This window comes from Variovorax sp. AC103, assembly GCF_979254005.1.
The window spans coordinates 56,401-167,748 of record NZ_CEEDFC010000012.1 but is presented as its reverse complement, the minus strand read 5'-3'; the positions used below and the strand labels follow the sequence as shown (position 1 = coordinate 167,748).

Below are 111,348 nucleotides of genomic sequence, written 5' to 3'. Positions count from 1 at the left end.
TCCCCGCTGGCGCCTGTGGCAGCAAGCTGAGCTCCTAGCTGAAAGTCGCGCTCTCAACCTACTAATTGCGTTCTTTTGTATTGCCTAAGTTTTTAGTCGGTAGCTTTTTTCCAACCCTGCTGCCCTTTGCGAAACGAGTTATCCTAAGGAGAAGCTCTCGGGGCCCATCCCTCATTACACTGCTGGCACCGTCAAGAATTCAGGCAGCACTCTGCCGGACCACACGGCGCTGAGTCGTCAGCGCTGCGGGTCAGTAACCTGGAGTCAAAGCCTGCGGACGAATTCGATTTGCGGCTCCTGCGCCAAGCTGACGGAGGGGGTGGACTCGCCTGGCGCGCCGCGACGTCAGTGAGGTAGCGCCGCTAGGGCCGCCCTGGCCATCGGGCCAGACGAGGGCGCGTATGGCTGGGCGGGCGCCCGGTCGGCGACGCAGTGCGTATTCGTGAGCGTCGTTCTAACGAAGGCGTCATGCGAATCCTCCGGCAGTATGCAAGCGCTCTCTGAACTTGGCCCTCACCGACAATTTGTTAATGCTGATCCGACTAATCTACCGGAGCGTGTCAAAGAATCCTTCAGGGTCGGACATCACCGACATCCTGCTAACTTCCCGGCGCAAGAACTATGCGGTGGGGATCACCGGCGCACTATGCCATCTCCGGGGTGCCTATATGCAATATCTTGAGGGTGACGAGGCAGCCATTCACCACGTCATGGCTGCCATCATTGAAGATCAGCGACATTGCGGTCTGTCGGTCCTTGAGACTCGTTTCGTTGCCGCACGCGCTTTTCCGCAGTGGTCCATGGCAATGCTGACCTGGGATCCGGAAATCGAAGCAACTCTGGGGCCCTTGTCCGACATGGGACTCTTTGGCATCTCGCCCGACAACGCGGCGCCCATCTTTCGTTCGCTCAGCACGACCTCGCGCTGGGACCCGCTCTGAGCGCGGTGCGGCTCGTCGGCCACGTCCACTGCAGCATTACCGCGAAACACCGCAGTCTGATCGTTTCCAACCCCGCGGGCCAGCAACGCCACCCAGCTACCTGGAAAGGTCTTTTCTCGGCATCGGCCTTTCTGGTGCGGAAGGTCTCACGCCAATCCTGATCACCGTGGCCACTCGACGTAAGAAGGCCCCCAATCGAGGACCGCACGCCGCGCTGATCGGGCGGCCGTTCCGCAGCCCAGAACGCCCGCTATCCCTCAGGATCGGCAAGCATGTAACCGACCCCTCGCACTGTGTGCAGCAGTTTCGTGTCAAACGGATCATCCAGTCTCTTTCGCAACCGGCGAACCGTAACTTCCAAGGTGTTGGATTCATTGTCCAAGCTTGTGTGCCAAACACGCTGTTCCAGGATCTCCCGAGAGACCGGTTTGCCTGCACGCTGCAAGAGTTCTGCAAGTAGGTCAAATTCGTTGGGCGAAAGTTTGATCGAGACCCCTTGGCGCGCGACTTGGCGGCGCAGGATGTCAACCTCGAGGTTGGCGAGTCCTAGCCGACTGGTCTCCTGCGGCGTACGTCGCTGCAAAAGTGCCTGCACGCGTACTTGCAGCGCTAGTTCAGAAAACGGCATGGCAAGGTAGTCGTTCGCGCCTAGCTGCAAGCCTTTGAGGCGATCTTCGACCTTGTCACGCGTGGTGAGCATCAGCACAGGTGTTTGCTTGATCCGTCGGATGGCCTGTAAGACAGCCAGATCGGGGCCCGCAAGGGCAACGTCCAGCAGCACCAGAGAGTAATCACCCTCAGTCGCCAAGTACCGACCTTCCAAGCCGTCAAACGCAAGGTCGATGGGATAGCCCAGCGCTGTTAGAGCGTTCTGAACGCTTACTAACAGAAAGGGGTCATTTTCGATTAGCAGGATTCGCACGGCACCCCCCCTGTGCGGAACGTGGCCTTCTCGACCCAACGCCCCGCGTCGAGGTCCGTATAGAACGCGGCCGTTTGATCGTCTAAAGCGAGAAGAGTCTCGTATTTTGGATGAAAGCTGCGCAGGTCATCGCCGATGATTTCCACGCCGCCGCCGTGCGCCTTGATCACCGAGAGCGCGTCGGCGATGGCAGCGCTCTTGCCGGAGCCAGGCTGGCCGCCAAACAGCACGACAACAGGATCGTCCACGCGCGCGGCATCAGCAAAGAGCCGTGGGAGGATGGAACGCTCGAAAATTCTCTGGTGGTCTGCTTCAGGGAGGCAGTGCTTCTGGCGGTCGAGTTCCACCGATCAGGCAGCCAGCAGTTGCTTGTTGCGACGCTCGGCCAGACCTTCACGAACCAAGGGAGCGTAGGCGGCGAGAGTGCGCGCGACGCCCTCTACGTCGGTAGGCGTCAGCGCCGATCGCTCCTTGAAGAGAGTGGTGATCTCGGCGTTGATTGCGAGGGCTTGCCTGGAATCAGGACCGTGTTCGGCCTCTGCCTGAACCAGATCAGCAGTGAAAATTGCCATGAGCGCCGTGATGCACTCGCGCGCAGTTTCAAACGCGATTCCCTGCTCTTGGGTCCACTTCATTGCAATTCTCCATTTGAGGCGCACGCGCGCCCGGACTGGTGATTTTGACAAATTCAGGGGGCAAGCGCTCAACATGGCGGCATTCCTATTTTCGTAGCTGGGGTCAAAGAAGGGCGCCGCCGAGTGGGGCGCGAGACGGTGGGCGCTATGGCGCCCGGCCCGCAGGGCCGGCCAACATCGCGAAGCGAGACTGCTGCAACTGCGCGAAGCGCCTCACCTTCAGGGGATAAGGCTCGCGCCGAAAGGGGTGGCACACACGCCACCCCTTGTTGAGCGATACGGCCGTCAATTCCGAACGGGTGCGTTCGGCGAGGCGGAAGCGGGCAGTGGCATGCCCAGCTCCGCACGCTTCGCGGCGATGCACTGTTGCACCTGCGACCAGTCTTCGGTGGCCACCAACCGGTTCTCCAAGTCGCTGCCGGCGTACAGGAAGAAGCGCGGGGCGTCGTCGCATTCGCGCTGGTCCTGGTCCTTGTAGTCGATGAACAGCGTGAGCAAAGGCCCCTCCGCCGTTTATCAGCGCTCGGCAATTCGAAGGATGGGCAGGTGTTCTTGTGCCATGACACATCGATGAAGCCTTCCGGCAGCTGAACCTCCAGCCGTCCGAACATCGGAAACTCATAGAGGTATCGCGGCGTGTCGTCGGAATCCCGATCGGCAGCTTCCCCCGCATCCGCTAGTTCGGCGACAAGCGACTCTTGGACCATATCAAAGCGAAGATCAAGCTCCAAGCCGCGCTGGTTGCGCACGGGGGCCACGCCGCATGCGGACAGCAGCGCGCACATTTCCTCTTCACGGATGCTTGAAGCGATCAGATCGAGGTCGGCAACGTGTCGTCCGCCTGATGGACGCCCTACGCGGCGCGAATCTTAGTGCCCTATGTTCACCCAGTTTTAGCAGGGCGGCCAAGCTGTCCGCAGAGAAGCTTCAGGCTATCACGAAGCATATGATGCGCGTGTCGAGAGTCCGGACGCCGTCGGTCTGGTGCCAGTGAGAGTCAGACAGCAGTTTTCGTCGCAACTGCCCGCTGCTTGCGCTGCAGCAATGCGGAGGCAACCGAAAGGTTCTCACGCATCTGTGCAATTTCCCTTTCGGACTGTTCTTGCTGCCGATGCAGGTGCTCAGCCAAATCGGCTACGCGTAGTTCAGCCATGTTCGCGCGCTCGCGCTGTTCGGCCAGTTCAAGGCTGCTCGCGTGGTGTCGCCGTGCCCAATCAGCCTCCGCGCTTCGGTGCGTTGACTCGAGCTCGAGCAGCGCGACTTGGGTCGCCTTCGTTGCTTCCTGCTCCGCAGCTCTTGCCTTGTTCGCCTTCTCAAGCTCCACCTGGGCATGCCGGGTCAAGCCACGTTCGCGGTCAATCTCTGTGAGCAGTCGGCGCTCCTGACCGATGTGGCGCTCCAGTGCCTTGTCTCGATCGCGCTGCAGCGTCACGATTTCGAGCTCGGCCTTTTCACGCAATGCCTGGACGCTAGCTTGCACCGTCTCCAAGGCTTTTCTTACACGCCGCACCTCGCCGTCTGACTCGTTGATCCGGCGCTCGCACTCGCGTTCGCGCAGGGCGATGTTGGCTTCCAAGCTGGCCATGGCCTGTTTCGTCGAGGCTAGCGACTCGTCAATCTTGGCGCGGGTCCGTTCCAGGGTGGCGTCCCATTCGCGCAGTTCGCTTTCTCGCTTGGCCAGTGCCTCGTTCGCCTGCTTGATTTCCTGGCGCGCGGCCTCCGACTTCTGCGCCTGAGCCTGCTCTGCTTCGCGACGCGCAACGTCCCAGAACTGTTGGGCGGCCTGCACGACCGAAACCGGGGCGGTGCCTTCGCTTGGTTGCGTGTCAGAAGCCTGTAGGCCGATGAGCCGCTGTGCAAGGCCTGCAAACCACTCGTCGAGCAGTGCGCTCACCGTATTGGGCGAACCACCGCCAAGTTCGCGACGCACCCTTTCGATGGTTGGTTTGAGGCCCTGGGCAATCAGCGCATCCGCCGCGCGAGTGACATCGTCGATCTGCACCCCGGGTCGGCCCCTGGGCCGTTTCCCGCCGCCCGCTTGGTAACGGGGGATGGATTTACTCAAAATGGTCACGACTGGCTCCAAATTGGAAGTGCAGGTCTTATAAGCATGGTTATAGTCCCCGTCGGTTGAATTTATGACTTATATTACTCTTAAAAAGATAAGAAAGCATCATTAAATAGGTTTTCGCCGGACCCAGCGGTCGGGGGTGAGCAGTCAGCGTGGACCGCAGGCCAAAAATGAGCAACAGGAGAAAAAATGAACGAGATGTGGCCCGCAGTGGCCGAAGAGCGTTGGGCCTCGCTTGAAAAGCGGGCTGCCCGCATCAGCGAGCGCGCCGGAAGCACAGGTGCTGGAGCAGGGAGCAGCTGTCAGTGAACGTGAAAAGCCTGATTCGCTGGAGCGCAAACATCTCGAAGTCGTTGAAGCTATGGCGCTTGCGGGGGAGTTTCCCTCGCCGAAAACCCTGAGCCACAAGCTCGACGGAGGTTCGCTGACCTATACCAACCGCCTCATTGACATGTGGTTTGCCTCGCTGGGATCCCGCTTAGTCGGGCCGCCTCCAGGGGTTTCAGCGGAGCAATTGCCGAGCCTTTCTCGTCAGCGCGAACCGCAGCCGCCGCGAAGAAAACGCGCGCCCTTGCGCGAGTCGGAATTCTGGGACGCTGCCGACCACTTGCTGGTTAGCGGTCAATGGCCGACCATCGATCGCCTCCGCAAGGCGCTGGGAGGCGGTTCGCCCAACACCATGGGTCCCATGCTCGATCGCTGGGTGGCAGCTCTTGGCACCCGCCTGGCCGGCATGCCGCCACCGACGCCTTCTGAAAGCACCGATGCGCTCGCGGACCGCGGAGCTGAAGCGCAGCCCAGGGATACTGTGAGCCGTCCTGGACCGCGCGGCGTTCAAATGGAGGACGTGTGTCGCGCTGCCGACGGGTGGATTGCTCAAGGCGTGCAGCCGACCATCGCACGCATCAGGGAAACCTTGGGCAGCGGATCCCCTAACACCATTGGCCCCAAACTCAATCATTGGCTTGCCACGCTGGGGAAGCGCCTGGTCAAGCAGCCGGCGCAGTTGCGAGTCGGTGACGCCAGCACCATCGAACTGCAAGCCACCGTGGCCAAGGTGGCGTCACGGGCCCTGGATACGCGAGTGCCTCTCAGCGTTGCCAACCTTGCTATGAAGCTGTGGGATGTTGCCCAAGGCGAGGCGCGCAGGGAGTTCAAAGGCGAGGCGGTTGGCGTGAACAGCGCGCTCTTGGACGAACCACGACGCGAGAGCGAGGTGAGGGACAAACCTTCGTCCCTGCAAGAGTACCAGCGTGTGAAACTGCACCTGGAGCGAGCAGATTTCGAGCATGCTCGCGGCGGTCTCGAGAACGCGCTGGCATCGGCACATCTCGCGCTCGCAGCCCTGCGGGGCCAACTTGAGGAGGCTGTGCGGCTGCGTCATGATAGTAAGCGCGAGGTCGACCAGCTCGACCTCAGGCTGGCCGAGGCTGAGACTGTGCAAAGTGCGCTAAGTCGCTCACTTGAGCAAACGCGTGAGGACGCCGAATCGGCCACCAGCGAAGCCCAGACTCGTTTTTCCGACCGTGAACAGAGTCTGTTGCGTGAGGTCGAGCGGGAGCGCTCGGCGGCCCAGTCGGCTTTGGCCGACTTGCTTAAGGCCCAGCGCGAGCGGATCGATCTCGAAGAAACTTTCGCCGCCGCACTGGTTGTAGAGCGCACCGCGCTCAGCAAAAGCCGAGCCGCAGAGGCCGAGCTTCGTCGAGAACTCGAATCGGCCAACGCTAGGAACATTGCCGCGCTTGATGCGGCCGAACTGCGTGCAGCCGAGCGCGAGCGAATTTCAAACGAACTGGTTCAGTCCTTGCAAAGGCGTCTGGCGCCAGATTCGAAGGGCGACTGAGCTGCTTAAGGTCTCAGGCAAGTGTCGATTTCCAGGTTCAGCGTGGGAGCTTGCTCTTGGCTGGACCTGCACACACGCCGATCACACGGCGCTGAACATGGAGATCGAGGAATCTGCGCCAGGAGGTCGACCCGAAGAATCTGCTTGCCGACCTTCACCGGCACAGCTGCGCGTGTTCAACGACTAGTTGTAGCGGGTCCAGTTGTCGATCAGCCACTTCAGAACGTTGGCGTGGCTGCGTACTTCTCCTGGAAGGTGGTTTCTGATCAGACGTTCGCCCTTGAGCGCGCCCGCTTTGTCCTTGGATAAGCGGTTCAAGAAGTGAAGTACCTCGTAGCCCTCGTGCCGATTGAGCAGCGTGGAGTCGGGCTTCCCGGTCACTCTTGGGTCGTCGTTGCTGCTGATTGCAGTCCAACGGTAGTCCTTGTACTGAAGGTCAGCGCTCGAAATCAAAGCCATGTCTCGCTCCTCGTTGTTGGTAAAGATTTATGACACAGGACACTAAAGGGCGCAATCGGCCCCGCCCTTGACGCGCTCCGGTGACTTTTTCGAGGGCTCCTCGCTGTGAACCCCGAGTGCTTCTCGGTGGTGGCGACGCTGCCATGGCCGAGCATCTTCCACGCGGGCGGCGAAGGTGCCCCTGTTACAAAGGGTCGAACTGAACCTGCGGGGGAGGTGATGTGGTCTAAATCGTCCCGTGGCTCTGGCCAGTTTCAGTACCGCATTCCAGGACAGCGGGCGTCAACTAGGTGCCCGCACGCGGCCTCATTCGAGGCAGGGAAGGCCCCACGCGTCCTGATCGTTTGCCCCCCTGAGAAGCTATACGGCCTCCGCGCAAAAATACAGACCCAGTTCGTGACCCGCCTTGCTCTCGTCTTTCGGAATCACTCACAAGCTGTCGCAAGGTCATTCTCGTCCCAGCGCGCCGCGGCAAGATTCGACCAGCGCACGCCGGTCAGCATGAGCGAATGGAACAAGGGATACACGTACGGGCAGAACTCGGGCGACATCGGGACCGCCCTGATCTGTCACTGATCGTGGCCCTTCATCACGTGCTGCCGGTGCTGGGCCGACGCCATTTCGATGGACTGGGCGCCATTCTTGCCGGTGCAATGTGCCGACGCCTCCCGGTCGATAGGATTTACGAGCGTCGTGACGGCAGCGCGATGGGAAGACGAGATTCGAACTCTGCCACGAAGGCCGGCATATCCAGGTCCAGCGCGATCAGCCAATGCCTGAGCTCGACAAAATCCACCCGTCGCACGCCCGTTTCGACCTTTGAGATGTCGCTTTGCAGCATCTTGGTGCGTTTGGCGAGCTCAGCCTGGGTGAGCCCTCGCGCCGTCCTCAATTCCTTCAACAGTTTGAGCAAGAGCCGGTTTTCGCGGCTGTAGATTGTCTTTTGCATGAACCACTTCCTTGTGGCTCGTAGGCTCAATTCGGATATCGGATATGCGAAAGTCGCATTAAGGGGCGTGCCGTAGCCTGCGTTCAGGTCGCTGGCGTGTGGCTGAAGGGGCGGCGTTCGGAAGCGCTCGACAGTGGGAGCGCCGCTCTGGGCAAGGCGCCAAAGACCCACGCCAGGCGCTTCGATTTCGCTCAGCGCGAAATTCACGACCCGGCAGATTGTTTATTTGCTAGCATTTTTTGAAGCGAGCTCGCCAGAGCTTGGGTGTCGACGCAGTGGCTTCGGCGCCTCACAACAGAGGAAGCAGATGGGCAAACGGGTTCGGGATATGGCGCAGGCACTGAACGAGTCTTTGCAAGACAGCGAAGCAGGGGCCTCTGCTCCTCGTGCGCGCGGCGCCGTCGTGAAGTTGATGATCGATTTGCCTGATCAGACTCAGCGCTTTTGGGACAGGCACATGAACGAGGAAATTGCGCTGGATGGCGCGCTGCCCGTTCGCTGCCTTGAGGCAAGCTGCGTGCATCCTTCCGCTTGGGCGAATCGCCACGCAAGCGCGTTCGAGACACCGCGCTATTTGGCCCTGAAGGAGGAGATTCGCTCGGCTGGCGGCAACATTCAGCCGATCAAGGTCAGACGCTTCGCCTCATCGTCGGCGACCCCCACGGCGTTGAGCGGGGCAACGGATGCAGAAGCCGAGGGCAGGGCACCCGTGACGCACTATGAGATCGTCTATGGCCATCGTCGGCACCGCGCATGCCTTGAACTCGGGTTGCCTGTCCTCGCAATGATTGAGGACTTAGGCGATGCCCAGCTCTTTGCCGAGATGGACCGCGAGAACCGGCAGCGGGAGAATCTTTCCCCATGGGAGCAGGGTGTGGTGTACGCGCGCGCGCGCTTGACCAGGGGCTGTTCCCGTCCATGCGGCAACTCGCAGACAAGGTGGGTTGCGACCCGGCAACCGTCAGCCGCACGATCGCGTTGGCGAGACTCCCGCAGGAAATCGTCAGCATTTTTGCTTCTCCAACCGAACTGCAGACACGTTGGGCCAAGCCGCTGAGCGACCTGGTCGAACAACACGGCATGGTGGCGGCAATCGATCAGGTGCGAGCTCGACTGAGCGCCTGCCCGCAGATGAGTTCTGCCGAGATCTACGAGGCCCTGATCGAGGGGCGTGCTGCTCCGAGGTACCGCAGATTCAACCCGAAGCCGGAGACCGCGACGCTGTGCCATGGCGGCCGGCGTATCGGCGAGGTCCTTCAGGACGCCAAGTTGGGCACCACCGTGCGTTTCTATGAACGGCTCAGTCTTCCCATGTTCAGCGCGGTGACGCAGAGCATCCAGCGAGCGCTGGACAAGTTCTAAGCGGCAGGGCAGGGTGACTATGCCTGCACTGACGCCTACGTGGCGTTGTCAGCCAGAACAATGAGCATTCAATCGAACGAGCAGGAGCCGGTGGGTTTTGGGCTGTATGGCGCCAGTGGCGACCGGGAGTTCCCAATCCTGGTGCCATTGGAACTGCTGGAGCAGCTCCAGGATGAGCTCGCAGAGCGGCTGAGACTTCAGGCACTAGAAATAAAACGCCGACGAGAGGAGCAATATGCAGCAGCCAAGCTGGCAGAGCAGGCGCGCCTGAACGGTGCCTCTTCCTCAAATCCCACCGCGAGTTCAAGCGCTTTAACCCGCTCGCAGACACCGATTCAGGCTGCGCAAGCGCTCCAAGTCCCCAAGGAGCTACCGCCGCAGCCACCCGATACGGTCTGCGTGTTTGATTGGAATGCAGCCCAGGAGCGCTTCGATGCCTTGAAGAACAGGCCGGCGGTCACAGACAAGGATGCCGTTGCCCGCGACCTGCGCCATTTTGCGCAAGCGATGGCCAACGGACCTTGGAGATCGGCTTCACGACCCTTGGGGTGGCGCGAGGAATTGCAGCTGCTGGCGACGGAAATGCCAAACTTTGCCCAGGTCGTCCAGAATGTCCAGAGCTCCTTGGCACTTGCCGAGCTGTCAGGCCAACCGACAGTGCTGCAACCGATTTTGCTGCTCGGTTCTCCTGGGGTGGGCAAGACATACTTCACGCAGCGTCTGGCGAAGGTCCTGCAAACGCCCATCCATCGCCAAGCCTTCGATAGCCCGCAGACCAACGCGACCCTCAGAGGAACAGACCGGCATTGGTCTACATCCGCGGCTGGCGCGCTTTGGCAACTGGTTGTCTTGGGGAAGAGTGCAAATCCTGTCGTGCTGCTTGATGAGCTGGACAAGGGCGCTCACTCTGGCGGCAGCCATCGGCCTGTGGATGCGCTGCTGTCGTTGCTGGAGCCGGTCACCGCGGCGAAGGTGAGGGATGTGAGCGTCGATTTCGAGTTCGATGCCAGCTACGTCGCCTATGTGGCCACAGCCAACGACGCCAAGTCCATCAGCGCACCGCTTCGCTCGCGTTTTCTCGAATTCTTCATTGAGGAGCCCGACATCGAGGGTCGGTTGACGCTTGCCCACAGCATCTTTGAGTCCACGTTGGGACGAATGCTGCCGCAAGAGCAGTTGCGCGCGAGATTCGGGCGGCCGAGCAATCTGCAGGTTTGCCGTCTTGCCTGGAAAACGCCGCGAGAGATTCGCATGGCTGTGGAGAGGGCGCTCGGCGCAGCGGCGTATGCGCAGCGCTTTCACTTTGAAGACGAAGATTTTGACGTGCCAGCGCCTCGGGTCGACCGCCCGAGTGTGACCAGACGGCATGGTGACGACGAGGATCCTCGCAGTCTCGTCGTCGGCTGAATGCAGCTCGAAGAAAGAAGAAGTTGGCTTTGACCGCTTTATTGTGGTGCTGACCCGACCTCAAACGCTGCGTCAGCGCGCGTCCAACTCAGCCAAGCGTGCAACGGTTGCACCTCGTGAATCAATTCGGCCGATCACACAAATTTTGCATGCACTCAAGCCGACGTCCATGCATGTGTGTCGCTAATTTTTTGTACAGCTTGGTCGTGTCTGTCACTAAGTTTATGTGCGAGTGTGCAGCTGGGTTGTGTTGCTAGCTTATTGAGCTGACTTCCGGGAATGTCGGGCACTTATTGTCACTTTGTCGTCAACATATTGCTCAAAGTGTCATCAACTTATTGTTCCCACGGGAGCGCTTCGGCCAGCGCGCGCGAGCCGGGCAGGCGGCTGCCGGGGGCCAGGCTGCCGTCGAGGATGGCGCGCTTGAGGCGCTCGTGCAACTGGCGCTGCATCGAGCCGGCGTCGCGGTCTTTCAGCAGGGAGGCTTCGAGCAGCGCCGTGGCAGAAACAGAGGGGGAAGATGGGGAAGAGGAGAGGGAAGGGCGTGGCACCATGAAATCAATCGTTCGTGGCACTTTCGTTGGAGCCACGCTGCGGGTACTTTACGTGCTCCGGCCCCGCCGCTTCCATTTTTTCCGAAAGACACCCGCATGCCAGCCCGCCACAACGAATTCGGCCAGTCCATCGGCCCCGACGTGCCCGATTGGACGCCGCGCGCCCTGCCGCCGCGCCAGAACGTCGAGGGCCGCTTCTGCACGCTGGAGCCGCTCGACGCGGCCAGGCACGCCGACGACCTCCATGCCGCCTATGCGCAGGCGCCCGACGGCCGCGACTGGACCTACCTGGGCGTGGAGCGGCCCGCCGACCTGGAAAGCACCCGGGCCTACGCGCAGCGTGCCGCGCAGAGCACCGACCCGATGCACTTCGCCGTCGTAGACAAGCAGAGCGGCCGTGCCGTCGGCACGCTGGCGCTGATGCGCATCGACCCGACCCATGGGGTGATCGAAGTGGGCAGCGTCAATTTCTCGCCGCTCCTCAAGCAGACGCCCCTGTCCACCGAGGCGCAGTACCTGCTGATGAAGCTGTCGTTCGACGCGCTGGGCTACCGCCGCTACGAATGGAAGTGCGACGACTTCAACGAGCCCTCCAAGCGCGCCGCACTGCGGCTGGGCTTCCAGTACGAGGGCAGGTTCCGGCAGGCGGTGGTCTACAAGGGGCGCACGCGCGACACCGCCTGGTTCTCGATCCTCGCGAGCGAGTGGCCCGCACTGCGCACCGCCTTCGAGCGCTGGCTCGCGCCCGGGAACTTCGATGCGCACGGCCGCCAGCGCATGTCGCTGGACAAGTTCCGCCTGCCGTCCTGGGCCGGGGATGCCACGGCGCCGGGCACAAGGAGGCTGCGTTGCAAAAAAGGCAAAGGTTGCGCTGAAAATCGGCAATTGTTCAAACGCCCGGGTTTGCCTAGACTGCCGCGAAACCCTACCAAGTGGACCCCGCCCCATGCCTTCACAGCCCCGAACCTCGCGCGGCCCGCTCGCGCTGCTCCCCCTGGCCCTGACAGTGGCCGCCTGCATGACCGGCACGGCCGGGGCGGGCGAACTCTCCGCGGCCGACGCCGAGCGCCACGCGCAGGCCACCTACCGCGAGTACTTCGAGCTGCTGGCCCTGCCCAACGACGCCATCTCGCCGGAGGACATCCGCAAGAACGTCGAGTGGCTGGAGCAGGCCTTCCGCAAGCGCGGCTTCACCACGCAGCAACTGCCCAACGACGGCAAGCCGATGCTCTATGCCGAGTACCCGGGCAGCGACCCCGCGCGCAAGACGGTGCTGTTCTACATGCACCTCGACGGCCAGCCGGTCATTCCCGCGCAGTGGGCGCAGAAGAGCCCGTGGACGCCGGTGCTCAAGCGCAAGGCGGCCAACGGCGGCTGGGAGGAGATCGATTCGGCGCCGCTCTTCAGCGGCCCGCTCGACCCCGAATGGCGCGTGTTCGGCCGCGCGTCCGCCGACGACAAGGGGCCGATCATGATGATGCTCGCCGCCATCGATGCCTTGAAGGCCGGGGGCGCCCAGCCGGCGGTCAACGTCAAGGTGATCCTCGACAGCGAGGAAGAGAAGGGCTCGCCCTCGATCGGCAAGGTGATGCAGGCGCACCGCGACCTGCTGCGCTGCGACGCCATCGTGATCCACGACGGCCCCATGCACGCCACCAACCGGCCCACGCTGGTGTTCGGCAACCGCGGCGCGGCCGAGGCCCGGCTCACCGTGTACGGCGCCAAGGTGCCGCTGCACAGCGGGCACTACGGCAACTACGCGCCCAACCCGGCCCAGCGCCTGGCCAACCTGCTGGCCTCGATGAAGAACGACGAGGGCCGCGTGACGGTGGCCGGCTACTACGACCACGTGAAGATCGCCGAGGCCGACCGCAAGATCATGGCCGCGGTGCCCGACGACGAGGCCGCACTCAAGCGCCGCCTGGGCATTGCGCGCACCGACAAGGTCGGTGCGAACTACCAGGAAGCGATGCAGTACCCCTCGCTGAACGTGCGCGGCATGGCCGCGGCTTCGGTGGGCGACAAGGTGGCCAACATCGTGCCCGACAAGGCCGTGGCCGAGATGGACCTGCGCACCACGCCCGACTCCGATCCGGCCTACCTCGGCCAGCTGATCCAGAAACACATCGAGCGCCAGGGCTACCACCTCGTCAAGGGTGAGCCGACCGACGAGGACCGCGCGCGCTACGACAAACTTGCGAGCTTCTCCTACCAGAGCGAGGGCGGCGACGCGGCGGGCTCGCAAATCGAGTCGCCCGTGGGCCGGTGGGCCTACAAGGCGCTCGGCGCAACCTTCGGCACGCAGCCCGAGCCGGTGCGCATCCGGATGATGGGCGGCACGGTGCCCACCGCCGAGATCGTTCGCGTGCTGCCGGTGCCCTTTGCGATCGTTCCGCTGGTGAACGCCGACAACAACCAGCACGCGGCCAACGAGAACCTGCGCATGGGCAACTACGTGAGCGGCGTGCGCACCGTGTACGGGCTGATGACGCAGGCGTTCTGAGGCCTTTCAGCCGGTCTTGCCCGGCTTCTGCGCCTGCTCGCACTCGACCTGGATCAGCTCGCGCTCGTCCAGCGTCGCGCCGATGCGCACCGCGCTCAGGCAGCCGCCCCACACGCAGCCCGTGTCGGTCGAGAGCAGGTCGGGCCGCGAGAGCCAGCCCAGCGTCGACCAGTGGCCGAAGGCGACCGTGGCCTTGCGCGTCTTGCGCCCCGGCACGTCGAACCAGGGCATGTAGCCCTCGGGCGCTGTGGCGGCGCTGTCCTTGGCCTCGAACTCCATCACGCCGTCAACCGTGCAGAAGCGCAGCCGCGTCAGCGCATTGACGATGGCGCGCAGCCGGGCGCTGCCCGTGAGGCTGTCTTGCCACTGCGCGGGTTCGTTGCCGTACATCGTCATCAGGAATTCGCCCAGCGCCGGGCCGCGCAGCACCGACTCGACTTCGGAGGCCCGCACCAGCGTGTCGCTCACCGTCCACTGCGGCAGCACGCCCGCATGCACCATCAGCAGGTCGCCGGTGCCGATGCGCATGTGCAGCGCCATGTGCTGCTGGCGCACCCAGTCGAGCAGCGCCTCGCTGTCGGGCGCGGCCAGCAGTTCGCCCAGCGTGTCCTTGCGCCCGGCCTTGCGCGCGCCGTGCGCCACGCCCAGCAGGTGCAGGTCGTGGTTGCCCAGCAGGCTCAGCGCGGAGGCGCCGTAGCCCTGCACGCGGCGCAGCACCGCGAGCGAATCGGGGCCCCGGTTCACCAGGTCGCCCAGCAGCACGAAGGTGTCCCGGCTGGGGGAGAAATCGATCTTTTGCAGCAGCCGCCCGAGGGGGGCGTCGCAGCCCTGCAGGTCGCCAATCAAGTAAAGTGACATTCCTTCATTCTCTCCCTCAGTTCATGGATGTTCTCCTCCTGGCCTTGTTGACCACGCTGAACGCGTTGTTCGCAATGTCCGAAATGGCCCTTTCCACCAGCCGGCGCGCACGTCTCGCGGCCTTGGCCGAAACGGGAGACACCGGCGCGGTGGCCGCGCTGAAGCTGATGGAGTCGCCCACGCAATTCCTCTCGACGGTGCAGATCGGCATCACCTCCATCGGCATGCTGAGCGGCATCGTCGGCGAGGCCGCCTTCGCCGCGCCGCTGGCCGTGTGGATGGAAAGCGTGGGCATGGGCGCCGGCACCGCCAGCGTGGTGTCCACCGCGTGCGTGGTCACCTGCATCACCTTCTTCACCATCATCTTCGGCGAGCTGGTGCCCAAGCGCATCGGGCAGCTCTATCCCGAACCGGTGGCGCGCTGGGTGTCGCGCCCCATGCGCGGGCTGGCCAAGGCCGCCAAGCCCTTCGTGTGGCTGCTCGCGGGCGCCACGGCCACCATGCTGAAGGTGCTGCGCATCGACGCCAACGCGGCGCGCCACGTCACGGAAGAAGAAATCTCGGCCAGCCTGGAAGAAGGCGTGGACGCCGGCGTCATCGAGCACCACGAGCACCAGATGGTGCGCAACGTGTTTCACCTGGATGACAGGCGGCTGTCGTCGCTGATGATCCCGCGCGCCGACATCGAATGGCTCGACGCCTCGTTCACCGTGCCACAGGCGCTGCAGAAGGTGGCCGACGCCGCCGCGCTCAACCTCGTGCATTCCTGGTACCCGGTGTGCCGCAACTCGCTCGACGACGTGGTCGGCGTCATCAGCGTGGCCCACCTGCTGCGCCTGGGGTCCGCGCACCCCGGCGCGCTGGGCCCGGAGGCCTTGCCCGCGGTGTTCGTGCCCGAAACCCTCACCGGCATGGAACTGCTGGAGCAGTTCCGCGAGCGCGCCGGCCGGCTGGTGTTCGTGGTCGACGAATACGGCGTGGTGCAGGGCCTGATGACCCCGCGCGACCTGCTCGAAGCCATCACCGGCGAGCTGCAGCCCGGCATGCAGACCGACGCCTGGGCCCGCGAGCGGCCCGACGGCGTGTGGGAGCTTGACGGACTCATGCCCGTGTCGGAGTTGCGCGCGCGCCTGGGCATTCGCGAGCTGCCCGAGGAAGAGCGCGGGCGCTACAACACCGTGGCCGGGCTGCTGATGTCCGTCTCGGGCCATCTGCCGGAAGTGGGCGAGCTGATCGACTGCGCCGGCTGGTGCTTCGAGATCGTCGAGCTCGAAGGCCGCCGCATCGACCGTGTGCGGGCATCGCCCGACCCGGCGACGCCCAGGGACGCGTAGGGCACGGCCGGATGCTGTCGCTGCTCGCACTCAGCTGCCCCCAATGCTCCGCGCCGCTGCCGCGTGCCGCACGTTGGCGCACGGTCGACTGCAGCTACTGCGGCGCCACCATCGTGCGCGGCACGGAAACCGTCGAACGCGAGAGCTTCCGCGCCGCGCTGCGGCGGGCCAACGCCGACGTGCCGGGCGGACGCATCCTCACCTGGCGCAGTGCGCGCTACCGCGTGCTGGCGCCGCTGGCCACCGGCGAGCACAGCGAGGTGCTGCTGGCCGAACGGCTCGGCGCACTGCCCGAGCGCGTCACGCTGAAACTGGCGCGTGACTCCGCAGCCAACCAGGTGCTGCTGCGCGAGGCCGCCGTGCTGCAGGCCCTGCAAGACCTGTCGATCGCAGGCGCGGCCTACTTCACGCGCCGCTTGCCGCAACCGCTGGGCACGGGCCTCGCCGAAGGCCTGGGCGACGGCGCCCGCCAGGCGCTGGTGCTGCGCCACCCGACCGGTTTCTGGGGCAGCCTGCAGGACGTGCAGCAAGCCAACGCCCGAGGCATCGACCCGCGCCACGCCGTGTGGCTCTGGCGCCGCATGCTCGAGGTGCTGGCCTTCGTGCACGGCGCCGGCTGGACGCATCGCGACCTGTCGCCCGCGCATGCGCTCGTGCATCCGCGCGACCACGGCGTGCTGCTCATCGGCTGGTCGCGCGCGCAGCAGGCCACCGGGCCGGCCCACACCGCCGCCGTCGCGCGCGACCTGATGCAGGCCGCCTGGACCGTGCGCGCCGTGCTGCATGGCCTGCATGAGGCAGGGGTCGGCGAGCCCGGCTTCGGCGCCCACACCCCGGCACCGCTCGCGACCTTGCTGCGCCAATGCAGCGAAGACGCCGCCACCTGCGAGCGCCTGGGCGCGCAGGGCATCGAGCAAGCGCTTTCGGCCGCCTCGCGCGAAGCCTTCGGGCCGTCGAGGTTCGTGCCTTTCGATCCCGCGCCGCGCGCCGGCGCCTGAACAACAGTCACCAAGGAGGTCATTCATGGGCTATGGAAACTACTCGCACGCCGCACACACGGCGCTGATTGCCGACCGCGCCGCCAAGCCCGGCGCCGAAGTCTTCACGCAGCGCTCGACGCACCCGCTGATGAACCCGCACGGGCTCAAGGTGCGCGAGTCGCGCGACAACGCCGACCACCCCAATTCGCTGGGCATCGTGTTCGCCCTCGACGTCACCGGCTCCATGGGCGACATTCCGCAGACCCTGGCGCGCCGCGAGCTGCCCAACTTCATGAAGCTGCTGACCGACTGCGGCGTGGCGGACCCGCAACTCATGTTCATGGCCATCGGCGACGCCACCTCCGACGGCGCGCCGCTGCAGGTCGGCCAGTTCGAGTCGACCGCCAACCTCATGGACCAGTGGCTCACCTGGAGCTATCTCGAAGGCGGCGGTGGCGGGAGCGGCGAAGAAAGCTACGAGCTGGCCTTCTACGTCATGGCGCAGCACACCGACATGGACTGCTGGGTCAAGCGCAAGAAGCGCGGCTACCTGTTCGTGACCGGCGACGAGCTGCCGTACCCCGCCGTCTCGCGCCACCAGATCGAAGGCCTGATCGGCGAGAAGCTCGACGAGGACATTCCCATCGAAGAGGTCATCGCCGCCGCGGCCGAGACCACGAACCTGTTCTTCCTGATTCCCGACGCCCAGCGCCGCCGCCGCTGCGAGGGGCGCTGGCGCGAGCTGCTGGGCGATCACGTCATCTGCATGGACTCGCCCGACGACGCCTGCGCCGTGGCCGCCGGCATCGTCGCCCTCACCGAGAAGGCCGTGCCCAGCCTCGAGGCGCTGGCCGGCGTGATGAGCGGCACCGGCATGGCCAAGGAACGCGTGGGCGGCGTGCTGCACGCGCTGGACGCCTACGCGGCGCTGCTCGACCCCGGCGCATCGCGCCGCGCGCCGCCGGCCGTGGCCACGGCGGCCGCGAACCCGCGCTCGTCGTGGTGGAAGCGCCTGTTCGGCTGAGGGTCGGGTGACCGCCGGGTGACCGCCGCCGTCGCAGGGGCCACGCACTACGTCTCGCTGCTGGGCCTGGGCTTCGGGGACTGCGGCAAGGGGCGCTTCACCGACCATTTGTGCGGCGCGTTGCAGGCCCACACCGTGGTGCGCTTCAACGGCGGCGCGCAGGCCGGGCACAACGTGGTGCTGGCCGATGGCCGGCACCACACCTTCTCGCAGTTCGGCGCCGGCAGTTTCCATGCGGGCGTGGGCACGGTGCTGGCGAGTGCGGTGGTGGTGCATCCCACGGCGTTGCGCGTCGAGGAGGCGGCGTTGCGCAGGGTGGGTGTGCAAGACGCCTTCTCGCGCCTGCTGGTCGACGCGCGCTGCCGCGTGACCACGCCGTTCCACCAGGCCGCGGGCCGGCTGCGTGAATGGACGCGGGGGGAGGGCGCGCACGGCAGCTGCGGCGTGGGCGTCGGCGAGACGGTGCGGCACGCGCTCGCCTCGCCGGATGAAGCGCTGCGCTACGGCGATCTGCTTCACCCCGCTCGCGCGCTCGAGAAACTGGAGGCCTCGCGCACCGCGCTGCTGCGCGAGTTTGCGGCTGCAGCCTCTTTGCATGCGGATGCCGCGCAAGAACTCGCCATGCTGCGTGACGACTCGCTCGCGCAGCGCTGGCTCGACGCCGTGGCGCCGTGCCTGGCGCAGTCGCCGCCCGCTGGCGCGGACCGCGTCGCCGAACGGCTCGCGCGTCCGGGCACCGTGGTGTTCGAAGGCGCGCAGGGTGTGCTGCTCGACGAGTGGCGCGGTTTTCATCCCCACACGACCTGGAGCACGGTGTCGACTGGCGCTGTCGAGGCGGTGCTGCGCGATGTGGGCATCGGCGCGCGCGTGCAGCACCTGGGCGTGCTGCGCAGCTACCTCACCCGGCACGGCGCCGGCCCGCTGCCCACGCATGACCATGCGCTGGACGCTCTCCTGGCCGAGCCGCACAACGCGGACGAAGGCTGGCAGGGCGTGTTCCGGCGCGGGCATCCCGATGCGGTGCTGCTGCGCTATGCGCTGGAGGCCGTGGGGAAGCTCGATGGGCTGGTGGCGAGCCATCTCGATGCTGTCGAGGGTGCGGGCCTGCGATGGTGCGCAGGGTATCGCGGTGCGGACGGCTCGCGCATGAACGCGTTGCGTTGCAGCGAGGTGCCTGATCTCGAACACCAGCAAGCCCTGACGCAACGGCTGTACACCGCCCAGCCCCTGTACGAGCCGGGCACCGTCGGCACGCCGCAGGAATGGATCGAACGTGTCGAAGCCCTCAGCGGCCTTGGCGTGCGCTACGGCGCCTTCGGGCCGACGCGCGACACGGTGCGGGTGCTGCGGCCGCTCGCGTGTTTTTGAAAGTTTCTTTTGTCCTTCAACATTCCCTTGATCGCCGGGGCCGTGCTCAGTGCCATTGCGGCGCTGCTGCACATCTGCATCATCTTTGGCGGGCCCGCCTGGTACCGGTTCTTCGGGGCCGGGGAACGCATGGCCGCAGGCGCGGCCGCGGGGCATCTGTATCCGCCGATCGTCACGCTGCTGATCGCGTGCGTGCTCGGCGTCTGGTCGGCGTATGCGCTTTCAGGGGCCGGGGTGCTGCAGCCGCTGCCATTGCTGGCGCTCGTGCTGCCTGCGATCACGGCGGTGTACCTGCTGCGGGGGCTCGTGGCGCTGGCGTTGTTCGTGTTCGATCGGCGGCGGCTCACTGCCTTCTGGGTCTGGAGTTCGGTGGTTTGCCTGGCGTTCGGCGTCGTCCACCTGGTGGGGCTGATTCAGGTGTGGGGTGGACTTTGAGCGCGTGTGCCTGAGCCAGCGTGAGCATCGAATCCGGCCATGATCGATGGGTCGTCATGTCCGTCGTGACGAGCCTGTTGCCGCATCCCCGGTCGCTGCTGCCCGCTCAGGTCTTGCGCAGGAACGCGTCTGCGTCTCCAGCCTCGCATTTCCAATCTGCGAATACACCGACCAGCTGGCAGCTTGTGCACCTGCAGCCGATGTAGTACCAACGAACGTCGTTGCTGTCCGCGTACAAGGCGACACCCGACAAGAGTTCGAACGCCTCCGCGTCGCAGATGCACGAATGCCTTTCGAACTCCGCTTCGCTCGCGTATTCGTCGCTGTCTCCCATGAGATGAACCGCGCCGCAGCGAACACAGGTTCGCCTGGCCGCGCCTGCGTCCTCATCGGTTTCGAGCTGGAACGAACGCTGTCCGCATGCGCATGCAGACCGGGAGAACCTGACGGCCTCGTACCTGTTGCGCGTGCTGTAGGCGACGAGTTGAGCCTCGATGTCCTCGGGCGTCGTGCCGTACCAGTACTTGCCCTTCTTCTGCAATGTCATGGATGAAGACCCTTGCGTGGCGCAGGGCGTGAAGCTGTGGAATTCATTCGATTTCTCCGGTGACGGCCTCAGCCCCTTCGAAACATCACCTGCACTTCGGCCGCCCGCGCCCTCAACTGGCCGCAGCCGCCATCGACGTCCTGCCCCGCCGAATTGCGCAGCTTCGTCAGGATGCCCCGCTCGTGCAGCGTGCGCGCCACCTGTTCGCAGCGCTCCCACGACGGCCGGCTGAACGTCACGCCGTCCACTGCGTTGAAGGGAATCAGGTTCAGCACGCCGTACTTGCCCGACAACAGCCGGACGATGCCTTCGATCTCCTCGGGCCCGTCGTTCACGCCTTCCAGCAGCGTCCACTGGTATTGAATCGGGTAGCCGGTGGCGCGCGCGTAGCGCTCGCCCGCGTCGACCAGCTCTTCGGGCGTCATGTTCGGGGCGCGGGGCAGGAGGTCCTTGCGCAGGTCGGCCTTCGTCGTGTGCAGCGAGAGTGCCAGCGCGGGCCGCACGCGCTCCTGCAGCAGCCTGTCGAACACCCGCGGGTCGCCCACGGTGGAGAACACCAGGTTCTTGTGGCCGATGTTGCCCACCGTGCCGAGCAGGTCGATCGCCTCGATCACGTTGTCCAGGTTGTGGGCCGGCTCACCCATGCCCATGAACACCACCTTGCGCACCGGACGGCGCATGCGCGCGAGCGCGACTTGGGCGATGATTTCGGCGCTGCCCACCTGGCGCAGCAAGCCCTCCCGGCCCGTCATGCAGAACCGGCATCCGACGGCGCAGCCCACCTGCGACGACACGCACAGGCCGTCCCGGGGCAGCAGCACGCTTTCCACGGTCTGGCCGTCCGCCAGCGCGACGAGCAGCCGCTCGGAACCGTCGGCGCCAGGGTGCACGGCGTGAATGCGCGCCAGCCCCGCAAGCTCGGCTTCGATGGCGGGCAGCGCCTCCATCAGCGACGACGGGAAAAAGCTCGCCGGCAGGCGCCGGCCGCTGTCGCGGGGCAGCGCATGGGACCACAGCCGCAAGATCCGCTGTTCGTGGCTGGGGCCTGCGCCGGCTTCCCGCAGGCGTCGTTTCAGTTCGTGGATTCGCATGGCGTCAGGGTCGAGATGCCGCAGATTGTGCACGCCGGCCTGCAAGGCCCGGCGTCACCAGGCCACCCCGTCCCCATCCAACGCCCGCTTCGCCAGCAGGAACGTCGCCGCATTCCAGCTTTGCCCCGCCATCCCCATCGGCGCCAGCGTGCGCCCATGGAACCACTCCGTGAAGCGCCAGCCGTCCAGCGCATTGGCCTGCGCCAGCCGCTCGAGCTCGGTCCATGCCTGTTCGTGCAGGCCCAACCGTGCCAGCGCCATCACCCAAAACCCGCCGACGAACGGCCAGATCCCGCCGTTGTGGTACTGGTGCACGATGTTCTGCTGGTGGCGCCCCATGTAGGCGCGCCACAGTTCGTGCTGCTGCGACAGCGGATGCAGCACCACGCGCACCGGGTAGGGGGCGCACGCACGCGCCGCGTTGACGGTCTGCACGATGCGGTGCGCCATCTCCGTGTCGGCCAGGCCGCTCTGTATGGCCAGCACGTTGCCGAACACATCGCCTTCGTCGCCGACGACCGCGAGGTTGACGAAGCTCAGGTACAGCCCGGGGTCGCGCCGGCCGCGCCGCGCGTAGTGCCGCAGCAGGCGCGCGCGGTGGTACTCGGGCAGGTCGCGCTGGAACGGGTTGAACAGGTGGTTGAAGTGGTGCTGTGTCTCTTCTGCATGGTCGAGCGCGAAGCGGCGCTTCACGTCGTACCAGAGCGCGTTGCTGTACAGCACGTAACCCGAGCGCGGCATGATGTCGGCCCAGTCGCTGGCCTCGTTCTGCTGCAGCAGGCGGAAGTGCTGGTGCTCCTGCGCCTGCAGCCATCGGATGGCGCGCGCGACCTCTTCCTGCCAGTGCGATGCGCCGACGCTGCCGTGCCGGCGCACATGGTCCACCGCAATCAGCCACCACAAGGTGGCGTCGATGCAGCCCAGGTACCAGAAGTCGGCGTCCTGGCCTTCGGGGTCGACGTACTTGGGAATCTGCCCGTTGGCCGCCTGCTGCGCCGCGAGCGCGTCGAGGCTGGCCACCGCGCCTTGCTCCAGCGCGGGCACGCCGCTGCCGCACATGGCCATCACGCAGATGGCGGCGTCGCGCCCGAAGATGCGCGTGTAGCGCCGTGCGACAGCCGCCTCGGTGCGGGTGGCGGCCAGGATGCCGTGCGGTGTCAGGTTGCTTTCCAGCAGGGCGAGCGAGGCCTGGGTGCAGGTGTCGATGAGTGCGGGCGTGGAGGGGGCGGAGTTCGTCATGGGTCGTCTATCGTCGCGCACCGGCGTGCCGGCATTGAAAATTCCCTGCGGGGCATCGGGCGTCCGATTGTCGGACCCCGCGACCCGCACGGTTTGCACACGGTCGGCTCCGAACGTACCCCGAACGCAACGATTGACGCGGCCGCCCGGCACCGTCAGGCTCGCGTCATGCGCGCGGCCCGATCATCCCCCGCGGGTGGCGCGCCAACCGAGACGAGAGCAGGAAAAAATGACGACAGCATGCTGGGCCGATGCACCGCGCCGCGATCGGCAGGGCGCCTTTCGCGCCCACATGTGGGGCCGCCCGCTGCTTGCGGCGTGCCTGCTGGTTCTTTCGATGTGGATGACTGCATGCGCCAGCCTGCCGCCGCAGGTGCCGACGCAGCCCGTCGGCGCCATCACCGATTTCCAGGCCACCCCGTTGGGCACCCTCACGCAGAAGGTGCTTCCGCCCGACGGCCGCTCGGGCTTTCGCCTGCTGCCTTACGGCCCCACCTCTTTCGCGACCCGCATGGAACTGGCCCGGCTCGCCACGCGCAGCCTCGACGTGCAGTACTACCTGCTGGCCGGCGACAACACCGGCCGCGCCCTGATGGGCGCGCTGCGCGACGCGGCGCTGCGCGGCGTGCGCGTGCGTCTGCTGGTCGACGACCTCTACACCACCGGCGAGGACGACCTGCTGCTCGCACTTGCCAGCTACCCGAACGTGCAGGTGCGCCTGTTCAATCCTTTCCCGGCAGGGCGGGGCAGCGATGTCACGCGCTTCGTCAGCTCGGGCTTCGACTTTGCCCGCGTCAATCGGCGCATGCACAACAAGCTTTTCGTGGCGGACAACGCCGCCGCCGTGGCGGGCGGGCGCAACATGGCCGACGAGTACGTGATGAATGCAGCGGGCAGCAACTTCGTCGACATGGACGTGTTCGCGGCCGGCCCGGTGGTGCGCGACCTGTCGAGCGAGTTCGACCACTACTGGAACAGCGAGGTCGTCTACCCCGTAGGGCGCATCGCCAGCACCTCGCTCACGCAGGCGCAGCTGCGGCAGAAGTTCGACGCGCGGGTCGCCGACGCCAGGCCGCCGCAGGCGCCGCGCATTCCGGCGGACGGCAAGATCCACGACCCGCAGCCCGACGAACCCGTCGAGCTGCCGCTGGACCTCGTGCCCATGATGAACCTGCCCTTCGAGCTGGCCGACCGTGCGCTCAGCCCGCTGCTGTGGGCCGACGCACGGGTGCTGTTCGATCCGCTCAGCAAGACGCTGGGCCTGAACGAGCGCGAGAACTCGCTCAAGGGCACCGTCACGGAAGGCGTGATCCGCTGGTTCCGCACGGCGCGCAGCAGCATCAAGATGGTGTCGCCGTACTTCGTGCCATCCGACGCCTCGGTCGCCAGCCTGGCCGGCGCGCAGGCCGAGGGCGTGAGCGTCACGCTGCTCACCAATTCGCTGGCGTCGACCGACGAACCCTGGGTGTACGTGGGCTACTGGCCGCACATCCATGAGCTGCTCAAGGCCGGCGTGGGCATCTACGAGCTGAGCCCCACCTTGAGCGTGAAGCGCGGCAAGTTCGGCATCTTCGGCCATCGCACCGGCGCGCTGCACATGAAGAACGGCATCGTCGACCGCAAGCAGGTGTTCCTGGGCTCGATGAATCTCGACCCCCGCTCGGCGCGGCTGAACACCGAGCTGGGTCTCATCATCGACAGTGCCGAAATGGCCCGCCAGCTGGACAGCTTCGCGGACGCGGGCAGCTCCTACCGCCTGCGGCTGGACGCCGGCGGCAAGAACGTCGAATGGATCGAGCAGGACAACGACGGCAAGGAAACCGTCTACGACGTACCGCCCGAGACCACGGCGTGGCAGCGCTTCAAGCTGCGGCTGGTGGCGCCCTTCATTCCGTTGAACGAGCTGTAGGTGCAGCGCCGCCGGGCCGCGCGTTCACACGTTGCTGGTCGCGCGCACTTCCTCGATGCTGGTGTGCCCGGCCAGCACTTTCTCGATGCCGTCCTGGCGCAAGGTGCGCATGCCTTCCTGCAGCGCGGCCAGCTGCAGCTCTTCCGCGCGTGCGCCGGTCTGCACCAGGCGGCGCAGCGTGCTGGACATCACCATCAGCTCGTGGATGCCCACGCGTCCCTTGAAGCCCGTGTTGCCGCAGTGCTTGCAGCCGGTGCTGGCGTGGCTGTGTAGCTTGCCGTCGTGGCCGTAGCGGCGCAGCCAGTCGTCGTGAACGGCCTGGCGGTGGGCCGGCGTCTTTTCCTGCGGGCCGAAGGCATGCATGTAGTCGTCCAGCAGTTCCTCGACGGCCTCCGCGCTCGCGGGCGAGGGGGTGGTGCAGCGCGTGCACAGGCGGCGCACCAGCCGCTGGGCCAGCACCGCGAGCAGGGAGTCCGCGAAGTTGAACGGGTCCATGCCCATGTCCAGCAGCCGGGTCACGGTTTCCGGGGCGCTGTTGGTGTGCAGCGTGGACAGCACGAGGTGGCCGGTGAGCGAGGCCTCGATGGCGGTCTTGGCGGTTTCCTCGTCGCGGATCTCGCCGACCATGATCACGTCGGGGTCCGCGCGCACGAAGGCCCGCAGCGCCTTGGCAAAGGTCCAGTCGATGCGCGGGTTGATCTGCACCTGCCGCAGGCCGGCCTGGGTGATTTCGACCGGGTCTTCCGCCGTCCAGATCTTTCGTTCGGGCGTGTTGATCTGCATCAGCGCCGAGTGCAGCGTGGTGGTCTTGCCCGAGCCCGTGGGACCTACGCACAGCACCATGCCGTAGGGGCGCCCGACGGCTTTGGTCAGCTGCGCCAGGTTGTTCGGCGACAGGCCCAGCTGGCTCATGGGAATGGGCTTGGCCGATGCCAGGATGCGCATCACCACGTCTTCGAGCCCGTTATTGGTGGGAATGGTCGCCACGCGCAGCTCGATGCGGTGCTGCGGCGAGTACTTCGCGAAGTTGATCTTGCCGTCCTGCGGCATGCGCTTTTCGCTAATGTCCAGGTCGCACATGATCTTGATGCGCGCGACGATGGCGGCGCGGTAGCTCGGTGGCAGCTCCAAGTAGGTGTAGAGCAGGCCGTCGCGGCGAAAGCGGATGCGGGTCTTTTCCTGGCCCGGGTAGCTTTCGATGTGGATGTCGGAGGCACCCTCGCGGTGCGCCTCCAGGATCATGCTGTTGATCATGCGCACCAGCGAGTTGTCCGACTGCTCGATGGGCGCATCCGTGGGGGCGGCCGCGGGACCTTCGCGCTCCAGGGTCTGCAGCAGTTCGGTGGTGCCGGCCATGTCGAACTCCAGCGGCCGCATGGGGTCGAGGTTGGCCGCAAAGGCGCCCCCGACGCCGACAGCGGGCTCGCCGATCTTCTCGTAGGCCGTGTGCAGCACGGTGTCGAGGTCCAGGCATTGGCCGATGACGGGAATCACCTTCGCCTGCGCGATGAACTCGATCTCGTCGAGCGCCGAGTGCCGGCTGATCGGATCGTCGATGGCCACGATGATGCGGCCCTCGTGCATCATCAGCGGCATGACCTGCAGGCGCCGCGCGACGCTGTGGCCGACCTTGCGAAGGGCGTCGGCCGCGGGCGGGAACAACTGCAGGTTCACCAGCGGGTAGCCCATCTTGCGCACCAGCGCGGTCTGCAACTGGCCCTGGGTGACGATGCCCATGCGCACCAGCGTCTCGCCCAGCGGCACGTTGGGTGCGCGTTGCTGCTGTGTCAGGCCTTCGCGCAGCTGGTCTTGGCTGACCATGCCCAGCGATGTCAGCGCTTCGCCGATCCGGGCAATCGGCATGCGGCTCTGGGCCGCGATGGCGATCAAAAGCTGTTCGGGCAGGACGACTTCGGTGGGGGACATGTGTTCTTTTCCTGTCTTGATTGCGTGAGCGTGGCGCACCGAACTGCGGCGCGCCGATGCTGCATCCTAGGGCGAGGCGGAAGAACCTGCCATCCGTGCGACGCTTGAGTACGCAAGTTCTCAGCGAACACGTAGGCCGTCGACATCAAGGCTTGCAGCGCGTCGTCGACCACCGCCATGGCATACGAAGACTCGATGATCTAGCTCGCGCAAGGCGCTGCGGGCCGCAGCCTGCGCAGCCGCACGGTCAGCTCCTTGACCAGCTGCAGTTCACCGCGCCGCTGCGCCACCTCCAGGCCCCGGGCGAAGGCCGCCTCGGCCTGCGCGGCATCGCCGAGTTCCAGTGCAATCAAGCCTTGCAGGCGGTGTGCCGCGGTGAAGTCCGCGTCGAGGGCCAGTGCCTTCCCGAGGTGTATCAGCGCAGTGTGGGGATCGTCGCGCCGGTGATGGGCCAGCGCCAGGCTCATGCGCAGCAGCGCGCCGTCGCGGCCCGCGGCCAGCATGCGTTCGAGTGCTTCGGGCGAGGGGCCCGGTGGCGGGGGTTGCGTGCTCCATTGTTGCGTCCTCGGTGGTTTGTCAAAGCATAGCCTTTGACATTTCAAGTTGCAGTTCGCGGCCCGAATCTCCTTGCGTCCTACGCGGATCGCGCCGCCGATGGCAAAGCATCGAGACGATGCGTAAATTGATACTTGTGACAACACTGGGGTTGGGTGCGTCTTGCGCACTCGTGCAGGCCGAGCCGATCAAGGTGCCGGTCGACAACGACGACAAGGGCACCGTCTATGTGGCGCCCAACGTGAACCCGACCGAGCAGGCCGCCACCGTCAATGGCGCGACCGTCGGCGTGCAGCGGCCCGACGGCAGCGGCACCTACATCGGTACCGACACCTCGACGCCCCGGCCCACCTATTCGCTGGGAGCCAGCACGGGCGGCAACGTGTCGCTCAACGGCGGCGTGTCGTCCGACGGCAAGGCCAACAACGGCGTGAAGGCCGGGGTGACGATCAAGTACTGAGACTGAGGGGCTCAGACCGAGGTGCCGTACACGATGAACCCGTCGTGAGTGGCCACCTTGTCATACAGCGCGCGCCCCGCCGCGTTGGTCACATGCGTCTGCCAGTACACGCGGTGCCCGCCCGCACGCTTCACCCGGTCGTACACGCCCTGGATCAACAGCCGTCCCACGCCCCGTCCGCGCTCCGAGGGCAAGGTGAACAGGTCCTGCAGATAGCAGGTCGGCTCGATGCGCGTGGTGCTGCGATGGAACAGGTAGTGGGTCAGGCCGACCAACTGCCCGTCGCGCTCGGCGACCAGCGCATGCACCGGTTCGCGGGCATCGAAGAGCCGTTGCCAGGTGACCTGCGTGATCTCGTCGGGCAGGGCGGTCGGGCCTTCGCGGCCGTAGAAGGCGTTGTAGCCGTCCCAGAGCGGCTTCCACGCCGCGTAGTCGTCCGGCACCGGAGGGCGAATAGAGAGGGAAGAGGTCGTCATGCGTGTGCTGCCTGCGCGTTGAAAGAGTGAACGGGCAATTGCAACATGACTCGGTCTCGGGCCATTGCGAGCCATGCCAACCGCGTCCGTCGTCACGCGCACTCCGGGGCCAGGGTGTCCAGCACCTTGACCAGGCGCTCGACGAGTCGGGTGGAATAGACCTGCGACGGATGAAGAATGTCCGCCATCTCGCCGCGACGCATCGGCACGCTGCCCCAGTCGGCGAACGGCACCGCCAGATCCCCGGCCACACGTCGCACCGTCGCGTCGCCTCGTGCGCGCACGTCGGCGCCGACCAGTATTTGCGACAAGCCCGTCAGGACCACATGGCGGCCCTCTGCCCTGGTTTGCGTGACCATGGAGCGCAAGGCCGGTTCCAGCGGCAGGTTCTGCATGGCGTCATTGAGCCCGTACTGGATGACGACGATGCGGCTCGAACGTGGTTCGGTCGCGAACGCCGCCGATCGCACGCTGGCGGTTTCTCCGTTCACGGAGTGATCGATCACCCGGTATCTGGGACGCATGCGCCGAAGCGCGGCCGCCGGGCTTTCCTCGAGACGCCGGTCGCCCAGGTAGCCGCCATGAAGGATGGAGTCGCCGTAGAGCTCGACGCTGCAGGCACCTTTCGGCGCCGCAGCAGCATCCAAGGAATCGACCGCGAGGCCCGGATCGGGATCCCCGGCGCGGCTAGAGACGGAAGCCGCAGTACCTTGGGCGTGGTCTTCCAGCGGCGCGACGGAGGGCTGTGAGCAACCGGTGGCCAGTGCCATGCTCAGGGCGCCGGCGATCGTTCTGGACAGATGGGATCGCCAAGGTCGAACGCGAATGAAATCAGGCATTCCCTCAGGCTAGAAGGCAATGAAGGAGGAAAAATGGAGACTGTGTGCTCGCCTCGGAACGCAGGACGGCTGCGAGCGTGCACGCCGACAATCGGCAAGCCGAAGATCAAGACGGCGGCGCGGCCGCCCAGCCAAAGAAAAGGAAAAGCCCATGTCCAGCCTCACCCTGCAGCAAGCCCGGACCATCATCGATGCCGCCCTGAAGAAATCCACGGAGGCCGGCTATCAGCCCATGGGCATTGCCGTGCTCGATGCCGCCGGCAACCTCAAGGCGTTCGCCAGTGAAGACGGGGCCACCATGTTCCGCTTCGACATTGCCCGCGCCAAGGCCTGGGGCGCCGTGGGCATGGGCGTGGCCAGCCGCAAGCTGGCCGAGCGTGCCAAGGACAACCCCAACTTCTTCGTCGCGCTGGCCGCCACGGCCGACGGCAAGTTCCTGCCGCAGACCGGTGCGGTGGTGATCCGCGATGCGGCGGGCCGGATGCTGGGCGCGGTGGGCGCCAGCGGCGGCACCGGCGACGAGGACGAAGCCATCTGCATCGCCGGCGTTCAGGCGGCGGGGCTCGCGGCTGGTTGAAACGCCCTCAGCCGGCGGCCTGCCAATCGGGCAGGCCGGCATTGGCGTCGCGCCGGTTCACTTCGTAGAACAGGCCGCGCAGCCAGCGGTTGGACGCATCGTTCTGCATGCGACGGTGCCAGTACTGCTGCACTTGGAGCTGCGGCGGCTTGAAGGGCAGCTCGATGGTCTTCACCGCAATGTGCCGCTGCACCACGGTGGCGATGTCGTCGGGCACGGTCGCCACCAGGTCGCTGCCGGGCAGCAGCGACAGCAGGCTCATGAAATGCGACAGCTCCAGCGTCACGTGCCGGTGCCAGCCCTTGTCTTCCAGAAAGCGGTCCAGCATGTGCTCGCGCCCGTCCGGCCGCACCACGATGTGCCGCGCCGCCAGGTACTGCCGTGCCGTCATGCGCGCGGGCGCTGCCGGGTTGTGCGCGCAGGCGATGCAGGTGTAGGACGTCCTGAACAGGGCCTGGCGGTAGTAGCCTGCCTTCTGCAGATCGGGAAAGAAGCCCACGGCCAGGTCGGCCTGGCCGGCCTCCAGCGCCTGGGCGGCGGCCGTGCGCGGCATCGAGAGCGCATGCAGCCGCACCAGCGGCGCCTCCTGCCGCAAGCGGCGCAGCACGCCGGGAAGAAAGGCGACCTCGCCGATGTCGGGCGTGAGCAGCGTGAAGCTGCGCTCCGCGTTCGCCGGATCGAAGCCCGCGGGCTGGAGGATCTCCGACTGGATCGCCTGCACCACGCGCTGCACCGTGGGGCCCAGCGCCTGCGCGCGCGGCGTGGGCTCCATCTGCGCACCGGCGCGCACGAACAGGTCGTCGTCGAAGGTCGCGCGCAGCCGCGCCAGGGCCGCGCTGGTGGCCGGCTGGCTGAGTCCGACGGCTTCGGCCGCGCGGCTGACGCTGCGCAGCCTGGTCATGGCATCGAACAGCACCAGCAGATTGAGATCGATCGAACGAATATCCATGAAATGGATTTTATGTATCCATGTCATCGACTGTTCAGATGATCGAAGGCTTCCTAGCATGCAGGCTCAAATAAAAAAGGAGACTTCATGCAACGCAGAGATTTCGCCCGGGCGGCGATGCTGTTTCCATTGGCCGGCAGCGGCCTGCTTCGCGCCCAGCCCGACTGGCCGCAGCGCCCCGTCAGGTTCATTCTTTCGCAGCCGGCGGGCTCGGGCCCCGACGTGCTGGCGCGCGTTGTTGCCGACCGGTTGAGCCTAAGCTGGGGCCAGCCCGTCGTGGTCGAGAACAAGCCCGGCGGACAGAACGTGATCGGCGCACTGTCGGCAGCGCGTTCGCCGGCCGACGGCTACACCCTCTACTACGCCACCACCGCGGCGATGGTGACCAATGCCTTCACCTTCAAGGCCTTGCCTTACGACCCCGCGAAGGACTTCGCGCCGGTCCGGCTGGTGGGCCGCAGTCCCTTCGTGATCGCCTGCGCGGCGAACTTTCCGGCCCGGAACCTGAAGGATGCGCTGGCGTTGGCCAAGGCGAAGCCCGGCGACATCACCATTGCAACGGAAGGCCCGAAGACCTTCTCCGGCATGCTGGCCGACAGCGTGGCCGGCATGGCCGGCGTGCGCTTCAACCATGTCCCGTACACCAAGGCCACCGATGCACTGCAGGACGTGATCGGCGGACGCGTGCAACTCGTCTGCCTGCCCGATGCGGCCCTCACGGCCTACCTGAAGGCCGGGCAGGTGCGTGCACTGGCCGTGAGCACCGCCCAGAGGCAGCCGGGCATGCCGGACGTGCCATCGCTCTCGGAGACCTTTGCCGGCTTCGACTACGCGGGCTGGAACGGCCTCTTTGCGCCGGCCGGTACGCCGCCGGACGTGATTGCGCGCGTCAACCGCGACCTGGAGGCCATCCTGCAGCAACCCGAGGTGGTGGAGCGCCTGCGGACCCTGGGCTCGGAACCGGAGCTGCACATGTCGGTGGCGGAGTTCGAGTCCTTCATGCGCAGCGAGCGCGAGCGCTGGGTCAAGCTGGTCAAGCAGCTCGGCATCCAGCCTGAATGAGCCGGAGTTCGAGGCGTGCACAAGCTCGACTGCAGCTGCGGCATCGACGTGCATGCGCACGTGGTGCCCGAACACTTTCCGAACTACATCGGCGCCAGGCTGCCTGCCGAATGGCCCTCGATGGCGCCGGCCCATGCCTGCCACCGCCACGTGATGATCTCGGGCAAGGTGTACCGCACGGTGTCCGACAAATGCTGGGACACCGCGCGCCGGCTCGAGGACCTGCCGGGCATGGGTCTCGCACTGCAGGTGGTCTCCCCGATGCCGGAGCTCCTGTCGTACTGGATGGCGGCCGACGATGCCCGTCAGCTGCTGCGCTACACCAACGACTGCATGGCGCAGATGGTGGCGCAGGGCGACGGCCGCATCGCGGCGCTGGGCGCGGTGCCGCTGCAAGACATCGACCAGGCGATTTCCGAACTCGAATACGTGATGAAGACCCTGGGCTTTGCCGGGGTGGAGATCGGCAGCAACATCAACGGGGTGCCGGTGGGCGCCCCGCAGTTCGATCCCTTCTTCGAGGCTTGCGAGGCCCTGGGCGCGGCGGTGTTCGTGCATGCCCTGCGCCCGGCGGGCATGGACCGGCTGGTGGGCCCGGCGCCGTTGCAGCAGGTGCTGGCCTATCCGGGCGACGTGGGCCTGGCGGCGGCCTCGGTCATCACGACCAACCTGCTGGTGCGGCGGCCGCGCCTGCGCATCGCTTTCAGCCATGGCGGCGGCACACTGGCCGCGTTGCTGCCGCGCCTGCAGCAGGGCTGGGACGTGTTCCCGGCGCTCAAGGAAAGCATCGCCACGTCTCCTGCCGAGCAGGCACGACGGCTGTTCTACGACACCCTGGTGTTCGACACGCCCTTGCTGCGCCACCTGGTGGAGCGGTTCGGGGCCACCCAGCTGCTGCTGGGCACCGACTACCCCTTCAACTTCCACGACCGCACGCCGGTGCAGCGCGTCGAGGCCGCAGGCTTCGATGAGGACACGGCGGCGGCGCTGGTGCACCGCAACGCCGAGCGATTCCTCGGTCTCCACATGAAAGAGACGACCCCATGAGTTCTCCCTGGATCCAGGGCCTGCGCAGCGTGGCGCTGTTCGTGCCCGACCTCGCGCAGGCCGAAGACTTCTATACCCGCACCTGGCAGCTCGAAGTGGCGCACCGCGCGCAAGGCGTGCTCTACCTGCGCGGCACGGGCAACGATGCCTACCTGCTGGCGCTGCACCAGGGCGGGGAGCTGCCGCAGATCCGCCAGGTGACCCTGCGTGCGCGCAGCCGCGAGGCGCTCGATGCCATTGCGGCCCAGGTGGTGGCCGCCGGCGGCACCCTGCTGGCGCAGGTGCACGAACTCAGCCGCGACCCGGCCGGCGGCGTGGGTCTGGAGTTCAAGGACCCGCATGGCCGCATCTTCCAGGTGGTGCACGGCGACACGCAGCGGCCCGAGGGCGCCGCGGTGAAGGACCGGCCCATCCGCCTGACCCACGTGGTGATGAACAGCCACGCGGTGGACGAGACGCAAGCCTTCCTGCAGCAGGCGCTGGGGTTTCGCCTGGCCGACCGCACCGGGATCATGGCCTTCATGAATTGCGATCGCGACCACCACGCCATCGCCATCGGCATCTCGGACAACGATGCGCTCAACCACATCGCGTTCCTGATGCCGGACTTCGAATCCGTGATGCGTGGGGGCGGCCGCATGAAAGATGCGGGCTTTCCCATCCAGTGGGGCCCCGGCCGGCATGGCCCGGGCAACAACCTTTTCAACTACTTCCTCGATCCCTTCGGCGTCGTCATCGAGTACACGGCCGACGTGGAGCAGATCGACGACAGCTACGAGGCGCACGGCCCCGAGCACTGGAAGTGGCCGCCCGGCCGCGTGGACCAGTGGGGCATCTCGCCCGCGCCCGGCGCCGCGCTGAAAGAAGCGCAAAGGCGCATCTTCTTTGCCCCGAATCCCTGATTCCCAACCGAGCGACATCCTGATGAAATTCACCACCTACCTGCGCCAAGGCGCACCCCGCCTGGCCCTGGTCGAAGGCCAGGACCTGATCGACCTGAACGATGCCGACTCGCAGCTGCCCACCGACCTGCGCGCCGCGCTGCGGACCGGCGTCGACCTGCAGGCCGCGGCACGCCAGGCGCTCGCGTCCGGCAAGCGGCAGCCCTTGGACGCCGCGAAGCTGGCGCCGCTGGTGCCCGAGCCCGGCAAGATCATCTGCCTGGGCTTGAACTACTACGACCATGCCAAGGAAGGCGGACGCGAGAAGCCGGACTACCCCTGGTTCTTCTTCCGCGCGCCGTCATCGCTGGTGGCCCATGGCGAGGCGGGCTGGCTGCCCAAGGTCTCGACACGCTTCGACTACGAGGCCGAGCTGGCGGTGGTAGTCGGCCGCACGGTGCCCCGGCACACCAAAGAGGCCGACGCGCTGCAGTACGTCTTCGGCTACAGCTGCTTCAACGACATGAGCGTGCGCGACTACCAGAAGCGCACGCCCCAGTGGACCATCGGCAAGAACTTCGACCGCACCGGCGGCTTCGGGCCGGTGCTGGTCACTGCAGACGAACTGGCGCCGGGGGCCGCGGGCCTGCGCATCCAGAGCCGCCTCAATGGCCAGGTGATGCAGGACGCCAACACCGACGACATGATCTTCAGCGTTGCCGAGACGATCGCGCTGCTGGCGGAGGTGCTGACCCTGGAGCCGGGCGACGTGATCGTGATGGGCACGCCCGCGGGCGTGGGCCAGGCACGCACCCCGCCGGTGTGGATGAAGGCCGGGGACACCATCGAGATCGAGATCGACCGCGTCGGTCTTCTGTCCAACCCCATCGCGTACGAGGCGTCGTGAGCACAGGCGACATCTACGACGTCGCCATCGTCGGCTACGGGCCGGCGGGGCAGGTGGCGGCCGGACTGCTGGGACAGCGCGGACTCAAGGTGTATGTGTGCGAGCGCCTGCCCGACGTCTACGAGATTCCGCGCGCCATCTCGCTGGACCACGAAATCATGCGTGTGTTCCAGCAGCTGGGCGTGGTGGAGGCCGTCGAGCCCTACACCGAGCCGTTCACCAACTCCGAGTATTTCGGTGTCGACGGCCAATTGATCCGTCGCATGACGATGGTCGCGCCGCCCTATCCGCAGGGGTACACGCCTTCGATCGTGTTCACTCAGCCGCCCGTGGAGCGTGCGCTGCGTGCGCGGGTGGCGCAACTGCTGAACGTGAAGGTGGAGCTGGGCGTCGGCATGAGCGCGCTTGCGCAGGACGACCAGGGCGTCACGCTGCAGATCGACGCCGAAGGCCGACGGCGCACGGTGCGTGCCCGCTATGCCATTGCCTGCGACGGCGGCAGCAGCGGCGTGCGCACGCAGCTGGACATCGAGATGCAGGACCTGGACTTCGACGAGCCCTGGCTGGTGGTCGACGTCCTCGTCAACGAACAAGGCCTGGCCAAGCTGCCGAAGGTGAGCGTGCAGTACTGCGAGCCGCAGCGCCCCTGCACCTTGGTGGTCGGCCCGAAGAACCATCGCCGCTGGGAAATTTCGATCCTGCCCGGCGAAGACCCCAAGGAGGTTGCCACGCCGGAGCACACCTGGAAGCTGCTCTCGCGCTGGCTCGCGCCGGAGGATGGCGCGTTGTGGCGGCAGGCGAGCTACCGCTTCCATGCGCTGGTGGCCAAGGAATGGCGCCGCGGCCGCGTCTTTCTGGCCGGCGACGCGGCGCACATGCAACCGCCCTTTCTCGGGCAGGGCATGTGCCAGGCCGTGCGCGACGTGGCCAACCTGAGCTGGAAACTCGCGGCGGTGCTCCAGCGCGAGGTGCGGGGCGTGGCGGGCGAGGCGCTGCTCGACAGCTATGGTGCCGAGCGCCAGGCCCATGTGCGCGAGCTCACCAGCCGCATCAAGGGGGTGGGGGCGGTCATTTGCGAGCGCGACCCGGCCAAGGCGAGGGCACGCGATGCACGCCTGCTGGAGGAATGCGGCGGCACGGTGCAGGACACGCCGCGACAGGACATCCTGCCGCGCCTGGCGTGCGGTCTTCTCTCGGCAGCGCCCGGTGCGGCACGCGGCAGCCTGTTTCCCCAGCCGTGGCTCGGGGGCGCGGCGGGGGAGGGCCGGCGCATGGACGAAGTGGCAGGCCATGGCTGGCGGCTGGTGCTTGCGCCGGGCCTGGCGCTGGCAAAGGCCGATCCGATGCCGGGCTTCGTCACGCTGGCGCTCGGCGGGGATGACGACGTGGAAGGCGTCGCGACGGGCTGGTTCCGTCAGCATGCATGTGTCGCCGCGCTCGTGCGGCCCGACAACTACGTCTATGGCACGGCTCGCAGCGCCGCCGAGGCGCTCTCCTTGTGCGAGGAGGCCGCTGCGGCGCTCGGTTTGCCGGCCTCCGTCGCCTGAGCCTGCGGGGCTTGGTGTTCGGACGCCGCATGCGACTCGCGGAACTCGAACGGCGTGCGGCCCGCCATCCGCTTGGAGAACTTGAGGAAGTTGGTCGGCTCGGTGAAGGCGAGCCGGTGTCCGACCTGCGCGTGAGACCGTGCTCTCGGAGCACCCAATGCACCCGGCTGTCGGCGCCGACGCCCACAGCGGCGGCAGCTCCGACGCAGATCTGCGTTCAACGGCGTCGCTTGCAACCATGCTGGTCGCGCAATCCGCAGTCAGGGGGGAGCGGCTGGCGCGGTACAGAATCGTCGGGCCATGGAACTCAGATCTCTCCGCTATTTCATCGCCGTGCTCGAGGCGGGTAGCCTGTCGCGGGCGGCAGGTTCGCTGTATGTAGCTCAACCCGCGCTCACGGCGCAGATCAAGAAGCTGGAGGTCGAACTCGGCACCCAGCTCTTCGAGCGCTCGCACGTCGGGGTCACGCCCACGGCCGCCGGCCTGCAGTTGTACCAGGACGCGCGCAAGCTGCTGTCCGACGCCAGCGCCATGCGTGAGCGCCTGCAGCGTGCGCCCGACGGGCCCGAAGGCTCGGTCACGGTGGCGGTGCCTTTCCTGCTGGCCTCGTTGCTGCTCGGGCCGGTGCTGGCGCGGTTGAAGCGCAGCCACCCGCGCATCCGCGTGTTCGTTCTCGACGACCTGAGCCTGATGGTGCGCAAGGCCATGGTCGAGCGGCGCGCGGACATCGGCGTGCTGGTCGACGCCGAATCCGTCAACGGCCTCGACGTGAAGCCCTTCGCGCGCGAGGCGATGTTCGTCTGCGGCTACGACGCCAACGGCAAGGTGGCGTCCATGACCATGCCGCCCCCGGCCAAGAAAGCAGGCGAGGGCAAGACGGCCGCATTGCAGCGTCTTGAACTGCCGTTCGCCCGCGCGGCCAACTTGCCCCTGGTGCTGCAGTCGCGCCGCTTCAGCATCCGGGCACAGGTCGAGAGGACTGCGGCGGATCTGGGGCTGGAACTCAACATCGCGCACGAACACGACTCGGCGCGCGTGATCCGCTCTCTGTACCTGGCTGGTGCCGGCTTCACCTTCTCGCCGGCCTGCGCCATGGGCGATGCGCCGCCGAGCGGCAGGCAGTGGCTGGTCGCGCGCGTCGTCGAGCCCGATCTGGCGCGCACCTATTCCCTTGCGACCCCGGCGGGGCGCGAGCCTGACGCCGCGATCCAGGCGGTGCTGGACGTGCTGGTCGACGAGGCGCGCCACATGATTGCCTCGGGCCGCTGGGAGGCGGAGTTCCTGTTCGGCAAGCGGCGCGCCGGCCACGGCGGCAGGGCCAGCTGAGCCATTGCGTCGGTCGCATTGAACCGAGGGGCATCAACTTTTCTGATCGCCGTGCATCAACAATCCGTATTTGTTGTTGTGCGCCTTTCGGCGCCAAAGTCGTCTTCATTCCGTGCCGTGGCACGGAAATCCAGGAGACAACTTGCAAACCACAACCCCGGAGATCGCCAACGTCGGCGAGCTCGCATCCCGCGCCGCCCGCCTCCACGCGAAGCGTCTTGCCGTTACCAGCGCACAGCGCTCGGTCACCTATGAAGAACTCGAACAGCGCTCCAACCGCTTGGCCAATGCGCTGTACGGCCTCGGCCTGCAGCGCGGCGACCGCGTAGGCGTGTACCTGCCCAACTGCATCGAGATCGTCGAGCTCGAACTGGCGTGCTACAAGGCCGCGCTGGTGAAGGCGCCCATCAACGCAAGGCTGGCGCCGCTCGAGGTGGCCGAGGTCATCGCCAACAGCGAGGCGACGCTGGTCGTCACCACCACCGAGCGCGCCGAAGGCTTTCTCGCACACCTGAATGGCGCAGCGCCGCGCCTGCTGCTGCTGGACGCCGCCGAAGACACCCCTGCGTCCTACGAAAGCGTTCTCGCGCGCGCCAGCGACCGCTTCACGCCCGTGCGCGTGCACGCCGACGAGCTCGCGGTGCTGCACTACACCTCGGGCTCCAGCGGCGTGCTCAAGGCCGCGATGCAGACTTTCGGCAATCGGCTCGCGCAGTTGCGCAAGTTCCTCATGCGCGCGGACAACCCGCGCCCCGGTGATCTGCTGGGCCTGGTCGGGCCCATCACCCATGCCTCGGGCATGCAGCTGGTGCCGGCGCTGTGCAGCGGTGCCACCATCCGCCTGTTCGGCGGCTTCGAGCCCGCGCGCTTCATCGCCGAGATGAAGCGCGAGCGTGTGACCCACACCTTCATGGTGCCCACCATGATCAATATGCTGCTGGCCGAGCTGCAGGGCCGCTATCGGCCGCTGCCCGACCTGCAACGCCTGGGCTACGGCGCGGCGCCGATGGCGCCCGCGCGCATCATGCAGGCCATGGACGTGTTCGGCCCGGTGCTCTCGCAGGGCTACGGCGCCGGCGAGACGACCTCGGGCGTGTGCGGCCTGAGCGTGGAAGACCATTTGTTCGCACGCGCCGCGATGCCCGACCGGCTGGCGTCGTGCGGGCGGCCCTTCCTCGAGTCGGTGGTGGACATCGTCGACGACGAGGGCGTGCCTGTAGCCACGGGCGAGATCGGAGAGATCGTGGTGGGCGGGGCCGACATCTTCGCAGGCTACTGGCGCGCGCCCGAACTCACGGCCGAAGTGCTGAAGAACGGTCGATACCACACCGGCGACTTGGCACGCGCGGACGACGAGGGCTACATCTACATCGTCGACCGCAAGAAGGACATGGTCATCAGCGGCGGCTTCAACGTGTATCCCTCGGAGGTCGAGGCGGTGCTCTACCAGCATGCGGCGATCGACGAGGCCTGCGTGTTCAGCGTGCCGGACGACAAGTGGGGCGAGGCCGTGGCCGCGCATATCGTGCGCAGACCCGGCGCCGTGCTCGACGCCGCGGCGCTCGATGCCTTCTGCGCCGCGCGGCTCGCCGGCTTCAAGCGGCCGCGCCGCATCGAGTTCGTCGAGGCGCTGCAGAAGAACGCCAACGGAAAGATCGCGCGCAAGGCCATCCAGGCGCCGTACTGGGCGGGCCATGACCGCCATGTGAACTGAGGACCCTCACCGCCATGACCACGCCAACCACCACAGACGAGCCCACCGCCGGCTCCAGCGTGCGCTCGCCTTTGTTCGACGGCCCGTTCGAAGGCTCCGAACGCGCGGCCGACCTGATCGCGCGCATCGGCGACTTCCTGCAGGGCGAGCTCGCTGCCCTGGTGCTCGAAGAGGGCATCGACCACGAGCACAGCCCGGGCAAGCCGGTGCTGCAGCGCGTGTGGCGCCGCTCGCACGAACTGGGCTTCTACGGCATGACCTTGCCCACCGCCATGGGCGGCCTCGGACTTTCGCTGCTCGACCATGTGCTGATCAAGGAGTCGATCTACGCGAGCGGCTCGCCGCTCGCGCCCCATGTGTTCGGCGAACTCAGTGGCCCGCCGCGCGTGGGCGCGCTCGCGCGCCACGCCACGCCGATGCAGCTCGCGAACTTCATCGTGCCGGTGGCGCAGGCCGAGAAGGCCATCTGCTTCGCGCTCACCGAGGCCGAAGCCGGCTCGGACCCCGGCGCGCTGCAGACGCAGGCCCGCCTCGAAGGCGACAGCTATGTGCTCAACGGGCGCAAGCGCTTCATCTCGGGCTCACCCTTCGCGGACTACGCGGTACTGATGGCCTCCACCTCCGACAGCCCCGAGCGGCGCGAGATCTCGGCCTTCTTCGTCGACCTGCACCAGGCTGGCGTGGAGGTGGTATCGGGCTACAAGACGATGGCGGGCCAGTCGACCACCGGCGACATCGTGCTGAGCGACTGCCGCGTGCCGGCCACGCACCTCATCGGCGCGCCCGGCCGCGGCCTGGCACTGGCGCTGGGACGCATCACAGTCAACCGGCTGCTGCATTGCCCCGGCATGGTCGGGCTGGCCACCGTGGCGCTGAAGGACGCGCGCGACTATGCGCGCACGCGCCGACAGTTCGGCCGCCCGATTGCCGAGTTCCAGGCAATCCAGCATTCGCTGGCCGACATGGCCACGCAACTGGCCGCGGCGCGCGCGCTGATGATTTCCACCGCGCGCCAGCTCGACGCGGGCGGCGATGCACGCGCCGACGCGTCGATGGCCAAGTTGTTCTGCTCGGAGTCGGCGTTCCGCATCGCCGACGCGGCGGTGCAGATCCATGGCGGCGAAGGCATCGTGCAGGGCAGGCGCGTGGAGTTCCTGTTCCGCATGCTGCGCATGTACCGCGTGCTGACCGGCACCAGCGAGATCCAGAAGAACATCATCGCGCGCGAGTTGCTCGGCGAGGCGCCGTCGGCATTCCCGGCTTGAATCACAAAACAACGAACCGGAGACAAGCGCTTTGAACATCGACCTTTCACGCCGTGCGCTGTGCCGCGCGTTCGCGGCATCACCCCTGCTGTCGCTCGCGGACGCCGTGCGAGCCGCCGACCAATGGCCCGGTCGTCCGATCAAGTGGGTGGTGCCCTACCTGGCAGGCACCGGCCCCGACACCGGTGCGCGCATCCTCGCCGAAGCGGTGGGCCGGCTGCTCGGTCAGCCGATCATCATCGAGAACAAGGGCGGTGCGGCGGGCAACATCGGCGCGCGCCAGGTGGCGCATGCCGCGCCCGACGGCTACACCTGGCTCTACTCAGCCGCGCCCATGGCCGCGAACGTGCTGATGTATCGCTCCCCCGGCTTCGATGTGATGAAGGACTTCCGCCACGTCATGCGGCTCACGACGTCGGATGTGCTGCTGGTCGTCAACCCCGCGTCGGGCATCGAGACGCTGCAGGACCTCGTCGCCAGGGCACGCGCCCACCCCGGGAAACTCGACTACGCCTCGGGCGGCGTGGGCACGCCTTCGCACCTCGGCGTCGAGCTGTTCCTCCATGCTGCCGGCATCAGCGCCACGCATGTGCCGTACAAGGGTGCATCGGAACTCGTGAACGCGGTGCTGGGCGGCCAGGTGAGCTTCGGCATGCCGATCTTCGCGGTGGCCTATCCCCACGTGAAGGCGGGCAAGCTCAAAGCCCTGGGTGTTGCCAGCGCAACGCGCAACGCGATCCTCCCGGAGGTGCGCACGCTGGCCGAGCAGGGACTGCAGGGCGTGGAGCTCACCTCGTGGGGCGGACTCTCGCTGCCCGCGGGCACGCCCGATCCGATCGCCTCGCGCATCTACGAAGTCTTCAGCCGCGCGCTGAAAGACCCGCGGGTGGTCGCATCGATGACCGAACTTGGCAGCCAGGTGAGCCCTTCGACGCCTGACGGCTACCTCCAAGTGATCAGGCACGAGATCGACTTGACCGGACGCATGATGAAGAGCGCGAACATTCAGCCGTTGTAACGGGGATGCCGGCCGCACCCTCGCCACGACAGGCCCCGTCCTGGCGGCTGTTGCGCTGTGGGGCCACGGTCTTGTGGTTGTGAAGTTCTCCGAGGGCTTCTGCGGCAGTACGGCGGTTGAACTACCTCTTTCCAGCCTTGGGTTTGGCTTGGCGTGCTGAGACCTTTTCCTCCAATTTTCGATGGGCCTTGTCCAGGGCCTTGGCTGATTTGCTGAGCCTTTTCTCGATCTTTGCCGTCTGGGCGACTGCTTGATCTACATCACCAGAGCGCGCCTCTTCCGCCAGCTCCTTGTCCAGTACGGCGTGCACAACGACCAGGTCATCGGCAGCCGCCTTCACCTCCTGGGCCACCTGCTTGGTTGTCTGAACGGCATCCGCCGTTGGCAAGTCTTCGTGCGGGGAGACCTTGGTGCGTCGAGCTGGCATATCGATTCCTTCGTGCGTGGCGGTTGCTACTCAGTCTCAATCTCATTGAAGACGCGGCGTGGGACTACAACGCCGAACCCGGCGGGCCGTAAATTAGCGCGCTTCAGGCAGTTTCAATCCCCCCTACGAAAAATCTCGATCAGGCGCAGTCGCGTACTCCGATGCCCCTTATCACCATTCTTGTCGAAGACAGCAAAACCATCCGGGAAAATCTGATACCCGCCTTGGTCGATCTTGTTGGAGCGAAGGTCGTTGCAGTGGCAGAGTCTCCGCTGGAAGCAGAAAAAACTCTCGATGATCACCGCAACGACTGGGAGTTAGCCGTGGTCGACCTTTTCTTGAAGGACGGTTCGGGCCTTTCGGTCCTGCGCCATTGCCAGGCCAGAAATCCGCGTCAGCACGTACTGGTGCTGACGAACTATCCAACCGCAGAGATTCGGGCCCGATGCCTCGCACTGGGTGCCGACGGGGTGTACGACAAGTCCACCCAACTGGAGGAGTTTTTTGCCGAGTGTCTTCGTTACGCAGAGTCGTAGCGCTTTGCAAGCCACATGCCGCTCACGCGCGCTCTTTCTGACATGGAGATGGATGCGACCTGACACTCGTGCAAAAGTCGCAGCAGCGACCGTTGAAATCTCGAATACTCGCCCTCAGACAAAGCTCATTCCCGTTCTTACACGCGCCGTATCAATATGTGGAAGTTTGTTCGGACTTTTCTTGCGGTCATGGCAGTGCCGTTCGTCGCCGTGGCGATGTTCGCTTTCGGATTGCTCGCCGCGGCAGCCCATTTGGTCACCTTGCCGGGACTCTTCCTATGGGAAAGGTATCTCGAAGCAAGGCCTGTTCGAGGCCGTGAATCAGACCAGAGCGTTCGATGACGCACTGCAGGCACCTGCGATGGTGACGGACTTGCCATCTTTCCGGGTGTTGCTTGGCCAAGCCAGCTGAATCCCAAGGCAACGTGTCGAGTCACCGCGACGAGAAAAACCAAACTGACTTCTGCAAACGAATTTGCCGCCGTGTGGACCGGTTAAGGACGGTCAAATCGTCCGAGTCCGAAGAACGGACAGCCGAAGCTGTCCATTCCTCTACGCGACCCGAACGTCGATCCGCCGCGGCTTGGCGTGTGCAGCTTTTGGAATCCGCAGCTTCAACACGCCCTGCGTCAACTCCGCCGACACGCTCTGCGTGTCCAGTTCCTTGCTGAGGGTGAACACGCGCCTGAAGCGGCCGAGGCCTACCTCCGTATGGCTGGATTTCAGGCCCTCGGGCACTGGAAGATCAGATTCCGCCTCGATCGTCAGCGTCGCGGCCTCCACCTGCAGGTTCAGCTTGTCGCGGCTGACGCCGGGCAGGTCGGCGTAGAGCGTGATGCCGCCGGCATCCTCGACGACGTCCACGGCGGGTGTCAGCGCCGCCTCGCTGTAGCGCGAACGCTCCTGACGCGCGCGCTCGGTGGCATCGGCCGGCTGCGATTTCTGGATGTTGTTGGTCATGGCAATGGACTCCTTCTTCGAAGATCACTGGATGGCGATGCGGCGCGGCTGCGCGGACGCGCGACGCTGCACGGTGATGTGCAGCACGCCGTCGCGCAGCTTGGCGTCCACGGCATCGGGGTCCGCATCGTCAGGCAACGTCATCACCCGGCGAAAAGTGCCCTCGAAGCGCTCGTTGATGTGGACCGCCGCCTTGTCGCCGGACTGGGGCAACGAGCCCTTTCTCTCGCCCGAAATCGTCAGCAGCCCGCGCTCCAGGTTGACCTCGAGCGTGGACGCGTCCACACCCGGCGCAAATGCATAGATCTCCAGCGCTTCGGGCGTGCTGCCGACATTCAGTGCCGGAAAGCCGTTGCGGGCAAAGCCGCGGATGGTGGGGGACAGATCAAAGGCCTGCTGCACGTCGCGCTGCAGGCGATCCATCTCGGCGAACAGGTCGCGAGGATCCAAGGATCGATACATGGCGAAAACCTCCGTGAAGTTGAACGGAGCGCGGGAGCGTTCCCGGCGCTTCCGTGGAGTGATCTGGGTGCTGCAAAACGGGTTTCAAGGGCCGTCGCCGCACCTGGCATTTGCTTCCCTACTGCGGTCTTGCAGGCACACGCGAAGCGCAGGACGCAGCCGCGGAGCGGCCGAAGGCTGCCGTCTTGATCCTCGTCATCTGGAACCTCCAGCGCGGCGGGCGCGACTCGGGAAAGTCGAACTTCGAGAGCTCTTCGCGCCCCTTCTCGGTGACCGCGAGCACCTGGGCAGCAGGGGGCGACCCCGACAGGGTCTGGGAACCCGAAGACGAAGGAACCAGTGCGACGACGAGGCCGGCGGCCCGAAGCACCCTGACGCTGTCGATGTCTTCGTTGCGGTAGAACGAAACGGGCAGTCGAGAGCCCGCAATTTGCCTGAGCAAGTTCATGGTCATTTCAGTACCTCCTTGTCGGTGACCAAATTTCGACGGCAAGGAAGATAGACCTTCCTGCGGCAGATTTCAAGAGGGCGAAATCGGCGGCTGAAAACGCGGGGCCGCAAGAAAAAAGGACCGGCCTCTCGAGCCGGGTGGAGGCTGAAGCAACAGCCCGAGTACCCGTGGGGTAGAGTGCGAGTTCCTCAACACGGAGCCCGCAAGGGAAGGACAACATGACCACACCGCAAGAGGCAACAGGAATGGCTTCGGCTGCAAACTTTCTCGGCACGGAGATGGCGCTGACAGCAGTTCTGAGAGCGCTGATCAAGACGCACCCCCAACCGAACCTGCTGGCGCAAGAACTGGAGCAGCAGCGCCAGTTTTCGCAGGCTCACCTGGAAGCAAGTCCGGTTCCGGAGAAAGCACTCAGAGGCTTTGAACTGACCTGGGCACTGGTTCTTCACCAGCATCCGGCGCAAGACGTACGGCTCGTGCCGTCGCCATAGGCGATCTCGGCGCATTGAACCGCGCGGCCAACCTCGCAGCGCCGAGGTTGGCCAGTTGCGCAGCCCGCTCCACCCACCCAACGCCGACCGCGCACTGCAGGAGGCGGCCTCATTCACCCATTGGAGCCGTGCATTGCTGAGCAGACGCGATCACGGCCTTGCGTCTTCGCTTGATAGAGAGCCTTGTCGGCCGCTTCAATGAGCTCTTTCGGCTGTCCGCTCATGGGCGATGGCCTCAGGGCCTCCACGCCAGCGCTGAGGGTCACGAATCCGGCTGCAGTCCCCGCATGTGCGATCCTCAGATCGCGAACCGCATTGCGGATTCGTTCCGCCAGGGCGACCGCTCCCTGCACATCGGTGTTTGGCAGCAGCACCGCCAACTCCTCTCCTCCATAGCGAGCAGCAAGATCCCCTGGACGCCTGGAAGCGACGGCCGCAATCGTTCGCCCAATGGCTTGCAGGCACTCATCGCCGGCGGCATGACCATAGATGTCGTTGTACTGCTTGAAGCAGTCCACGTCGATCATGATGAGGGCCAGCGTGCTCGCCTCCCGGATTGCGCGGCTGAATTCGGTGTCCAACGTCACGTCGAACTTCCGGCGATTTGCGAGCCCGGTCAGCCCGTCCTCCATCGCAAGCGTACTGAGGGTTTCGTTCAACGTCTCCAGCGCATCTCGCGTCCGCCGCAACTCGGCCTCTGTCTGAATCTGCAGCTTGAATTGCTTGACCAGACGCCAACCGATGGCGCTGACGATCAGCACCAGGAAAACGACGCCCGCCGAGTGCCACAACGTCTCGCGCCACCAATCGGCGAGGATTTCCTCCTTGGACAAGGACGCAGCAACGAACAGCGGGTAGTTCGGCAAGCGTTGGAAGCTGTTCAGCCGCAAGACGCCGTCCTGGGCAGACCTGATATAGGCTGTTCCGACCGGTCCTTGCGCAAGGTAGGCGCGAAAGAGATCGCTGCCGCGCATATCCCGTCCGACCACGCTTGGGCTGTAAGGCCGGCGGGTGATCATGGTCCCGTCTTCCAATATCAACCCCAAGGCGCCGGCCTGTCCGATGTCGAGGCTGTCGTAGAACCTGACGAAGAAATCGACCTTGATCGTTGTAAGCGCGACGCCCGCAAAGCTGCCGTCAGGATGATTGATGCGCCGCGAAATGGGAAAGAGCAATCTGCCACTGGTTCGACTCTTCACCGGGACGCCGACATGGGGGCGGCGGTCTGTATTGTTGCGATGGAAGAGAAAGTACTCTCTGTCTGCGTTGCTCAGGTTCTGGGGCCAGGTCTGGCGCGAGTTCGCAACCCAGTTCCCGTCCTCGTCGTAGATGTGCAGTCCGTCCAGTTGCGGCAGCTCTGCGATGCGCATCGCGAGGAATTCACGAAGTCGAGCGACCTCGGCGGGGCCTGCGCCCTCGGATTCGATCCGTTCGACGATGTCGACCAGCGTGGTGTCGGCCAGCTTGATCTGATCGTCTGCTTGCTGCGCCATGGCGCGCGCGAGATTGGCGGTCGCCACACTCATTTGCCGAAGGTGGAGCGCACGAGACTGCCAACTGTTCCAACCATCGATTGCAACCAGGCCGAAGCACACGACGGCCACGAAAACCATGGTCCGGAATGTGATGGACGGTTGACGAAACGCGGCGCGATTTCGGAATGAGGATGTCAAGCGGCGACTTTGACACATCTGGGCTCAGGCCCGCCGCGCCTGACGCTGCGCGTGGCAAGTGAGCGTGCCGCGGCAGTCGTGAGAGCACACAGCTCCCGCAACCGTGCGGATCGCCGAGGGTCCTGGCCTTTGATGTGAACCGAGGCCGTTGCGCGAGAGGCAACACGCGGCATGTCTTCCAGAGGAACGGGTGGATCGCGGCTGCACGGCGTACGTTGCGCCCCGTGAACGTGTTGCTGCGGCACCGCATCCGCGAAAAACTCGCAACGGCTTTCAGTCGATGCAATCCGTGAAATGCACACAGAGTAGCTCGAGCCCGCGGCTTTCGTCGGTGTATCGCGCCGTCAGTGCCGTCCCGTCGCTGGCCGTTGGCCGGCATGGATGAAGTCGGCGCCGCCAGGCGTGCTCTTGTGTTCCCCGTCTCCCACCTCCTCGAGGCTGTCATGATCAAGCTCAAAATCCTCCACGCCGCTGTCTGCGGTGTTCTCTTTCTTGGAAACGCCATGACCCATGCATGGGCCGGACCGATCGGCTACCTGGGGCCCGCGGGCAGTTGGACGCACCAGGCCTGCCTGGACCTGTTTGGCGCGAGCGACCTCGTGCCGCTGACGCGCGATGAGTTGTTCAGGGGCTATGCCGACGGTCGTCTGGTGCGTGCCTGCGTACCCGTCACGACCTCGGTGGTCGGCGTGACGCCGTACTTGGACGCCGTGCTGGACCTGCCCGGGGTGATGATCGTGGCCGAGTATTCGAAGATGCTCGGATACAGCCTGCTGGCCAAGCCGGGCACGAAACAAGTGGACATCGTGGAAGTCCATGCCCATCCCGTGGCCTTCGAGGAGGTCAGACCTTGGCTTGAGCGCGAAATGCCCCACGCGCGGCGCGTGGAAGCGGCCAGTGGCGGTGCGGCCGCTCGATCCGTCGCGGACAGTGTGACATTGGACATGGCGTCCTTCGGCCCGAAGGTCGGTGCCAGCGTCTATCCGCTGGTGTCCTTGGTCGACGGCATCGAGGAAGGGCCTCACAACGTCACGCGCTGGTGGGTGCTCGGGCGTGAAATGCCCGCGCCCACCGGCGACGACAAGACGTCGCTGTTGATTGACACATCGGATGCCGATCTGTCGGGCATTCTCGCGGCATTCGGCCGGGCCGGCGTGCAGATCCTCACCATCTACGAGCGCCCGAGCAGGAAGACGCTGGACACGCACCGTTATCTGGTCGAAGTCGCCGGACACGCGAGGCAGGGCAGGGTGGCCGCTTTCTTGGGAGCGCACAAGGAGATGCGCGTCCTGGGTGCCTACGCGCGTCAATAGGGCCCACGACGCGGGTGATGTCCGTGCCGCTGCCACTGCGGTACAAGTTGAAGCGCACACAGGGCTGCATCAGGCCGGCGCCCGTCGCGATCTCGCCCTTGACCCGCACCCCCGCACACAGCAGCCAGCCCGCGTGGCTGGTCTGCTGCACCACGGCCAGCGACGCCGGTGTCGTCAGGCTCCCGCGCTGGTGCACCAGCTGCAGCTGCGGCTCGACGGTCCAGTTCGGCACGATGGCGAAGGCCTGGCCATCTCGGCGGAGGCTAACAGGCTGTCGCTCCTTGCCGGAGCTGCCGAAGCTGAGCGGGGACACGGTGTAGCGATGACGGCCGCCAAACGCCCGAACCCGCCGCAGCTTTTGGGCTTCACGTAGCGCGGTCTCCACGTTGGCAGGGTTGGCTCTCTGCGTCGTTCGTCGCCGCTGACCCGAGCTTGGGCGATGCTCCTGCCATGGGCCCGCCGTGATCACGGCTTCGACCTACAAGCGGAGCGGCTCGCTTCGAACCATGATTCGCTGCAGCCAGCGACTGCGGAAATTCACTTCGGAAGAGCATCGTGACGCCTGAAGCCGAACAAGTCCTCGCCTACTTTCGCCAAGAGTATTGGCCGCATGAACAGCGCTCCGTCAACACCGTTGAGCTTTGTCGCCGCGTTTCGGGTTCGGGGGTGGCAATCCAAGAGCTCCGGCAGGCTGGCATGGTGACCCAGTCGTTGGACCAGACGTTCGTTCGGCTCACAGACGAGGGGCTGCGGGTCTTGGGGCTTTCAGAGGCAGGCTAGGACTCAAACGGAACAACGAGGGCGCGTTTCGCGTGGCAGACGCGTATTGCGAACGACTCGGCTCCTGCGCTCTATCGAGTACGCGAACGGCTCGGACTTGCGGCATTGAACAGGCTAATCTTCTGTCCATCTCCCCCCAGGGCGGGGTTCCATGGCCATCAAAAGTCAGACCTCGCCAGCGCCGCATCGATGGCATGCAGAAGCCTGTCTGGTCCACCGGCTTGAAAGCACGGGGACGTCGGCTTGCCGAACCCGCTGAAGGCGATCGGGCGCTGTTTCGCCGGTGATCAAAAGCAGCGGCCGCCGCGTGCCGTTGCGCCAACGCAGGCGCTGGCCCGCGTCGAGCCCGCCGCCACCGTCCGGCGATGGGAAGTCGCACAGCAGCAGTTGGAATGGCCGGTGTTCGGCGTCCGCCTGAGACAACCCGTGGCCGCGGTGCTTTCGTCGGCCACCGCCTGCACATCGAAGGCATATGTTCGCGACAACGCGCTCATCGCGAGGCGGATCTCAGCCTCATCGTCGATGGGCAATGCGCGACGTGACAATACCAGCGACGGCGGCCAAGACGGCATGTGGCGCACCAGCTCACGCGTCATCGAGAGTGCTGGCGGCGGACCGACTGAGGTTGCTCTCGGCGGGCATGCGACAGGCAGTTACAGACGAAATGGCGTGGCCCCATCCGCGCGTGATTGGACATGGACCGGATGATCGAGTGTGAGACAACCGTTGCACGATCGCCAGGCCGATGCCGAATGCGGCGTTCGGCATCGGAGGTTGCGGGGCGTTGGGATCAGCTTGGTGATAGCCTGTCTTGCGGCAGGTGCGCCCAGCTGCGATCGACGCAACGAAAAATACGCAGGCCTATACGCGCGGTTCGAGCGGGGATGCGTTTTGCACGTGTGCTGCGCCGCTGACGGAGGAGCCTGTCATGGCTGTCGATGGTGAGCACGTGGCGAAGCCGCATCAGCATGCAACAGATTCTGTGGTGGCGCCGTGTTCCGGGCCCTGCCTTCGGCGCCCACCGGAAGATGCAAGGTCAGGCGGGTCCCGTTCTCGCCCGACATCCAGCGGATGTCGGCACCGATGGATGCGGCCCGTCGAATCGTGCTGCCCCCCTGCCCGGGTTGCTCAGGCCCTGAGGGATGCGTCGCTTGTCGTGCATTAGCTTTTCATCGCGCCGGCCAGGTGGGGCAACTTCGAGCTAAACTTCGGCGACAACGAACTCACCCGCGTGAGCCGTGGGCTCTACGGCTTTCATGGCCGCCGCCTGGCTGAGGACGCCACCGCCTTCGGCGAGGCGCGCCTGAATGTCGACGCCTTCGCGGCCGAGCCCTGCCGATCACGCAACTCGAAATCGCAGAGCCGCGCGGACGCACAACAGTGGCTGTAGCCAGCATGTCGAGGTGCAGCCGCGGACACTGTTGCGCGTTACCTGATCAGTTTCGGGCTGCGGGCAGCTGCATCACGAAAGAAGAGCCCATGCGCGAAGTTGCCCTGAGCAGGATGTCACCACCGTGCAGCCGAGTGATGTCGCGAGACAGGTGCAGGCCGAGGCCGGTGCCCGGCACCGCAGACGCACTTTCGGCACGGAAATATCGCTCGAAGATGCGCTCTATGTTTTCCGGCGCGACTCCTGCACCCTGATCCGTCACCATGATGTCGATCTGGCCGTCAATCTCCTGTAGCTGGATGCTCACCTGGGATTCGACGGGGGAGTACTTCAGCGCGTTGTGAACCAGGTTGCGAAGTGCAATGTCCAGCAAGGCGGGATCGCCGCGAACCACCGCGGGCGAATCTTGCAGATCGAGCGCCAGTCGCGAGGGATCCGCGATGTGGAGGCTGTCGCACAACGCGCGCGTCAATGCCGCCATGTCGACCCGTTCCGGAAGCATCGTCCTGCCGCCGGATTGCAGACGGTCCGCTTGCAATACATTCTCGATCAGCATCGTCAGGCGCTGCACGGAACGCCTGATGCGCTCTGTGCGCAGCTTCACGGCGGGTTGCGCACCGTGACGGGAGATGTCGAGTGACTGCGCCGCCGCGTCGATGACTGTCAACGGCGTGCGGAACTCATGGGAAACCATCGAGACGAACTCTCGTTGCTGCGTGATCGCCTTGCGTTCCACGTCGAGCGATTGCACCAGCTGTCGCTCCAGGCGGGCGCGCGCTGCGATCTCTTCGTGCAGGGTGGTGTTCGCTTGCGCCAGTTCGCGCGTGCGCTTCACGACCGTGGACTCCAGTTCACGCTCGGCCTCACGGCGCACAGACAGCACCTTCTCCCGTTCCAGGCGCACGTCGCGCTCCGCGCGGCGTGTGCGGTCGGCCACCGCCGCGTTCAGCAGCACGAGGTGCATCATGCTCCCGACGACGTAAAGGCGCTCGGGCTGCGCGCCGGGCAACAGGTCGCCCAACCACAGCTTCAGGAGCCCGTAGACACCCAGGACGGTGCCCACCAAGAAGGCCGAAGCCGGCAATAAGTATTTAAACTGGCGGCGCACGACGAGCAGGTAGCCGACGAAGAGGGCACCGAACGACGTCGAAAGCACGCTTCCTGCGCTGACCCACGCCACGATGAGCGTGTAATGAGGCGTCAGCGCCACAACGAACGCCAGCAGGTTGAACACGGTGATCGCGCTGAAGAACACTGCTGCCGGCTTCCAATGCCGCCGGAATCCGAAGATGCGGGCCATGAAGGTGGTCGCGACGGCGTTGAATAGACAGTTGACGACCACAAGGGTCTGGGCGACCCGTGCGGGGTGCGAATCGAGGAACCACTGGGCCACAAAGCCCTGTCGGTTGAGTGTCAGCGCGGCGACACCCAGGACGTACAGCGCATAGTGGCCATAGAGCGTGTCCTTCAGCCAGAACATGAAGATCAGGTTCATGCACACCGACAGCACCACCGCACCCAGCAGCAAACCAATCACGACATAGTCCGTTGTCCGCTCCCTCGCGAAGCTGAGCGGTTGCCAGAGGTCGAGCTCGGCGCGCAGGGCGGGCCCCTCGTTGCGCAGGCGCAAGAAGTAGGTGGCGGGCGCCGTCGACAACGCCAAGGGGAAAACAATGTTGTGGTCCGGAATTTCGCGCAGTGCGTAGGGCTGGCGATCGCCAAGGTCGATGCGCGTGAAGCCGCCGTGGCCGTCCGGCGAGTACAGCACCGCTTCATTGATGCGCGGCGGACGAATGCGCAGTAGCCAGTCTGCCGGGGCATCCGGTGCGCGAGAAAGGACCAGGCGCAGCCACACGGCGTCGCGGCTGAATCCTTCCTGTACCGGACCACCGAGCGGCGCAAAACCGCGGCTCTGCGGGCCGGCGCTCGCCATGTCAGCAATCTCCCAACGGCCTGCGGGATCGCGCTGGATTTCGGCCGCGACGGAAAGATCGAGCGGTTCGTGCAGGCCGTCCGAGGCCGAAAGCACCAACGCGCTGGCGTAGGGCGCGAAGCAGCCAAGGCCAAGCGCTGCGCACGCACACAGGAATCGGCGAAGAAAGACAAGCCAACTGCCGCAGCGGTCGCAAGAAGACGGAAGGCACATGGTTGCGCAGCCTGCATTGATGGGGGATCTGCGTGCCACCGGCGCGCGAGCACGTCTTTATACTTCGCGACGAATGCAACCCGAGAGAGACGCCCCCCTGTTTCGCATCCATGTGATCGAGGACGACGAGGACATCCGTGAAGAAACGGTGTTCGCGTTGAGCGAGCTGGGCTTCGAGGCGCTGGGCTTTCCCGAAGCCACCTCGTTCTACAAGGCTTTCGCCGTTGCGCCTTGCGACATCGCCGTGGTGGACATCGGCCTGCCCGGTGAGAGCGGACTGTCGATCGTGTCGCATCTGCGGGCAGCCCGCGGCGTGGGCGTGGTGCTGTTCACGGCCCGCGGCAGCGTGCAAGACCGGGTGCTGGGGCTGCGCGAGGGGGCCGACGCCTACCTCGTGAAGCCGGTGAACATGATGGAACTGGCGGAAACGCTCAGGGCCGTCGGGCGACGGCTGCATGACGAACGGGGCGCCGGAGCATCGTCCCCTCGGGCGACTGAACGTCCGCCCGCGCAGTGGTCATTGCGGGACAGCGGTTGGGTGGTCAGCAACCCGGATGGCCGCCGAATGACGCTCACGGCGACCGAGCGATCCTTTCTCGGTTGCCTTTTCCAGCAGCGTGGCGCGCCGGTGAGCCGCGACGATTTGATCGTCGCGCTGGGCGGCAACGTGTTCGACTTCGATCAACACCGGATCGATGCGCTCGCGAGCCGCCTGCGTCGCAAGGCAGAGAAGCTCGGCATGCGTTTGCCGGTGCAGTCAGTGCGTGGCACGGGCTATGTCTTTGTGGGTTGATGCCACAGCGCTGGCAAGGCGCCACCTTCTGGCGGGCCGCATGGTCAGGAACGGTGAGGAACCGTCAGAAATCGACCATGCTTGTGAGCGATGGAGCCGGCACGATGCAGGTTGTCGAACCATGACGAATCTGCCCGATACATGTTCACGAGATTGCTGGAGCGGCCCCATTGCGGGATCGCGGCTGCCCGCCATTCACACGCCAGTGCCGCCGCGCGGCATGTCTCTTCGCTTCGAGCCGCGGACCGGTGCAGCCCCTCGGCCGCTCCCGGACACATCCTGGTCATTGAAGGAGACACGAGGGACCAGCAAACCATCCTGAAGGTGTTGCGCCCGGCGGGACACCGTATCAGTCTGTCTGCCGAGGGCATCGAGGGCTACCGTCGCACGACTGCGCTCCAGCCCGACCTGATCCTGCTGGATGTGGGTCCCGGCGTGCCGGCAGCCCTTGCGACGGCGCGGCTGTTGAGCGCCGATCCCTTGACTTCGCACATTCCGGTGATCTTCATGACCGCCCGCGCGACACTCGAGGCGCGGCTTGGGAGCCTTCAAGAAGGCGCGGTCGACTGTGTGCAAAAGCCACTCGAGGCCGACGAACTGCTGATGCGCGTGGCAGTTCACCTCGCGCTGACGCGGCGCACCAGCGCCGGCGTTCAAAGTCGGGATAAGGGATTGGATGATGAAGGCGATGTCCGCATCGAGCGCGTGGCATACGACGCGGAAAAAGTCCTGGTGCAGGCCGCGTTGCGAATCGTCGAAGCCGACCTTGCCAACGTCCCGCCGCTTCCGGTGTTGGCGGTTCAGGTAGGTACACATGAAAAGCGCCTGTCGTGGGCGTTCCGCGCGCACACCGGTCAGACGGTGTTTGAATTCGTGCGTGCGGCAAGGCTGATGCGAGCTTGCACGCTCCTGCGGGAATCCGCACTCAGCATTGAGGAGGTGGCGCAGGCCGTGGGCTTTTCCAGTGCAGCCAACTTTTCTACCGCGTTCCGCGCGCGTTTCGGCTGCACGCCTTCCTTCTATCGCAAGCGGGATGCGCAGACGTGACATGCACCGTCGAGAAAGGCCGTCCCTTAGACCACCGGTCGGTCATGAAAGATCTTTCGACAACCGGGGGACGCTTGTTCTGCGTCACGGTGGAAGGCTCGCAAGCGACGCTCAGCGACACCATGGTCGCCGCAGCACTCTATCTGCAGTCGCTTGAAGAACACTTCGGCAGTGCCGAGAAAATGCTGATGTGCTTTCGGGCTTGGCAGGAAGACTCGCAGCAACGACCGGGAGATGTCTCGGATCAGCAGCAGGAGCGCGCGATGCGCTGGAGGGCTGCACATGGCCTCGCGCACCAAGCAGCTAAGCCCTGGCTGAGCAACCCGGAAGATCAGTGCTTTCGGCTCCATGTGGTTTCGGACGGCTAAAAGCCTCGTGTCAGCGGCTGGAAGCATGGTGATCCCTCTGGGCAGGGCGGTGTGATTGCGGCAAGAGTGCTCCGGCAATGAACTTGACGCAGGCAGCGAAACTGCATGGTCACCAACAAGATCGCGTGCCCACCAACTCAAAACCGGGCAGTCTTGGCAGTTCAGCATCCGCGCCCGACAGGGACGGCTCGCAGCGGCCAGTGTCGGCCTCCATCCACTGGCGCGCTGACACTCCCAGTTTGGACAGCAGGTCCAAGAGTGCATCAAGCTCGAGCGGCTTGCCTAGATGCTCGTCGAACCCCGCCGCCAAAGCGCGTTTGCGATCGTCGGGACCAGTGCGATCGCTTCCTTGGCACTGCCCGTCGTACTCACATGCGCGCCCTGGGCCGCAAGAAGCATTTCGAACATCTGCAGGGAGACTTGATCGTCATCCACGAGAAGCAGGTGCACGCCATACAGCGGCAAACTCCGCGACTCTGCATCGCTTTTTGTCTCTGATCTAAGGTTGCGAGGCAGCTCGACGGTGAACGTCGTGCCGAGGCCGATCCCTGGAGATGCCACGTCGACGCGACCTCCATGGGCTTCCGTCAGCTGCTTGACTAGCGCCAGCCCGACAGGTATGCGGCGGTTGCCAACAGTCTAGCGCCCAACAATCGCCGACCGCCTTCAGCCACATGCGCCGGAAGTCTTCGTCGGTAGCCACGCCACCGCGGCTGCCCATCAGCCCGACATTCACAGCCGTTCGGCAAGCGCTGACCCAAAGAATTCGGTGACCTGCCGCACCCTCGCCGAAATGTACTTTCGGTTAGGCCAGACCAGACTGACATCTCGGGTTTCATGAATGAAGTCGTCGAGAACTGTTACGACATCGGGGGGGCGCAGTTCGCCGGTCAACGAGGCGCGATGGAACATCCCGATGCCGACGCCTGCTTGCACGGCCGACAGGATCGTTTCGACGGTGTTGGAAGAGAGATTTCCGCTCACCCGAACACTGAATTTCCCGCGCGGTCCATTAAAGGGCCAGTTCTCGATGCCGTTGAAGATGATGCAGTTGTGGTGGGTCAGATCTCCTGGCGTCTTCGGTGTCCCATGCTTGTCGAAATAGTGGCGCGATCCTGCACACACCAGTGAACTGCTCGTCACGCGCTTGACCACGGCGTCAGGGCTGTAGGCGGGGCTGATCCGGATGGCCAGATCGACGCCTTCCGTGAGGAGGTCCTGCACCCCATCTGCCAGCTGGACATCCAGTTTCAGTTTCGGGTGAAGCGCCAGCAACTGCGGAATCAGCGGCAGGACGTGTAGCCGCCCGAACGTGGACGAAGTCGCGATCCTGACAAGCCCGGAGAGTTCGAGCGTGCTGCTCATCAGTTCGCCATCCGCCTGCGTGAGTTCCTCGAGGAAGGGCTTCATCCGTTCGTAGTATTTGCGCCCATGGTCGGTCAAGGCGACGCTGCGCGTGCTGCGATTCAGCAACTGGACGCCAAGGCGCCTTTCGAGGGCGCTCACGCACTTGCTGATGACCGACTGGGAATCGCCGATACGCCGTGCGGCGGCGGAGAAGCCGCCAGCGTCCACGACCGCCACGAACGCGGTCAATTCCTGAAATCGATCCATTGGGCTTCTTTCGGCTGCTTAACTGCGACGTAACGTTACCGCTTCCGGAATCGTCATTTATTCCAAATCGCGATAGCAGCCATTAAAAAATAGACCATTATCCGCGTTAGTCAAGCTAATTAACATAGTTGCTATGCCGACATACGGCGCGAGACGAAAGCTGGAAAAAGCGGTCGCGCGACGCCGAACGGCATGCAGCCTGAAGAGATTGCCTTGGGCTGCGCCTCGATCACTCACCAAGGAAAGAATCATGACCGCAGCTCACAATCAGCAAGAAGCAGCTTGGATCCCACCATTGACCCTGTCGGGAAAAAAGGTGGTTGTCGTGGGAGGCAAGACCGGCATCGGCCTGGGGGTCGCGCGTGCCGCGCGCGCAGCGGGTGCGACGGTCGTCGTCGCCAGCCGAAGCGTCTCGTCAGTCAAGGATCGTCCGGACCTCGCCGAGTTCTCGCAGGTCACCCTGGACATGCGTGACGAGTCGGCTGTCCGGGCAGCGTTTGACACCATCGGATCGCTGGATCACCTGGTTGTCACCGCGGCCCCCGACCTGGGAACCTGGGGCGCCTTCATGGATGCAGACATGCACGGCGTGCGAAGCTACGTGGAAGGCAAGTTCCTTGGCAGCTGGGCCTGCGCTCGCCACGGCGCCCCGCATCTGCGGGCCGGTGGGTCCATCACGTTCCTGACGGGCGGCATGGCCACCCGTCCGAAGATCGGTTTCGCGGCTGTCACTTCGTCGTTCGCCGCCGTCGAAGCGTTGGCGGGTTCGCTCGCGCTGGAGCTGGCTCCCACCCGGGTGAACACGATCCGTCCGGGCTTCATCGACACGGACATGTGGAGCTTCCTGCCTGCCGAGCATCGCGAAGGCTTGCGCAGCAAAGTGGAAGAAACATTTCCGTCACGACGCGCCGGGAAGGCGGAGGACATCGGCCATGCGGCGCTGTTCCTCATGACCAATCCCTACGTGACGGGAACTGTGATCGAGGTGTCCGGCGGTGAAAACCTCGTTCCGAGCGTCTCCTGAAATCAGGGCGAGCTTCGACATGACCGATCTCAACCTTTCCATCCGCCCTGGCGCCGACGCCGCGCGGCCGGCTCGCCGCACATTCCTGGCACAAGCAAGCGGCGCCGTTGCGGGCGCCATCGCCACCGGCGCGTTGCTGAGCGACGCGCACGCCCAGACCGCCGGCAAGACGCCAAGCCGTGCAACGGACGACGTTGCGCTCGCGTCGCCGAGCGGCAACAGGGCCTTCTGGCCGAACGGCGCTCGTCTGGCGGTCAGCGTGTCAATGATGTTCGAGGGCGGCGGTCAGCCCATCTCGGGCGCCGGCGGACTGATTCCTGAACCGATCGCCAAGGGCATTCCTGACCTGCCGACCAATGCCTACTTCGCCTACGGCCACTACGAAGGCATCCCGCGCGCGCTCGACCTGTTTGACAAGCACAACATCAAGGTGTCATCTTTCATGATCGGCGCGGCGATCAAGAACGCGCCGGAGCTGGCCCAGGAAATCGTGCGGCGTGGGCACGAGGCGGCGGCTCACGGGCCGACCTGGAGCAATTCATACAACCTGTCGCGCAGCGATGAAAAGCGCTTCATCGCGGAATCTGCGGAAGTCATTCTCCGGATCACCGGCCAACAGCCGGTGGGCTGGAACGCCTACTTTCTGCGCAACTCTGTCCACATCCTGGAAACCCTCCAGGAACTTGGCTTCCTGTATCACATCGACGAACCGAGCCGCGACGAGCCGTTCATCATTCCGGTCAACGGCAAAGACTTCGTGACGGTGCCTTACACGTTCCACTTGAACGACATTTCGGCATACCCGTTCGAAGGCTACAACCCGATAGCCTATGAACAAGCCTTGAAGGACGAATTCGACCAGCTCTACGAAGAAGGCGCGAAACGTCGTCGCATGATGCTGGTCGGATTCCATGACCGCATCAATGGACATGCCAATCGAATTCGCGTGCTGGACCGCTTCTTCACCTACGCGAAGTCCAGGCCGGACGTCTGGTTCGCACGCAAGGATGAAATTGCCCGATGGGTGCTCGCGAATCGTGCGGATACGCCGGTCCTGCAGCGTGGTCCGGCATCCATCTCTGGCCTGCCAGGTCCCGGCTGAGAACAGCCGCCGCAACGCGAGTTCGGCTTGGCCGAGCCTTGCTCGCGATCAGCAGTCCAGAGATGAAATTTGGGGCGGTCGGGGTCCGCAGCAACCAGCACCCATGCTCGCAAAAGCGGCTGTTACTGCGTCTGGTCAATCAATCGCCGGCGCTGGATCGAAGTGATTCTGCGGCTGGACCCGTTGAACTTCAAACTCGTTGGGTGGCCGTTAGGCAAGTGCTGAATGTTGGCGTTGGCGTCGTGGACCTTTTCGATGCGCAGGGCAGTCGGGCCACAAACACCGGCGAACGTCACGCAGCCGCCAATGTAGAACCGAGCAGGACCCAGAGGCTGATGCTGGTACCGATGGCGGTGCCGGCGATGCGAGCCACACGTGGCAGGCGACATCGTGTGGGGTGCCCAGTCATGCCGCCATCGCGGAAGGCGGATCGCCTCGGCAAGGCGGCACCGGCGCCTTGGATCAGAGATACCGACGGGCAGAGCTGAGTGCATCGGTGCGACGAGTTCTGCAATCGCGGGCGAAAGTCGATCCGCATCGAAGAGCCTTTGGTGCGGTGTAGCAGCGAGGGTGAGCCCGTCGAATGACGGTTCGTCGATTGCATTCGCCTGCCGGCGGCCTTGGCCGCCAGACCATGGTTGCTCGATCTCGGTGACCTCTCCTTCGGGCCGAACCTGCGCAGCGACGGCCGGCGCCCCAAGCGGTCGATCAGCTTTGTGGCACGATTCGAGCGGGTGCGTCAGCGACTGCCGGCATCTGATCAAGGCAATGCTCCGGGCCACATTGCCGACCGGCCTCGCTCCGCGTGTGTTCGGTAATCCAGGCCTATTTCTTAGGGGACTCTGTTTACATGAAAAAACTTCTCGTTCTGGTGGCTGTTGCTGCCGCTCTGACTGCTTGCTCGAAAAAGGAAGAGGCGCCTGTTGCTGCGCCGGCGCCTGCCGCCGCTCCAGCCGCGCCGACACCGGCTCCCGCAGCAGCGCCTGCTGCAGCCCCGACGACATCGGCCGCCGACCTGCCGCAAGAATGCAACGACTACTTGGCGAAGGTTCAGACCTGCGTCAGCGCCCAAAGCGGTGCGGGCGCCGATGCGATGAAGGCGAACCTGGACCAGACCAAGGCCGCCTGGGCTTCGATGGGCACCGACAAGGCGGCTCTGGGTCAGGCCTGCAAGGCTGCCTCGGACGCTTTCGCTGCACAAGCGACGGCCATGAAGTGCTGATCTGAAGATGTAGCTACTTGAATCCAACGGCGCGGGCCTGTCTTTGGCTCGCGCCCGTCCGTCCGCAGCCTTTGGCAATGGCAAATCGAGGCAGCGACAAGATGCACTGTTCGGCGCCGCATTGCCGAAAGTCGATGCATCAACGATGCGGCGGGCGGCTCATAAGCCAACTCGCGGATCGGTTGGCAAAACTGCCGGGGCCCGGATGATGGGATGGGTTGCATCGCTATCGGCACCCATCCGCATTGAGTCGGCGCAGCCTCAGCCGATCGCGTTCACGCCCTGGTCATGCAGGCGCTGCTTCAGCGGCTCTCAGCGCCCGGCCTCCCAGTCGGCAAGGCACTGTGATAGCAGGAGGTGCGAATGCACTTCTGCCGTGTCCACTGTTTTCTGTGAGCGGCACCACCCCGTTTTTTTGGTCTGCATGATGTGCACCGCGTCATAGGGCGCTTCGTCCGTCGGCACATGGCTCATGTAGAACTCGGCCTTGCGGCCGGCGCCAGAAACGACGGCCGGTAACGGTCCTTCTTGCGTTTCGGACCATGCAGTCATGACACCCTTCCAGTTGACGGACCTGACCAGCGCGATGGCCGGCTCGGTACCGTCGACGTGGCCCATGTCGGCGATGTCGGTTGAAAGAGACCAAATTGGACGTTTGTGTAAAGGAGCTTGGAATTGCGTGCGTGCGCGGTTCAACCGCTGCAACTGTTCGCTGCGTCGACGGCTTTGTTGCGCATGTCAAACCACTGATTGGCTGCGTCGGCAACGCTCTTGCCCGAAAAGTTCTCTCATGGCGCTCACCAGGGTGCGCGTGCCCCCGATCAGGCTGTCGATCTTGTCCTTACACATCGCATACCGGGTCCCACGCGGGGGGCGCAGCGACTAGACCATTGGCCGACCCGGACAGCTCGATGGGCATGACAACGGTGGCAATCGCCGCATCTTCCGCCACGTCGGTCGTCAACAAGAGCGTGAACCGAGCCTGTAAAGCCGGGCGGTCGACAACGGGCCGCGGCAGCCTCGATGCGGCCAGGGAGGCCCGGCATTTTTCACGCGTGCGGGCAGTTTTTCTGCCACTTCGTTCTCTCGGTTTGCACGCGCTTCAATCAGCCCGGCTGACGAGGACATCGCCGGTCTCGGGACCGTTGACGATAACGCCTGCCGCGTCGCGCCGCACCTCGATGCCGACGCCGCAGCGCTGCGGGTCCATCCGCCACACCCACCCATAGAGCGCGCGTCGGCTGCCCTTGGGCGACATGAGCGGCATGTTCTTCCGCAACCCACCGTCGCTTCCCAGGTTCACCCAGACCATCACGGTGTCGTCTTCCGGGTCGCTGTCGATCTCGACCTCGACGATCGTGGCCCTCAGTGGCTCGCGGCGCAGCAGCGCCTGCAGTGCCGCCGGCAGGTCTTCGAAAGGCGGAGCCTCCATGCCGCCGAAGTCCTCGACAGCAAAAGGATCGGCCAGCCGCACAGGCCGGAAGTAGTGCTCGGAACTGCCCATCGTTGCGCGCCCACCGATGGCCGTTGCCATGTCCTCCAGGCGGGCTGCCTGCAGCAGCAGCGGCTCTGCACCGCTGCGCACCAGGTACAGGCTGTCATCGTTGGCATCGCTGCCCAGCGAATGGCGAGCCAGCGCCAGGTCGAGCCGCACCAGGCAGTCGCCTTCTTCGGTCTCGAGCACGCGATACTGCCCGCTGTAGTGACGCGCGTCCGAAGCCTCGCCCGTCTTGTGATCGTTCTTCCAGAACAGCAGTTGATAGTTGCCATCCGTGCCAAGAGCGACAAGCCGGCGCCAGTCGATGTAGGTGGACAGATAAAGGCCGCTCGGGTGGTCGTCTTTTCTTTCCACGTCCTTGAAGGCAGCGCGGTAGTCGTCGGGCAGGGCTGCGCCGATGCTGTGCGGTGGCGGCGCAGGCGGCGCCTGCTCGTGGTCGACCTGCGCGCGAAGCTTCTGGTGAAGCGCGAGCGCATCCGTCCGGGCGATCTTCAGCATCTGCATGGACAGCAGCATCGAGTCGACGTGATACGCCTCGCCGGGAGCGAGCATGCCGGCCTGCTGCTGCGCGGCCTCGAGCATCGACGGCTGGATGAATTCATCGACCTGGCGCGGATCGCTCAGAACCTTGTTGAACAGATCCGCCAAGTCCCAGCTCAGGACGCTGGTGCTGCGGGTCACTGGGTTCAAGGTCGCGACGTCCTCGTCCGCTGCCGTGAGCTTTCTGTAAAAGAGAAGCGTGCCGAACGGCGTCAGTGCGATAGGCACGCGCAAGGTGGCACCGGGCGGCGAAACGATCCATCGGTCAAGCGTGGATTGCCACGCGTGCGGATCGATCAGGCAGATTTGCCGGCGGCCATAGAGGCCCATCCCGTGCTTGCGCCACAACTCAAGCAGTGCCGCGGGCAACTGTCCCTCGTACCTGCCCAGCAATTCCTTCGTCACCGGTACGCAACCGGCCTGTGGTGGGTTCGCCTTGATGAATGGATGAAGCTTGATTCGGCCGAACATGGACCTAAATTTTCGAAAAAAAAGGGAGTGGGCGGTTTGCGCAGCCGCCAACTTGACGGAAGAGCCTGACCTTGGGGCCCTCCGCCCGGGCTCTCAGGGACGATCCGGCACGTTGGGCCACTTGCCGTATGCAAGCCACCAGAGCACGCCGACATTTACCAATGGGATGAAGAACAGGATCGCCACGATGCCGGGATGGCCTGTGCGCGCGACGATCCGCCAAAGGGGTACTCCGAATATCGCAGTCGCGATCAGAAGGAGAAGCCCATGCTCGATCGAAAAATCAGTCATCTGCTTTGCCCCCTGGACACTGGGCCGCCCCGCGCCCAAGGCAGCGGCGAGGCTGGATACGGCCCCGTCGGCCGAAAGCGTGGAAACCGGGCAATGCGGCTGAATGACGCGCGAGGTGGACGGTGCCGACGAATGCCATCGAGCTCAGAGCCCGTTGGCTTCACCGCCGGCCAGACCGAAGGTGTCGGGGTGCGGAAATCTCTTTCCCGGCTTGGGAATCGCACGCTTGTGAATGGCCGCGAAGCTCATGCAACATGCCGCCCCCACCACAGGAATCAGCCACACCAGAACCAACTGGAGCGCTTGTTGCAGTGACGAGTAAAAATCGCTGCGCAACACAATCACCGTTGCGATCAGGTTGCCTGCGAGCACCGCGACGGCGACGCAAGCAATCAATAGGTACAAATGTTCGGACAACATGGTTCTCTCCCTGGCTTTCTATGGAAAGAATGTAGCGACCGGCGCGTGCCGGCGTCAATCGGTTGGCACAGTCTGACACAGGCTCGCACGACGGGCCCTGCCGAAGTTGGGAAAGATCTGCACGAAAGATCTCGTGTTGGTCGTGTGGATTTCCGCACTCGATCGCCCCCTAGGTCCATCGCGCGGTGATCCGCTGAAATGTCTTCCTCGGGCATTGCGCCTCAGGCAGGTCGAGTGCTGCATGCACATCAGCGCCCGACGGAAAGCTGGAGCACCTCGAGATGAAGCTCATCAAATTGGTCGATTAAAGGTTTTATCATGAGTTTTCGTTTATGAGATTCTGTAAGACTTCATCTCAAAGAAGCGACCCTATGAGAGATTTGCCTCCGACCGCCACTTTGCGAGCCTTTGAGGTTGCGACGCGGCACTCTACGTTCACCTCTGCTTCGGAAGAATTACACGTCACTCAAAGTGCCGTCAGTCACCAGTTAAGAAATCTTGAAGAGATCTGGGGCTTGCAGCTGTTTCAGCGAGGGAAGTCGTTGAGACTGACCCGTGAAGGTGCGGCGCTCGCGCCGATCGTGCGTGAATTCTTCACGAACCTGAACACCACACTCTCCGATCTCAGAGGGGAACAAGGCAGGATCCGGCTCAGAGTCAGCACGACCTACTCATTCGCCCTGAAATGGCTGCTCCCAAGATTGCCGGGCCTGTCGCGCCAGCATCCGGAAATCCTGGTGACGCTGGAAACCACCGACAAGGCCATCCATTTTTCGAGCACGGAATCGGACGTTGCAATCCGTCTGGGCAATGGCAACTATGCGGCTCTGTACTCAGAACTTCTGTTCAGAGAACAGATTTTTCCGGTTGCCAGCCCCGACTTCCTCAAGCGCTTCGGGGCACCGGGCGAACCGGCAGAATTGTTGCGCTATCCATTGCTGACACGCGACGGCGCGGATCTGGTGCCTAAGTGGGAACTGTGGTTCCAACAAGTTGGCGTAAGTCTTTCCTCACTCAGGGAAAGTGTCAGGTTTGCGGACACCAACATGACCATCGAGGCGGCGTTGTTGGGACAGGGCATCGCGCTGGCCCGCAGCGGGCATGTCGAATCCGAGATCAACGACGGCCGTCTGGTCAGGCTGTTCGACCTGCCGTTCCCATCCCCGGTTGCCTATTACTTTGTCTGCCCCAAGGGGATCGAGTCGCAGTCCCATGTCATCTGCTTTCGCAATTGGCTGCTTGCGGAGTCGAACAAGGCACAGCAGGACTATCGATGATTCATGAGGATTTGCTCATTGCACAATGAAGATGTTTCGCCTTGATCGAGACGCTGCGCCGCTAGCATGAAGCATGGCCGTTCCCATTGTCTTGCTAGTGCTTCTAGCCGCGTTGTTGCATGCGGGCTGGAATGCGCTGCTGCGCAGCGGACACGACAGACTGTGGTCGATGACGATCATGTGCGTGGCTGTGGCGCTGGCGAGCGCCGCAGTGGTCTTGTTCCTGGCGCCTCCGGCCAGCTCCAGCTGGGTCTATGCGTGCCTTTCGGCGGGGCTGCACGTTGGCTACAACCTGTTCCTCGTCCGCAGCTATCGCGTCGGGGATCTCGGGCAGACCTACCCGATTGCACGCGGTACTTCTCCCCTGCTGGTCACGATGGCGGCCTCCGTTTTCGCCGGAGAGCGGGTGGGATCGGGCGCGCTGCTTGGGATTGCCCTGGTATCCGGCGGGATCGTGTTTCTGGCCTTCAAGGGACGCAGGCTTGCCGTTCCGAGCCTGCCGTACGCGCTGGGAACCGGCTGTTTCATTGCTGCCTACAGCGTGGTAGACGGGATCGGTGTGCGCCTGTCGGGGGCCCCGATGGCTTACACGGCGTGGATGTGTGCCTTGTGGGGCATCCTGATGCCTTTGGTGTTCTGCGCACTGCGCGGCGTAGGCAGTCTCTTCACGATGCGTCCGGGATTCATCACGGCGCTCATTGGCGGGCTGGTCTCGCTTGTGGCCTATGGACTCGTCGTCTATGCCATGTCCAAGGCGCCCATGGGCGCGGTATCTGCATTGCGTGAGACCAGCGTGGTGTTTGCGACGCTGATCGGCTATTTCTTCCTCGGCGAGACACTGACGGCCCGCAAGCTGCTGGCTTGCTCGGTCATCGCCATCGGCACGATCGCCATCGGCTGACGGTCGCGCGAGCATCGGTAGCCAGTGACAACCATCGAAGGCGATTCATGACGACGATTCCTGAAAACCACCGACCGTCCATCGCCCTTTTAGGTCCAGGAGCGATTGGCACCACGGTGGCAGCGGCCCTTCATGAGGTGGGGCGAACGCCTGTGATTTGCGGTCGTTCCGCGCTGGCGTGCCTGGAACTGCGTTTCGATGGCGGTCACATCGTCGTTCCAGGACCCGTGCGGATCGATCCGGCTGAGATCCCGAGCCCGTTCGACCTGGTGTTTGTTGCAGTGAAGGCAACGCAGATCGAGGCTGTGGCGCCGTGGCTTTCGGTGTTGTGCAGCGCGAAGACGGTGGTCTGCATATTGCAAAACGGTATCGAGCAGCAAGCGCTCTTCGCACCGTACCTGCCCGGCGAATCCGTCCTGCCATGTGTGGTGTGGTTCCCCGCTCAACGCGAACCGGATGCCTCGGTGTGGCTGCGCCGCAAGGCGCGCGTCACCTTGCCTGACGTGCCCGCGTCCAGGGTCGTGCTGGCCGCTTTGAGCGATACGCGCTGTTCTGTTGACGTGTCGGCCGACTTCAAGTCCGTGGCATGGCGAAAGCTGATGCAGAACGCGGTTGCCGGGCTGCAGGTTCTTTCAGGCCGTCGTGCTGGCATGTTCTCGCGGAACGACGTCGCCGGTCTCTCGTTGGCCTATCTGCGCGAATGCCTCGAAGTGGCCCGTGCGGAAGGCGCGGCCCTGGGCGACCAAGTGCCGCAAGAGATCGTCGACCAACTTCAGGCTTCCCCGAGCGACATGGGGACTTCCATTCTTGCGGACCGCCAGGCGGGCCGCCCCCTCGAATGGGACATCCGCAACGGGGTGGTGCAGCGACGGGGTCGCGTTCACGGCATCCCAACGCCGATCAGCGATCTGGTGGTGCCCCTTCTGGCGGCCGCCAGCGATGGGCCAGGCTGATATTTCCACGGACTAACCGATGGCACGCGCTGTTTTGGTTGCTGGACCAGCGTAGTGCCCAACTTCCGGGGATCCGGGCCGCAAAGGAAGCGGGACGTGGAGCGGGCAGGGAGGGCGGCCTCGGCCTGGCACGGGACGGTGCTGATCAGACCTTCCTGTGCGGTCCGAGGAGAGCAGGTTGGATTTGCCTGTTTTTGTCTACGCTGCCATCCCCTTCGTGCGCCTGGGCCCTGCGCACACTTCTCGTGCTCGGCACGTGCCGCGGCTCAGCGCCATGCTGGTTACCGTCCACCGGCGACTCCGCTTTCGGCCTACTTGGCGATATTGCACTCTCGGTGCAGCAGCGCCAGTGCATCCTCTGTGGCTTGCACCCGGTCGCTGCGCAGGAGGGGCTCGGCCTCTTCGATGAAGGTGTTCCACAGGTGCAGGTAGTCGCCCTGCAGCTTAACGGGGGCGTGCTGCAGCACGAACTGCCGGGGCAGATCGGTATCGAGTCCCGATGCCCGGATCTTCTTGACCAGGCTGGCTGCGGTCTTCCTGGTGAGCAGCGTGGTGTGTTTGCCGTGCGTCGCGATGCGCAGAAACAGTGTCAACAGCGAACTGTCGTCGGTGTGGCCCTCGGTGGCCTTCTCCCAAACGACGCTGTTGCCGCGCTCTAGATGGTCCAGGTCGGCCATGGCGTCTTCGAACCAGAAATAGCGGCCCAGGAAGGCCGGCGTCTGGTCGAAGAGCTTGTACACGTCGATTGTGGCATCCAGGATCCTTGGCATGTCCTGCATGACAGAGGCCTGCACCGACTGCACTACCTCTAGGTAGGATGGCGGCAGATCTCTGGGCAAGGTCACAGGGACCTGCGTCGCCTGGACATCGGGTCGTGGCGCATATTTCTTGCGCAGACCCACCACCATCTTCTGGAATGCAGCCCAGTCCGGCATGGCGCTGCGTCGGCATGCGCGCACCAGCAGTGCCGTGCGGACGACCGCTTCCGCATCTCTGCCGGCATCCTCCAGGTCATCGGCATCCAGACCCAGCTGGGCCGCCATCCAAACGGCAGCTTCCACCAAAGTGGTCGCGTGGCTGCGGGCGGTGCGCTCGGCGTGGTACTCGCGCAGGCTGCGCAGCGACCACTTGGCGAGCAACGGGATGTGCTTGTTCTCGAAGACCCCATGCGCCTGTATGCCGAAATGGCTGCTCTGGGGCATGGCGATCAGCGCCTTGAGCATGTCCGAACCGCCCTTGGAGCGCGACAGCAAACTGTGGTCCCGCAGGGACTGGGCGGCCTGGTCCAGGTCGCCGCCGGTCGAATGCTCCAGGTACAAGCTCACCAGGTTGATCAGCCTGTCCCTGGCGCGCTCCAGGTCAGGACGCAGGTACTCGGTGCCGAAGTAACGCGCGATCTGCACCATGCCTTTGGGCGCTTCCTGGCACATGGCGGCCAGTTTGTCGGGCCCGATGATGCCGTGGCGCACGCCATGCTGCAGGGCCTTCTCGAAAAAGGGTCGCCCATCGAACAGCGCGACGGCCTGGGGGGAGATGTCCGAGGGGGCGTGGTGGGGAGTGGGCATGGAGGGCATGTGCTGTGGCTGGCGCCGTCAGATCGCCGACTCTTCCTCGTCGTCGCGTGCCGCCGGGGTGCTGCGCCCTCGATCGGTGTCGCTGGTCTCCACCCGCGTGTCTTCTTCTTCAGCGGTCTCTTCTTCGTCCCCCGCGCCGCCGTCATGGGCGCGTGCCTGGGCACGCAAAACCAGCAAGGTCTCGGAGAAGAGGTCGGGGCACTCGTGGCGCATGCGCCAGGCCAGCTCCATCCAATCCTGGTCGGCCACCTCGTCCAGCGGGACCTGGGGGGCGGCATAAGCTGACGCCAGCAGTTCGGTCTCGGAGAGCGTCTCGCCGTCCTCCTCCGCGGTGTCGAAGGTCCCGCTGCGGGCGAAGGATTCGATGCGGGCCCATTTCTCGGCGAAGTAGTTGGCCATGGCTTCGCTGCCGCCCTCCAGATCGCCCACGGCGGTCAGGAACGCCACCGGGTCCGCGTCCTCCCGGAAGACGATGGCGTTCACCATGCCCCGCAGGTGCGCGTGGGTGAGGTCCTTGTAGCGCTTCTCGATCACGATGGCGTGTGCGAACTGTGCGGGGGTGACCAGCAGGCTCACGACCGACTCTCGCGACGGGTCGTACTCGCGCATCACCGCGAGGATGTCCTTGGGCGCCAACTGGTCGAGCACTACCATCAACGCGCTGTCGCCTTCGGTGTCCGCGAGTTCGGTGAGCGCGGACTCGGCGCCGGCGATGTCGCCTGCGGCAATCAGAGTGCGGGTCTTCGTGATCAGGGCGAGGTGGTTCATTGCGGTGGGTGTCTTGCGTGCCGGTCTGCTCAGTCTTTGCGGTCGAAGCCCTGTTCGGCCATCCAGTCGGCGCGAGCGTCCTCGCGGGCCTGGCCATCTGCGTCGTCCAGGTCGTCGGCCGACAGGGGCTGGCGGTCGTCCGTGTCGTCGTCGGCGTGGGTCGCGTCTTTTTCGCTGTCGTCTTCGTTGGCTGTATGGGCGGGCGCGTGCCGGGGGCTGGCCGAGCGCTGCAACTTCAGCCTGGACGAACTGCGCTACCAGTACCCCGACGAAGTGGTTCCCGCCGGCGAAACGCCCGCGGGCTATCTGCGCCGCATCACCTACGAGGGGGCAGGGCGGCGCTGGCCCGACGGCATCCCGGCCAAGGTTCAGGCACAGATCGAGCACGAGCTGGCGCTGATCGCCGAACTGAAGTACGAGCACTACTTTCTCACCGTGGCCGACATCGTGATGTTCGCGCGCTCCCGGCACATTCTCTGCCAGGGTCGCGGCAGCGCCGCGAACAGCGTGGTCTGCTACTGCACCGGCGTGACCGAGGTCGACCCTGGCCGCATGAGCGTGCTGTTCGAGCGCTTCATCTCCAAGGAGCGCAACGAACCGCCGGACATCGACATCGACTTCGAGCATGAACGCCGAGAGGAGGTGCTGCAGTACCTGTATGCCAAGTACGGACGCGACCGGGCTGCCATCACCGGTGTGGTGATCAGCTACCGCCCAAAGAGCGCGATCCGCGACGTCGGCAAGGCGCTCGGGATGTCGCTGGAGACCGTGGACGCGTTGGCCAAGGGCCACCAGTGGTGGAACGGCGGACAGGTCCGCCCCGAGCGACTGCAGGAGATCGGCCTGTCGCTGGACTCGCTTCAGGTCCAGCAGCTGATGCACGTGACCGGACAACTCATCGGCTTTCCACGGCACTTGAGCCAGCACACCGGTGGCTTCGTACTGACGAAGGGGCCGCTGTGTCGCATGGTGCCGATCGAGAATGCTTCGATGCCGGATCGCACGGTGATCGAATGGGACAAGGACGATCTCGACGCGTTGGGCCTGCTCAAGGTCGATTGCCTGGCGTTGGGCATGCTGACCGCGATCCGCAAAGCTCTTGACTTCATCGGCCTGCGCAAGGGCTGCGTCTTCGGCATGCAGGACATTCCGGCGGAGGACAGCGACACCTACGACATGATCTGCAAGGCCGACACCGTCGGCGTGTTCCAGATCGAAAGCCGCGCGCAGATGAGCATGCTGCCGCGCTTGAAGCCGCGCTGCTTCTACGACCTGGTCATCGAGGTGGCCATCGTGCGACCTGGGCCGATCCAGGGTGGGATGGTGCACCCGTACCTCGCGCGGCGCCAGGGCCGGGAGCCGGTGGTGTACCCGAGCGAGGCGTTGAAGGAGGCGCTAGGCCGCACGCTGGGCGTGCCAGTGTTCCAGGAACAGGTGATGCAGATCTCCATCCTCGCGGCCGGCTTCACGCCGGGCGAAGCCGACGGCCTGCGGCGCTCGATGGCCGCATGGAAGCGCAAGGGCGGGCTAGAGCATTACTACTCGAAGATCGTCGACGGCATGACGTCGCGTGGGTATGAAGAAAGCTTTGCGAAGGCCATCTTCGAGCAGATCAAGGGGTTCAGCGAGTACGGCTTTCCGGAGAGCCATGCGGCGTCCTTCGCGCTGCTGGTCTACGCAAGTTGCTGGATCAAGTGCCACCATCCAGCGGAGTTCCTGGCGGCCATGCTCAATTCGCAGCCGCTGGGTTTTTACTCGCCCTCGCAGCTTGTGCAGGACGCGCGGCGGCACGGCGTCGAGGTGCGGCCCGTCGACGTCGACGTGGACTGTACGCTGGAGGATCTTGATCACCAGCCCGCGGTGCGGCTTGGACTGCGCATGGTCGGTGGGCTGAAATCAACCTCGGCGGACCGCGTCGTCTCGGTGCGCGGACAGCAGGTCTTCGACAACGCCGAGGATCTGGCGCTGCGCGCGCAGCTCGAGCTGCACGAAATGAAATTGTTGGCCGCGGCCGATGCGCTCATGAGCCTGTCAGGTCATCGGCGCCAGCAGGTGTGGGAGGCGGCGGGGCTGTGCGCCGCGCCCGGACTGTTGCGTGAGGCACCGGTCGACGAGGACTTCCTCGAACTCGACGAGGCACCCGAGGGCGAAGAGATCGTGTTTGACTACGCGTCGACCGGGCTGACCCTGCGCCGGCATCCGCTGGCCTTGTTGCGCGAGCGCCTGACCCTGCGCGGCCTGGTGACCGCGCAGGACCTCGAAGGGATCGAGGACGGCGAACAGGTGAGCCATTGCGGCATCGTTACCTTGCGCCAGCAGCCCGAGACGGCCAAGGGCACGATCTTCCTGTCGCTGGAAGACGAGACCGGCGTCGTCCAGGTCATCGTGTGGAAGAGCCTGCGCGAAGTGCAGCGTCAGGAACTGCTGGGCGCACGGCTGATGGTGGTGCATGGCAGGTGGCAGCGCGAGGGGGCGGTGAAGAACCTGATTGCAACTCGGCTGGAAGACCTGACGCCGCTGCTGGGGCGGTTGGGCGCCGCGACGGTGAGCCGGGACTTCAGATAGCCCTCCCGTCAGACACGGTCCCCGAGGGCGCGGCCTACGTTTCTGCCTCCGCTTGCCGGACAGTCCCAGCCGGTCAACGTTGCTTCGACGCGCCCCGATGCATGCCGCTGCGTGGGCGTTACTTTCAAGTCAACCTTTGTGGGAAGTGAAGGGCGGTCAGGGCGTCTGCAGCATCGACAGGAGTTGGACAAGATCCGGCCAGCAGGTTGTGCAGATCTGTAAACGGAACGGCCATCGCATGACGGGTTGGATGCTCGGCGCGTTGGCAAGGTCCGCATCTGCGGATTGCGCAGGTCCGGCGCTCCGGCCCCGACGTTCGCAACCGATGGCGGATTCAACTTGTCGGGCAAGGGGTCGAACGATCCGGTTCTAGTTGCGGGCTTCGCAAAGCTACCAAGCGTAGGAGAGCCGCTGTCAGCCGGTAGCGCGTTTTGGACACGGCCGTGTCGTCGCTGCGAGATCACGCTAGATGCTCATGTCTGCAACGAGGAAATCCATGGAAACAAAGCGAGAGAATAAGCGAGGCGACCTGGCTCGCCGCTTGATGGCGGGACTGTTGGCGCTCATCGCCGTTAGCGTGGTGGTGGTGCTCGTGGTCTATGGGCTCAAAGATCCAAACAAGGGACCGGGGAACGTGCCGGCGGTCGGAGAAGCCACGCCACTGCGTGACAATGGAAGCCCACCCACGTCAAAGTAGCGGGCCGCGTCGACCCAAGCCGCCGCCCGCACCCGGGCGCACGATGGACGTTCGAAGTCGCTTTGAGCTCACCGCAATTGAGAGGTCCTGACCATGAAGCTGATGACGGTGGAGATGACCCATGAAGGCGGGACGGATTGCGCGCGCTGGTCGACCGGCGAGATACCACTGGCCGAGGCCTTCGACCGACTGATCCGCGTCCTGGTAGAAACCGGGCGCACGATGGAGCCATCGTCTTCGCAGACGCCGCCCGTGCTTATCACGGTCCCGCCACAGGTCGATGGGACCGCTTGGCAGTGGTCGATAGAGGCCGACTGCAGCTTGGTCCTGAACCTCCGCCATTCCGGGCCCGGCTGACTCCGCTTCCGGATGCCTGACGTGGATCTCTTTCAGGAGAACCTGTCGAACGTGATCGACCAGCGGAATGCGCTGCGCCACGAATTGGAGCCGCCTGCGGGCTGAGACGCCGGGAGGTTCAAGAGCCCGCGACAACAGCTGCTCGTGCGAGATCTATTCCTGGGCTGGGTCGATCGCTCGCGCGTCGGCGACTGTCGACGGATAGGGAGGTATGTAACCGCCAAGCGCAAGAAAGCTCGCCACGCTCAGCATCAGCTCGATGTTCGCCTGCTCGGGGTTTCGCGGCACTACGTCATAGTGGCACAGGGTGCCCAGGATCTTCCCGAAACTGTCCATGACCGGAACGCCGCAGTAGGTCAGCACCTGCTCGCGCGCGGGATGGAACGCCAAGCGAGCATCCACCAGGGCGTTGGGTGTGAGGAACGGCTGTGCCGATTCACGCACATAGCAGCAGTACGTCGCCGTGTCTGGCACCTCGGTGGCCGTCAGGACTTTGGGATTCTCGCGGTCGTAGTGAACCACCGCGTTGGCCTTGCCATTCTCGAAGCGCCAGATGCCGATGAAGCGATAGTCGGTGCGCTTGAGGAGCAAGGCCAACGCGTCGCGAACGCCATCGGCTCTGACCGTGACGGCGAAATCGGCAAAGGCGCGACTGAGTTCTGAATTCATGGCTGGGCGTCGACGTCAGACCCTGCGGGTGCACGGCCGATCCGAGATTCTGACATGCAGTGTGGATGATTGGAGCCGCCGGACTGCGGGCCGTTGTTATGAGCGCCGCCTCACACCCTGCCGATACAGCAGACCGCCAATCTCGCCGAAGGCCACCCAGTCGTCCTCGGTGAGGCGGTCACGCGCCAGGTTCATCCAGGCTGCCAGGTTGGCGATGGCATCGTCCAGCCCATCGGTGCTTTGCTGGATGTTGAGCAACTCCGCTCTCTGCTGGAAGATCTGGATGGTGGGGTGAATCATCCAAGGACTGTGCGCCATGCCGACGGCGCAAGCAAGCCGCCGATTGGGGCGGCGCGTAGGAGAGCCGCCGTCAGCCGGAATGGCTTTTTTCGGATGGTCTGCGGCCCGCTGCCACCGCAATTCGATGGCCCTCTACGCCCTCCTGCGCGCGTGGCGCAAACTGGCTTGGTATCTGCGCCGTGGGCCCCTCGCGTGAATCAACATCATGAGAAAGATATCACCCCGGGCGCGAACCCAGCACATCACGGCGACGACCTTGGCCGAGGCGAGTGCTTGGGCAAAACACCTCGGATGCACAGTCGCCGAATTGCGCATCGCGCTTCGAGCCGTCGGAACCTCGAAAGAAGACGTCCAGACCTATCTCACAGCGCTGAACGGCCGTGGGCCGGAACCGCCACGTGCTCGGAGGTCGGCAGACAAAGCCAAGGCCATCGAACGCGAGTCAGAACCGGTGCGCCTCTCGCCTTGGCCAGCGGCACGCTCCTCAGACCTCTGACAGATCCACATCCGCGATGTCGCCCCCCGTCTCGCGACCGATTCAGCGCTGCCCGACCCAACGGCGTGATCCTCAGAATGACACCCCTCTCCCCGGCAGCAGAACCGGACTAGGGTAGGTTGGCTTCGAGTAGCTTGGCAGCAACCAGCACGGCCGCGCACTTAGTGTCGCATTCCTCTTGAATGGCGAGTGGAAAGGCCGCAATCCTGGATGCGCCGCAGAAAGTTCATCGGCATGGCCGCTACTCCTGTTCAGTTGACGGGGAGCAAAAGCAGGTCCTTCCAAGTCAGGATGACAGCCATCGACTCCAGTTTGCTGTCCCATTTGGGCAGCTGCTACAGCGCCGCTTCCAGCGGCAGTTGGCTCTTTACTCCATGCTCGTTGCATCCTTCCGGGTTTGCAAGAGTGTTTGCCGAGGCTCCAACCCAGTGCCGGCGCGCCGGTTATCACCAATGAGCGCATCGGGAACAACTGCTGCATCGCAGGTTCCGGATTCGTCAACAAGGGTTTCACGGCGTATCCGCTGACAACATCGTTTGGGGCCTCGAAACTACGCTTCGTCCCCGAGATGCGGCTCTTTTTCTTGCGGTTCGCCGCTGATTTTGAGCACTGTGTTCGTACTACATGCTTCAGAAGAGTCGCCTCTCACCTTTTCGAAACAAGCCCAGCCGCGCAGAAAAGACCCCGGCGCGCGGCTGGGTTCAATTCGGTCTGCTGTCACACAGAAGGGTCTCGTTCGGCAGGAAGGAAGGAGGCAGAAAAAGAAGAGCGGGGCACCGCCAATCCATGGGTCGATGACCCGCTCCTCGTTGACACCTTCCACAGCGAGGTTTTCTACCTTCCCCACAAACACCCGCGGCAAAAAAAGGGCTGCCCTTGCGTCCACGCGCCGATGGTCAATGGCCGCGTCAGTCCTCCAGGTCGAACTGCTCCTGCAGCGAGCGGATGGCCCGTGCGATGTCTGCGCGGTGCGGGTCGCGGGTGCTCACCACCCGAACTGTCCAGTTCGGGAAGCCGTCGCCGCCAGGCATCCAAATCACACCGCCCTTGTACACGTCGTTCTCTTCGCCGTGCACGCCTGGTATCTGGTTGATTCGTTCAAGGACCAACTGCTGCAACTGCTCGGCGGTGCGGGTGGGCTTGGTCATTTTTCAGCCCAGAGCCGATGAAAAAACGCGTGTGCTTCCTCGCGCTGCAGGTCCGCGCGCTCTGCCAGTGCGATCACGCGGTTCTCGTGTTCCCGCGCGGGCCAGGGGTTCTTACCCGCCTGAGCGTCTTGTTCCATATCGCGCAATTCGAACCGAGCGAGCCGGGCCTCAAGTTGGGCAATCTTCCAGTTCTGATGCAGCGTTGCCCACAGCTGACGGTTCTGTCCCGGGCCTTCTTCCACGATCTCTTCCCGAATGAAAAGGGGCGCCTATGTTACTCGTCTCGGCGCCTTTCCTGAGGTCCCTGAGACCCACTCCTGCTCTGCCCTCACATCGTCGTAGGAACGCTCGCAGAGGGTCCCGGCGGTTCCCTTCGTCAACGTCGGCGCTCCTTCGAAGTGTGCCGTGTCGATCAGAAGGGGGCCGGCGAGCCGGGAGTCGCCTTGCGCGCGTACCGCGGCACGCGTTCATTGTGGTGTGCTGCGAAGGTGTTGCCTCGTCCGAGTGTTTTGACATGCTGGATCAGCGGTCGAATCTCCGGCCTGTCTTGGCGGTGCACATTGCATGATCGCAGATACCCCGGTCAGCCGTGCGTTGAGGTCGCGTTGAAGGCGGAGCTTCGCTTCATCACCTCGATGAGAAAGTCCATGGCAGCCCGGACTGGGCCCGCGTTTTTCAGGTCGCGATGGACCACCAGCCAGATGTCTCGCGAAAAGGATGGCTCGTTGTTGGCGAGACGAAGCAATGTCTCGTCAGCGTCGCCCAGGAAGCAGGGAAGCCCGCCCACACCTGCGCCCGCACGAACTGCCGCGTGGTGGGCATTGATCTCGCTGAGTTCGCAGGCTACAGGGCGCTTGCCCGCAACGCCACGAAGCCATTTTTGCTGCGGCATGTCTTCGAATCGCGCATCGTAGGCAATGAACTCCCAAAGCTCCGGATGCGGGAGCGCCTCGTAGCTCCGGCTCGCGTACAGAGCAAAGGGCATGGTTCCCAACTTCCGCACGACGCTGCCCGGTTCCGTCGGGCGTACCAGTCGCACCGCGATGTCCGCCTCTCGCCGACTCAGCGACACCTGCTGAGCTTGGCCGGACACGGACAGCTGGATGCCAGGAAACCGGTTGCGGAACTCGGTCAGATGCTGCGCCAGGAAGCTAGCAACCAAGACCGGCGGCACGCTGAGGGAAACTTTGCCGGTGAGTGGCGACTGGCTGGCACGGGCGGCCCGCTCGATGGCGAATGCGTCGTCTTCCAACGCCCGCGCCAGCGTGAACACGTACGAGCCCACATCGGTCAGACGACAGGCTCGCGGCAGCCTCTCCACGAGGCGCACCTGCAAATCGTGTTCCAGGGATGTCAATCGACGACTGATGGTCGCGTGGTCGACCTTCAGCTCGCGGGCCGCGCCCGACAGGGTGCCCATGCGGCCGACAGCAAGAAAATGCCTCAGGTCTTCCCAATCGAACATCTGTGCATTTCCTCCAGAATAGATTGCAGTTTTATGGAGTTTACGCACAGATGGTCATTCCCTAGCATCCAAGTCAATTAACTTCACGGGGCCGTTTGATGGGAACCATTTTCTTGAGTCGCCGCCAGCGCGGGACCTTGGTCGCAGCAGGCCTCGGCTTCGTCGTGGTGCTACTGGATGTCAGCGTCGTCAACGTCGCGCTCGAGACCTTGCGTGTCAGTTTCGGCACCGATATCGCTGGCCTGCAGTGGGTGGTCAATGCCTACACGCTGGTCTTCGGGGCATTGCTCCTGACCTCTGGAGCGCTGGGCGACCGCATGGGAGCCAAACGCGTCTTCGTGGCGGGCTTCGCCGTTTTCACATTGGCCTCCCTCGCTTGCGGGCTCGCGCCGAGCTTGGCTTGGCTGGTGGTCTCGCGCGTCGTTCAGGGCATGGGGGCGGCTCTCCTGGTTCCCAGTTCCCTGATGCTGCTGCAGCAGGCCTTTCCCGATCCTGCTCAACGCAGCCGTGCAGTGGGTTGGTGGGGGGCTGCCGGAGGTATCGCGCTGGCCGCCGGACCGGTTCTGGGCGGACTGCTCATTGCGCATGTGGGGTGGCGTGGCATCTTTCTCATCAACCTGCCGATCGGTGCGCTTGGATTGGTACTGACACTGCGCTATGGGCCCACCGCGGCCGCGAAGCCACGTGGTGGACTTGACCTGCCCGGTCAGCTCGCAGCCATGCTTGCGCTCGCCTCCCTGACTGCCGCTCTGACAGAAGCGAGTCGGCTGGGTTGGCTTCATCCGCTGGTCTGCGGGGGAGTCGCGATATCGCTCACTAGTGCAACGGCGTTCTATTGGCTGGAGCGGCGCAGCGAGGAGCCGATGCTCCCGCTCGCATTGTTCCGTAGCACGACCTTTTCGATAGCGACCGCAGTGGGCGTGGCGGTGAACTTTGCCTATTACGGGCTTGTGTTCGTCTTCAGCCTGTTCTTCCAAGCGGTCCAGCATCTTTCTGCGCAACAGACCGGCTTGGCCTTCTTGCCTATGACGGCCGTCTTGATGGCCATGAACATCGCCGCCGGAAGGTTGGTGACCCGTGTAGGTACGCGAGCCCTGATGGTCGCGGGACTGGCGCTCGCTTCGTTTGGCTATCTGCTGCTGCTTCGGGTCGACGCCGACCGCGCCTATCTGACACTGGTGCTACCGATGCTGCTTGCAGCAAGCGGCATCGCGTTGGTGGTTCCAACCATGACCAATGCGACTTTGTCAGCGGTCGATACGGCGCGTGTAGGCATCGCGTCCGGCGTCCTCAACTCGGCCCGTCAGATTGGAGGAATGCTCGGCGTGGCCGTGTGCGGGTTTTTCGTGCGAGACACGGAACCAGCCAACTTCGTGCACGGCATGCATGTGTCGCTTGCTTTGGCCGTCGCTCTCTTGTCTGCAGCAGGCATCCTGAGCTACCTCGGTCTGAAGAAGCAGACCCCGGCGGCCCTGGCGGCGCAGCGTGGTTGAACCGGCGGACCGACCGTCGGCTTCTCGCCGAAATGGCGCGTCGCGTTCTGACCCTGCGTCGATCTCGAGTACAACAAGACAGTTGGCAACTTGAGCTGCGCGGAAACTCGAGATGCCGCATAGCTGAGGCATTCGTTCTGCGCGGCGCGGTCGTCGGTCAGGCGCTCAGCAAAGATGCGTGCACTGCCTTGCGGCTTGGGCCGGCCTCTCACTCAAACGAGTACGATCCCATTCGGCCGGCCGATCTTGCATCTGCAATCGAAAACGCCGAAGAGCGGCAGGCTCGTAAGCTACGGGGGATGTGTGAGTAGACGTCGCGAGGGAGCCGAGGGGCTCGGCGCGCGCAGACCCTGCCGGCGAGCACGCAATCACCGCTATGCGCGACCCGCCGGGTGTTGCCGCAGGGCCCACGCGATGCCGGCGAACGTGGCACCGATTGCGAGCATGGCAAGGTCAAACCCGGCCATGACCATGTCGTGATTGGGAAGTGAGTGCGCCAGGCCGCGTGAGCTGGTCATGGCATTGAGCACAGGCAGCAATCCGAAGACAGCGGCGGCAAAAATGGCATGCTCCTGCCAGGCGCACCGCGGGGGGCGCACGCCGGCAAACATGAACATCAGCAGCCAAACCCCGAACAAGGTGTGCACTTCCCATTGGGCGCGATAAGCCATCTCGACAGGCAGCAGCCGGTTGGCCCAGAAATAGGCGCCGATGGCCACCGGCAGGCCGATGATCACGGCAACGTTCAGCCGCTCCACCAGGCGCAAGCCGATGTGCGGTGCTCCCCGATACCGTTCGACGCGCTGTCGACGCTTGATGGACCAGAGCACCATCCCGGTGGCGATCATGACCGCGCCGAGCAGACCAGACAACACATAGAGCGCGCGCAGGGTGGCCGCTGCAAAGATCCCTTCATGCAGGCCGAGCATCAGGTCGCGGAACGCCTTGGGCCCCGATTGCCAGGCTTCACGTTGCGTGAGCAGCACCCCGCTCACGCCGTCGTACACCAGGATGTCCGCCGCCCGCAGCGGGCCAGCGGCAAAGTTGCCGACGACGTGGATGCGGGCGTTGGCATCGTTCGGGTTCTCGAAGGTCAGCGTGGCGACCTGCTTCGCGCCCCATCGCTCTTGCGCGTCGTGCAGAACCCGTTCCAGCGACACGAGCGGGGCGGTTTGGCCGGCGCTCTGGCTCGGGGCCAATGGCGGGAAAACTTCGTTCAGGAAGGCTTCCTGTTGGGCTTCGCCCGTGCCATACCACGGGGTCACGACCAATGGCATGAACGAGAACATCAGGAAGACCAACCCCGAGTAGGTGATCATCAGCTGGAAAGGCAGCGTCACGACGCTCGCCAGGTTGTGCGCGTCGAGCCACGATCGCTGGCCTTTGCCGAGGCGGAAGGTGAAAAAGTCCGCAAAGATCTTCTTGTGCACGATGATGCCGGTGACCAGTGCGACCAGCATCACCAGCGTCGCGATGCCCACGATCCATTCGCTGGCCAGCGGCGGCAGGTAGTGCAGCCGCCAATGCATCTGGTAGAGCGTTTGCCCGCCAGCCGTGTCGCGCGTTGCGATACGTCGACCCGAGACAGGGTCCAGGTAGGCCGTGCCGGATGCATCGGGCGGCGCGCCGCGCGCCGCCTGCCATGACACGCGCAGGTGCGGTTCGTTGCGATCGATGGGCAGCGTGAGAGTCCATCGCCTCGCCTGGGCTGCGTGGTCCTGCAGGTAGTGCTGCGCCTGCAGGATCGCTGGCGCCTGTGACGAGGGATGCTGGGCAACCGGCAGCTCGGGCCGCATCCAGCGATCGATCTCCGTGTCGAGATAGCCGGTGGTGCCGGTGATGAAGATGAAGTACAGCACCCAGCCGAAGAGCAGGCCCAACCAGGTGTGCAGCCACGCCATGGACTGCCGGAATGGTTGCTTCATCATCGGTGCACCGCTGAGCGCGCGAGCGCGCACGCGGCCGCGCGTCACAGCAGCACCCACGCAACCAGCGCGCTCAGCAAGGCCGGCAGCCCGAGCCCGAGCCATGCGCAGGCTGCACTGCGTGCCGCAAAGGCCCACATCACCGCGCCCACATAGACGACGAAGCTCAGCTGCATCGCGACCAGAACGGAATCGGCACGCGCCATGGTGCCGAGGCCGGCAGCCACGACGGCGACGATGGCTGCGGACAGGGTGGTCGCGAGCACGTAGCCGCCGACCGCGGCGGCCACGCATCGCGAGAGAACACGCCAGCGCGCAGAGCTCACCGTCGACGTTTCAGAAATCCGCAGACACGGACACCATGAACGTGCGGGGTGCACCGATCGTCAGGCCTTCTCGCGCCGCGGACTGCCAGTAGTTCTTGTCCAGCACGTTCTCGATGGTGGCGCGCACCGTGATCGGTAAGTTGCCGCTGATGAAGCGATAGCGGGCGCCGATGTCGTAGCGCGTCCAGCCCGGAATCTGCTGGGTGTTGCCGACGTCCACGTACTGCCTGCTCGTGCGCAGCGCGCGGGCGGTGAAGGTCAGGCCGGGCAAAAAGGCGGCGTCCCATTCGCCGGCGACGTTCAGCTGCAACTTCGGCGTCGCGGGCGCGGTGCGGCCGTTGTTTTCGCCGCCCTCGGTTCGCGTCAGCACGCCTTCGGTGTAGGCGGCACCTGCCAGCAGGCGCACGCCGGCGGCGGCCTCGCCCTGGGTGATGAGTTCGACGCCCCGGTTGCGCTGTCGACCGTTTGCGCTGAAGCGCAGCGTCGCCGGATCGAGGAAGCTGCTGGCGCGTTCGATCTGGAAGACGCTCAGCGTCGTGGCGAAGCGGCCGAAGTCGTACTTGGCGCCAAGCTCGATCTGCTTGGCCTTCGTCGGCGGGAACACCTCGCCGGCGTTGGAGGCGCCCGACGGCGCCGTCGGGCCCTGGCTCAGGCCTTCGATGTAGTTGCCGTAGATGGAAAAGGTGTCGCTCGCCTTCACCACCAGCGCGGCCACCGGCGTGACGGCAGACCTGTCGTAGTGCGTGGACCGGTTGCCGCTCACGGCATGGAACCCCGAGGTCTCGACCTGCTGGTGGCGTGCGCCAAGCGTCAGCTGGATGCGCCGGTCACTGGAGAAGATGGTGTCGGCCACCGCGACACTGCGCAGCTTTGTCTCGGCGACCTTCGGGATGTACGGATCGACCGTGATGTTGGGCTGCGCAATGTTTGCCGGCCTGTAGAGATTGGAGAAGATGAAGGCCCCGTTCTGGCGGCGCGTGCCCTGCTCGGAGTTCAGGGTGCTCACGCTCACCACCGCTTCATGACGCAACGACCCGGTCGCGAACTTGCCACGCAGGCCAGCTTCCGCAGTCTGCGTCTCGACCTCTTCGTTGAGCCGCGCCGGACGTCCGGCGATTGCGCCGAGGCTGTCCTGCATCAGCCAACTGGTCTGCAGGCTCCTGAAGTCGTAGCGCATGGCGCCGACGGCGCCGAAGGCGGTCAAGTCCGGTGCCAGGTCCACGTCGGCGCGCACCATGCTCGAGAGCTCCTTCGACTTCCAGTAGGTCCACGCCGGCAGGAAATTGGTCTTCGCGTCAGGCGCCGGGCCGATGGCCGTGCCGGCTTCCGGCGGGAACAACAGGCCGCTGCGCGCATGCGTGAGCCGGTTCTGGTAGCTCAGGTCGGCCTCCAGCCGCACGCTGTCGCCTTGGTAGTCGACGCCCAGGCTGAAGGCGTCGAGGTCTTCCTTGGAGTGATCGACCGGCGTGTCGCCCGAGCGCTTGAGGGCGTTGGCGCGCACCCCCCATCGCTTGTCCTCGCCGAAGCGGCGTGCAATGTCGACCTGCGTGCCGAACTGGCCATCGTCCATGTACGACAGCGTCACGCGATTGAGCGGCTCGAGCTCGGCGCGCTTCGGCACGAGATTGATCGAGCCGCCGACCGAACCGGCAGGCGCCATGCCGTTGAGCAAGGCATTCGGTCCCCGCAGGATCTCGACGCGCTCGATGCCGATCAGCGAGCTGGCGTTGCGTGGCGAGATGCCGTAGAGGCCGTTGAAGGACACGTCGTAGTTGAATAGCGTGAAGCCACGGATGTTGAACTCGTCCCGCCCGGCACCGCGCGAGTAGGTGTTGCGTACCGAGGGATCATTGACCAGCACGTCGCCGAGGTTCTGTGCCTGCTGGTCTTCGATCAGTTGCGCGGTGTATTGCGTGGCGCTGAACGGCGTGTCCAGCATGTCCCTCTCGCCCAGCAGGCCGATGCGCCCGCCGCGTGCCACCTGACCGCCTGCATAAGGCGCTGACGAGCGGGTGGCGGATTCGCTCACCTCGACCACCGGCAGGGTCTGCGCCCCCGGGCGGCCCGCGAGGGATGCGGGCCGGACCAGCACCGAGGCGCCGTCCACGATCGCCTCGAGGCCGCTGCCGACGAGTATCCGGTCGAGCGCCTGCTGCGGCGTCCAGCGCCCGGACACCGCCGGCGCCGACTTGCCTCCCACCAGGGCGGCCGGGAAGCTCATCTGCAGGTTGGCGAGGCGGGCCAATTCGTTGAGTGCCTGCCCGAGCGGCTGCGCGGGGATTGAAAGCGACATGACGCTGGCCGTCGTCGCGCCGCTCTGGGCATGCGCGCACGGTGCGAGACCGGCGACAAGAATCGCGGTGATGGCGGCTGCTAGGTTCAGCGGGGCAGGATTGAAACGCGCGGTGCGCATAGATCGGGAACTCCTCGGTCGTTGGTCGTTGTGGGGCAGCGCCTACGGGGGCGCTTGCCTGGTCCTACCGCTGTAGACGCACCAGCCCCAACGAAACCTCAGGTCGAAAACCGGGGATTCGAAAAAATCTTCAGGGCTTGCGCAGCACGATCTCCGAGACCTCGCCCTGCGGCACCAACCGAACGGGCAGCACCATCGGAAGGGACTCGGCGAAGCTGCCGAATTGCTGGGGGCTGTAGCTGCCTCCGACCGGGAGGCTGGCGACGGCCGGGTCTCTGATGACCAGGCCGGTGCTGCGGTAGCGCTCGAACTCGGCCAGGGCCTGGGCCAGCGGCGTGTGGTCGAAGCTGATGCGCCCGGCGCGCCACGAGGCGATGGCCGCGGGCGCGACGCGAGTTACCGGCCCGAGGCGGCCGGCGTCGTCGCCCACCAGCATCTCGCCGGCCACGAGTTCGACCGGTGCGCTGTTCGTTGCGACGCTCGCTACATCGCTCCTTGCATCTTCAGGGCGTGGGTCGCCGCCGGGTGCCGCGCGGCTCACGCGCACATGCCCCTCCTGCACCGCGACCACGGTCCGGCCAGCGTCCAGGCCCGACGCCGTGTGCCGCACGGAGAAGCGGGTGCCGACCACCACGATGTGCAACTGGCCGGCCCACACATGAAAGGGGCGCTCCGTGTCGGGATGGACCGAGAACAGCGCCTGGCCGTCCTGCAGACGGATCTCGCGTCGATCCTGGAACAGCTGCGCTTCAAGCCGCGTGGCGGTGTCGAGCTGCAGCGTGCTGCCGCGCGTCGGGTCGTCGGGCAACGTCACCACGATCTGCTGTCCGCGCTCGGTGACGAAGGCTTGCTCGAAGGTCGGCAGCTTCTGCCAACGCGCCCAACCCATCCAGCCACCGCCAGCGACAGCCACTGCCATCACCGCGACCGCTGCCGGGGCGAGCAGCGGGCCGAGCCTGAGCCGCCAGCCGCGTCGCTCGAGCCGCGGCTGTGGCGCGGCGTTCCATGCCGTGGCCCCACGCGCTCGGGGCGCCTGGGACAGGCCACGACGCAGCGCGGCGACGTCATCGCCGGACAGCTGTCGGACCTGTGCCACGGTGGTGACCATGTCCTCGAAGGCCGCCGCATGCCGCAGGTCGGCCGCGAGCCAGGCTTGCAGCGCGGCCTCGCCGTCGGCATCGAGCCCGTTGCGCTGTCGCACGGCCCAGGTTGCGGCCTCCAGATCGAGCGCGTCAGGCGCGCACGCTTGCGCATCGGCCCCAGGGGCAACGGCATCGTGATCGGAAGGGGGCGGCGAAATCATGGGGATAGAGAAAACATCAGCGCTCGAGACTGTAGACGCACGAGGAGTGCCGATTCCTCAGCTTGCGTTGTCGGGCGAGACGCGCCACTAAGTCGTCGCCCGCTTTGTAGCGGAATCGTCCAAGCCTTGGAGACGGCGCTCGCAGCGCCTGCAGGCCAACATGCCGCGCACGACATGCTTCTCGACCGCGCTGACCGAGATGCCCATGCGCTGGGCCACCTGCGCATGGGTGAGCTCGTCGAAGATGTGCAGCATGAAGGCCTCCCGGCAGCGTGCCGGCAAGCCCTCGATCGCACCGACATAGGCGCGCAAGGTCTGCTGGGACGCCAGCGCCGCCTCGGGCTGCAGGGATGCCGGCGCGGCCGGTTGCTCGTCTTCCGCAATCGCATTCAGGCTGTCATGACGCCGCACCTCCGCGCGCCGATGCTGATCGACCAGCAAGTTGCGAGCAGTGCGATACAGCAAGGCCCGGACATCGAGGATGTTCCGTCCAGCATGCTGGACGGCCAGCACGCGGGCATAGCTCTCCTGCGCCAGGTCGGCCGCGGAGTCCCGGTCGTTCAGCTGACGGTGCAGAAAGTTAAGCAGTTCGCGGTAGTAGCGCTCCAGCAAGGCACACCCCATGGCGGCTTGACCAACTGCGCAACGGTGGTTGCAAAGCAGCGGGGAGCCAAGTCCAATAGAACAATAAGAATTGTTCTTATTATCATCCAGACCCACGCGACCTTGTCAGCGGCCGAGGCAGCGCATGCAGCATCGCGTCCGGCGTCCTCGATTCGGCCCGTCAGATGGGCGGCAGGCCGGGGTGGCGGTGAGCGGGTTCTTCGTGCGAGACATGGAACCGAGCATCTTGGTGCCGGCATGCGTACGTCGATCGCTTTGACGGTCGTTTTTTTGTCCGCGGGAGGCATCCTCAGCTACCTTTGCTTGAAAACGCACCTCCGTGCGGACATGGCGGCACCGCATGGTGAGCCGGCAGACCGACCTTCAGGTTCTCGCCGGGATTTGCCCGCCGGGTCGAACATCTTGTGTTCGCCCCGCTGGTTCCCCTCGCCGGAATCTCGACCCGTTCCGACGGTGACGCCGTGGCTGCACACCACGGCGCGTGCTTGCTGAAGGTTCCGGATGCGGGCAGCTCGCCGACGATCCTGCATCGCGGTTCGCAGGCAGAATCCACTCCGAACCCAGGGTTTCGATGCCACCATCCCTTCATGACAACCTCGTTCCCAAAAATTCGCCCTGCCTCGATCGCAGACGTGAGCGACATGTTCAAGGTCAGAGCATCAGTCGTAGAAAACACCATGACGCCAGACGAGCTGTCAGCCGCAGGCGTCACACCCGAAGCCATCGCGCTGGCCGTCAGAAGCGAACCTTGCGCGTGGGTGGCGACCCTCGGTGAAGAAGTCGTTGGCTTCGCGATGGTCGACTTTGACAGTGGATGCCTCTTTGCCTTGTTCGTGCTCCCCGAGCATGAGGGTTGTGGGATTGGCTCGCGCTTGACTCGGACCTGTGAACTGGCCCTGTTCGAACGGCACGCGACGGCGTGGCTCGAAACCGCCAGCGGCAGCCGCGCTGCCCAGCTCTATCGTCACCTCGGATGGGGTAACGAGACCGAGATCGGTGGGTGAGACATCCGACTGGAGAAACAACGATCCTGACTGCTTCTGGCAGCGCAGGTTGGTTGCCGGTTCTCGTCCTGACGTACTTGCGGCGCCGGCGCCGGCCGGCAATTGCAGCCGGGGCAATCCCGAAGGTGCAGCGGGGCGCCCGCCTGCAGACGCCACGCGCTCACCGCGCTGCAAAAGCAAAAATGTGCGGTCCTGCTGTGCCGCAAGGACCCACAAACGCGCTCAGGCAGCTGACTCTGCGCTCGTCAGAATTTCGCCCCCGGCAGTCCGCTGAACAGGTCGCGGGTGCATTTGCCCTTCGCGATATCGAATACTCCCCCCGCCCATCCGGACTCCATGTACTCCCGTACCTCTCCCGTCGTTCTGGAAAATGCCAATGCGGTGCCAGTGGGGCCGCCTGAGGTGGCACGGCTGTTCGTGATCAAGATCTCGTCTGCTGTCACAGAGTCGATGCGGGCCGCTGTCCGGCAGTCACCCCGACACCAACGCTTTGCATCGAGATCGATGCGAAATGTCTCGGCCCAGGGCGTTGCCGGCTTTCCGGTTTCCTTTTGCTCAGTGCCTTTGCACGTGAGGTCGTATTGGTTTGCCGCCACCGCCGCGCCGGCCGCAGAAAGAAACACGGCCGCAGCCAGCCAAGTCAACACATTCCTCATGTCGTTCCAGTTTTTCTATAGGTTGATGAGCGAAAAAGCTCAGGTTTCCGATCCGCAATCAGTCTAGGAATGGTCGTCTGAGAGGGCTGTCAGACATTTGCTCGATGAACTCTCGATGGCGGCTTTCAGAACCTGGCGCGACATCCGTCGGCACGACCGCGTTGAGCTCAACAAAGGCCGCATCAAGCTGTCCGCGAGAGCCCGTCGTCTGACGGAATTCGACGCTCTGGCGCGTCTGTCGGAAGACCTCATGGCCCGCACCCTTGGGCCGTTCGCGTGGCCTCCCCCCCTCAGACAGGAAGATGGGCAAAAAGGCAAATCCAAGGATTTCTGGGATCTGTCATGAATGTCGAAACCGCCACTGCACGTCCTGACGGGATTGAGCGCTTGGCGCGCGACCTGCCCTCGTTCTCGGCGACCAAGCTCGCCTCCGGGATGCAGGCGGTGACTCATACCATGAGGGCACGCGGTGCAGTGGTGATCACGCGCCACGACCGGCCATCCATGGTACTGATGTCGGTAGAGCACCATCTGCGGATGGAGCAGGCGTCGGAGCCAGACTTGAGAGCGCGCACGTACGTTTCGATGACATGTTCGCACGCATGCAGGGCGAGGCGGCTGCGCAGGCCATGGCCGGTGCCCGTGCGATGACGCCCTCGGAGTTGGGCGTGGCTGCGTTGAGCCGGCCGCTGTCCAGGCACCGCGCGACGCGACACGCCGCTGATCGTCGATGCCGGCGCAGATCTTTGTGCTGGCCGGCGTCAACGGCGCCGGCAAGAGCAGCGTAGGCGGTGCCGCCCTGCTGCACAAGCTGATCGAGTATTTCAACCGCGATCTGGCCGCCCGCGCACTGCGCGACGCCGGCACCGGTTGGGCGGCCAACGCCTAGGTCTGGGAGATCGGGCGCAGGACGCTGGAGCGGGCCGTGGCCGAAAGACTGAATTGCGCGTTCGAGATGATGCTGGACACTCGAGCGATCCACCGGATGCTGATCGACGGGATGCCACAGGGTGCAGCATGCCGCTCCCCGGGGACCCGATGGGAACCGGCGTTGCCGAGATGGCGACGAAGCCGCTCGTGCTCCAGAGTGATCAATGATGCTGCTGCACGTGCGTCAACTTCCGCTGCCGGCCAACTTGCTCAAGCAGGCGCAATGGTGCGCGCAGGAGCGGTGTCGTTCCCCTCTGAACTCTCGTCGCTCGCACGTTCAGTTCCGGCGTCAGGAGCAGTACAGTCGCCGCCCGGTGTGACTTGCGGTTACTGGAGGCGCCCGCGCTTCAGCTTGCGAGGACGATCACCCTAACCCGACGCGAGTTTCTGGAAGCCTGTAGGGGGGCAGATCGCGCAGCGTGATTTCTCGACGAATAAGGCAGGTCGCTATCATTCTCGAATGAAGACGTTCGACAGGAAGGCAAAGATGGACGAGATGGAGACCCTCGATTACCAAGGCTGGCATTTCCTGTGCAGTGGCGAGCAGCTGCCTTCGGGTGTGTTCCAAGCGACGGTGCGTTACAAGTCACCACCCGACGGCCAGATCCGGACTCTGGTTCTGGATCCGGAACAGCACGACTCTGCCAGTCAGGCGCTGGATCACGCCAAAAAACTGGCGATGAACTGGGCTCATGAGCGAGGTGGCGATGGGCGAGGCAACAGCTGACTGCCTTGGCTGGGAAGCCAGCCCCTCGCTACGCAGTAATCACCTCGAGTTGGCGAAGACAGCAGTTCGCAGAAGACCGCCGGTCACAGCCTCAGCAGGGGTTCCTGTTTTAACTCTGCCGACTCAAGGATTGCAGGCTGCAGCGAGCAAGTGCCTCGTTGTAGTGATTGCGCCAGGGGTGCGATCGGAACAGCGGCCTCGGTGCGCGAGCGCGACGCCCCGATGCACAGGCACTCGGCGCGGAACTTGCCGTCGAGGCTTTCGCCGGTGCCGTTCTGTCAAGTTGCAGGGTCGCTGAGCCCGGTGGCAATGCCGGAGACCGAGACCCCCTTCAAGATGGCATGGCCGAAGCATTACGGTCCGTTGGCCATAGGCACGAATCAACGCGCACCGGCTTACTTCCTGGAGGAGTCTGCAGGGCGCCGGGAACATCAGGATTTCTCCGCGCAGCGGATCCATCGCGAGAACAAACTCACGTTGACTTGCGACGCCATGACGGCCGCGACCGACTTGCCTGCGGCATCCTGGGCACCGGTTCCAAGTCCACCCGCAGGCGACTTGCCGGTTCGGCGCGCGATCCCCGGCAGCCGCCTCCCAGTCGCCGTCAACGGGTTCTTGACGCTCCGCTGCTGCCCAAGTCATGCAGCGTCCTTCCGAAGTCTCCCTGGTTGTTGATCAGTACCTGCTAAGTTCTATTGCTGGTCACGATCGGCAATCTGGATCAGAAAATCTTCTATCGACGCCACGCATTCGTTCGGGGCGCTGAGGTGAGGGCAATGGCCAATGTTGTCGACGATGCGCAATGTGCTTTTGGGCAGAACGCGATGCATATATTCGCCCACTGCGACGGGCGCGATCACGTCGTCGTCGCACTGCAACAGCAATGTGGGAGTAGAAAGCCTTGCCAGATCGCCACGATGGTCAGAGAGGAACGTTACGCGCGCAAAGTGCTTGGCGATGTCGGGATCGGTTCTGCAAAAACTATTCGTCAGCTCTTCGCGAAGTGCCGGTTGATTTGGTGCGCCCATGATGACTGGCGCCATGGTTCGCGACCACCCGAGATAATTGTTTTCGAGGGAAACGAGAAGTTGATCGATTTCACTGCGCTCGAAACCGCCGACGTAGTCCCCATCGTTCACATAACAAGGCGATGGGCTCACCATCACATGCCCGACGATTCGACCTGCGGCGTCAAGATCGGCCAGCATGCCAATCATGGCGCTCACAGAATGACCGATGAAGATGGTGGGTCCTTCCGCGAACTTATCCAGCAGCTCGTTTACGTCATCGCTGTAGCCGCGCAACGAGTCATATTTGGTGCGGTCGTAAGCAGAGAGGTCGGAATTCCCACTGCCCACGTGGTCAAACAAAATGGTTCGAAAACGGCTCCTGAACAAAGGCGCCATCAGGCGCCACATGCTTTGGTCACAGCCGAACCCATGCGCGAAAACGATTGTCGCGGAGCCCTCGCCGGATATCCATACGTTGTTGCGCTTCCAAAGGTCCATGTTGGCTCCGACGAGAGAGACGTTTTTTTTTGCAGCCGGCAAAAACGCCGGCTCCTGAGTTACCCGATCAGCCGGACCAAGACCCATTGCCTCTTCGCTCACAGTTGAAGCAACGGAAGGTTGAGGTGTCGCCGGACCAGGGCGCGCTGCCGTCCTGTGTTCTGGTCCAGAGCGGTCTTGAAGAATATATCCACCGCCGCGCACCGTATGGAGCAACTTGACCTCAAACGGATTGTCGAGCTTGATGCGAAGGCGCCGGACCGTCACCTCAACGACGTTGGACTCTTCCTGAATGTCGGCATTCCACACCGCCCTCAGAAGTGAGATTCGGGACACGTGATGGCCGTGGTTGCGCAAAAGGGCCACGAACAACGCGAATTCCGTTCGCGTAAGGTCGACTTGCTTTCCGTTGCGCAAACACGTCTCGCTTTCAAGGTCCACCTCGAGGTTCGCCATACGCAACACTTTGCGCTCGCGCGAGGGCGCGTGCTGGAACAATGTCCGCACGCGAGACACGAAGTCGGGAGCAGCAAATGGTGTGACGAGAAAATCACTCGCGCCGGCGTCGATGCCTTCCATACGAGCCACGACGGTGTCGCGTGGGGTCAGAATAAGCACGGGTGTCTCTTTAGTGCGCCTGATGGCCGTGAGAGTCGCGAACCGTTCCGCGTCAGAGGCAATGACTTCCAAAACGATCGCGGCATAGGCTTGTGCGTTGGCTTTCCATATCCCCTCGACATGGTCGCGGGCGATATCGACAACGAATGCGTGTGCCTCGAGCGTCTTCTTGTAGTTCGCAAGTCGAAGCGGGTCCGGCCCAATCAGCAAGATGTACATCTCGATTTGCTTGGCTGCATTGATCGCCTTAAGGCGGCCCAGCCATTCTCCCATTACTCAGATTCCTTTGAAAAGCCGCCGCTTGTTTTGCGCGGTGGTTGAGCTAGGCAGTCCGCATTGCTGGACTCCACAAGCAAACCGCAAAAACCATTTGTCAATCTTTGCGAAACGTACCGAGACTTGTGCACCCAATGCACAAAGCTGCTGTGACGCTCGCCGATCGCTGCGACGGCCTTCAGAATTTGTACATTCATGCCCTTGCTCAGGGCTGCCCTACGAATTCAACTCGAAGGCAGCATTGATCGACTTCCTCCGCAGAATACGACCGATCGGTTGTACCGGCCTTTCCGTGACCGCGCTGGGCCTGGGCGGCGCACCCTTCGGCAACATGTACACAGCTATGGCGGCCGCGAAGCCGAGGGCACCGTCGCCGCCACGTTCGCGGCCGGCATTCGCTATTTCGCCACGGCCCGTCGTACGGCTAAGGCCAGAGCGAGACCCGCCTGGGCGAGGCGATCAAGCCGCTGCCGCGCGACGAACTGGGGATCGCGTCCAAGGTCAGCTTCGAGCTGATCCCGTTCGATACGTCCGGAGTGATTTTGCGCATCTTTGTTCAGCACGTGCCGATGCGCGCCGAGTTCAACTACGCGCGCGATCCAACGCTGCGCTCGATCAAGGCGAGCCTGAAGCGGTTCGACACCTCGCACATCGACATGCTCGCGATCCACGATCCAGATGAGGCGGTCGATGTGTTCGGCGGTACCGACCCGCGCAACCGCTCACACTTCAAGGCAGCCATGGCAGGCGCCTACCTGGTGCTCGCGGAGCCACAGCCGATCAAGGCCATCGGCGTGGGCATCGATCAGTGGCAGATGCTGCGCGACTTCGCGGTGGAAGGCGACTTCAACTACTTCCTGCTGGCGGGCCGCTACTCCCTGCGGGAGCAGGGCTCGCGTGACCCGCTGTCCCGCTGTTGCGAGCAACGCGGGATGAGCCTCGTGATTCGTGGAACGTACAGCTCGGGCACCCTCGCAAGTGGGGCCCTCAAGGGCGCGACCTACGAGCAGAGCGTGGGCTTCCCTCCGGCGGGTTCGCAATCACAATGTGCGATGGTCTGGTTCAAGGTGTTGCAATGAGGTTCCAGCTAACGACGTAGGTGGTGGCGCGACCAAATCGTCGTCACTTAGCCGTTCGCTGGATTGGCGCCGCATTGCTGGCCTTCTTCGTCGCGGGATCGCTGGGCAACTCGACCGGCGTGCGGCCATCCGGGTTCGCCCCTTTGGTAGGCGGAGGTGTCTTGTCAGGGCTGCCAGGTGAATGAACGCTTCGACGCGGTGTCATGGCTGTTCTCCGATTGGACAAGAGCACAACAATGGCCACTTTTGACCGGCGGGGTGTAGGCAAGCGCCTCTTCTTCCCCGATGAATGCCACGGACGAGCCTCACATCCAGGTGGTCCCGAGCATTGCCAGTGCTGCGACGCCCATCACGCCCGTGGCGGCCCAGCCTACGATCTTCCACCTGGAGGGGATGACCAGATCGCCCATTACCTTGGAGCTAGAGCCGGCGAGCATCACTCCGGCCATGATCGGCACCGAACTCACCGCGTTGATCACCGCCGCGTACACCAGTGCCGTCATTGGGTTGACGCCCGATACGCCGATAGCCAGCCCCAGCAGCATGGCCGCGGCGAGTATTGCGTAGAAGGCCGGCGCGCCGGCAGCCGGCCGGTCCAGCCCCTTACGCACGCCGAGCACGCTGGCCACTGCGTACGCGGCCGAGCCGGCCAGCACCGGCAGAGCAAGCATCCCCGTGCCCACGATGCCCAAGCCGAACAGCACGAAGGCGGCATTGCCGGCGATAGGTTTGAGCGCCTCGGCCGCCTGCGAGGTCGTCTCGATCTGGGTCTGTCCATGGGCATGCAGCGTGGCGGCCGTGGCGAGGATCATGAAGAACGCGACGGCGTTTGAGAACCCCATGCCGACCCAGGTGTCAGTCTTCAGCCGCCCCAATTGCGCGGGCGCTTGATGGGGCGCCCGTTTGAGCGCTCGGTCTTCCGGAACGCGGCGAATCTCCTCGACTTCCTGGGAGGCCTGCCAGAAGAAGAGGTAGGGGCTGATCGTGGTGCCCAGGATCGCAACCACGGTGGTCACGAATTCTTTGTTCCATTGAAAGCGCGGCCACAGCGCACCCTTAAGCGCTTCAATCCAATCGACGTGCGCCGCGAACGCGACGGCTACGTACGCCAAAAGGGACAGGGTCAGCCACTTGAGAACGCGCACATAGCGCTCATAGGGCAGCCAGATCTGCAGCCCGAGTGACAGCAGCCCGAAGAAGACTGCATAGGCGGCCTTCGGTCCACCGATCACCAGCGCCGCCACATCGCCCATTGCATTCAGGTCGGCGCCCAAGTTGATCACGTTGGCGATGACGAGCGAAGCGATCAGCAGCCACACGACTGGCGCCGGCCACAGCCGCGAGAACGCCTCAGTGAGCCCGCGTCCGCTGACCCGGCCGATGCGCGCGCTGGCGAGTTGAATTCCAACCATCAATGGGTAGGTCAGCAGCAGTGTCCATCCGACGCTGTAGCCAAACTGGGCGCCCGCCTGCGAGTAAGTTGCGATGCCGCTCGGGTCGTCATCAGCTGCACCCGTGATGAGGCCGGGGCCAAGCTTGGCGAACCAGCGCTTCTTTGTGCTTCGTGCGAGGTCTGGACGATGGGGCATGTGGTGCTCCGTCTTCGGGTTGTTGGTATGCGAACCTGGGGCAACTCTCTCGCATGCCTTCCTAGCGGTCATCCGCCAACGTCGCGGCTGAAAGTAGGCGTACGGCCTGCTTTTTCTCGTCCGCGTTGCGAGGCGCGAGGGTCTCCAGGTCCCCACTCCCGTTATCGCCTGCCTGCATCCCAAGGACGCTGAACCATGACAGCCCTTGCCCACGAGTCTTCCAAGAACGTCAGCGTCGAGACGGTGCCCGACCCGGCGCTTCAGCAGAATGAGGCCGCGCTGCTGCGCATTGACCGCCACCGTCATTTCGCGGCACCGCGCTGCACCTCTTCCGCGGCAAGATACTCGAGATGGAAGCCGGCCATCTCCTGGGCCACAAGTTCAGGGATATCGTGGAGCAACCCAACTCGTCGAGCACGACCAGAAGGGCGCACCGTTCCTCAATGCACCAGGCTTGCGCTGGATGAGCGGAATGTAGTGCTGCCAGTCGTAGCGGGTGCCGCCAGAGGCGCTCAGGCGCTCGTGGCGCGCCACTGCCGCGTCTTCTGCGACCACCACGACGCTGCCCGGGTACAGCCGCGTGCTGACCATCTGCCCGGCCAGCTCGCAGGGCACCGAGTAGCGATTGCGTGCCACCGACACCAGGCACGTGCTCGACACCCGCGCTGGCTTCTCTACGTAGCCATCGAAGGGCTCAGGCATGGGCATCAGGTGGGGACGCTCGTGCTCGAGCATCTCGGCCACGCTGAACTGGCTGTGCTCGGGGTGGCGGACTTCGGTCCACAGCGCCCGGCAGCGCTCCGCCAGCCAGGCATTCAGTTCGACGAAGGAGCCGAAGCGGCGCCGGCCTGCCTCGATCCAGATGCGCCAACGGCTGTCCTGCACGTTCTTCTCCACACGCCCCTTCTCCCAGCCCGAGGCCACGTTGCAGAAGTCAGGGTCGTACAGGTAGTGCGCGCACATCACCGCGAAGCGGGCATTGACGGTGCGGCCCTTGCCCTTATGCACCTTGTCCACTGCGGTGCGCATGTTGTCGTAGATCCCGCGGCGCGCCACACCGCCCAGCGCTGCGAATGACCTCGTGTGAGCATCGAACAGCATCTCGTGCCCTTGGCTCGGGTATGCCACCAGCCAGAACGCACGGCTCGCGCACAGCTTCAGGTGCGACACCTGCATACGGTAGTAGATGCCGCCGACGACCAGGCCTTCTTCGCTCCAATCGAACTGGAAGGCCTCGCCGAGCTCGAAGGTCAGTGGAACGAACGCGGTGACGTTGACTGCCTGTCCCTCGCCCTGGCGCCACGCTCGAACGAAGTCAGTGACGGCCGAGTAACCGCCGTCGTAGCCCGCCGCCTTGATCTCGGTGTGCAGCGCACGTGCCGTGCGCCTCTCGTGCTTGGCCCGTCGCGCATCGGCCGTCAATGCCTGCTTCAGCGTTGCCTCGAACGCACTGAGCTTGTTCGGGCGCGCTTCGCGCCGGTACTTCGGTGCCTCGGCAACCGGTGCCCGCAGCCACTTCGACACCGTGTTGCGCGACAGCCCCGTCATGCGTGCTATCTCGCGCTCCGACAGCTTGTCCCTCACGTGCAGCCGTCGGATCCTGCCAATCATGTCCATGGTGATCACTCCTCGAACCCCGCTGCTTAAATAAACAGCAGGGTAGGTTGAACACCTGGCTCACTTTTACTTCGGCACTACCCGCAAAACTGGCTCAGTTTCCGGTCGGCGCCAACACGTCCCACAAACAGCTTAAACGCATTGGCCCGTTGCGGCTGTGGTCGCATTCCGCACGGGCCGATCCGTGTCTGGCCGCAGCGCCGATTCGGGCGACCTTTTCGCGTCGCGGACATGATCTAAGGAAGTCATTCTCGTGCGAGACCAATGTTGATAGTCGCGAGATCTCCCCATCAGGCAAGCATCAGAGGCGATCGACGGGAAATCGAAAGTTCATCGCCTCGAGTGAGCAGTTGCTGCGGAGTGTGCTGAAGCCACTGACCGAGCCACTCCTCTGTCGACGCGACACATGAAAAATGTGTGTTTTCGTACTAAATGTGATAAATTCACATTTGTCCCGAATCGATCGGCCCCTGCGACAGCCGCGATGCACGCGCCTTGTCCGACCGAGGCCTCACTTCAGCAAGGAGAAAGAAATGTTCGAGCGTCTCAAGGATCTTTTGGGCTTTCCGAATACCCAGAATGTGCTGGACTCGGTCAGCATCAGGGAGTCGAACCAGATTGCCCGACTCATCGCCGATGCTGTTCAGGATCAACTTATGCTGGCAAACCGCCCAACGCCAGCGGACTGGTCTAGGAGCGCACGGGCTACCGTGCTGGGCTACGTTGCCGCGGCGGGCACGGCTTTGACGGCCGGGCGCGGAGGATCGCGGGCGCTGTTGATTTCAGTGGTGAGTAGCAAGTACCTGCTGCGAGATACCTTCGATGTGGGCCGCACGCTTGAGGAACTCGAACATCTAGCGTCTTCACGGAACACCGATTACTTGGCAGGGGCTAAGGCGGGGTATAGAGACGCCCGACGGTTGCGTGAGCGGCGTCCAATGCGGGGGCTGATTCCCATATTGCACTGAGGCGCTAGCTGGCGTCGTTGTAAACGTTATCACGAGTTGGTGCTCGGCCTAAAGGGCAGCCACGCCTACTACACCATTGAGCTATAGGTAAGAGCACAGTTCTGAATTCGATCAAGCCAGGGCAGGGCACCACACCAGAGGTTCTTAGGCGACACCTGGCAATGGAGCAGCCGCACGGAGCCTATGGCCCGCAGCTAAAATACAGAATGTGAATGATTCACAGGGTCAGTTTGTAGAAAATCTCGCATTGGAGCAGCGTCCCCGAACTCATGGAACAAAGGCTGGATTGGGCCCTTGCCGCCTGCGCGCGCATCCTTCGCCCGGTGGTCAGGCTTGCTCTCTCGATGGGGGTCAAGCACCCGCACTTGGAAGAACTGTTGCGCGACTTGCTTCTAGAGGAAGCGCATCGTTCATGGCGTCGCCAGGGCGTGCCTAAACCAAATTTGAGCCAACTTTCCGTGACGACTGGGCTGAATCGCAAGGCCGTCACCGCGCGCGTCAGGGCCACGGTTGATCCTTTGCCTCACACCGAGCTGTCAGCGGCAGCGAAAACATTCACACTCTGGTTGCAGATGGTCGCGCAGGATCCCGCCTTGCAGCAGCTGCCTGTCACGACTGGGAATGAGATGCCGTCTTTCGAGGCCGTGGCCCGCATGAGTACTCGTGGCAATGTTCATCACCGCACCATCCTCGATGAACTGATCCGCCTGCAGATGGTGAAAGAAGTCGACGGCGTTGTAGAGCTCACCGCCGATGGCTTCGTGCCAGTGGAAGACCTGCAGTCCATGCTCGCCTTCCTCGGTGACAACGGCCGTGACCACTTGCTGGCGGCGGTGGCCAACACCTTGGACGCCTCCCCACGCATGCTGGAGCGCGCGGTCTACGCGCGCGGATTGACACTCCAGGAGTGCGAGCAGATCCACCAATTGGTGCGCACGCGCTGGTCCGCATTGCACCACGAGTTGGCTCAGGAGATGACGCAGGCGGTGGCGCGCGCGCCTCAGGGCACGACCGGTCGCATTCGGGTCGGCATCTACACCTATTACGAGGATGAAGGTACACCCACGCCAACGCCTCACCCTCGAAGCGAGCCCAAACAGTGAGCACGTTGACACTATTCCCTAGGCTCATGTGCGGCCTGCTTTCCAGCAGTGCCATGGCGCTGCTCCTGTCATGCGGTGGCAGTGGTGGTGGCGACGGCCGTGGCCCGGTCGGCGGCTTCGGGTTCGGCGCGGACACTAGCGTCACCACAGCGCCCGCAGGCGTGAGCGACTCCCCAACAGGAAACGGCAGCAGCGCTGGCCCGAGCGGTACGGATGCCGGAACGGGCACAGGATCTGCAGGCACCGGCGACGCCACGAGCACGGCTGGCAACGGCAGCACCGACGGCTCTGGGGTGGGCTCCGGAGGCACAGGGGTTACTGCGGACGCTGCCGGTATCGGTTCGGCAGACGGGTTGGGGAGCGTCATCCTCAATGGAACGCGCTACAACACGGAAGCTGCCACCTTCACGCTCGAAGACACATCAGAGCTACAGATCGGCATGAGCGCGCGTATCGCAGGGAAGCTGGACACCAACTTCACCACCGGCGTTGCCACGCAGGTGCAATCGGCTGCGGAACTGCGCGGGCCCGCGTCTGGCGTTGACGTAGCCGCTGGGACCTTCGTCGTGATGGGCACCACGGTCAGTGTCGATGCAGCGACCGTGTGGGGTAACGCAAATGGACTGGCCGATGTGGCTGGCAGCAGCGTCGTTCAAGTGTGGGGACTGCCCGGTGACCCGGGGAGCTTGCGCGCCACCCGAGTGCAAATTGCGCCGACCCTGCTCGATCCCTTGGTCACTGGCACAGTGCAAAACCTCGATACGGTCCGCAAGACGTTTGCTCTCGGCTTGCTAACGATTGACTACAACGCGGCCGCGTTCAACGGCATCAATTCGTCGGCGCTTGCCAACGGCATCATCGTGCGCGCACGAGCTTTCGCGGCGCCGACAGGCGGCGTTCTGGCCGCCACGAGAGTGCAAGGGTGGTATGCCATACCTTTAAATGACGGAGTTGCGGTTCAACTCGCGGGTGTCATCACCAGTTTCGTGTCACGAGGCGCCTTCAAGGTGCTGGGAACTGCTGTCGACGGCACGACTGCCCAAATCAACGGCGGTCCTGCGGGCTCTCTTGGCAATGGGGTGAAGGTCGAGATCGACGGGTTCATGTCTGGCGGTGTACTGGTGGTGCAGAAGCTTCGAATCCGCAATGTTCCGGGTACGGGGGGGCCGGCGTCGTTCACATTGATCGGCGCCATCGGCGCCTATCAGTCCCCCGCAAGCTTCAGGGTCCGAGGTCAACCTGTCGACGCCAGCGGCTCGGGCACCTCATTCATCAATGGCACAGTGGCGGATCTAGGCAACGGGCGACGCGTAACGATCGTGGGGGACCGTGTGGTCAATGGCGTGCTGATCGCGAAAAGCGTCGTGTTCACGCCTTGAGCGTGTAGGACTACGCGTCGTCGCTTCCTGCGCAGGATGGTGAGCAGAGTTCAACTGCACCAAGCATATCTGGCGCAGCGATTGATTCACATCCGCGAAGATCCGGCGCCGGACGATGGGACGGTCATGCGCGCCGATCGTACGCACACGGCGAAGTCGTCTTGAACCGGAAGGCCTCACGCCCAAGAGACAACCTTCCCAAGCAACGATTTGGCGCTTGCTAGGTAAGCACACGGCGAACACATCTTGACGAGGGCCGCGCATTTGGCGGCGAGCGCGAGCAGGTGGTCAGCTGTGCTGCCAGCGATGCGGCAGCAGCTCGTCGATGCGGCTATGCGGCTGCGTCGGCAGGCGTAAGAACACGTCCTTCAGATAGGCATACGGATCGTGCCCATTGAGCTTGGCCGACTGGATCAAGCTCATGACGGCTGCGGCGCGTTGCCCGGCACGCAGGCTCCCAGCGAACAGCCAGTTGCCTCTGCCCACTGCAATCGCCGGGTCATTCTGCCCATGTCGGGCAAGAAGTTGAAGTCTTCTATCGCTGGCATCCCCTCTACGGGCGTCGCGTCAGGCGGCAATACAGCGAGCAGCGCGCCAACGGCGAGGTCGTTCACGTAGAAGTCGGTCCTGGGATCGTCATCGTCGTTGCCGCGTGGATGCTCAACCCCACGGTCTGCGCACCCATGGAACTCGGTCCGCCGCGTGTCGCGCTGGATGCGCTTAACGAGTTGCACGTGCTCCTCTTGCAGCAAGGACTTCGGCGAAGCTGCGCGGGTGTTCATCACACCCACGAGGAGCGCCATGACCCAGGTTTCCAGACTGCGCCGAACCTTGACGACATCGGCACCGCCACAGTCGCATCGTCAATTGAGCATCGCGTTCGAGTCCCCTGTCCTCCAGGGCATGACTCCGAGCGAACGATTGAACGTGATCGCGCAGATGGCGGTCGTGCTGCTGCAGGCCGCCGGCGTTCAACCAAGGGAGGCTGACGATGAGCAACTCTGACCTATTGCCAGCCGCCGTGCTTCGCCGCAAGGCCGTCGTCTACGTGCGCCAATCCACGCAGACACAGGTCCAGACCAACCTGGAGAGTAAACGCCGCCAGTACGACCTTGTGGCGGAGGCCCGGCGAAGGGGATTCGCCCAGGTGGAAGTCATCGACGACGACCTGGGCCGATCCGCCAGCGGCATGGTGGCGCGGCCGGGCTTCGATCGCCTCGTGGCATGGCTTTGCGCCGGCGAAGTCGGCGCCGTGCTGTGCTTCGATGCTTCACGACTTGCTCGCAACGGGCGCGACTGGCACCACCTGCTGGAGCTCTGTGGCTTGGTCGAAGCTCGTGTCATCGACCTCGACGGCGTTTACGACCCATGTCGCCCCAACGACCGACTGCTCCTGGGCATGAAGGGCAGCATCAGCGAGTTCGAACTTGGTCTGCTGCGGGCGAGGATGTTCGAAGCCGCACGTGCCAAGGCCCATCGCGGCGAGCTGCGGATCAGCGTGCCGATCGGCTATGTTTGGCATCGGGAGATCGGACTCGGCTTTGATCCGGACCTCCGCCTGCAGGAGACGATCCGGTTGATCTTCGAGCGGTTCCGCAAGCTCGGCAGCGCGCGCCAGGTGATGCTGTCGCTCGCGACCGAGGAGATCCATTTCCCGCGCCCCTCAGACGGCAAGAAGATGGTGAGCTTCGACTGGACACCGATCCGCTACCGTAACGTGATCTCGGTGCTCAAGAATCCGTTCTACGCCGGGGTCTACGTGTACGGTAAGACTGAGAAGCGCACGGCACTGGTGGACGGTCGGCTGCGCAAGACCTATAAGCATGGCAAGCCGGTCGATCAGTGGGATGTGATGCTCAAGGACCATCATGAGGCCTACATCGACTGGGCCGAGTTCGAGCGCAATCAGAAGCAGCTTGCCTTCAATGCCTACGGTAAAGTTGATGGCGCGAAGTCAGGGCGTGGCGGTCGGGCCTTGCTCGCCGGAATGCTGTCCTGTGGACGTTGCGGTCGACGTCTTGTGGTCGCCTACGTAGGGCGCGGGGTGCCGCAGGCTGTGTACCGATGCGACCGTCCCAACCTGCAGTTGGCGCAGCCGCGATGTTTCACATTTGGCGGCCGTCGGCCCGACGAAGCGGTCGCCCGAGAACTGTTGCGTGCGGTCGAGCCTCTGGCCATCGAAGCTGCGTTGCACGCCGAACGGAGGCACATGGAAGTCCAGGCTGATCAGCGACGCATTTCGGAACTCGAGCTGCAGCAGGCGCGCTACGACGCCACGCTCGCAGAGCGCCGTTATGCAGCCTGCGATCCGGTCAACCGCTTGATCGCCGCGCAACTCGAGAAGTCATGGGAGACCGCGTTGCAACGCGTGCTCGCCTGTGAGCAGCGCTTGAACGCAGTCGAACAGAAGCAGGCGACGGCGAAGCCCGACTTGTCCGGCTTGGCAGAGGATCTTGCCGGTGCGTGGAATGCGCCGGGTGTGACGATGCGCTCGCGACAGCAGCTGCTGCGTTCCCTCGTCAAGGACATCGTTGCCGATGTCGACGACGCGGCCCGCGAAGTTGTGCTGACGATCCACTGGCGCGGCGGACAGCATTCGCAGGTGAAGGTCATCAAGCCGCGCTCCGGTGAGCATGGCTGCCGCACTCCAGAGGAGGCATTGGCCGTGATGCGCAGCATGGCGACCAGGTGGTCCGACGAACATATCGCCGCGACACTCAACCGCATGGGCCTACCCACCGGTCAGGGCAAGACTTGGACTGCGCACCGCGTCAGTTCCGTGCGAATGGTCAACGACATCCGTGCGTACCGGTCAGCGCACAAGGAAGGCGAGTGGTTGACCATGTCAGAGGCGGCCGCCAAGCTCGGCGTCAGCAACCACCGAATCCGGCGCCTCATCAAGGAAGGATTGCTGCCCGCGGAGCAGGTCGTTGCGCGCGCGCCGTATCAGATTCGCGCGAGTGATCTGCTGGATCAACGGGTGATCGACGCCGTCGCCCGAACAGATCGCCCGTGTCAGGTTTTTTCCGAGAACCAGATCTCAATGTTTTCAAGCACTTAACGAAGTGGGGCACTATGAACAAGCCATTGCAGACGGTAGAACGTCCATCCTCACCCAACAAAGCCCAGCCCGGTCTCACCGCCGCGCTGGGCTTTGTGCCGTCTGGCTTTGCTGGGCGCGCTTCCTATCCTTCATCCAGGTGCATCGCCCCGGATTCCCTAGACACTTTTGAGCCGTTGGGAATGGCGTCGTTCGAACTCTACCGGGGAAGTATCTCCGGCAGTGCCGTGGCGCCGCTTGGGGTTGTAGAACATCTCGATGTAGTTGAGGACATCGGCCTTGGCGACATCGCGTGTCATATAGATCTGGCGGCGGACGCGTTCGCGCTTGAGCAACTGGAAGAAGCTCTCGGCCACGGCGTTGTCGTGGCAGTTGCCGCGACGGCTCATGCTGGACACGAGGTTGTGATCACGCAGGACGTCTTGCCAGTCATGCCCAGTGAACTGACTGCCCTGATCCGAATGCACAGTGACTGGCTGCTTGGGCCGACGACGTCACGAGGCCATCACCAGCGCATCGAGCACCAGGCCGGTATCGATGCGGCTAGCCCAGCTGACGGATAGTGGGTCTGACGCGTTTGCCAAGCTCGATGTAGAGCTCAACGGCTCGAATCCGATCTTCGTAGGAATACATGACCTACCTTCTGGTAGTCCAAGTTTTCGTCCGCACCCCCCGCGAGGCAGGATATCCATAAAAATCAACTGGCTGCTAGCCCGTGGGCACTATAGTCCCTTAAATAATTCGCCAACTGGGAGCCCAAGCGCTCCGGCAAGGGTTTCTATTGCCGCCAGCGAAGGGTTGCGAACCCCCCGTTCCATTCCGCTCACGTATGTACGGTCAAAACCACATGCGGCCGCGAACTCTTCTTGCGAGAGCTCTCGCTCTTTTCGCAACTCCCTTAGACGTTCGCCAAACCGAATTGATAGTGACTTCACCCTCCTATTGGCGCGGTTTGTGGACTAATCGACCACGGACTTATCGTCACATGTTATCCTGTAGCCTAATCGTCACTTAAAACGGGTTGTGGTGAGTGAAAGGCCTTTACTTATTGGGCTCGAAGGTTGCAACGAGAGCTGTGAATGACTCAAGGTCGCATCGCATCGCCTTTTCCTACAGCTCGGCCGTTTAGGTTGCCTATATCTGTTGCGAAGGAGCATCCCAAGCAGCCGAAGCCTGTTCCGCGGAGCACGTCCGCGGCTCGCATCGGCGCGCAGGTAAGGGCGCTGCGAATGGCCGCGGGGACCTCTGGCGGGGGCTTGGCGTCGGTTGCCGGGGTCTCCCGCTCGATGCTCTCGCGCATCGAGCGCGGTCTAGTTTCCCCTTCGGTCGAAACGCTGGATCGCATCGCGCAGGGGCTGCACGTGCCTGTGTCGCGCTTCTTCGGTGACCAGGCGCGTCGTACGGACTTCTGTCATGTGCCGGCGGGTCGAGGGCTCGTGGTCGACCGGATCGGTGCGGTGGCGGATTACCGCTACGAGCTGCTGGGTCACTCGCTGTCGGGGAACCTGTTCGTCGAGCCCTACCTGGTCACCCTACTGCCCGATGCGCAGCCCTATGTGACGTTCCAGCACCCGGGCCTGAAGTTTCTACACTTCCTGTCCGGAGAGGTCACCTACCGATACGGCGGCAAAACTGTCACGGTGGGGGCAGGGGATTCGCTGATCTTCGATGCGACGGCCTTGCATGGCATCGAGGCCATCCACACGCGCCCGGTGTCATACCTTTCGGTGGTGTTCACGCTTCGGGATTGAAGCGTCGCTGACTCCATTCCTGAGACTCCCGAAACCGTCTTGATCGCCCGGCGCTGGCGCGCATGGCCTCTCAGCCTTTGCGCGCCTGCGATTACGGTCAAGATCCGCACGCGTACCTTAACGACGTGCTGACCAGACTGCCCACGCATCTGAACAGCCGCATCGACGAACTGCTTCCGCACAATTGGCAGCGCAGATGAAAGGCAGCTTAGGGCGGCGGATTCAACCGGTCGATGCAACACATTCGCTGAACATTTCAGCAGGTGTATGGAAGCCGAGCGTCTTTCGCGGCCTCTCGTTCAATTGTCTCGCGATCGCGTTGAGTTGAAGCTGTGAGAACCCTGAGATGTCCATGCCCTTCGGCATGTACTGCCTGAGCAACCCGTTGGTGTTCTCGTTGCTGCCGCGCTGCCAGGGGCTCTGGGGATCACAGAAGTAGACCTGGATGTCGGTGGCCATCGTGAATCGCTTGTGACCATGCATCTCCGTGCCTCGATCCCAGGTCAATGACTTGTAGAGCTCCTGCGGCAACTTGCGCGCGTTCTTTATCAGCGCGTTGACCACCGATTGCGAGTCCTTGCCTTCGAGCTTCACCAACATCACATATCGCGTTTGCCGCTCCACCAACGTGGCGATCTGGCTGTTCCCGCTGCCGAACACCAAGTCACCTTCCCAATGACCAGGCACCGCCCGGTCCTCGACAGATGCGGGGCGCTCGCTGATCGACACGGCATCGGCAATCTGCCCATGGATCGCAGTCTTCTGCGTATAGGAACGAGAGCGTCGCATGCCGCGCGTGCGTCTGAGGTGCTCCAGCAGCTCCTTCTTCAATGCACCACGCGCTTGAATGAAAAGACTGCGGTAGATGGTCTCGTGTGACACATGAAGGCTCGGGTCGTTCGGATAAGTATGCTTGAGCCAGCCGGCGATCTGCTCCGGCGACCACAGCACTCGAAGCAGGTCCGCCACGACGCCAGCCAGCGCCCGGTTCTTGACCAGCTTGCATCGCTTCGGCCGCAGGGCACGGTTCCAGGCAGCTTCGTCGGCAACGCTCGCCCGATACCCGTCTTTCCCTGTGTTGCGCCCGATCTCGCGGCTTATGGTCGACGGTGCCCTGCCAAGTCGGGCGGCCACTGAACGCATCGATTCACCAACCATCAGAGCGCGGGAGATCTCTTCTCTCTCTGCCAAAGTCAGCGCATTGGCACTGCGTCGTCGTTCCGGAGGTCGAATGCCACCGGTCTTGGACAAGATGTTCTGGATGGAAGTGTGAGGTCGGTCAAAAAGTTGGCCGATCTGGTGAAGGGTCCAACCTTCCCTCCACCGCTCCCACATCAATGCCTTCTGGGCACTCGTGTAGTAGGTCCGTGTCCGGTACTTCATCTGCAACACTCCTTCTGCCTACGCAGTTATAAGTGTGTTGCATCGACCGGTTGAATCCGCCGTCGCCTTTCGTCGTACGCGCAGCGAACTCATTGCTCTCCCACCCGGCAGGGTGCTGCGGCCAACATTCGCGCTGCGCGCAGAAACGCCACCGGGCCGACCCAGCTGACGTTCCAGTTGCCCGCGACGGGCACTTGGCGCTTGTGCGCGATCACCATCTGCCGCTTCGGCACCACGAGAATGTACTGGCCATGCACGCCCCAGGCCATGTACGCGCCGCTCAGCGGCGAGTCCTGCGGCTCGTCGAGCAGCCACCACAAGTAGCCGTATCCGAAGCCGCGCCGCGCCGTGTGCGGCGGATGCATCTGTGCAGCGGGCGTGGTCTGCCGCGTCATTTGGGCGACCCACTCGGCCGGCACGAGCTGCTGGCCTTGCCAATTGCCCTGGCGCAGCATCAGGTAACCCAGTCGCGCCATGTCGCGCGTGGACAGGTAGAAGGGGTAGGCCAGGTGCTCGGAGCGCCGCGCGTCGCCGCTGCGTGCGTGGCGGGCCAAGTCGAAATCCTCGAGCTGCAGAGGTGTGGCCAGATCTTCCGCGAAAGCATGGTAGATGCTCCTGCCGGTCAGGCGTTCGAACGCGGTCCCCGCGGCGTTGAAGTCCCAGTTGTTGTAGAGGAAATAGCTGCCGGGCACGTGCGACCCTCGTGGCGGCGCGGCCGCCGCGTCGTCTCCGCCGTTGGCGGCGGCGTGATAGACGCCCGAACGCGCGGTGAGCAGGTCGCGCAGCCTGGCCTGCCGCTCGATGGGCAGCAAGCCGCCCACGTCGTCGATGCTCAAGTCGGCCAGCGTGCGGTCGAGGTCGATGGTGCCGTCGGCTACGTACTTGCCGTACATCATCGAGAGCACGCTCTTGCGCACAGAGAACACGATGCTGACGGTCTGGACCGGCCCTTCACTGAACAGCACGCGGCCATCCTGCACCGCCATGAGAGCGGTCGTGTCCAGCGTGCTCAGGTAGATGCGGGTGGCGTCAAGTTCGCGGCGGCAGATGCTGCCTGGTTCAGACTCAGGTGCCGTCGCCCAGGATGCGCCCGGGAAGACCACCGGCGCAGCAGGCGTTGCAGTGGTGCATCCACCGGCGAGCAACAGCGCGGAGACATACGCGAAGCACAGCAGCCATTCCTGCTTGGGGCGTCCTCGCTTTGGGCATTGCTTTTCGATGAGCTGGCGTGAATTTCCGGCGAGAGCGTGTTCGGGAATCAGATGAGGCATGGAACCGCAATTCTCGCGAATCAGAGGGGCACATTGCTTCGGTGGCCGTTAGCACGCCGAGTGCGACGAACAACGCCCTACCAAATGCGAGTTTCCTGGTTTTGGAGGATTGCCGAAGTCTGCGGCTCGGTAAGCTATCACTTGGTCAAGGTGGGATGGCTGCTCGCTTATTGCACACCGGTAACCCATGCGGATAGGACGTGCCGTGCCGGACGATGCTCCAGGCATCAGCGCCTGAATTCTTTCGCTCGCGCATCACTTCCTGGTGAATTCCGACGGACCCGGTGCAGCCATATTCTTTGCGCACTCCAGCAGAAGGCAATGTGCGCAACCTGGCCGCGGCCGAACTCGGCTGCAAGGAGTTTGGCCTGAACCTCTTTCCGGCGGTCAGGCTCGATCGTGCGTTGTTCCCGGCATGGTCGCCCAAGGCAGCGGCGTCGTCATCCACGTCACGTCGAGCCAGAGCTGCCTGCCGCTATCAGAGGCGACCAGGGCCTGCGCTTCAGCCAGGGCGGCGCTCGCCACCTACAGCAAGAGTATCTCCCAGGAGGTCTCTCCGAAAGGGGTGAGCGTGGCTCGTGTCACCCGGCTGGATTGCCAGTCCGATTGCCAATGGTCTCGCGCAGCGCATCGCGAGGAGGCCGGCATGGGCTGCGAGGAAGCGGCGCAGGTCATCATGAAGTCGCTTGGCGGATGCCGCTGGGACGACCGGCCGCCCCGAAAGAAGTGGCCGACCCGATCGCCTTCCCGGCATCAGACCGGGCAGCGTCCATCACCGGCTCAGCGCATGTGATCGACGGCGGCCCGATTCCGACTCCGTGATACGTCGCGCGACAAGAGGGGACTCGCCGTCATGAGCGGCGAGTGATCGACCGTGAGATGCCGCGGTCAGAACGTTCGACTTGGCCGCAAGAGTGCACACGACTGCGTCCCCTGCGTTCCACAAAGCACACGGTGAGCCAAGGAACGTCGGATGGCTTCAACGCTCTCAGGGCTTGGGCCAGTCTTGCATAACATCGCTGGCCGTCTTCTGCATGTAGCTCGTGAAGCTGTCGAGCGCCGGGCCCAGGCCGTGGTGCGGAACAAGAAGTCCGATCGGCAGAAAAGGAAAACGCTGGGTCCACGAGATCTCTGCGAGCAGGCCGGACGCCACACCACTTCGCACGATGCTGGCGGGAACGAAGCTCAGCAGATGCTGTTGCGAGAGCAGGCTCGAGAGCATGGTGGCTGAGTTGGTGACGACACCATGCGTCTTTATCGGCGTTGGGACGTGCGCGAAGAACGTATCGAATGCTTCCCGCGCGGCCATCGATGTCGGCGTCACGAGCCAGGTGGCGGCCACGAGGTCTGACATTGTCACGCGGCGCTTGCGAGCGAGCGGATGGGCATGACCCGCGACGATGGCAAACCGGTCCGGCCAAAGAGAGGTGAAGGACCATCCATCGGGTAGGACAGCAGGTGCACGGCAGAACGCGCAGTCCACGTCACCGTCTGCGACCAGTGACGCTTGTCGGGATGCGTCGGCCTCCTGCAGATGCACAAGCACTCTCGGATGCAACTGGGTGAAATCATGAACCGTCTTGCCCAGGTGACTTTCGATGGCGGCCGAGATGGCAGCCACCCGGACCACCTCGTTGGCGCCTTGCGCCAGCGCAGCAGCTTGCGTGGCAGCGTCATCCATGATTCCGAGCGTTCGGCGGGCGAGTGGCAGCAACTGTGTGCCCGCTGGCGTCAGGGCCATGCCTCGTGCATGTCTCAAGAACAACGTGCATTCGAGCAAACGCTCCAGTTCGGCCAGCGCTTGCGTCGCGGACGGCTGGCTGATGCCCACGGTCTCGGCAGCGCGTTTGACCGTCTGCACCTCGGCCACCGTGACGAAGACGTGCAGGTGGCGCAATCGGGCGCGGCTCAGAAGGCGGTTGCGAAGGGTCGTGGCGGAGGTACGCATGATGGCGACGAGCGAAAGATCGTCCTGGCGATGGTATTGGATTCGCCTATATCGCGGCGGAATATTTGATTAGACGCCTATTCCCGAAGCTTCGACACTGGCTGACGTCGCACCGCACGAAGGATCAGCAGCCTGCCCAGTGGCCTCGCCACGTGAGCCGAGATCTTTCGCCCATCAAATCTTGCCGGCTTTCACCGGCGCCTGGAGACTGCATGAAGCGCCACCTCACTCGCCGATCGCTGCTGATCGCCATCACGGTCGCCACCGCTGCCCCCCTGGCCTGGGCACAGGCTTACCCTGACAAGCCGATCACGCTGGTGGTGCCATATCCCGCCGGCGCCTCGGTGGACCGCATCGGTCGCACCCTTGCGGTCGAACTTGGCAAGCGCCTCCACAGCACCGTTGTGGTTGAGAACGTTGCTGGGGCCTCCGGCACCATTGGCGCCAAGAGGGTTCAGCGGGCGCCGGCCGATGGGTACACGTTGCTTTTGGGATCGGTCAATGACTTGATCGTCGGGCCTGCGGCGCTCAAGTCGGGCTACTCGGTTCGAAACTTCACGCCCATCGCCAAACTGTCGACCAACAGCACGGTATTGGTCGCGCACACCGGGCTCGCTGCCAGCAACGTCGACGAGCTGACTGCCATGGTCGCGCGGGCCAAGGAGCCCTTGCTTCTAGGCGCCACCGGGGTCGCGATGATTCAAACCATAGGCGGAACGCTCGTTGCGGAGGCCGCAGGATTCAAGGTCAGCCCGGTCGTCTACAAGGGAGGCGCTCCGCTGCTCAACGACCTGATGGGCGGCCAGGTTCAAGTTGGCACCATGGCATTGACGGGAGCCTTGCCGATGATCCGGGCCGGCAAGCTCAAGGCTCTCGGCATCATCTCGGCACGGCGAGATCCGACCGCGCCTGAAATTCCGACGGTGAATGAGAGCAAGGCGGTCAAAGGCGCCGAGGCAGATCTCTGGACAGGTTTGTTCGGACCCGCAAACCTCCCTTCTCCGGTGGTCGCGCGGCTGGCGGCAGCAATGAGGGAAGTGCTGGCAGACCCGACGTACGTAGAGGGAGAGTTCAAGGCCGGCAGCATCGCTTCAGAACCCGGCGATCCGAAAGCCTTCCAGCAGTACCTGCAGCGCGAGGAGTCACGCCTGAGCCCCTTGTTGGCAAATCTGAAAGTCGAATGATGAGCGCTCTCGAACAGCGGCCGCTGCAACGCGCCGAGATCGCCGGTGGCATAGACATCCACTATGCCGAGGAGGGCTCGGGACCGACGCTTGTTTTCGTCCACGGCGGGATGGGAGACTGGTCGTCTTGGGCGCCGCAGTGGGCGGCCTTCACACCGCATTTCCGCTGCATCACCTACAGCCGACGCTACAGCAGCCCGAACCGGAACACGATCGACAGCCGGAGCCATTCCGTGATTGCTGAAGCGCAAGACCTGTCAGCTCTCCTCGACCGCTGGCACGCCGCGCCGGCCATCTTGATCGGCACCTCCTACGGCGCATTCACAGCGCTCCAGCTCGCTTTGGCGCATCCAGGCAAGGTCCGCGCCCTCGCGCTGACCGAGCCTCCCGTCCTGCCGTTTGCCGACCGCAGTGAAGGAGGCCGCGATGCGAGGCTGCGCTTCCAGCGAGAGGTGATGGACCCTGCCGCCGAGGCTTTCGCGGCGGGCGAACGTGAATCGGCAGTACGCCTGCTCACCGAGGGCATCAATGGCTCGGGCCCCGGCGAATCCAGCACCCCTGCTGGACGCGAGCGGCGGTTGCGCAATGCCGAGGCGATGCGCGCGCTCTTGATCTCCTCGGAGCCATTTCCCTCACTCGACGATGAGGCGCTGCGGCAATTCGATGCGCCGACACTTCTGCTGTACGGCGAGCGCACGCTGGAAGTGCATCGCGCCACGACCATGGCCTTGTCGCGTTTGATGCCTCAGGCGCAACTGCTGCAAGTACCGGACAGCGGACATGGCGTGCACCGGGACAACCCGGCTGTCTTTAACGCAGTGGTGCTCGACTTTCTGCGGCGCAACGTCCTTGATGGTCGTTGATCGGGTGGCGTCCGGCCCCCCCGGCCAGTGGTGAACCGTCAAGAGGTCATTCGCAGATTGAGCCTGTGCATCGCAGCGATGCGTCCGATGGGGCCGCGGGGTGGATGCCATATGCAGTGATGTTGCCAGCTCGCCAGGGCGTCGGTTCGCTGGACTGAGTTCCGCGGCGTCCAGCCATAGGCCATTGCACACACGCAGGTGAGCCGGACTTTGGATGGAGGACCATGGGGCCGGGCCGGCGGCGGCGGGCGTCCCACCTGGGGGCTCATCTTCACAGGAATTCTCGTCGGCGTCGGCACGGCGCTCGGCGTCGCCTCATGGTTTGCTCGTGCGTACAGAGTGCTCACCATCGATGCGCTGCTGCGCGAGGCGGTTCCCAGAAAGGAGCTGTTCATGCACTACCAGCCGATCGTGGACAACCTTACCGGCGAGACCTTGTCAGCAGAGGCTTTGATGCGCTGGCATTCGGTGGCGTGGCGATTTTGTCCATGGATGCGAGCGTCTGTGTCTTCAACGCACGATCTCTCATGGGCTCTGGTAAGTTGGTTCGCGTGAAACCGGGAGATGCCACCGCTCGGCCTCGGGCCCGGTGTCGGCTGACCGCCACTGCGCCGTCGATCACGGCTTGACCACCGCCAGGTTGAACGGCCGTGCTCCGATGTAGTACGGACTTCCGAGCAAAGGCGTCAGCGCGCCCGTGAGCGGATTGACGCGCGTCAGCGCGAGCGTGATGGTGATGAAGTTGCCAACGTACGCCAAGTCGCCGGTCGCGTCGAAGGTCGTGTACAGGGGACCATCGCCGGTATTTGCTTGGAAGGTGTTGCCTGGCAAGCTGGTGAGCACGCCAGTGCCCGGGTTGATGCCGAACACCAACAGCGGGCCGTTCTCGCCCGCACTTGCATAGGCATAGGTGCCCGCCGGATTGACCGCGATCGCGCGCCACCCGAAGGTCGGGTCGGCGCCGGCGAAGGGGCTGCCGGCCATGGGCGTGAGCGCGCCGGTGCCAGGATCGATGTTGAATCCAGAGATGCTGGCTTCGTCGTTCGCCACGTAGGCGAAGGCACCGCCTGGGTGGACCGTGACAGAACGAGGGCTACCGGTATTCGCGAACGGGCTGCCCGCAAGCGGGGTGAGCGCGCCGGAGGTTTGATCGATGCGGTAGCCGGAGACGTCGCCTCCGTTCTGATTCGCGACATACGCGAAGGTGCCTGCCGGATTCATGGCGACGCGGATCGGAATCGCGCCCGCTGCGAACGGGCTTCCGGTCATGGGCGTGAGCGTGCCGTTGGCCTGATCGATCGCATAGCCCGACACGCTGCCGCCCTGCTGGTTGGCCACATAGGCGAAGGTACCGGCCGGATGGATGGTGATGGTCCCAGGCTGTGCGCCCGCCGCGAAAGGACTGCCGGAAAGCGGCGTGAGCGTGCCGTTCGACATGTTGACGCGATACCCGGAGACATCGTTGGTCGCTTGGTTGGTGGCATACAGGAAGGTGCCGCCCGGCGTGGTGGCGGTCGACACCCAGCGAGGGTCCGAGCCGGCAGCGAAGGGGCCGCCGGAAATCGTCTCGAAGGCGCCGGTGTTGGTGTCGAGGCGGTAGCCCAGCACCCGGTTGTTGCCATAGTCCGGCACGTAGATGAACACGGGCTGCGGCGTCGTCGCGCAGGTGATGTCGACATTGGTGACGTTGGCCATGACATTCGTCCCCGAGCCGCTGCCGACCGTGCAGGTCTGGCCCGCAGGCTGTGCATTCACGGTGACGCTGTAGGCGCTCGACGACGCGACCGGTGTCGCGAAGACGAATGCGCCGTCGGCATTGAGCACGAGCGAATCGGCACCGTTGTTCTGCAGCGTGAGCGTGCCGCTCAAACCACTGACCGTGCCGCCGATGGTGTAGGTATGGGTCGCGCAGAGAATGTTGATGTTGGAAACATCGGCCCCGATATTGAGCTGCAGGCCGTTCGTCACGGTACAGGTCTGGCCGGAGGGCTGGGTGCCGACCGTGACATTGCTGCCGCCGTGCCACGCGACCGGCGCGGCGAAGACGAAGGCGCCATTGGCGTTGACGGTCTTCGCGTCGGTGCCATTGTTCAGCAGCGAGAGCGTGCCGGTCAGTCCGAAGACCGAACCGCCGACCTGGTAGGTCAGCGCGGAGCAGGTGACGGCGATGTTCGAGACGCTGGCAGCGATGCCTGCGCCAGAACCGTCGGACACTGTGCAGGTCTTGCCGTCTGGCTGCCTGCCCACCGTGACCGTATAGGTGCTGGCGACAGGCGTCGGAAACGTGAAGTTGCCATTGGCGACGACCGTGAAGGCGTTGGTGCCGTTGAGCAGCAAGACGATCGAATCGCCCGCCGTCAGTCCGGTGGTCGTGCCGCCGATGTTGTATGCCGTGGTCGAGGTGACGACGGCACCGCTGCCCGGCGTGACGGGGAGCGTCACCCGAACCAGCGGGCCGATCGATGCGGGCGCCTGCAACTGGACGCTCGTCGGCGTGGCGGTCAGCGGATAGGCGTCGAAGAAGCCGTCGATGCCTCGGCCGTCCGCCACGAACGGCGTCGTGCCTGGATCGAAGGTGGAGGTATCGACCCCATGGTCACTCTGCAGCCGTTGCAGCAACGGTGCGATCAGCACCGACGTTCTCGCTTGCTGGTACTGCGCCGACGTGACCTTCGGCAGCAGCGCCAACACCTGCGCATTGCCGACGAGCGCCGCTGCGTCGGTGACGAGGCTGGCGGCCGCGTACGAAATCAGCGTGGTCAACGGATCGATGTTGACCACGCCGCTGATGACCGGGGAACCCTGGGGTGGAACCGCGACCGCAACGAGCGAGGCGCCTGCAGGAGTCGTGTAGTTCTGCAGCGAGACGGCGGCGGACCCCGGGGCGCAGCGCGTGGTGTCCGCGACGTAACTGCCGTCGGCGGCGGTTGTCGCAGAGGCGCAGACCGTGCCTGTCGCATCCTTGACCTGGACGACCTGCCCACCGACGGGCTGCCCATAGGCCACAGTGCCTCCGATTTTGTAGTTGACGGGCGAGTTCGGCGCGGCAGGAAGGGCGGGCGCGCCAGCAGCCCCGTCGCTGCTGCCGCCGCAGGCAGCGATGGTCAGCGTGAGCAGGGCGCAGGCCACGAGGCTAAGGATTTTGCGGGGTTGCATGGGTGTTGGTCAGCAGCATGGAGG

101 protein-coding genes and 10 pseudogenes are annotated in these 111,348 nt (G+C 64.4%); 57 read left to right on the top strand and 54 right to left on the bottom strand.

Annotated elements, in window-relative coordinates:
* Positions 1–506: 506 nt before the first annotated feature.
* Positions 507–941, top strand: coding sequence for a BLUF domain-containing protein (locus AC0IYU_RS18960; RefSeq protein ID WP_472120047.1), 435 nt, complete (start codon positions 507–509; stop codon positions 939–941).
* 250 nt (positions 942–1,191) lie between these two features.
* Here AC0IYU_RS18960 and AC0IYU_RS18955 read toward each other — a convergent pair whose 3' ends face one another.
* The 5 genes from AC0IYU_RS18955 to AC0IYU_RS18935 all read right to left on the bottom strand — a co-directional run bounded on the left by AC0IYU_RS18955 (position 1,192) and on the right by AC0IYU_RS18935 (position 4,500).
* Positions 1,192–1,863, bottom strand: a complete 672-nt coding sequence (locus AC0IYU_RS18955) for a winged helix-turn-helix domain-containing protein (RefSeq protein WP_472120045.1) — start codon at positions 1,861–1,863, stop codon at positions 1,192–1,194.
* Positions 1,848–2,210, bottom strand: a complete 363-nt coding sequence (locus AC0IYU_RS18950; protein WP_472120043.1) for a zeta toxin family protein — start codon at positions 2,208–2,210, stop codon at positions 1,848–1,850. Before AC0IYU_RS18950 ends, AC0IYU_RS18955 begins: the two co-directional genes overlap by 16 nt.
* 3 nt (positions 2,211–2,213) lie before the next feature.
* Positions 2,214–2,498 carry a hypothetical protein gene (locus tag AC0IYU_RS18945; RefSeq protein ID WP_472120041.1) on the bottom strand — a complete coding sequence of 95 codons (285 nt, stop codon included), beginning with the start codon at positions 2,496–2,498 and terminating at the stop codon, positions 2,214–2,216.
* A gap of 285 nt (positions 2,499–2,783) precedes the next feature.
* Positions 2,784–2,996, bottom strand: coding sequence for a hypothetical protein (locus tag AC0IYU_RS18940; RefSeq protein WP_472120039.1), 213 nt, complete (start codon positions 2,994–2,996; stop codon positions 2,784–2,786).
* 499 nt (positions 2,997–3,495) lie between these two features.
* Entirely contained in the window at positions 3,496–4,500 is a 1,005-nt protein-coding gene (locus AC0IYU_RS18935) for a DNA-binding protein (RefSeq protein ID WP_472120037.1), read from the bottom strand.
* 304 nt (positions 4,501–4,804) lie between these two features.
* On the opposite strand from AC0IYU_RS18935, the gene AC0IYU_RS18930 reads away from it, so the two are divergent.
* Complete coding sequence (locus AC0IYU_RS18930; RefSeq protein WP_472120035.1) at positions 4,805–6,412, top strand: DNA-binding protein; 1,608 nt, start codon at positions 4,805–4,807, stop codon at positions 6,410–6,412.
* Between the two features lie 183 nt (positions 6,413–6,595).
* Here the strand turns inward: AC0IYU_RS18930 and AC0IYU_RS18925 are convergent, their stop codons facing one another.
* Together AC0IYU_RS18925 and AC0IYU_RS18920 are read right to left on the bottom strand one after the other, a co-directional pair.
* Positions 6,596–6,871 carry a hypothetical protein gene (locus AC0IYU_RS18925; protein WP_472120033.1) on the bottom strand — a complete coding sequence of 92 codons (276 nt, stop codon included), beginning with the start codon at positions 6,869–6,871 and terminating at the stop codon, positions 6,596–6,598.
* A gap of 682 nt (positions 6,872–7,553) precedes the next feature.
* On the bottom strand, positions 7,554–7,820 hold the full coding sequence (locus AC0IYU_RS18920; RefSeq protein WP_472120031.1) for a helix-turn-helix domain-containing protein: 267 nt from the start codon (positions 7,818–7,820) through the stop codon (positions 7,554–7,556).
* A 918-nt stretch (positions 7,821–8,738) separates the two neighbouring features.
* Between AC0IYU_RS18920 and AC0IYU_RS18915 the strand changes: the two genes are divergently transcribed.
* A complete protein-coding gene (locus AC0IYU_RS18915; protein WP_472120029.1) occupies positions 8,739–9,182 on the top strand; it encodes a hypothetical protein in 444 nt (147 codons plus the stop codon).
* Positions 9,183–9,242: 60 nt separating this feature from the next.
* Complete coding sequence (locus AC0IYU_RS18910; protein ID WP_472120027.1) at positions 9,243–10,589, top strand: AAA family ATPase; 1,347 nt, start codon at positions 9,243–9,245, stop codon at positions 10,587–10,589.
* Between the two features lie 350 nt (positions 10,590–10,939).
* Here the strand turns inward: AC0IYU_RS18910 and AC0IYU_RS18905 are convergent.
* A pseudogene (locus AC0IYU_RS18905) lies at positions 10,940–11,143 on the bottom strand (PLP-dependent aminotransferase family protein); the annotation flags it as partial.
* Positions 11,144–11,239: 96 nt separating this feature from the next.
* Here AC0IYU_RS18905 and AC0IYU_RS18900 point away from each other — a divergent pair.
* Together AC0IYU_RS18900 and AC0IYU_RS18895 are read left to right on the top strand one after the other, a co-directional pair.
* Positions 11,240–11,707, top strand: a pseudogene (locus AC0IYU_RS18900) (GNAT family N-acetyltransferase); the annotation flags it as partial.
* A gap of 382 nt (positions 11,708–12,089) precedes the next feature.
* Positions 12,090–13,646 carry a M20/M25/M40 family metallo-hydrolase gene (locus AC0IYU_RS18895; RefSeq protein ID WP_472120025.1) on the top strand — a complete coding sequence of 519 codons (1,557 nt, stop codon included), beginning with the start codon at positions 12,090–12,092 and terminating at the stop codon, positions 13,644–13,646.
* A 6-nt stretch (positions 13,647–13,652) separates the two neighbouring features.
* Here the strand turns inward: AC0IYU_RS18895 and AC0IYU_RS18890 are convergent, their stop codons facing one another.
* Positions 13,653–14,504: a symmetrical bis(5'-nucleosyl)-tetraphosphatase gene (locus AC0IYU_RS18890; RefSeq protein ID WP_472120023.1), complete on the bottom strand. Its 852-nt coding sequence runs from the start codon at positions 14,502–14,504 to the stop codon at positions 13,653–13,655.
* 23 nt (positions 14,505–14,527) lie between these two features.
* On the opposite strand from AC0IYU_RS18890, the gene AC0IYU_RS18885 reads away from it, so the two are divergent.
* From AC0IYU_RS18885 to AC0IYU_RS18865, 5 genes are read left to right on the top strand one after another with little or no spacing between them, the layout of a single operon-like run.
* Entirely contained in the window at positions 14,528–15,838 is a 1,311-nt protein-coding gene (locus AC0IYU_RS18885) for a hemolysin family protein (RefSeq protein ID WP_472120021.1), read from the top strand.
* A gap of 11 nt (positions 15,839–15,849) precedes the next feature.
* Positions 15,850–16,836, top strand: a complete 987-nt coding sequence (locus tag AC0IYU_RS18880; RefSeq protein ID WP_472120019.1) for a lipopolysaccharide kinase InaA family protein — start codon at positions 15,850–15,852, stop codon at positions 16,834–16,836.
* Between the two features lie 25 nt (positions 16,837–16,861).
* Positions 16,862–17,842: a VWA domain-containing protein gene (locus tag AC0IYU_RS18875; protein ID WP_472120017.1), complete on the top strand. Its 981-nt coding sequence runs from the start codon at positions 16,862–16,864 to the stop codon at positions 17,840–17,842.
* 18 nt (positions 17,843–17,860) lie between these two features.
* Positions 17,861–19,210, top strand: coding sequence for an adenylosuccinate synthetase (locus AC0IYU_RS18870; protein WP_472120015.1), 1,350 nt, complete (start codon positions 17,861–17,863; stop codon positions 19,208–19,210).
* Between the two features lie 9 nt (positions 19,211–19,219).
* Positions 19,220–19,645, top strand: a complete 426-nt coding sequence (locus AC0IYU_RS18865; RefSeq protein ID WP_472120013.1) for a hypothetical protein — start codon at positions 19,220–19,222, stop codon at positions 19,643–19,645.
* A 106-nt stretch (positions 19,646–19,751) separates the two neighbouring features.
* On the opposite strand, the gene AC0IYU_RS18860 is transcribed toward AC0IYU_RS18865, so the two are convergent.
* From AC0IYU_RS18860 to AC0IYU_RS18850, 3 genes are all read right to left on the bottom strand, one after another.
* Complete coding sequence (locus tag AC0IYU_RS18860; RefSeq protein ID WP_472120011.1) at positions 19,752–20,192, bottom strand: hypothetical protein; 441 nt, start codon at positions 20,190–20,192, stop codon at positions 19,752–19,754.
* Between the two features lie 68 nt (positions 20,193–20,260).
* Positions 20,261–21,283 carry an RNA methyltransferase gene (locus AC0IYU_RS18855; protein ID WP_472120009.1) on the bottom strand — a complete coding sequence of 341 codons (1,023 nt, stop codon included), beginning with the start codon at positions 21,281–21,283 and terminating at the stop codon, positions 20,261–20,263.
* 54 nt (positions 21,284–21,337) lie between these two features.
* Entirely contained in the window at positions 21,338–22,522 is a 1,185-nt protein-coding gene (locus tag AC0IYU_RS18850; protein WP_472120007.1) for an amylo-alpha-1,6-glucosidase, read from the bottom strand.
* Positions 22,523–22,751: 229 nt separating this feature from the next.
* Between AC0IYU_RS18850 and AC0IYU_RS18845 the strand changes: the two genes are divergently transcribed.
* Positions 22,752–24,431: a phospholipase D family protein gene (locus AC0IYU_RS18845; protein WP_472120005.1), complete on the top strand. Its 1,680-nt coding sequence runs from the start codon at positions 22,752–22,754 to the stop codon at positions 24,429–24,431.
* A 24-nt stretch (positions 24,432–24,455) separates the two neighbouring features.
* Here AC0IYU_RS18845 and AC0IYU_RS18840 read toward each other — a convergent pair whose 3' ends face one another.
* A complete protein-coding gene (locus tag AC0IYU_RS18840; protein ID WP_472120003.1) occupies positions 24,456–26,357 on the bottom strand; it encodes a GspE/PulE family protein in 1,902 nt (633 codons plus the stop codon).
* A gap of 200 nt (positions 26,358–26,557) precedes the next feature.
* Positions 26,558–26,860 carry a hypothetical protein gene (locus AC0IYU_RS18835; protein ID WP_472120001.1) on the bottom strand — a complete coding sequence of 101 codons (303 nt, stop codon included), beginning with the start codon at positions 26,858–26,860 and terminating at the stop codon, positions 26,558–26,560.
* A 170-nt stretch (positions 26,861–27,030) separates the two neighbouring features.
* On the opposite strand from AC0IYU_RS18835, the gene AC0IYU_RS18830 reads away from it, so the two are divergent.
* Positions 27,031–27,372: a hypothetical protein gene (locus AC0IYU_RS18830; RefSeq protein ID WP_435439649.1), complete on the top strand. Its 342-nt coding sequence runs from the start codon at positions 27,031–27,033 to the stop codon at positions 27,370–27,372.
* Between the two features lie 11 nt (positions 27,373–27,383).
* On the opposite strand, the gene AC0IYU_RS18825 is transcribed toward AC0IYU_RS18830, so the two are convergent.
* Positions 27,384–27,848 carry a GNAT family N-acetyltransferase gene (locus AC0IYU_RS18825; RefSeq protein ID WP_472120000.1) on the bottom strand — a complete coding sequence of 155 codons (465 nt, stop codon included), beginning with the start codon at positions 27,846–27,848 and terminating at the stop codon, positions 27,384–27,386.
* A 92-nt stretch (positions 27,849–27,940) separates the two neighbouring features.
* Positions 27,941–28,618, bottom strand: a complete 678-nt coding sequence (locus AC0IYU_RS18820) for an SGNH/GDSL hydrolase family protein (RefSeq protein WP_472119998.1) — start codon at positions 28,616–28,618, stop codon at positions 27,941–27,943.
* 220 nt (positions 28,619–28,838) lie between these two features.
* Here AC0IYU_RS18820 and AC0IYU_RS18815 point away from each other — a divergent pair, with 220 nt between their 5' ends.
* Positions 28,839–29,264 carry a GlcG/HbpS family heme-binding protein gene (locus AC0IYU_RS18815; RefSeq protein WP_472119996.1) on the top strand — a complete coding sequence of 142 codons (426 nt, stop codon included), beginning with the start codon at positions 28,839–28,841 and terminating at the stop codon, positions 29,262–29,264.
* Between the two features lie 7 nt (positions 29,265–29,271).
* Here AC0IYU_RS18815 and AC0IYU_RS18810 read toward each other — a convergent pair whose 3' ends face one another.
* A complete protein-coding gene (locus AC0IYU_RS18810) occupies positions 29,272–30,213 on the bottom strand; it encodes a LysR family transcriptional regulator (protein ID WP_472119994.1) in 942 nt (313 codons plus the stop codon).
* 87 nt (positions 30,214–30,300) lie between these two features.
* Between AC0IYU_RS18810 and AC0IYU_RS18805 the strand changes: the two genes are divergently transcribed.
* The 9 genes from AC0IYU_RS18805 to AC0IYU_RS18765 all read left to right on the top strand — a co-directional run bounded on the left by AC0IYU_RS18805 (position 30,301) and on the right by AC0IYU_RS18765 (position 40,980).
* Positions 30,301–31,275, top strand: coding sequence for a Bug family tripartite tricarboxylate transporter substrate binding protein (locus AC0IYU_RS18805; RefSeq protein WP_472119992.1), 975 nt, complete (start codon positions 30,301–30,303; stop codon positions 31,273–31,275).
* 15 nt (positions 31,276–31,290) lie between these two features.
* Positions 31,291–32,322 carry an amidohydrolase family protein gene (locus tag AC0IYU_RS18800; RefSeq protein WP_472119990.1) on the top strand — a complete coding sequence of 344 codons (1,032 nt, stop codon included), beginning with the start codon at positions 31,291–31,293 and terminating at the stop codon, positions 32,320–32,322.
* A complete protein-coding gene (locus AC0IYU_RS18795; RefSeq protein ID WP_472119988.1) occupies positions 32,319–33,224 on the top strand; it encodes a VOC family protein in 906 nt (301 codons plus the stop codon). Before AC0IYU_RS18800 ends, AC0IYU_RS18795 begins: the two co-directional genes overlap by 4 nt.
* Before the next feature lie 22 nt (positions 33,225–33,246).
* Positions 33,247–34,110 (top strand): fumarylacetoacetate hydrolase family protein, encoded by an 864-nt coding sequence (locus tag AC0IYU_RS18790; protein ID WP_472119986.1) that lies wholly within the window; start codon positions 33,247–33,249, stop codon positions 34,108–34,110.
* Positions 34,107–35,657, top strand: coding sequence for a bifunctional 3-(3-hydroxy-phenyl)propionate/3-hydroxycinnamic acid hydroxylase (locus AC0IYU_RS18785; RefSeq protein WP_472119984.1), 1,551 nt, complete (start codon positions 34,107–34,109; stop codon positions 35,655–35,657). Before AC0IYU_RS18790 ends, AC0IYU_RS18785 begins: the two co-directional genes overlap by 4 nt.
* Positions 35,658–35,957: 300 nt before the next feature.
* Entirely contained in the window at positions 35,958–36,983 is a 1,026-nt protein-coding gene (locus tag AC0IYU_RS18780; RefSeq protein WP_472119982.1) for a LysR family transcriptional regulator, read from the top strand.
* Positions 36,984–37,125: 142 nt separating this feature from the next.
* A complete protein-coding gene (locus tag AC0IYU_RS18775; protein ID WP_472119980.1) occupies positions 37,126–38,697 on the top strand; it encodes an AMP-binding protein in 1,572 nt (523 codons plus the stop codon).
* A gap of 14 nt (positions 38,698–38,711) precedes the next feature.
* Positions 38,712–39,962: an acyl-CoA dehydrogenase family protein gene (locus tag AC0IYU_RS18770; RefSeq protein ID WP_472119978.1), complete on the top strand. Its 1,251-nt coding sequence runs from the start codon at positions 38,712–38,714 to the stop codon at positions 39,960–39,962.
* Between the two features lie 31 nt (positions 39,963–39,993).
* Positions 39,994–40,980, top strand: a complete 987-nt coding sequence (locus tag AC0IYU_RS18765) for a Bug family tripartite tricarboxylate transporter substrate binding protein (RefSeq protein ID WP_472119975.1) — start codon at positions 39,994–39,996, stop codon at positions 40,978–40,980.
* A 121-nt stretch (positions 40,981–41,101) separates the two neighbouring features.
* Here AC0IYU_RS18765 and AC0IYU_RS18760 read toward each other — a convergent pair whose 3' ends face one another.
* Entirely contained in the window at positions 41,102–41,407 is a 306-nt protein-coding gene (locus AC0IYU_RS18760) for a hypothetical protein (RefSeq protein WP_472119972.1), read from the bottom strand.
* Positions 41,408–41,568: 161 nt separating this feature from the next.
* Between AC0IYU_RS18760 and AC0IYU_RS18755 the strand changes: the two genes are divergently transcribed.
* On the top strand, positions 41,569–41,943 hold the full coding sequence (locus AC0IYU_RS18755) for a response regulator (protein ID WP_472119969.1): 375 nt from the start codon (positions 41,569–41,571) through the stop codon (positions 41,941–41,943).
* A 552-nt stretch (positions 41,944–42,495) separates the two neighbouring features.
* Here AC0IYU_RS18755 and AC0IYU_RS18750 read toward each other — a convergent pair.
* From AC0IYU_RS18750 to AC0IYU_RS18740, 3 genes are all read right to left on the bottom strand, one after another.
* Complete coding sequence (locus AC0IYU_RS18750) at positions 42,496–42,903, bottom strand: Hsp20/alpha crystallin family protein (protein WP_472119966.1); 408 nt, start codon at positions 42,901–42,903, stop codon at positions 42,496–42,498.
* A gap of 24 nt (positions 42,904–42,927) precedes the next feature.
* Positions 42,928–43,365 carry an Hsp20/alpha crystallin family protein gene (locus AC0IYU_RS18745; protein WP_435440857.1) on the bottom strand — a complete coding sequence of 146 codons (438 nt, stop codon included), beginning with the start codon at positions 43,363–43,365 and terminating at the stop codon, positions 42,928–42,930.
* 118 nt (positions 43,366–43,483) lie between these two features.
* The gene (locus tag AC0IYU_RS18740; RefSeq protein ID WP_472119963.1) at positions 43,484–43,819 is read right to left on the bottom strand and encodes a hypothetical protein; all 336 of its coding nucleotides are present in this window, start codon (positions 43,817–43,819) and stop codon (positions 43,484–43,486) included.
* Positions 43,820–44,034: 215 nt separating this feature from the next.
* On the opposite strand from AC0IYU_RS18740, the gene AC0IYU_RS18735 reads away from it, so the two are divergent.
* Positions 44,035–44,307 (top strand): hypothetical protein, encoded by a 273-nt coding sequence (locus AC0IYU_RS18735; protein WP_435441525.1) that lies wholly within the window; start codon positions 44,035–44,037, stop codon positions 44,305–44,307.
* 113 nt (positions 44,308–44,420) lie between these two features.
* Here the strand turns inward: AC0IYU_RS18735 and AC0IYU_RS18730 are convergent, their stop codons facing one another.
* Complete coding sequence (locus tag AC0IYU_RS18730; protein ID WP_472119960.1) at positions 44,421–45,920, bottom strand: sensor domain-containing diguanylate cyclase; 1,500 nt, start codon at positions 45,918–45,920, stop codon at positions 44,421–44,423.
* Between the two features lie 563 nt (positions 45,921–46,483).
* On the opposite strand from AC0IYU_RS18730, the gene AC0IYU_RS18725 reads away from it, so the two are divergent.
* The 3 genes from AC0IYU_RS18725 (at position 46,484) to AC0IYU_RS18715 (ending at position 49,463) form a co-directional block, all read left to right on the top strand.
* On the top strand, positions 46,484–47,293 hold the full coding sequence (locus tag AC0IYU_RS18725; protein WP_472120131.1) for a prephenate dehydratase: 810 nt from the start codon (positions 46,484–46,486) through the stop codon (positions 47,291–47,293).
* Between the two features lie 1,023 nt (positions 47,294–48,316).
* Positions 48,317–48,781, top strand: a complete 465-nt coding sequence (locus tag AC0IYU_RS18720; RefSeq protein WP_472119956.1) for a hypothetical protein — start codon at positions 48,317–48,319, stop codon at positions 48,779–48,781.
* Positions 48,782–49,304: 523 nt separating this feature from the next.
* Positions 49,305–49,463, top strand: a complete 159-nt coding sequence (locus AC0IYU_RS18715) for a hypothetical protein (protein WP_472119953.1) — start codon at positions 49,305–49,307, stop codon at positions 49,461–49,463.
* Between the two features lie 46 nt (positions 49,464–49,509).
* On the opposite strand, the gene AC0IYU_RS18710 is transcribed toward AC0IYU_RS18715, so the two are convergent.
* Positions 49,510–51,492 carry a sensor histidine kinase gene (locus tag AC0IYU_RS18710; protein WP_472120129.1) on the bottom strand — a complete coding sequence of 661 codons (1,983 nt, stop codon included), beginning with the start codon at positions 51,490–51,492 and terminating at the stop codon, positions 49,510–49,512.
* 115 nt (positions 51,493–51,607) lie between these two features.
* Between AC0IYU_RS18710 and AC0IYU_RS18705 the strand changes: the two genes are divergently transcribed.
* The 3 genes from AC0IYU_RS18705 (at position 51,608) to AC0IYU_RS18695 (ending at position 53,817) form a co-directional block, all read left to right on the top strand.
* Positions 51,608–52,402, top strand: coding sequence for a response regulator transcription factor (locus tag AC0IYU_RS18705; protein WP_472119951.1), 795 nt, complete (start codon positions 51,608–51,610; stop codon positions 52,400–52,402).
* Between the two features lie 141 nt (positions 52,403–52,543).
* Positions 52,544–53,449 carry a response regulator gene (locus tag AC0IYU_RS18700; protein ID WP_472119948.1) on the top strand — a complete coding sequence of 302 codons (906 nt, stop codon included), beginning with the start codon at positions 52,544–52,546 and terminating at the stop codon, positions 53,447–53,449.
* A 44-nt stretch (positions 53,450–53,493) separates the two neighbouring features.
* Positions 53,494–53,817: a hypothetical protein gene (locus AC0IYU_RS18695; RefSeq protein ID WP_472119946.1), complete on the top strand. Its 324-nt coding sequence runs from the start codon at positions 53,494–53,496 to the stop codon at positions 53,815–53,817.
* Between the two features lie 282 nt (positions 53,818–54,099).
* Here AC0IYU_RS18695 and AC0IYU_RS18690 read toward each other — a convergent pair whose 3' ends face one another.
* Both AC0IYU_RS18690 and AC0IYU_RS18685 read right to left on the bottom strand, forming a co-directional pair.
* Positions 54,100–54,378 carry a hypothetical protein gene (locus AC0IYU_RS18690; protein ID WP_472119943.1) on the bottom strand — a complete coding sequence of 93 codons (279 nt, stop codon included), beginning with the start codon at positions 54,376–54,378 and terminating at the stop codon, positions 54,100–54,102.
* A gap of 171 nt (positions 54,379–54,549) precedes the next feature.
* Positions 54,550–55,431 (bottom strand): LysR family transcriptional regulator, encoded by an 882-nt coding sequence (locus AC0IYU_RS18685; RefSeq protein WP_472119940.1) that lies wholly within the window; start codon positions 55,429–55,431, stop codon positions 54,550–54,552.
* A gap of 250 nt (positions 55,432–55,681) precedes the next feature.
* Between AC0IYU_RS18685 and AC0IYU_RS18680 the strand changes: the two genes are divergently transcribed.
* The 3 genes from AC0IYU_RS18680 (at position 55,682) to AC0IYU_RS18670 (ending at position 58,779) form a co-directional block, all read left to right on the top strand.
* Positions 55,682–56,455, top strand: a complete 774-nt coding sequence (locus tag AC0IYU_RS18680) for an SDR family oxidoreductase (RefSeq protein ID WP_472119937.1) — start codon at positions 55,682–55,684, stop codon at positions 56,453–56,455.
* Positions 56,456–56,474: 19 nt separating this feature from the next.
* Complete coding sequence (locus AC0IYU_RS18675) at positions 56,475–57,557, top strand: polysaccharide deacetylase family protein (protein WP_472119934.1); 1,083 nt, start codon at positions 56,475–56,477, stop codon at positions 57,555–57,557.
* An 850-nt stretch (positions 57,558–58,407) separates the two neighbouring features.
* Positions 58,408–58,779 (top strand): hypothetical protein, encoded by a 372-nt coding sequence (locus AC0IYU_RS18670; RefSeq protein ID WP_472119931.1) that lies wholly within the window; start codon positions 58,408–58,410, stop codon positions 58,777–58,779.
* 312 nt (positions 58,780–59,091) lie between these two features.
* Here AC0IYU_RS18670 and AC0IYU_RS18665 read toward each other — a convergent pair whose 3' ends face one another.
* The 4 genes from AC0IYU_RS18665 to AC0IYU_RS18650 form a co-directional block, all read right to left on the bottom strand.
* Positions 59,092–59,397, bottom strand: coding sequence for a hypothetical protein (locus AC0IYU_RS18665; protein WP_472119929.1), 306 nt, complete (start codon positions 59,395–59,397; stop codon positions 59,092–59,094).
* A gap of 484 nt (positions 59,398–59,881) precedes the next feature.
* Entirely contained in the window at positions 59,882–61,288 is a 1,407-nt protein-coding gene (locus AC0IYU_RS18660; RefSeq protein ID WP_472119927.1) for a GAD-like domain-containing protein, read from the bottom strand.
* 93 nt (positions 61,289–61,381) lie between these two features.
* Positions 61,382–61,579: a hypothetical protein gene (locus AC0IYU_RS18655; RefSeq protein WP_472119924.1), complete on the bottom strand. Its 198-nt coding sequence runs from the start codon at positions 61,577–61,579 to the stop codon at positions 61,382–61,384.
* 144 nt (positions 61,580–61,723) lie between these two features.
* Positions 61,724–61,999: a hypothetical protein gene (locus AC0IYU_RS18650; protein ID WP_472119921.1), complete on the bottom strand. Its 276-nt coding sequence runs from the start codon at positions 61,997–61,999 to the stop codon at positions 61,724–61,726.
* Positions 62,000–62,370: 371 nt separating this feature from the next.
* Between AC0IYU_RS18650 and gcvA the strand changes: the two genes are divergently transcribed.
* The 3 genes from gcvA to AC0IYU_RS18635 all read left to right on the top strand — a co-directional run bounded on the left by gcvA (position 62,371) and on the right by AC0IYU_RS18635 (position 65,130).
* Positions 62,371–63,276: a transcriptional regulator GcvA gene (gene gcvA / locus AC0IYU_RS18645; RefSeq protein ID WP_472119919.1), complete on the top strand. Its 906-nt coding sequence runs from the start codon at positions 62,371–62,373 to the stop codon at positions 63,274–63,276.
* A 73-nt stretch (positions 63,277–63,349) separates the two neighbouring features.
* Positions 63,350–64,177, top strand: coding sequence for an EamA family transporter (locus AC0IYU_RS18640; protein WP_472119916.1), 828 nt, complete (start codon positions 63,350–63,352; stop codon positions 64,175–64,177).
* 47 nt (positions 64,178–64,224) lie between these two features.
* Entirely contained in the window at positions 64,225–65,130 is a 906-nt protein-coding gene (locus AC0IYU_RS18635) for an oxidoreductase (RefSeq protein ID WP_472119913.1), read from the top strand.
* 311 nt (positions 65,131–65,441) lie between these two features.
* Here the strand turns inward: AC0IYU_RS18635 and AC0IYU_RS18630 are convergent, their stop codons facing one another.
* Both AC0IYU_RS18630 and AC0IYU_RS18625 read right to left on the bottom strand, forming a co-directional pair.
* Complete coding sequence (locus AC0IYU_RS18630) at positions 65,442–66,695, bottom strand: hypothetical protein (RefSeq protein ID WP_472119910.1); 1,254 nt, start codon at positions 66,693–66,695, stop codon at positions 65,442–65,444.
* A 27-nt stretch (positions 66,696–66,722) separates the two neighbouring features.
* The gene (locus AC0IYU_RS18625; protein WP_472119907.1) at positions 66,723–67,472 is read right to left on the bottom strand and encodes a hypothetical protein; all 750 of its coding nucleotides are present in this window, start codon (positions 67,470–67,472) and stop codon (positions 66,723–66,725) included.
* A 216-nt stretch (positions 67,473–67,688) separates the two neighbouring features.
* Here AC0IYU_RS18625 and AC0IYU_RS18620 point away from each other — a divergent pair.
* Positions 67,689–70,037, top strand: a pseudogene (locus AC0IYU_RS18620) (error-prone DNA polymerase); the annotation flags it as partial.
* Positions 70,038–70,827: 790 nt separating this feature from the next.
* Complete coding sequence (locus AC0IYU_RS18615) at positions 70,828–71,091, top strand: hypothetical protein (protein ID WP_472119904.1); 264 nt, start codon at positions 70,828–70,830, stop codon at positions 71,089–71,091.
* Positions 71,092–71,244: 153 nt separating this feature from the next.
* Here AC0IYU_RS18615 and AC0IYU_RS18610 read toward each other — a convergent pair whose 3' ends face one another.
* Together AC0IYU_RS18610 and AC0IYU_RS18605 are read right to left on the bottom strand one after the other, a co-directional pair.
* Positions 71,245–71,760 (bottom strand): GAF domain-containing protein, encoded by a 516-nt coding sequence (locus AC0IYU_RS18610; protein WP_472119901.1) that lies wholly within the window; start codon positions 71,758–71,760, stop codon positions 71,245–71,247.
* Positions 71,761–71,856: 96 nt separating this feature from the next.
* Positions 71,857–72,060 (bottom strand): hypothetical protein, encoded by a 204-nt coding sequence (locus tag AC0IYU_RS18605; RefSeq protein ID WP_472119899.1) that lies wholly within the window; start codon positions 72,058–72,060, stop codon positions 71,857–71,859.
* Positions 72,061–72,265: 205 nt separating this feature from the next.
* Between AC0IYU_RS18605 and AC0IYU_RS18600 the strand changes: the two genes are divergently transcribed.
* Positions 72,266–72,556 carry a DUF3606 domain-containing protein gene (locus tag AC0IYU_RS18600; RefSeq protein WP_472119896.1) on the top strand — a complete coding sequence of 97 codons (291 nt, stop codon included), beginning with the start codon at positions 72,266–72,268 and terminating at the stop codon, positions 72,554–72,556.
* Positions 72,557–73,464: 908 nt separating this feature from the next.
* Here AC0IYU_RS18600 and AC0IYU_RS18595 read toward each other — a convergent pair.
* The 3 genes from AC0IYU_RS18595 to AC0IYU_RS18585 form a co-directional block, all read right to left on the bottom strand.
* Complete coding sequence (locus tag AC0IYU_RS18595) at positions 73,465–73,704, bottom strand: hypothetical protein (protein ID WP_472119893.1); 240 nt, start codon at positions 73,702–73,704, stop codon at positions 73,465–73,467.
* A complete protein-coding gene (locus tag AC0IYU_RS18590) occupies positions 73,701–73,946 on the bottom strand; it encodes a hypothetical protein (RefSeq protein WP_472119890.1) in 246 nt (81 codons plus the stop codon). Before AC0IYU_RS18590 ends, AC0IYU_RS18595 begins: the two co-directional genes overlap by 4 nt.
* Positions 73,947–74,287: 341 nt before the next feature.
* Positions 74,288–75,169: a LysR family transcriptional regulator gene (locus tag AC0IYU_RS18585; RefSeq protein WP_472119887.1), complete on the bottom strand. Its 882-nt coding sequence runs from the start codon at positions 75,167–75,169 to the stop codon at positions 74,288–74,290.
* 98 nt (positions 75,170–75,267) lie between these two features.
* Between AC0IYU_RS18585 and AC0IYU_RS18580 the strand changes: the two genes are divergently transcribed.
* Positions 75,268–76,662 (top strand): MFS transporter, encoded by a 1,395-nt coding sequence (locus AC0IYU_RS18580; RefSeq protein ID WP_472119885.1) that lies wholly within the window; start codon positions 75,268–75,270, stop codon positions 76,660–76,662.
* 374 nt (positions 76,663–77,036) lie between these two features.
* On the opposite strand, the gene AC0IYU_RS18575 is transcribed toward AC0IYU_RS18580, so the two are convergent.
* The 5 genes from AC0IYU_RS18575 to AC0IYU_RS18555 form a co-directional block, all read right to left on the bottom strand.
* Positions 77,037–78,587 (bottom strand): PepSY-associated TM helix domain-containing protein, encoded by a 1,551-nt coding sequence (locus AC0IYU_RS18575; RefSeq protein ID WP_472119883.1) that lies wholly within the window; start codon positions 78,585–78,587, stop codon positions 77,037–77,039.
* Between the two features lie 44 nt (positions 78,588–78,631).
* On the bottom strand, positions 78,632–78,913 hold the full coding sequence (locus AC0IYU_RS18570) for an iron transporter (RefSeq protein WP_472119881.1): 282 nt from the start codon (positions 78,911–78,913) through the stop codon (positions 78,632–78,634).
* Positions 78,914–78,923: 10 nt separating this feature from the next.
* Positions 78,924–81,206, bottom strand: coding sequence for a TonB-dependent siderophore receptor (locus tag AC0IYU_RS18565; RefSeq protein ID WP_472119879.1), 2,283 nt, complete (start codon positions 81,204–81,206; stop codon positions 78,924–78,926).
* 250 nt (positions 81,207–81,456) lie between these two features.
* Entirely contained in the window at positions 81,457–82,629 is a 1,173-nt protein-coding gene (locus AC0IYU_RS18560; RefSeq protein WP_472119876.1) for a FecR domain-containing protein, read from the bottom strand.
* Positions 82,630–82,716: 87 nt separating this feature from the next.
* Complete coding sequence (locus AC0IYU_RS18555; protein WP_472119874.1) at positions 82,717–83,253, bottom strand: sigma-70 family RNA polymerase sigma factor; 537 nt, start codon at positions 83,251–83,253, stop codon at positions 82,717–82,719.
* A gap of 587 nt (positions 83,254–83,840) precedes the next feature.
* Here AC0IYU_RS18555 and AC0IYU_RS18550 point away from each other — a divergent pair.
* Entirely contained in the window at positions 83,841–84,257 is a 417-nt protein-coding gene (locus AC0IYU_RS18550) for a GNAT family N-acetyltransferase (protein ID WP_472119871.1), read from the top strand.
* Between the two features lie 245 nt (positions 84,258–84,502).
* Here AC0IYU_RS18550 and AC0IYU_RS18545 read toward each other — a convergent pair whose 3' ends face one another.
* Positions 84,503–84,901 (bottom strand): hypothetical protein, encoded by a 399-nt coding sequence (locus AC0IYU_RS18545; RefSeq protein WP_472119868.1) that lies wholly within the window; start codon positions 84,899–84,901, stop codon positions 84,503–84,505.
* Between the two features lie 109 nt (positions 84,902–85,010).
* Here AC0IYU_RS18545 and AC0IYU_RS18540 point away from each other — a divergent pair, with 109 nt between their 5' ends.
* The 3 genes from AC0IYU_RS18540 (at position 85,011) to AC0IYU_RS18530 (ending at position 86,570) form a co-directional block, all read left to right on the top strand.
* Positions 85,011–85,259, top strand: coding sequence for a hypothetical protein (locus AC0IYU_RS18540; RefSeq protein ID WP_472119865.1), 249 nt, complete (start codon positions 85,011–85,013; stop codon positions 85,257–85,259).
* 384 nt (positions 85,260–85,643) lie between these two features.
* A complete protein-coding gene (locus AC0IYU_RS18535) occupies positions 85,644–85,802 on the top strand; it encodes a hypothetical protein (protein ID WP_472119863.1) in 159 nt (52 codons plus the stop codon).
* Positions 85,803–86,303: 501 nt separating this feature from the next.
* The gene (locus AC0IYU_RS18530; RefSeq protein ID WP_472119860.1) at positions 86,304–86,570 is read left to right on the top strand and encodes a hypothetical protein; all 267 of its coding nucleotides are present in this window, start codon (positions 86,304–86,306) and stop codon (positions 86,568–86,570) included.
* A 692-nt stretch (positions 86,571–87,262) separates the two neighbouring features.
* Here the strand turns inward: AC0IYU_RS18530 and AC0IYU_RS18525 are convergent.
* Together AC0IYU_RS18525 and AC0IYU_RS18520 are read right to left on the bottom strand one after the other, a co-directional pair.
* Positions 87,263–88,078, bottom strand: a complete 816-nt coding sequence (locus AC0IYU_RS18525; RefSeq protein ID WP_472120127.1) for an alpha/beta fold hydrolase — start codon at positions 88,076–88,078, stop codon at positions 87,263–87,265.
* Between the two features lie 192 nt (positions 88,079–88,270).
* Positions 88,271–88,915 (bottom strand): annotated as a pseudogene (locus tag AC0IYU_RS18520) (winged helix-turn-helix domain-containing protein); the annotation flags it as partial.
* Positions 88,916–89,412: 497 nt separating this feature from the next.
* Here AC0IYU_RS18520 and AC0IYU_RS18515 point away from each other — a divergent pair.
* Positions 89,413–90,051 (top strand): annotated as a pseudogene (locus AC0IYU_RS18515) (aldo/keto reductase); the annotation flags it as partial.
* A 305-nt stretch (positions 90,052–90,356) separates the two neighbouring features.
* Here the strand turns inward: AC0IYU_RS18515 and AC0IYU_RS18510 are convergent.
* A complete protein-coding gene (locus tag AC0IYU_RS18510; protein WP_472119857.1) occupies positions 90,357–91,640 on the bottom strand; it encodes an NRAMP family divalent metal transporter in 1,284 nt (427 codons plus the stop codon).
* A 423-nt stretch (positions 91,641–92,063) separates the two neighbouring features.
* Positions 92,064–93,257: pseudogene (istA, locus tag AC0IYU_RS18505) on the bottom strand (IS21 family transposase); the annotation flags it as partial.
* A 533-nt stretch (positions 93,258–93,790) separates the two neighbouring features.
* Here istA and AC0IYU_RS18500 point away from each other — a divergent pair.
* The 3 genes from AC0IYU_RS18500 (at position 93,791) to AC0IYU_RS18490 (ending at position 96,707) form a co-directional block, all read left to right on the top strand.
* Positions 93,791–94,225 (top strand): hypothetical protein, encoded by a 435-nt coding sequence (locus tag AC0IYU_RS18500; RefSeq protein WP_472119854.1) that lies wholly within the window; start codon positions 93,791–93,793, stop codon positions 94,223–94,225.
* Positions 94,226–94,494: 269 nt separating this feature from the next.
* A complete protein-coding gene (locus tag AC0IYU_RS18495; RefSeq protein WP_472119851.1) occupies positions 94,495–95,328 on the top strand; it encodes a DUF6502 family protein in 834 nt (277 codons plus the stop codon).
* A gap of 53 nt (positions 95,329–95,381) precedes the next feature.
* Positions 95,382–96,707: a DUF5666 domain-containing protein gene (locus tag AC0IYU_RS18490; protein ID WP_472119848.1), complete on the top strand. Its 1,326-nt coding sequence runs from the start codon at positions 95,382–95,384 to the stop codon at positions 96,705–96,707.
* Positions 96,708–96,995: 288 nt separating this feature from the next.
* Here the strand turns inward: AC0IYU_RS18490 and AC0IYU_RS18485 are convergent.
* Positions 96,996–97,196, bottom strand: a pseudogene (locus AC0IYU_RS18485) (transposase domain-containing protein); the annotation flags it as partial.
* Entirely contained in the window at positions 97,127–97,510 is a 384-nt protein-coding gene (locus AC0IYU_RS18480) for a hypothetical protein (RefSeq protein ID WP_472119846.1), read from the bottom strand. The gene AC0IYU_RS18480 and the pseudogene AC0IYU_RS18485, both read right to left, overlap by 70 nt.
* On the opposite strand from AC0IYU_RS18480, the gene AC0IYU_RS18475 reads away from it, so the two are divergent.
* Together AC0IYU_RS18475 and AC0IYU_RS18470 are read left to right on the top strand one after the other, a co-directional pair.
* A complete protein-coding gene (locus AC0IYU_RS18475) occupies positions 97,509–97,712 on the top strand; it encodes a hypothetical protein (RefSeq protein ID WP_472119844.1) in 204 nt (67 codons plus the stop codon). The genes AC0IYU_RS18480 and AC0IYU_RS18475 overlap by 2 nt on opposite strands.
* A complete protein-coding gene (locus tag AC0IYU_RS18470; RefSeq protein ID WP_472119841.1) occupies positions 97,699–99,768 on the top strand; it encodes a recombinase family protein in 2,070 nt (689 codons plus the stop codon). The genes AC0IYU_RS18475 and AC0IYU_RS18470 overlap by 14 nt, the downstream gene beginning before the upstream one ends.
* A 158-nt stretch (positions 99,769–99,926) precedes the next feature.
* Here AC0IYU_RS18470 and AC0IYU_RS18465 read toward each other — a convergent pair.
* A pseudogene (locus AC0IYU_RS18465) lies at positions 99,927–100,322 on the bottom strand (DDE-type integrase/transposase/recombinase); the annotation flags it as partial.
* A 168-nt stretch (positions 100,323–100,490) separates the two neighbouring features.
* Positions 100,491–100,703, bottom strand: a complete 213-nt coding sequence (locus AC0IYU_RS18460) for a helix-turn-helix domain-containing protein (protein ID WP_472119838.1) — start codon at positions 100,701–100,703, stop codon at positions 100,491–100,493.
* Between the two features lie 267 nt (positions 100,704–100,970).
* Here AC0IYU_RS18460 and AC0IYU_RS18455 point away from each other — a divergent pair, with 267 nt between their 5' ends.
* Both AC0IYU_RS18455 and AC0IYU_RS18450 read left to right on the top strand, forming a co-directional pair.
* On the top strand, positions 100,971–101,519 hold the full coding sequence (locus tag AC0IYU_RS18455; protein ID WP_472120125.1) for a helix-turn-helix domain-containing protein: 549 nt from the start codon (positions 100,971–100,973) through the stop codon (positions 101,517–101,519).
* 95 nt (positions 101,520–101,614) lie between these two features.
* Positions 101,615–101,719, top strand: a pseudogene (locus AC0IYU_RS18450) (transposase domain-containing protein); the annotation flags it as partial.
* Positions 101,720–101,741: 22 nt separating this feature from the next.
* On the opposite strand, the gene AC0IYU_RS18445 reads toward AC0IYU_RS18450, so the two are convergent.
* On the bottom strand, positions 101,742–102,902 hold the full coding sequence (locus AC0IYU_RS18445) for an IS30 family transposase (protein ID WP_472119835.1): 1,161 nt from the start codon (positions 102,900–102,902) through the stop codon (positions 101,742–101,744).
* A gap of 89 nt (positions 102,903–102,991) precedes the next feature.
* Positions 102,992–104,173, bottom strand: a complete 1,182-nt coding sequence (locus AC0IYU_RS18440) for a serine hydrolase domain-containing protein (RefSeq protein ID WP_472119832.1) — start codon at positions 104,171–104,173, stop codon at positions 102,992–102,994.
* A 356-nt stretch (positions 104,174–104,529) separates the two neighbouring features.
* On the opposite strand from AC0IYU_RS18440, the pseudogene AC0IYU_RS18435 reads away from it, so the two are divergent.
* A pseudogene (locus AC0IYU_RS18435) lies at positions 104,530–104,995 on the top strand (SDR family oxidoreductase); the annotation flags it as partial.
* Positions 104,996–105,161: 166 nt separating this feature from the next.
* On the opposite strand, the gene AC0IYU_RS18430 reads toward AC0IYU_RS18435, so the two are convergent.
* Positions 105,162–106,121, bottom strand: coding sequence for a LysR family transcriptional regulator (locus AC0IYU_RS18430; RefSeq protein ID WP_472119830.1), 960 nt, complete (start codon positions 106,119–106,121; stop codon positions 105,162–105,164).
* A gap of 212 nt (positions 106,122–106,333) precedes the next feature.
* Between AC0IYU_RS18430 and AC0IYU_RS18425 the strand changes: the two genes are divergently transcribed.
* From AC0IYU_RS18425 to AC0IYU_RS18415, 3 genes are all read left to right on the top strand, one after another.
* Positions 106,334–107,305 carry a Bug family tripartite tricarboxylate transporter substrate binding protein gene (locus tag AC0IYU_RS18425; protein ID WP_472119827.1) on the top strand — a complete coding sequence of 324 codons (972 nt, stop codon included), beginning with the start codon at positions 106,334–106,336 and terminating at the stop codon, positions 107,303–107,305.
* Positions 107,305–108,168, top strand: a complete 864-nt coding sequence (locus AC0IYU_RS18420; protein WP_472119824.1) for an alpha/beta fold hydrolase — start codon at positions 107,305–107,307, stop codon at positions 108,166–108,168. Before AC0IYU_RS18425 ends, AC0IYU_RS18420 begins: the two co-directional genes overlap by 1 nt.
* 339 nt (positions 108,169–108,507) lie before the next feature.
* On the top strand, positions 108,508–108,723 hold the full coding sequence (locus AC0IYU_RS18415) for an EAL domain-containing protein (protein ID WP_472119821.1): 216 nt from the start codon (positions 108,508–108,510) through the stop codon (positions 108,721–108,723).
* A gap of 63 nt (positions 108,724–108,786) precedes the next feature.
* Here the strand turns inward: AC0IYU_RS18415 and AC0IYU_RS18410 are convergent, their stop codons facing one another.
* On the bottom strand, positions 108,787–111,324 hold the full coding sequence (locus AC0IYU_RS18410; RefSeq protein ID WP_472119818.1) for a beta-propeller fold lactonase family protein: 2,538 nt from the start codon (positions 111,322–111,324) through the stop codon (positions 108,787–108,789).
* Positions 111,325–111,348 lie beyond the last annotated feature (24 nt).

Excerpts from the sequence above, each read along its gene's own strand:
- AC0IYU_RS18640 (WP_472119916.1), top strand. The coding sequence starts at position 63,350 with ATGGCCGTTCCCATTGTCTTGCTAGTGCTTCTAGCCGCGTTGTTGCAT.
- AC0IYU_RS18680 (WP_472119937.1), top strand. The coding sequence starts at position 55,682 with ATGACCGCAGCTCACAATCAGCAAGAAGCAGCTTGGATCCCACCATTG.
- AC0IYU_RS18600 (WP_472119896.1), top strand. The coding sequence starts at position 72,266 with ATGAGAAAGATATCACCCCGGGCGCGAACCCAGCACATCACGGCGACG.
- AC0IYU_RS18500 (WP_472119854.1), top strand. The coding sequence starts at position 93,791 with ATGTTCGAGCGTCTCAAGGATCTTTTGGGCTTTCCGAATACCCAGAAT.
- AC0IYU_RS18565 (WP_472119879.1), bottom strand. The coding sequence starts at position 81,206 with ATGTCGCTTTCAATCCCCGCGCAGCCGCTCGGGCAGGCACTCAACGAA.
- gcvA (WP_472119919.1), top strand. The coding sequence starts at position 62,371 with ATGAGAGATTTGCCTCCGACCGCCACTTTGCGAGCCTTTGAGGTTGCG.
- AC0IYU_RS18470 (WP_472119841.1), top strand. The coding sequence starts at position 97,699 with ATGAGCAACTCTGACCTATTGCCAGCCGCCGTGCTTCGCCGCAAGGCC.
- AC0IYU_RS18440 (WP_472119832.1), bottom strand. The coding sequence starts at position 104,173 with ATGCCTCATCTGATTCCCGAACACGCTCTCGCCGGAAATTCACGCCAG.
- AC0IYU_RS18660 (WP_472119927.1), bottom strand. The coding sequence starts at position 61,288 with ATGTTCGGCCGAATCAAGCTTCATCCATTCATCAAGGCGAACCCACCA.
- AC0IYU_RS18490 (WP_472119848.1), top strand. The coding sequence starts at position 95,382 with ATGGCGCTGCTCCTGTCATGCGGTGGCAGTGGTGGTGGCGACGGCCGT.
- AC0IYU_RS18530 (WP_472119860.1), top strand. The coding sequence starts at position 86,304 with ATGAAGACGTTCGACAGGAAGGCAAAGATGGACGAGATGGAGACCCTC.
- AC0IYU_RS18425 (WP_472119827.1), top strand. The coding sequence starts at position 106,334 with ATGAAGCGCCACCTCACTCGCCGATCGCTGCTGATCGCCATCACGGTC.
- AC0IYU_RS18585 (WP_472119887.1), bottom strand. The coding sequence starts at position 75,169 with ATGTTCGATTGGGAAGACCTGAGGCATTTTCTTGCTGTCGGCCGCATG.
- AC0IYU_RS18550 (WP_472119871.1), top strand. The coding sequence starts at position 83,841 with ATGACAACCTCGTTCCCAAAAATTCGCCCTGCCTCGATCGCAGACGTG.
- AC0IYU_RS18410 (WP_472119818.1), bottom strand. The coding sequence starts at position 111,324 with ATGCAACCCCGCAAAATCCTTAGCCTCGTGGCCTGCGCCCTGCTCACG.
- AC0IYU_RS18810 (WP_472119994.1), bottom strand. The coding sequence starts at position 30,213 with ATGGATATTCGTTCGATCGATCTCAATCTGCTGGTGCTGTTCGATGCC.
- AC0IYU_RS18855 (WP_472120009.1), bottom strand. The coding sequence starts at position 21,283 with ATGCGAATCCACGAACTGAAACGACGCCTGCGGGAAGCCGGCGCAGGC.
- AC0IYU_RS18880 (WP_472120019.1), top strand. The coding sequence starts at position 15,850 with ATGCTGTCGCTGCTCGCACTCAGCTGCCCCCAATGCTCCGCGCCGCTG.
- AC0IYU_RS18510 (WP_472119857.1), bottom strand. The coding sequence starts at position 91,640 with ATGCCCCATCGTCCAGACCTCGCACGAAGCACAAAGAAGCGCTGGTTC.
- AC0IYU_RS18480 (WP_472119846.1), bottom strand. The coding sequence starts at position 97,510 with ATGGCGCTCCTCGTGGGTGTGATGAACACCCGCGCAGCTTCGCCGAAG.
- AC0IYU_RS18445 (WP_472119835.1), bottom strand. The coding sequence starts at position 102,902 with ATGAAGTACCGGACACGGACCTACTACACGAGTGCCCAGAAGGCATTG.
- AC0IYU_RS18475 (WP_472119844.1), top strand. The coding sequence starts at position 97,509 with ATGACCCAGGTTTCCAGACTGCGCCGAACCTTGACGACATCGGCACCG.
- AC0IYU_RS18755 (WP_472119969.1), top strand. The coding sequence starts at position 41,569 with ATGCCCCTTATCACCATTCTTGTCGAAGACAGCAAAACCATCCGGGAA.
- AC0IYU_RS18780 (WP_472119982.1), top strand. The coding sequence starts at position 35,958 with ATGGAACTCAGATCTCTCCGCTATTTCATCGCCGTGCTCGAGGCGGGT.
- AC0IYU_RS18915 (WP_472120029.1), top strand. The coding sequence starts at position 8,739 with ATGCGGCAACTCGCAGACAAGGTGGGTTGCGACCCGGCAACCGTCAGC.
- AC0IYU_RS18525 (WP_472120127.1), bottom strand. The coding sequence starts at position 88,078 with ATGGACCTTTGGAAGCGCAACAACGTATGGATATCCGGCGAGGGCTCC.
- AC0IYU_RS18805 (WP_472119992.1), top strand. The coding sequence starts at position 30,301 with ATGCAACGCAGAGATTTCGCCCGGGCGGCGATGCTGTTTCCATTGGCC.
- AC0IYU_RS18875 (WP_472120017.1), top strand. The coding sequence starts at position 16,862 with ATGGGCTATGGAAACTACTCGCACGCCGCACACACGGCGCTGATTGCC.
- AC0IYU_RS18840 (WP_472120003.1), bottom strand. The coding sequence starts at position 26,357 with ATGTCCCCCACCGAAGTCGTCCTGCCCGAACAGCTTTTGATCGCCATC.
- AC0IYU_RS18685 (WP_472119940.1), bottom strand. The coding sequence starts at position 55,431 with ATGGATCGATTTCAGGAATTGACCGCGTTCGTGGCGGTCGTGGACGCT.
- AC0IYU_RS18700 (WP_472119948.1), top strand. The coding sequence starts at position 52,544 with ATGTTCACGAGATTGCTGGAGCGGCCCCATTGCGGGATCGCGGCTGCC.
- AC0IYU_RS18695 (WP_472119946.1), top strand. The coding sequence starts at position 53,494 with ATGAAAGATCTTTCGACAACCGGGGGACGCTTGTTCTGCGTCACGGTG.
- AC0IYU_RS18605 (WP_472119899.1), bottom strand. The coding sequence starts at position 72,060 with ATGATTCACCCCACCATCCAGATCTTCCAGCAGAGAGCGGAGTTGCTC.
- AC0IYU_RS18595 (WP_472119893.1), bottom strand. The coding sequence starts at position 73,704 with ATGACCAAGCCCACCCGCACCGCCGAGCAGTTGCAGCAGTTGGTCCTT.
- AC0IYU_RS18845 (WP_472120005.1), top strand. The coding sequence starts at position 22,752 with ATGACGACAGCATGCTGGGCCGATGCACCGCGCCGCGATCGGCAGGGC.
- AC0IYU_RS18670 (WP_472119931.1), top strand. The coding sequence starts at position 58,408 with ATGAAAAAACTTCTCGTTCTGGTGGCTGTTGCTGCCGCTCTGACTGCT.
- AC0IYU_RS18745 (WP_435440857.1), bottom strand. The coding sequence starts at position 43,365 with ATGTATCGATCCTTGGATCCTCGCGACCTGTTCGCCGAGATGGATCGC.
- AC0IYU_RS18825 (WP_472120000.1), bottom strand. The coding sequence starts at position 27,848 with ATGACGACCTCTTCCCTCTCTATTCGCCCTCCGGTGCCGGACGACTAC.
- AC0IYU_RS18815 (WP_472119996.1), top strand. The coding sequence starts at position 28,839 with ATGTCCAGCCTCACCCTGCAGCAAGCCCGGACCATCATCGATGCCGCC.
- AC0IYU_RS18535 (WP_472119863.1), top strand. The coding sequence starts at position 85,644 with ATGCCGGCGCAGATCTTTGTGCTGGCCGGCGTCAACGGCGCCGGCAAG.
- AC0IYU_RS18760 (WP_472119972.1), bottom strand. The coding sequence starts at position 41,407 with ATGCCAGCTCGACGCACCAAGGTCTCCCCGCACGAAGACTTGCCAACG.
- AC0IYU_RS18560 (WP_472119876.1), bottom strand. The coding sequence starts at position 82,629 with ATGATTTCGCCGCCCCCTTCCGATCACGATGCCGTTGCCCCTGGGGCC.
- AC0IYU_RS18575 (WP_472119883.1), bottom strand. The coding sequence starts at position 78,587 with ATGAAGCAACCATTCCGGCAGTCCATGGCGTGGCTGCACACCTGGTTG.
- AC0IYU_RS18420 (WP_472119824.1), top strand. The coding sequence starts at position 107,305 with ATGAGCGCTCTCGAACAGCGGCCGCTGCAACGCGCCGAGATCGCCGGT.
- AC0IYU_RS18860 (WP_472120011.1), bottom strand. The coding sequence starts at position 20,192 with ATGACATTGCAGAAGAAGGGCAAGTACTGGTACGGCACGACGCCCGAG.
- AC0IYU_RS18625 (WP_472119907.1), bottom strand. The coding sequence starts at position 67,472 with ATGAACCACCTCGCCCTGATCACGAAGACCCGCACTCTGATTGCCGCA.
- AC0IYU_RS18675 (WP_472119934.1), top strand. The coding sequence starts at position 56,475 with ATGACCGATCTCAACCTTTCCATCCGCCCTGGCGCCGACGCCGCGCGG.
- AC0IYU_RS18580 (WP_472119885.1), top strand. The coding sequence starts at position 75,268 with ATGGGAACCATTTTCTTGAGTCGCCGCCAGCGCGGGACCTTGGTCGCA.
- AC0IYU_RS18705 (WP_472119951.1), top strand. The coding sequence starts at position 51,608 with ATGGTTGCGCAGCCTGCATTGATGGGGGATCTGCGTGCCACCGGCGCG.
- AC0IYU_RS18850 (WP_472120007.1), bottom strand. The coding sequence starts at position 22,522 with ATGACGAACTCCGCCCCCTCCACGCCCGCACTCATCGACACCTGCACC.
- AC0IYU_RS18750 (WP_472119966.1), bottom strand. The coding sequence starts at position 42,903 with ATGACCAACAACATCCAGAAATCGCAGCCGGCCGATGCCACCGAGCGC.
- AC0IYU_RS18725 (WP_472120131.1), top strand. The coding sequence starts at position 46,484 with ATGACCCATGCATGGGCCGGACCGATCGGCTACCTGGGGCCCGCGGGC.
- AC0IYU_RS18630 (WP_472119910.1), bottom strand. The coding sequence starts at position 66,695 with ATGCCCACTCCCCACCACGCCCCCTCGGACATCTCCCCCCAGGCCGTC.
- AC0IYU_RS18610 (WP_472119901.1), bottom strand. The coding sequence starts at position 71,760 with ATGAATTCAGAACTCAGTCGCGCCTTTGCCGATTTCGCCGTCACGGTC.
- AC0IYU_RS18730 (WP_472119960.1), bottom strand. The coding sequence starts at position 45,920 with ATGGTTTTCGTGGCCGTCGTGTGCTTCGGCCTGGTTGCAATCGATGGT.
- AC0IYU_RS18895 (WP_472120025.1), top strand. The coding sequence starts at position 12,090 with ATGCCTTCACAGCCCCGAACCTCGCGCGGCCCGCTCGCGCTGCTCCCC.
- AC0IYU_RS18495 (WP_472119851.1), top strand. The coding sequence starts at position 94,495 with ATGGAACAAAGGCTGGATTGGGCCCTTGCCGCCTGCGCGCGCATCCTT.
- AC0IYU_RS18830 (WP_435439649.1), top strand. The coding sequence starts at position 27,031 with ATGCGTAAATTGATACTTGTGACAACACTGGGGTTGGGTGCGTCTTGC.
- AC0IYU_RS18885 (WP_472120021.1), top strand. The coding sequence starts at position 14,528 with ATGGATGTTCTCCTCCTGGCCTTGTTGACCACGCTGAACGCGTTGTTC.
- AC0IYU_RS18890 (WP_472120023.1), bottom strand. The coding sequence starts at position 14,504 with ATGTCACTTTACTTGATTGGCGACCTGCAGGGCTGCGACGCCCCCCTC.
- AC0IYU_RS18910 (WP_472120027.1), top strand. The coding sequence starts at position 9,243 with ATGAGCATTCAATCGAACGAGCAGGAGCCGGTGGGTTTTGGGCTGTAT.
- AC0IYU_RS18655 (WP_472119924.1), bottom strand. The coding sequence starts at position 61,579 with ATGACTGATTTTTCGATCGAGCATGGGCTTCTCCTTCTGATCGCGACT.
- AC0IYU_RS18430 (WP_472119830.1), bottom strand. The coding sequence starts at position 106,121 with ATGCGTACCTCCGCCACGACCCTTCGCAACCGCCTTCTGAGCCGCGCC.
- AC0IYU_RS18820 (WP_472119998.1), bottom strand. The coding sequence starts at position 28,618 with ATGGCACTGGCCACCGGTTGCTCACAGCCCTCCGTCGCGCCGCTGGAA.
- AC0IYU_RS18920 (WP_472120031.1), bottom strand. The coding sequence starts at position 7,820 with ATGCAAAAGACAATCTACAGCCGCGAAAACCGGCTCTTGCTCAAACTG.
- AC0IYU_RS18555 (WP_472119874.1), bottom strand. The coding sequence starts at position 83,253 with ATGGGGTGTGCCTTGCTGGAGCGCTACTACCGCGAACTGCTTAACTTT.
- AC0IYU_RS18790 (WP_472119986.1), top strand. The coding sequence starts at position 33,247 with ATGAAATTCACCACCTACCTGCGCCAAGGCGCACCCCGCCTGGCCCTG.
- AC0IYU_RS18735 (WP_435441525.1), top strand. The coding sequence starts at position 44,035 with ATGACCACACCGCAAGAGGCAACAGGAATGGCTTCGGCTGCAAACTTT.
- AC0IYU_RS18925 (WP_472120033.1), bottom strand. The coding sequence starts at position 6,871 with ATGGCTTTGATTTCGAGCGCTGACCTTCAGTACAAGGACTACCGTTGG.
- AC0IYU_RS18945 (WP_472120041.1), bottom strand. The coding sequence starts at position 2,498 with ATGAAGTGGACCCAAGAGCAGGGAATCGCGTTTGAAACTGCGCGCGAG.
- AC0IYU_RS18635 (WP_472119913.1), top strand. The coding sequence starts at position 64,225 with ATGACGACGATTCCTGAAAACCACCGACCGTCCATCGCCCTTTTAGGT.
- AC0IYU_RS18615 (WP_472119904.1), top strand. The coding sequence starts at position 70,828 with ATGAAGCTGATGACGGTGGAGATGACCCATGAAGGCGGGACGGATTGC.
- AC0IYU_RS18740 (WP_472119963.1), bottom strand. The coding sequence starts at position 43,819 with ATGACCATGAACTTGCTCAGGCAAATTGCGGGCTCTCGACTGCCCGTT.
- AC0IYU_RS18770 (WP_472119978.1), top strand. The coding sequence starts at position 38,712 with ATGACCACGCCAACCACCACAGACGAGCCCACCGCCGGCTCCAGCGTG.
- AC0IYU_RS18650 (WP_472119921.1), bottom strand. The coding sequence starts at position 61,999 with ATGTTGTCCGAACATTTGTACCTATTGATTGCTTGCGTCGCCGTCGCG.
- AC0IYU_RS18795 (WP_472119988.1), top strand. The coding sequence starts at position 32,319 with ATGAGTTCTCCCTGGATCCAGGGCCTGCGCAGCGTGGCGCTGTTCGTG.
- AC0IYU_RS18665 (WP_472119929.1), bottom strand. The coding sequence starts at position 59,397 with ATGGGCCACGTCGACGGTACCGAGCCGGCCATCGCGCTGGTCAGGTCC.
- AC0IYU_RS18835 (WP_472120001.1), bottom strand. The coding sequence starts at position 26,860 with ATGCTGGCCGCGGGCCGCGACGGCGCGCTGCTGCGCATGAGCCTGGCG.